The organism is Agreia sp. Leaf244 (assembly GCF_001422695.1).
Lineage (GTDB): Bacteria > Actinomycetota > Actinomycetes > Actinomycetales > Microbacteriaceae > Agreia.
Genome location: NZ_LMLX01000002.1, coordinates 910,887 through 1,025,100 on the forward strand (window position 1 = coordinate 910,887; position 114,214 = coordinate 1,025,100).

Consider the following 114,214-nt stretch of genomic DNA (forward strand, 5'->3'; position numbering starts at 1 on the left):
GCGCGTTCACGACCGTCTCCTCCATGCCCACGCCGAGGAACCCGCGCATGAGTGACGTCGCGTGGTACAGATGCGTCGACCCGACCTGCACGGCATTGACGCGGCCGATGGCTCCGCCGCGCGCGACGGCCTGCCGCGAGGCGTGGCCGGGCATCAGCATGTACTGCTCGGCCACCTGCACGAGGCCCGATGCACCGACGGCCGCCCAGAGCGAGCGCAGCCCGTCGGCATCCGGTGCCGGAGGCGTCTCGGCGAGGACGTGCGCGCCGAGCTCGACGAGCCGGGTGGTGACCGTCGGCATCGACGACCACGACACCGCCGCGATCACGAAGTCGGGGTGGAAGGTCAGCGCCTCCTCGAGGGTGCGCACGACAGGGATGCCCCACTTCTCCGAGGTGCGCTCCGCGGCCTCGGCCGAGTTGGCCACGACCGCCACTGCCTGCAGGCGGTCGGGCGCTGCCCTGGCCATGCGGATGTGGAAGTCGGCCCTCCAGCCTGTTCCGACGACGGCGAATCTCACGGGGTTGGACATAACAGACCTTCTTTCTTCGTGGTGAACGGACCGATCGCGAGGGTCTCTCGCGCGTGCGTGCCGGTCACACCTGACTCATTCCGCCGTCGACGACCAGTTCGGCGCCGGCGATGAAGCTCGATTCGTGGCTTGCGAGAAACAGCACTGCGGCGGCGACCTCATCGGGCCTGCCGATGCGGCCGACGGGGATCATCGCGGCGACGGCCTGCTCGACCGTCTCCGATCCGCCGGTGAACTGGTCGAAGCCTGCCGTCGCGATGGGCCCAGGGCTCACCGCGTTGGCGCGGATGCCTCGGCCCGCGAGCTCGGAGGTGAGCGTTCGGGCCAGCGAGCGCACGGCCGACTTCGTGGCGTTGTAGACGGCGTGCCCCGGGCCGCCGTTGTGCGCGGCGATCGACGACACGAGAACGATGCTGCCGCCATCCGTCATCAGCGGCACGAGCCGCTGAGCGGCGAAGAACGTGCCTCTGAAGTTGAGCCCGGCCACCCTGTCGAACAGCTCGGGCGTCATGTCGACGAGGGGCGTGGAGTCGACGTCGCGGCCCGCATTGGCGACGAGCACGTCGATGGTGCGGCCGGATGCCCGGATCACCTCGGCGAGCCGGTCGAGGCCGTCGAGATCGGCCGCGTCGGCCAGCACGACCTGGATGCCGATGGGCGCGTCGGTCTTCTGGCCCTCGATGCGCAGGGCCTCGGCCCGCTCGGGGTTCGTGCCCGTGACGATCACGTCGGCGCCCTCGGAGACGAAGCGCCGCGCGATGGCCAGTCCGATGCCGGCGGTGCCGCCGGTGACGACGGCGAGCCGGCCGGAGAGGCTGCCCGCGCCTGCCGTGCCGCCCGCTGGGCCGCCCGTCACTTGAGGGCTCCCGCTGCGAGGCCGCGCTCGAATGAGCGCTGCAGCAGCAGGTAGGCGACGATCACGGGCACGGCAGTGATGACCGCGGCCGCCAGAACGCCGGTCTGGTCGTTGGTGTACTGGCTCGTGAAGAACGAGGGAAGCAGCGTGACGACCTGCTTGTCGGGGTCGTTGAGCATCAGCATGGGCAGCAGGAAGGCGTTCCAGCTGTTGATCAGGGTGAGCACGACGATCGCCCCCGCGATGGGGCGGGTCAGAGGCAGCACGATGTACCAGAACACCTTCACGATGCTCGCGCCGTCGACGCGCCCGGCATCCATCAGCTCTGTCGGGATGCCGGCGAAGAAGCTGCGCGCCAGCAGCACCGTGAAGGGCACCTGCAGTGCGGCGAGCGGCAGGATCACGGCGATCAGCTCGTTGTAGATGTCGAGTGTCGACGCGGTGACGAAGAGCGGCGTGAGCAGCACGGCCTCGGGCATGGTGAGGGCCACGAGCAGCAGCCAGAACCACACCTCCTTGCCGCGGATGCGCAGCTTGGCGAAGCCGAAGGCGGCGAGCATCGTGCAGACGTAGACGATGGCGATCGTCGACCCGGCCACGATGATCGTGTTCATGAAGTAGGTGGGAACGACGCCGGTGTCGAAGACCTTGGCGTAGTTGCCCCAGCCCGCTCCGGCGAGAGATCCCTGCACCATCGCGACGAGCGCGAAGAGGTAGGGGATGACGATGATGGTCGCCAGCAGTTGCACGCCGATGCGTGACCTGAGGGTGCGCAGTTCGAACATGCCGGGCCTCAGCTCTCGTCGCTTCGACGGCGCAGGTTCATGAGCACGCCTCCACCGATGGCCAGCACGAGCAGAGCGATCGAGATCGCCGCCGCGTAGCCGAAGTGCTTCTCGGCGACCATGGTCTGGTAGATGTAGGTGCCGAGGAATTCGGTCGCATGGTTCGGGCCCGCTTTCGTGACGAGATAGGGAACGTCGAAGGTCTTGAGCGCGCCGATGATGCCGAGGGTCGCCAGCGCGATGGTGGTTCCCTTGCACATCGGCCAGATGATCGACACCAGGGTGCGCAGGTTGCTCGCGCCGTCGATGCGCGCGGCCTCGAGCACCTCGGGCTCGATCTGCGCCATGGCGGCGTAGAAGAGGATGAAGGTCAGACCGGTCCACTGCCAGATCGTGATCGCCATGACCACAGGCATCGCGGTGGCCGAGTCGGCCAGCCACGGGTGGGCGAGATCGCCCAGGCCGACGTGGCGCAGCACCCAGTTGAACTGGCCATCCACGTCGAAGATCGAGCGGAACACCGGGGCCATCGTGGCCGGGGCGAGCACGGTCGGAACGAAGATGATGACCTTATAGACCGGCGCCAGCTTGAGCTTCGAGTGCATAAGAGCCGCGAAGGTGAACCCGATCGTGGTCTGCACCGCGAAGGTCACGACGAAGAAGACGACGGTGTGCCAGATGGCCAGCCAGAACACGTCGTCCTGGAACATCTGGGTGAAGTTGTCGGCGCCGACCGACTCCGACGGGCTCAGGATGAAGCCGTTCCAGTCGAGGGTCGAGACGTAGCCCGTGTACCCGATGGCGAAGTAGATCATGCCGATGACGAGCACCAGCGCCGGCAGGATCCAGATCATGCCCGCGCCGAGGAAGATCTTCTTTCGAGGCCGACGGGGTGAGGGGGCCCGGTTCGGCACCCCCGGGGCGGGTGTTCCGGCACGTGGTTCCACGGTCGCCGTGCTCATGTCAGCTCCATTGCTTGAAGGGCGTGCTTGAAGGGGGTGTTCAGGCGTGATGCGGTGAGTCCTGCGGGCGGCCGGGTGGCCGCCCGCAAGGACCCGAGGTGGTGCGCTACTTCTGCTTGTCGACCACGGCCTGCAGGGCCTCGAGGGCCTGCTTCGCGGTCTGGTCGCCAGTGGCGACGCCGATGAGGGCGTCTCGGAAGGCGGTGTTCAGGTCGGCGCTCACCGAGGCGAAGCGCGGTTCCGTCGCACTGCCGGCGATGTCGGTGTACTCCTTGAGCGCCTCGAGCTGCGCATCCGGGTTGACCAGGTCGATGCCGTCCCACTCGGGCTGCACGCCGTTCAGCGACGGGATGTCGTTGAGCGTGTTGGCGACGGCGCCCTGGCCGGCCTCGGATGTCGTCAGCCAGGTCGCGAAGGTCGTGGCCGCCGCCTGCTGGTCGCTCTTGGCGCTCACCGCGAGTCCGTAGTCGGCGTCGCCGAACATCTCGCCCGTGTTACCGGTGCCCGCGACATCCGGGAACTGGATCGGGATCATCGTGAACGGCTCGGGGTTCGCGACCCCGGCGGCCTCCATCGCTGCGACCATCGAGTCGCGCACGGTGTACTGCGTGTACCAGCTGCCCATCATGATCATGGCGTACTTCTGCGACATGAATGCGTTGTTGGCGTCGGGGTACTGCTGCAGCCCGATCGCGCCCTCCTGCATGATGCCGTCGTCGAACATCGCCTTCCAGATGTCCATGCCCTGCTCGAAGGCGGGGTCGGTGTAGTCCATTTCCCCGCGCGACGCCTTGGCGTACGCACCGGGCTCGATGTTCTGCATGATCGCCTCGAAGGTGTCCATGTCGAACGCCCATTGGCCCGCGCCCTGCACGAAGCATCCCTGGCCGGCGGCCTCGAGCGTCTGGCAGACCTGCACCCACTCGTCGTAGGTGGTCGGGGGCGTGAGGCCGTTCTTGTCGAAGATGTCCTTGTTGATCCAGACGCTGCCCGAGTAGACGGCGCCGGCCGACAGGCCCACGACCTTGCCGTCGACGCTCAATCCGTCGACCCCGGATGCGGCCAGCTTGTCCTTCCAGTCCGACCCGAGGGCCTCCTCCACCGCGGGGGCCAGGTCGATGGCTCCGGCCTGGAACGTGTTGACGCCTCCGTTGGCCGATCCCGGGGCGACGTTGAAGACATCCGGCCCGTCAGACGAGGTGATCGCCGGGCCGAGAACCGAGTCGTAGGTGTCGATCGGCTTCGAGACGAACTCGACCTCGATGTCGGGGTACTCCTCGTTGAACGAGGCGATGAGCTTGTCGGCCAAGGGCTTGTCGGGGGTCCAGCCCCACCAGGTGATCGAGCCTTCGCTCGCCGAGCCCGCGTCGGCCGAGTTGCTGCCACCGCCGCCCGAGCAGGCGACGAGCGATAGGGCCGCCAGACCGGCCACGACGATGGCGCTGCTGCGGCGCCATCCGAATGTCTGCTTTGACACTGTTTCTCCTCTTAGTCTCCGCGTCTCTGCGGATCGCCAGTAGAACCTGTACGCAACTCTGACGCGGGGATGCGTGAGCTTTGCGAATGAACTTACCTGAAACTTGCTGCGTAACTTTTGCGTAAGTTGCGTAATCAGCAGTGTAGGCTGGGGGCAGTTCACGAGTCAACGGTGTTGGCCAAATGTGATCGAAATTCATATCGAGAGAATTCATGTCGAGAGGAGGGCCCATGTCTGAAGCCGGAGCGACCCTCGCCCAGATCGCCGAGGCGGCGGGGGTGTCGATCCCCACCGTGTCGCGGGTGCTCAACGGCAAGCCCGGCATCTCGGCGCCCAAGCGCGAAGAGATAGAACGCCTGCTCGAAGACCGGGGCTACGCACGCCGCAAACCGCGGCGGGGCACACCGCTCATCGACTTCGTCATCTCGAGCCTCGAGACGCAGTGGGCCACCGAGCTGCTGCGCGGCGCCCAGGCCGAGGCGGCGCGCGCCGGTGCCGACCTGGTTCTCAACGCCACCGACGGCAGACCGGCCGGATCACCCGACTGGATCGAGCGCATCTCGGCCCGGGGCACCGACGGCGTGGTGCTGGTCGTGTCGGAGCTCGAACCGCAGGCCAGAAGGGAATTGTCGCGCCTGCAGGTTCCTGTGGTCGCCATCGACCCGATCGGCTCCGACACCGAGTCGTTCGTGACGGTGTCGGCCACCGACTGGGTGGGCGGGCGCGAGGCCACGGAGCATCTGCTGGCGCTGGGGCATCGCCGCATCGGCTTCATCACCGGCCCCATCACCCTCGAGTGCCACCAGGACAGGCTCGACGGCTACACCTCGGCGCTCGGGCGAGCCGGCATCGCAGCCGACGCTGCTCTTGTGCGCCAGGGCGACTCGCTCATTGCGGGCGGCCAGCGGTTCGGCGGCGAACTTCTCGACCTGTCCGACAGGCCGACCGCCGTCATCAGCGGCTCGGACGAGCAGGCCTACGGCGTGTACCTCGCCGCCAGGGAGCGCGGGCTGCGCATCCCTGAAGACCTGTCTGTGGTCGGCTTCGACGACGTCGACCTGTGCCGGTGGGTCAGCCCGCAGCTCACAACGGTGCGCCAGCCCCTGTCGAGCATGGCGGCCGAGGCCACGCGCCTGCTGCTCAAGCTCGCCGCGGGCGAGGAGGTCGCGAGCCCCACGGTGCGACTGGCCTCGAAGCTGATCGTGCGCGACTCCACGGCTGCGCCTCATTCGTAAAGATCCTCCACAGTGCAGACTTGAGACATCACCCGACCAACCCCGTGGAGTCCCATGTCTGAAGCAGTCGTCGTCACCGTCACGTTCCGCCCTGTCGAGGGCGCCAGAGACGAACTCGTGAAGGCCCTCTCGGCGGGCATCGCCGAGGTGCACACCGAGACCGGATGCGAGCTCTACGCGATTCATGACGCTCCCGACGGAACGATCATCATGCTCGAGAAGTGGAGCTCGGCCGCCGACCTCGAGGCCCACGGCTCCGGCGAGATCGTCGCCCGCATGAACGCGACCCTCGTCGGCCTGCTCGAGTCCGCACCCGAGATCACCCTGCTGTCGCCGATTCCCGCGGGAAGCAGCTACCAGGGCCAGCTCTGATGGCGGGCCCTAACCCCGGCCCGAACGCAGGACACGAGCTCGTGATCGTCGGGGGCGTCTCGGGGTCTGGCAAGTCGACGGTCGGAGCCCTGCTCGCCCAGCGCCTCGAGGTTCCGTTCATCGATGCCGACTCCCTGCACCCCGAGGCGAATGTCACCAAGATGGCGGCCGGCCTGCCGCTCACCGACATCGATCGCGAGCCCTGGCTGGTGCGCATCGGCGAGGTTCTGGCGGAGCACGACGCCTCGGGTCTCGTTCTCGCGTGCTCGGCGCTGAAGCGCAGGTATCGCGACACGATCCGCGCCGTGGAGCCGTCGACCGTCTTCATCACCCTCTCGGGCCCTCGCGAGCTGATCGCGTCGCGTATGGGAGCCCGCACCGACCACTTCATGCCGGCCTCCCTGCTCGACTCGCAGCTGGCCGCGTTCGAGCCGTTGGAGCCCGACGAGATCGGAGCCGATGTCTCGGTCGACGCGCACATAGACGACATCGTGGATGCCGCCGCCCGCGTCGTTCGCCCCACCTGACGAACGTCACCACGGCCGACCCACCCTCTGCTGCCCCGCGGCGCGTGCCGGATTCTGCCGCCCGCGCCATCCGGGCTCGCGCACGTGCGGCTTGCCGCTAATCATCTCGAGTTGCCACGCCGAGGTGTGGATCGTGGCGTGGTGGAACGGGCACAGCAGCGCCAGGTTGTCGAGATCGGTTCTGCCCGCGAGGAAGCTGCTGCTGACCCAGGGCACGACGTGGTGCGCCTGACATCGCGATGGTGGCACCCTGCATCCGGGAATCACGCAGCCCCCGTCGCGCGCGGCGAGGGCTCTTCGTTGTCGGCGGCTGGCCAATCGTTTGGTCTTGCCCTGGTTCAGCACACCACCGTCGGAGCCGAACAGCGTGACGATCATGTCGGAGTCGCACGCGAGCATCTCGACCGTGCTCATGGGCACCGGCTCGGTGCTGCCGTCGATCCAGCCGACCCCGCGCCCCGCCTCGAGGTCACTCACGGAGACGTGCACGTTGATCGTGGGCGCGAAGCCGTTCAGTCTCGACGCCGCGGGCGACGCGGCCGCCAGCTCGATGAGCGCCATCACGGCGTCGAGGAGCTTCTGCTCCGAGGTACGCGTGTCGACGACGACATAGTCGCCCGCGCCGGCGCCGCGGCCGGACCCTTCATCCCCAGCAGCGTCGGCACCCGCGCCCGCGTCGCCGTCTCCCTCCGCCCGCGGCGCCTCCGGATCGGCCGTGCGTGGACTCAGAATCGAGTCGACCGCCGCGAGAAACACTCCCAGTTGCAGAGGGGGCAGCGCATACCGCCCGCGCGCCATGCCGTCGACGCCCACCTTCGGGTAGCTGAACCCGCGCAGCTGCTGCTTGACGGCATCCCGAGGTTCGGCCCCGTCAGGGTCGAGGTGCTCCCGGATGCGTGTCGCAAGTCGAGCGAGCTCGTCGACGGTGAAGCGCGGGGTCGCGTCTGCGCCCACAGTCTCAGTCGCCGCATCGACCAACCGCAGCTCGGCCTCGTCGACCGCCTTCGACCATGTGACGCGAGACACCACCTCGGTGAGAGTGCGGCAGATGACCGACGCCGCATCGACACCGATGCGGCCCGAGAACATGGCCCGCTCGACAGCCGGAAAACGACTGGCCAGCGGCAGCCCCGTGGGAGATGTGACCGACCGCACCTGCCGCCCCAGCATCATGCGCGCGCCGGCCGTGCGCTCGGACACGTTCGCCGTGGCCGCGAGCAGTTTCTTGCCCGTCGCGAACCCGTGCCTGTAGGCGAGCCCGTCAGACTCGAGTTCGCGCCGCGACTCGTGCTCGACCTCGGCGGCGGCCCAGACGCGAGCCGCATCGGAGGCCCGGCCGACGGCCTCCCAGTCATGCACAACACCCAGGAGCTCATCGCCGCCGACGCCACCTGCAGCACCGACGCCACCCGCAGCACCCGCGCCGCGCTGCTCATCGAGCAGCTCGAGCAGGCGCGCGGCGATGTCGCCGAGGGATGCGTCGCGGAGGTCCATACGAGAAGTCAAACACCACCCACCGACACTGGCTCCGATCCACCAAAGACTCTTTGACCAGTGGATTCGCCTGTGGATAACGTCCACAATTGCGGACCTGTGGAGGAGAAGACGCACCACGGCATCGTGTTCACCCCGCGCGAGGCGTCGACCCCCTCTGATACTTCGGGATCCAGCCGGTCCCCCGCCTGGGGTTCTTCACTAGGATTGGCGAAACACTCGGTCGCTTCGGGGGAAGAATGCGAAATCGCTCGCGTCGCTGGTTGCTGACCCTTGCAATCACCTCCTTTGCGATCTGCGTAGCCGGGATCGTCGTGCTCGCCCTCCGAGCGATCCTTCCCGGGCTGATACGCGACAGCGGAGATTTTCTGACCTCCTTCTCCGACCCTTCCTCGTGGTGGGGCATAGCGGTAATTCTCGGTGCCGCAGCCGCTCTCTGGTTCGCTGTCGTGCGCATCCGGGTCACACGCAAGAAGCGGTCGTCGGTCTTGCCGCTCCTCGCACTCGGCGGTACGACCATCGTCCTGGGACTGTCCGCCTACATCCCCTGCACGGGCGGCCAGGCCCCTTTCTGGGCTCCTCTCACGTGGACCATTGCCCTGTTCGTCGGCAGCGCAGAGAATCCGTTCGGTGACATGAGCGGATGCGCGGCCGAGATGCCCCTCGCGCTGCAGCTCGCCCGACTCACGGCCCTTCTCGTGCTCTCCCTCGGTGTCGCGGGCGTGATCGGCGTTCTCTTCCGGGATCGGCTCGACCGCAGGCGCACACATCGCGCCCGCTCGGTGGTCGTCGTCGTCGGGGTCGACGAGAGCTCGCTCGCCATCCTCCGCCGCGTGCGTGCCGAGACGCCGAGGCGCACCGTGGTCGCCGCGCTCATCGACGAGAATGCGCCCGAAGCCGTGCGCGACTCGGCCCGAGCCGTCGGCTGCACGGTACTCAGCATGGAGACCGAGAACGCCCAGTTGCTCGTGCCACTGGTGCGCGCCGGGCGCAGCGGCGCATCCGGCCTGGTCGCGCTGTACTGTCTGCGACCGGATGCCGCCTCCAACCTGCAGACCTGGCGGGCATTCCGTGACGCGCACGAAAAGTTGAAGAGTCCGGGCGGCCCGCCTCGGGCCGTCATCCGCCTCGACGACCCGTGGCAGAGCGAGTACTGGAGGCGCAAGGCGATCAGCACACCGGATGGATGGATTCTCGACACCACCAGCGTGTTCGAGAACACGGCCCGCGTGGTCGTGCGCGGCATCCTCGATCGCGGAATCGACCGAGTGGCCGTCGTCGGCACCACGCCGCTCGCTCTTGCGATCCTCGCCGAGTTCGCGCAGCGCCGTCGAGAACTGGATGCGTCGCGGTTCGACACCTCGGATGTCATCCCCCACGTGATGGCCGTCGGTCCCGATGCAGACACGGTGGTGGAGGAGCATCGCCTGAGGCAGCGCAGGTTCGGCAACCGTCACACGTCGTTCTCGCCGGAGGCGGTTCTCGACCCGGCCGACTGGAGAAGCCTCGGCGCCCGACTGCAATCGGCGAGCCACCCTGCCGTGGTGATTGCCGACCCGGAGTTCGGTCGACGCTTCGCATCGTCACTCGCCGCACGGAGCCCCGACTGGGTGATCTTCGCTTTCGATCCGGCGGCGCACGGATTGCCCCTCGAAGCGGTCATGGAGCAGTTGTACGACTTCGGGCCGATCATCGACCCGGCCGACGGTGCCACGATCGACTCGTGGGAACGGGTCGCACGCATCGCTCACGCGAATTACCTCCACGATCTCGGTCACCCCTCCGGGGGTCCGACAAAACCCTCGGCTCAGCCATGGGAGGCGCTCAGCCCCTTCTACCGGGAATCCAACGTGCGCCTGATCATGACCACTCTGTCGTCGGCCGGCGCCGTGGGGCGCACCTGGGCCGCCGACGCGCTCAACACGTCCGCGACCCCCGCAGCCGACCTCTCCGCCGACCAGGTGAGCACCATGGCTCGCCTCGAGCACGAGTCCTGGCGCGCCCATCACCTCGACAACGGCTGGCGCTCCGGCACTGTGCGCGACGATGCCGATCGCATCCACCCCTGGCTCATACCGTGGGAGGAGCTGCCCGCCGAAGCGATCGAACGCAGCGAACGCACCGTGCTCGATGCGATGGCACTGCTCGCCACGCTCGGGTATCACTCGGTGCCCAGTACCGAGGCCGCGCCGACGGCGCCTCCGGTGAACAGCACGTGGACACCGGCTCGACGCATGGGAACGGTCACCGCCCGCAAGGTCGACGACACCTTCTCCTGGCGGAACCAGAACGGAGACACACTCACCTCCTCGGCCGGTGACTGGCGAGTAGAAGACGAGACGGGAGCCGTCTGGTCGGTCGACGCGTCCGAGTTCGCCGGGCTGTACGAGCAGGTCGACGAGAACACATGGCAGCGCACGGGCGTCGTCTCGGTGCGACCCGGCATCCCGGGCGAGATCGTGCACACCTGGGAGGGACCCGCGACCGTCACCGAGGGCGACTGGGTCGTGCGTGGCAGAGCGGGCGAAGTCTGGAACGTCTCGGCCTCGCACTTCGCCGAGCGCTACGAGCTGATCGACGAGCAGGGGTCCAGATAGAGCTCGCTCTCGCCGGTCACGTCGCGCCATTCGTCGACCGTGAGTCTCGAGTCGGCGACGGTGCAGGCCGCATACGTCCACTCCTCGGTTCTCATGGGCAGGAAGGTGATCGTCGAGGCCGGTTCATTTGCGGCGACGAGGTCCGAGCCGTCGGCAGAGAAACCGAGCGAGGTCCATTGCCTCACTCCCGGGGCAAGGGTCAGGGCTTCGAGCTCGACTCTCGGATCCAGTGCGGTGGTGCTGACCCACCCGTTATCGGCCGTCGCGGTCATGTTCGAGGTCGAGACAGCGGTGATCGCTGATGGCGCCACGGCCGAGCCGAGTTCCACCGTCTCTCCGGATGCCAGGTCCAGCGTCATGAATCGATCTCCGCTGTCGGTGGTTCGCCAGAGTGCCACCTTGTCGTCGGCCAGTGCAGCCGCATCGACGAAGGAGCCGTCGATCATGGTCGTCTGGAGCTCGTCGCCCGACTCGATCTCGTAGACGGTCGCGACGTTGGTGGCGACGACTCCATTCGCTGTGGTCTCGGCATCGCCGGTCTCGGCATCGCCGCTCGCGGTGAAAGCGACGAGGAACTCTCCGTTGCCGAGAATTCGGCCGCCGACCGGAAGCGAGGAGACGACCGTGCCCGACCCGGGGTCGAGGAGCGTGGTGAGTTCCCCTCCTGAGTACACGATGAGTCCGTCGTCGCGAAGAGCGATTCGCTCGGCGCGCGACGGAATCCCTCCCTCTGTGACCGGCGCATCGAATATGCCCTGCGATTCGACCGTTCCCAGCCCCTCGCCTCCGAGGACCGAGTACTCACCACTCGACGGGTCGAGCATCAGGACGCTGTCGTCGTCGAGCCAGACAGCGTCGGATGCGCCTCCGAAGTCGACCGTGGACCGCAGATCGTCGATGGTCGTGCCGGTGGTCGTATCGGCGGCGGCGATGTCAGCGTTGTCGTCGGAGACGACGACGGCTCGGGTGCCCGCCGGGTTGACTGCCACGTGCGTCGGGCCGCACGCCGAGCATCCGAACGGCACCCTGAGGGGCAGGGTGGTGGAGACGCGCGACGGCGAGCCGATCGACCAGAGGGCCACGCTGGTGCCCGACGCGCTGATCAGCGTGTCGTCGTTGAGGAAGTTCAAGGAGACCGGGGTTTCGCCGGCTCCCCGCAACTCGCGTGCCGCCGGCACGAGGCCGTCCTTCGAGACGACATCGCCGATGTAGATCACGCCGGAACGTGCGGTGGCCAGCAACCCGCTGTCGCTCAGGGCCATGCTCGTGGGTCGCGCATCCGGAGCATTCGCCCGGTACATCGCCTCGCCGTCGTTCTCGGGCGCCCCAGGCACGTCCCAGACGCTGAAGTCCGAGCCACCGTTCGTGAACGTGAAGAACGCGCCCGAATCCGAGAGCGCTCCCCCGAACAGCCACGTTCCCATCGGGCTTTCCCAATTCGTCGTACTGCCCCCGATGGTTTCGACGAGGCCGATACCGTACTCGTCCATCGAGACGACCGTCGTGTCGTCGGGAAGGGTGACCCACGACGGAGGCAGGGCGTTCGCTCGGCGCGCGACCTCGACGCCGTCGCGCACGGTCACGATGTCGTAATCGCGCCTCTCGACGATGGACGGGGTGGAACCGAGGATGGTCGATCCGCTCGGAGACAGCGCCAGCGGATAGATCCCCTCGAGCAACGGCTCGACCGCGCCCGCTCGCCACACGATCGAGTCGTGCACGGAGAAGGCCGACTCCTCGTCGGTCAGCACGCCGTCGGCCACCACGACGGATGCATCGTCGCTGACGTCGACGAAGCGCACCTCCCCGGAGACCGTCGCCAGTTCGGTGGGCTCGGGCGCCGCAGCCCTGTCGACGGCGGATCGATAGACCGAAGGGTCGAGAGTCCAGCTCAGCACCCGCCCGTCGGCGGTGCCGGCAACGATCGTCAAGCCGTCGGGGGTCCCTGCCGCCACGGTTATCGCGGAGCCCGGACCGCTCCCCGCGCTCAGAAACTGCGTGAGCTCCGGCGTCGCCGCGTTCACGTCGTAGAGGGCCGAGTAGGTCTGCGCGTCCGGCTCGAGCGCGTAGCCCGACGCCGCCAGCAGCAGCGCCTTCTCGAGGTCGGTCTCCGCTTCGTTGCGGGCAGTCGATGCGAGCTGGCGTGCGGTGGCGACACGCAGCTGATCGCGCGCGAGGTCTCTCTGGCTCGCAGCCTCCGTGCCTTGAACCACTGCGACGATGCCCGCGACGATACTGGCGACGAGGAGTACAGACAGCCCGACGGCGGCTCCCCGAGCCAGGCGCCGGGTGCGTCGGTGCTCTTTGACGTTGTCGCCGATGAGGGTGTCGCGTTCGACGCCGCGAATCGTGGCCGAGAGGTCGGCGACCCGCTCGATGAACTGGGGGTCGGACGCGCCGAGCGCATCCCCACCGTCGCCTGCGCCGTCGAACCAGGTGAGGCCGATCCAGCGGGGCTCCTCCGCATAGCTTCCGCGCAGCGACGGAGGCACGCAGTCTGTGTCCGCAGAGAAGTCGTTGGACGTGCGATCCCAGGCCAGCTCGCCGCGCTGGTGCACGAGGAGGATGCTCTCGGCGCCCTTGTTCTCGACCCACCAAGCGACTTCCTTGTCGACATACTCCGACTTGGCCGCGTCGGGCGTGGCGATGAGAATGAACCATCGAGCCTGAACGAGTGCGGTCTCGATCGTCGACCACAGGCCCGAGTTCGCCGACATCGTCGCGTCGTCGCGGAAGATCCGCACGGCGCGCAGGCGGTTCCAGGGCTTCGCGAAACGCTCGATCCCCTTCTGCAGTTCGGTCGCGAGCGAGGTCGACGGCCTGCGCGCGTAGGAGATGAATGCGTCGAACGAATCCGCAGCCACAGGCCACCCCTTTGATCCGCAGACCCCGAGATTCGGGAGTCAGTCACTACACACTGTAGGAGTATGGCGAGGCCGTGTGGGGATTCCCCTTGGGGTGCGCCCGCACGAACCGTCAGGACCTGCCGAGGAATAGCATCGACCCATGCCCATAAAACTGGAGAACGTCGGCATCGCCGTGACCGACATCGAGGCCACCATCGCCTTCTTCACCGACCTCGGCCTCACGGTCGTCGGTCGCGACGAGGTCAGCGGCGAGTGGGCCGACACCGCCGTGGGCCTCGACGGCAACCACGCGAAGATCGCGATGCTCCAGACGCCGGATGGCCACGGCATGCTCGAGCTCTTCGAGTACATCCACCCCGATGCCATTGAGACGTCGCCCACCCAGCCGAACGAGATCGGCATGCACCGGGTCGCCTTCTCGGTCGACAGCATCGACGACGCGCTGGCGATCGCGGCGAAACATGGATGTCACCCGCTTCGCGGGGTGGCGAACTACGAGGGCGTCTACAAGCTCAGCTACGTGCGTGGCCCGAGCGGCATCATCGTGATGTTCGCGGAGGAGCTGCGGTCCTGACCCAGTCAGCGCTGGCCGACGGATGCGCGGACCGTGCTGACCGCCGGGTAGCTGTGCGGCACTCGACTCCTACATCGCTCGCTGGATGCGCCTGTCCAACTCGTCGAGTTCGGCAAGAAGGTCGGCCGCCACCCACACGCGGTCCCTCTTGCGCCCGGTGATTTCTCGGATCACCCCTGCCTCGACGAGCCGATCGATCGCTGCATACGCCTGCACCGTCTTGGCACCCGAGTAGCGCTCGACCTCGTCGGCGTTCATAACGGGATGATCGAAGAAGACGGGCAGCAAGGCTGCCAGTGCCGAACCCTTGCGTGGCTTCACCTCGTCTATCCATTCGCCCGGCAGGGCCTTGATCCGGTCGATCGACGTTCGCGACTCCAGTGCCGCAACGCGTGCGGCGCGAGCGAAGAGCTCGACGACTGGGGCTGGGTCGCCCCGGCGATATATTCCCAACGCCTCGAAGTATTCATCCCTGCGCGCGAGTATTCCTGACGCCAACGGGATCACCGCGTTCCTGGTCACACCGCGCCGTCGCAGCGACGCCGAGACGAGTGCACGACCGACACGACCATTCCCGTCGATGAAGGGGTGGATCGACTCGAACTGCGCGTGGGCGATCGATGCCTGAATGAGCGCAGGGACATCGTCGCGATTGAGGTAGCCGAGAAGGTCACGCATCAGCGGTTCGACCCGCTCGGGGGCGGGAGGAACGTGAAGCGCGCCTCTCGGCGAATAGTCCGACCCGCCGACCCAGTTCTGCATATCTCGCAGGCGACCCGCGTAGTCCGCCTCGACCGGATCCTCATTCATCAGCGATCGATGAGCATCGAGCACGTCGTCCAGCGAGAAGACACCGCGCTCTCCGACGACCGTCACCAGCTCGTGGAGTGCGCTGCTCGCCGCGACCATGCTCACGGCCGACGAGTTGCTTCGGTTTCCCGCGATCGCCCGCGCGTAGTCTTCTGCGCTGGCCGTGATTCGCTCGATCTTCGACGATGCGACCGACTCTGTTCGGATCATGAACCGGCTGAGCGCGACAGATTTGCCGGCGGCATCCGTGTCGGCTTGGGCGATTGCAATGAGCGCACTCTCGGCCAAGGAGATGAGCCCGAGGGGTGGCATGTAGTCGAGGTGTTCGATGAACGGCGGAATAGTGGCGTCGATCGACCGAACCATGCGGTCCTCACGGGTCCCTCCGCGCGCTCTTTGCTGCCACGGAAGGGCTTCGATCTCATGCGCGGGCCACCCGGGATGGTCCAACGAGGCCGTCATACCGAAATTATGATCCGCTTAGTTCGATTTTGCAATAACAAACCGAACTAACGCAGGTCGCAGTTCGGCTTGAGGAACCAGCCGCGCCGACCCCGTCGCATCCGCTACCCCTTCAGCCCCGTCTGAGCGAGCCCTTCCACGAACTGGCGCTGCGCCAGCACGAACACCACCAGCACCGGCACCGCGGTCATCGTGGCCGCGGCCAGCTGAACGTTCCACATCTGCCCGCCATACGCATCCGTGTACCGGGTCAGCGCCTGGGGAAGAGTGAAGAGCTCGGGGCTCTGCAGGTAGACGGTGGGCTCGAGGTAGAGGTTCCAGGTATGCAGGAACGTGAAGATCGCGACCGCACCGAGGGATGCCTTGGCGAGCGGCATCGCGATGCGCCACCAGATCGCGGCCCGGCCGAGGCCGTCGAGCCGCGCCGCCTCTTCGAGCTCGACGGGCAGCGTCACGAAGTACTGACGCATGATGAACGTGGCCAGCACGCTCGGCGCCCCGAAGGTGGTCACGAGCAGCAGCGGCCAGTGCGTATTCACGAGCCCCAGCTGGTTGAAGATCTGGAACAGCGGCACGATGGTCACCTCCGACGGCACGAGCAGGCCGACCAGCACCACGAGGAACAGGGCGTTCACACCGGGGAACCGGATGCGCGCGAACGCGTAGCCGGCCATCGCCGAGAAGAGCATGGTCGCGGCCGTCACGACGACAGCGATGTACATGCTGTTCCAGTACTGCAGCAGGAAAGGCTGCTCGGTGAACGCGTCGACATACGGCTGAATGGTCGGATGCTGCGGCCACAGCGTCGGGGGAAAGGCGAAGATCTCGCCGATCGGCTTGAACGACGAGGTGATCATCCACCACGTCGGAAAGACGAACGGGATGGCGAGCAGGCTCAGCCCGACGTAGAAGAGGGCCCGCAGCGCGGGACGGCGCCTAGTTTTCATAGTGAACCCATCGCTTTCTGAGCTGCCATTGCACGACGGTGAGAATGAGCACGATCACGAACAGCACGAGAGCCAGCGTCGAGCCGTAGCCGAAGCGGTGGAACTCGAACGCCTGCTGGAAGAGGTAGTAGACGAGCACGGTCGTCGAGATGCCCGGCCCGCCCTGGGTGAGCACGGCGATCTGCGCGAACACCTGCAGGGAGCCGACGATGGTGATGATCGTGGTGAGCAGGATCATCGGCGAGATGAGCGGCAGCGTGATGCGGCCGAAGGTGCGGAACGGGCCCGCGCCGTCGATCGCGGCGGCCTCGGTGATCTCCTTCGGAACGCCCTGCAGCGCCGAGAGGAACAGGATCATGTTGAGGCCCACGTTCTTGAACACCTGCACCACGATCACGCTGAGCATCGCGGTCGGTCCCTCCCTCAGCCAGTTCGGGCCCTCGACGCCGACGAGCTGCAGCAGCCCGTTGATGCCTCCGTCGTCTTGAAGCAGGAACCCCCAGACGATCGTCCATGCCACGAGCGACACGACGACCGGCGAGAAGAAGAGAGTGCGGAAGAGCGTGATCGCCCGGGCCTTGCGGTTGAGCAGCACGGCCAGCAGCAGCGCGATCGAGAGGTTGCCGATCACCAGGCCCACCGAGAAGATGCCGGTCGCCCCGAGAACGGGCGCCACCTTCGGGTCGGAGAACAGCCTCTCCACGTTCTCGGTGCCGACGAAGCGGAAGGTGTTCGCCAGCACGTTCCACTCGTGGAAGCTGTAGTAGACGATGAGCACCAGCGGCAGCAGCACGAAGGCCACGATGCCGATCACCTGCGGGGCCACGAAGAGGTAGCCCACGAGGTTGTCGTTGCCCGAGAGCGAGCGACGCCGCCGCCGGGTGACCCGGGCCGCGCTGCGATCCGCAGCGCGACCCGAGCGACCCGAGCGCCCCGTGGTCATCGTCTCTCGCTCAAGAGTGTCGGTCACTGCTCGAGCAGGGGATCGATGGCGGCGCAGACGTCGCCGAGGGTGCCTTCGACATCGGCATCGGCGACCCACAGCGCGTCGAGTGCCGAGCGCACCTCCTGCTGGATCTCCGCCGAGCCGGTGTGCGAGGGGCGCACCTCACCGTTTTCGATGGCGGGTACCACGATGTCTCCGAGCTGCTCCTCGGTCAGCACGGGGTTGGCCGCGGAGAGCGTGGCCGCGTCGAGCTGCGAGGTGCGGGCCGGCGGAAAGTACTGCGCCAGCTTCGCCGAGTTCTCGGGGTTGGTGAAGTAGGCGATGAACTCGGCCGACTGCTCCGGGTGTTCCGCCTGGGCGAGTGCGCCCACACCGGCCTGGCCGACAATCGAGTAGTCGCCATCCGGCCCCTCGGGCAGCGGCGCGAGCTCCCAGTTCTGGATGCCGGACTCGCCGAGCAGCGATGCCCGCGAGATCTGCGTGACGGTGAACGCGGCCTCGCCTGCGAAGAAGTCGGCCGCGGTTCCGGGTCCGGGCATCGACTTCGCCGTGAAGGCGGCGTCGTGCAGGAAGGTGAAGGCGTCGACCATCTCGGGCGAGTCCATGGTGCAGGTGGCGCCGTCCTTCGACCACGGCTCTGCACCCCAGCCGCCCCACACGGTCGACAGGTAGTCCCACTGCGTGTAGTCGAAGTCGCGCACGACGAAGCCGGCCTTGCCGGTGGTCGCGTTCACGGCCGAGCCGACCTCGGAGATCGACTCCCAGTTCCAGCGGCCGTCGGCCTGCAGTTGGGCCGCGGTGGGCTGGCCGGCGGCGGCCAGCAGGTCGTCGTTCGCGAAGACGACGAAGGGAGAGGTCGAGAACGGATACGCGGCCAGCTGCCCGTCGGCGTCGGTCCACAGCTCGGTGGCGCTGGGCGACAGGTCGTCGAGGTCGTAACCCTTGGTCGCCTCGAGGGTGTCGTCGAGCGGAACCAGGGCGCCGGAGGAGACGAAGTCGGGCGCGGCGTTCTCGAGCACCCACGCCATGTCGGGTGGATTTCCTCCGGCCAGCTGGGTGGTGAGGGTCGTCGTGTAGCTCTCGAAGTCGAGCGGATCGAACGTGATGCTCTTCACCTCGGGGTGATCGGCGATGTACGCGTCGGCGATCTCGTCGAACATTGCGAGCTGGTCTTCGTTCGAGGTCCAGACGGTCATTCTCAGCGACACCGGAGTGTCGTCGTCGGAGGCGCCCGCGGCGCATCCGCTCAAAACCAGGGCCGAGACCGCGAGGGCTGCCGTCGCGCTCAGCTTCATTGCTGACATTCTCATGTGCTGTTTCTCCTTAGTAACCGGTGACGTCGGGCCAGTGGAGCTCGACGCCCTGACGGGCGAGCTGTGATTGGAATTCGTCGAGCAGGCAGGGGTCTGCCCGAACCTGGCGGGGAGCGAGGGAACGTTCGATGCAGAAGGCCGCGAGCGCGCCCGCCGATTCGCCGATGTTCCATTCGACGGGGTGGAGCCGGAAGGCCCCGTTGGTGATGTGGGTGGTTCCGATGTTCTTGCCGGCCGGAATGACGTTGTCGACGCGAACAGGGATGAGGGCGCCGAGCGGGATCTCGAACGGCGAGGAGGCGATGTCGAGGTAGTTGTCGCCGCCCGTCGAGGGGTGCAGGTCGATGCGGTACATGCCGACGCCCACGGTGTCGTCGTACTGCTTCGGCTTGCCGTGTCCACGCAGCTCGATCGAGAGGTCCTGCTCGACGACCGTGTACTCGGCCTTGATGCGGCGCGACTCGCGGATGTACGGGGCCTGGGCGAACCCGTCGTGCGTGCCCGTGACGTCGCCCCGCAGGCGCAGCCCCGGCCATCCGGTGCCCCCATCGGGGCGGGGAGCCTCGGTCTGCAGCCAGTAGAGCATCGCGCGCGACTGCTGCTTGGCAGCCTCGAGGTGTTTCGATGGCTCGGGGCCGGTGAGGGTGCCTCCGATGTAGTCGATCATCGGCCAGTTCACCAGCACGATGTCGCTGTCGATGGTGCCCGGCTCGAGCAGGCGACGGGCGAGGATGCGACGGAACGTCCACAGCTCGCGGTCGCCTCCGTCGGCGCGCTGGTCGGCGAGCTGCGCGAGCGGGTCGTCGTCGATCGTGGGGGTGAAGGTGCGCGTGAAGATCTCGAGGGTGCGGGGGTCGGGGCCGGTGAGCGAGATCATCGGCGCACCCCAGAACTCGGGCTGCAGCGTTCGCCAACGGTCGTAGTCGTCGGGGCGCTCGATCGTGTGGTCTTCGCCCTCGATGTGATCGATCACGAAGCACCAGCTGAAGGCCTGCTGGTTCTCGGGCTGCGCCTCGTCGGGAGCGCTCGGCTCCCCCGTGTCGTGCCGCGACTCGAATCCGGTGACGTGCTCGATGTTCGCGAGGGGCAGCAGCTCACCGGTCTCGGTGGCGTCGAGCACGATGGTTGCGCTGAGCGTGGTGCGGATGCCGCGGGTCGCGTCTTCGACGTCGACCGACGTCACGAGATCGCCGTCGCGCACGGCGGCCACCGCACGAACGCCGTGGAGAACGCGCAGCCTGCCCGACGAGATGTGCGGCGCGAGCAGTCCGTCGATGACGGCCACCGCGGCGCGCGGCTCGGCGCACATGCGACTCACGAGCCCGGCGCCGGGGTTGAGCGTCGGCTCGCGTCGCGCAGCCGCGGTCAGCGGGTAGAGGCGGCGATAGTGGTCGCGAATGCCGTCGCGCAGTTCGCGGTAGCTCCTGGTGGCGCCGAACTGCTCGATCCAGGTGTGCTCGTCGAGCGGAACCGCCTGGCTCGTGAGCTGGCCGCCGAGCCACGGGTACTCCTCGGTGATGATCACGGTTCGACCCCGGCGCAGCGCCGAGAGCGCGGCGGCCACTCCTCCGAGTCCTCCGCCGATGATCAGCACGTCGGCATGCTGCGCGGTCACTTCGTTCCCTCGCTGCTCGGTGCGGCGCTGCGGGGTGCGGCCAGAGTCGCGCCGTCGATGATCGGGCAGGCGAGCAGGCTTCGCATATCGAGATCGGAGGGCGACTGGTCGGGGTCGAGGATGCGCGAGAGCAGGTGCACGGCGCGTTCGCCGAGCTCGGCCCGAGGCGGGTTGAGCCGGCTGAAGTCCACGTCGTCCGGCGTGAGCCGCGGAGACGATCCGAGCACCACGATGCTGAGCTCGCCGGGAACGTCGACGCCGTCGCGCTCGGCCGCCTCGTAGAGGGCGGATGCGACATCCGGCGACTCGACGACCAGCAGGGTCGGGGCGAAGGCCCGGATGGCGGCCCAGTCGTCGGCGACCGTGGCGAGGGTGCCGATGCGGCTCTCGATGGCGACCGCGCGATCGGCCGTGCCCATCCGCACACCTTCGAGTCGATCGCGCACCGACTCGCCGTCACTGCCGACCCGGAGGTAGAAGACGCGTTCGTGGCCGAGGTCGAGGGCGCGGCTCACCAGGCTCCGCGTGGCCGAGGAGTAGTCGATTCCGACGTAAGGGATGCCGGGCGTCTCGCGCCGACCGACCGCGACCACGCGGTAGCCGCCGTCGACGAGGCGCTCGAGTTCGTGGGAGTCCATCTCGACACCGAGCAGGAGAACGCCGTCGGCGAGCAGCAGGCGGTTCTGCTCGTGGAAGAGCTGGCGGCGGCCGTCGACGACCGGGGTGCTCGTGAAGAGCAGCAGGTCGCTGCCGAGCTTCTCGGCGCCGGCCTCGATGCCCGCGAGCAGCGGCGTGTAGAAATCGAGGCTGCGGGTCGGGAACGCCGGCTCGTAGGTGAACACGCCGAGGATTCTGTTGTCGGCTCCCGCCAGGCGTCGGGCCGAGGGGTCGGCCACGTACTTCGTCTCCTCGATCACCCGCAGGACGCGTGCCCTGGTCTCCTCGGGGATGCGGATTCCCTCTTCGGTGCGCCCGTTCAGAACGAGCGAGACGGTGGCCTGGCTCACGCCGGCGAGTTCGGCGATCTGCTTCTGGGTGACTCGGCCATTGACGGCTCGTGACATGTGAGGTGCTCCCTTGGATCTCGTGTCGACCCGGGACGCTAATACGCATTACCGAGTCGAGAACCGACAGTAATACGCATTATCTCGATTGCGCAAGTGCGACTTTTCGACAGGGCCGAGATCAGCGACGACTCTTCCTTTTTGCGGGTTTCGTGGGGTAACGTGAAAATCGAGTCGTTGATAATACGTATTATCAGAATCGACCATCCATCCCGTCAGTGACGACGAAAGGACATCGCGTGATCCCCCTCACCTCTCAACCTCCGAAACGGTGGCCCGGCCGGCTATCCGTTCTGCTCGCGGCCGCTCTTGCGCTCGCCCTCGTTCCGGCGCTGGCACCGAGCTCGGCACCCTCTGCCGTGGCGGCCGATCCGCTGCCGACGTTCGCCTTCTCGGGCGAGATCACCGTGCCCGACGAGCTCAGTTACAACCCCACGGGCGAGTTCATCTTTCCGAGCGTCTTTCACGCGGGCGAGCATCTGACGAATCCGCTCGGCGAGTGGTATCTCTACTACGCTCCTCACGACAGCCCCGGCGGAATCTCGCTGATGTACTCCGACTCGCTCGCCGGCCCCTGGACCGAGTACGCCTCGAACCCCGTGATCTCGAACGTCTGGTCGCCGAACTACAGCGTCAATCACGTATCGAGCCCCGACGCCATCTGGAACACCGAGGAGCAGACGATGTTCCTGTACTTCCACGGGGGTAACGACCAGACCCGCTACGCGACGACCGACGACGGCGTGACCTTCACCTACGGCGGCAGCGCGGTCACGAACGCCATGGGCGGTGCGACGACCACCGAGACGTCGTACGCTCGGGTGTTCACGCATCCAGACCCGTCGAGCTTCAACTACGGCATGTTCTACATGGAGAACACCACCGCCAACTCCCGCCGCATCCGCGTCGCCGAGTCGGTCGATGGCCGCAGCTGGGTCGTGCGGCCCACCCCCATCGTGACCCCGGGCAGCCTCGACCAGGGCAACGTGTCGGGCGCCAACCTGTGGGAGTGGGGCGGACAGAAGTACATCATCTACCACGCTTCTTCGGGCAAGACCTTTGCTCGTACGATCGACGACACCCTGTCGACGGTGGGCGCACCCGTTGTTCTTCACGCCTCGAGCGGAGTCGGAGAGGACACGGGCCGGGTCGCGGCACCCGAGATCGTGACCGACGACACGGGCACCTACCTGTTCTACGAATCGGGCGCGCGGCTGAAGGCGACGATCAGCTACGCCACCGCGGTCACGACGCCTCCCCAGCCGGCGTTCGCTCTGAAGACCACGGCGACCGCCACCAGCAGCTGCGCGAGCGGAGTGGCACGGATCACGGTGGATGCGCTCAACGGGTCGACCGCCCCGAACGACGTGCGCATCACGACTCCTCTCGGCGAGAAGAAGTTCACGGGTGTGGGAGCCTCGGGCCACGCGGTGGGGACCTTCGCGGGCAGCGGCGCCTCGCTCGCCGCGGGCCAGGCGACCGTGAAGTCGTTCGCCCGCGTCGACGGGGTCGCCTACAACGGCACGATCACGGCGAACTACTCGGCGATCAGCTGCTGACCCGCGGGTGCTGTAACTGATTCAGGAGGAGAGCGTCGCCGCCGCCATAATCCACGCGGCCGCGCTCTCCTCCTGCATAAGCAACGCCTACCGGCGCGACAGCAGCGAGGTCACCTTCAGCTTCTCGCTCTGGATCCACACGTCGGAGTACTCGATCGGTCGGCCGTCTGACAAGTACGTGACCTGCTGCATGTACTGCACCGGCGCACCCACGGCGATGTCGAGCGCCGACGCGACCTCGGCATCGGCGGCCTCGGCGCTGAAGGTGCGCCGCGCCGTTCCGATCTTCAGGCCGTAGTGGCCCTCGAGCGTGCCGAACAGGCTGACGATAGAGAAGTCGAAGTCGTCGATGCCGGGCACGACATCGGCGCGCACGTAGTTCGTGAGGTAGGTGACGGGCGCGTCGGCCATCGACCTCAGCCGCACGAGGCTCAGCACACGACCGGATGCCGGCAGGTCGAGCAGGGCCGCGACGGGCTTCGGCGGCTCGATCACGGCGTGGGAGATCACCGAGGTGTCGAAGATGACGCCCTGGTCTGAGAAGTCCTCCGACAGGGTGCTCAGCCGCTGGGCGATCGACGGCTCGAAGGTCATCGAGGTCACGAACGTTCCGCGCCCTCGAACCTGCCGAAGAAGGCCCTCGTGGATGAGCGTCGCCAGCGCTCGACGCACCGTTCCGCGGCTCACTCCGAGGTCGGATGCCAGCTCGGGCTCGCTCTTGAGCCGGTAGTGCGCGGGCCACTCGCCGGTCGCGATCCGCGTGCGGATCCGCTCCGAGATCTGCGCGTGGATAGCCACCGGGGCCTGCCTGTTGATGGCGGTCTCCCCGGCCGTGCTGTTCGTGCTGGTCATTGCCACTCCTGCCGTGGTCTCCCAGTCTCCCGGCCCGGAGCGTTTCGCGCATCCGGACCGGGAGGGTGTCGTGGGCTAGTAGCTGACGGTGGCGTCGTCGCCCGTGTCCGAGATGATCGAGATTCCCGCGCTCGTGCCGAGCAGCACGGCGCCTGCCTGCAGCAGCGAGAGGGCCTGCGGGTAGCTCTTGATCGATCCCGACGCCTTGACCAGAACACCGGGGCGGGCGCGCTCGACGAGGAACCGCACGCTGTCGGGGTTCGCCACCTCGACGGCGCCGCTCGACGCGTTCTTCAGGTAGGCGGCACCGGCCTCCATGGCGAGCTCGACGGCGGCCTCCTTCTCGGAGTCCGTCAGCAGGGGCAGCTCGAGCATGACCTTCACGGGCAGGCCGGATGCGCGCACGACGCCCGCGATGTCTTCGCGGAACTCGTCGAACATCCCGCTCTTGAGCCAGCCGACCTGCACGCCGATGTCGAGCTGGGTGGCGCCGAGGCGGGCGATCTCCGCGGCCTCGGCCGCCTTGCCAGCGCTCGTCATCACGCCGACGGTCGGGAAGTCGAGGGCCGAGGCGATCTCGATGCCCGTGCCCTTCAGTTCCGCGGCGACGAGCGGCACCCAGGATGCCGGCACCATGGCCGCGTTGAACCCGTGCTCGGCGGTCTCGCGGGCGTGGGCGATCATCTCGTCGCGCGTGCTGCCCAACTCGATCTTCGTGTGCTGGATGAAGGGGGCGAGCTGCGCAGGAGAGAGCTCTTGCAGAGCGATGGTCGTGTCGGTCATGGTGAGTTTCGCTTTCTTTTGAGGTGGTGAATCAGAGTTTGGATGCGTAGTAGTCGGGCGCGATGACGCCCTCTCCGCCGAACCACTGCGGCACGTCGACGCCGCAGAACAGGCCGATGTTCCCCCACGGTTCGAAGGCGCCCGTTCGCACGATGACCTTCGCCTGGCGGGCGAGTTCGCCGAGCATGTCGGCGTGGGTTCGAGTGCTGAACTCGGCGTCGGCGAACCGGTCGAGCAGCCACTCGTCGAGGTTCGGATTGTTGCTGGTCACGTCGTCGGCACGCACGACGCCCTCGACGATGATCTCGTCGGCAATGAGCGAGATGACGGTGCGCAGGTCTGGCAGGTTCTGCGCGATGGCCAGGTCGACGCGCTGGGCGTCACGCGGAATGGGGAAGCCGGCGTCGACGACGAGAATGAGATCGGTGTGGCCGAGGGTCGCGAGTGCGCCGCTCAGCTGGGCGTTCAGAATACCTGTGCGCTTCATGGTTGTCCTTTCGAGATGGTCGAGCGGGTGAGGTCCGGATGCTCAGGCGAGCGTTCCCGTATGGGTCACGGCTCCGGTCGCCGAGGTCATGATCGACTCCTCGGTGGCCGTCTTGGTCGCCACGATGTCGACGACGCGCCCCTCCGACATGACGGCGATCCGGTCGGTGATGGTGAGCAGTTCGGGCAGGTCCGACGAGGAGCAGATGATGGCCACGCCGCGGTCCGCGAGAGCGAAGAGCTGTTCGTAGATCTCGGCCTTCGCACCCACGTCGACGCCTCGGGTGGGCTCGTCGAGGATGAGCACAGCGGGGTCGATGGCGATCCAGCGGGCGAGCATGGCCTTCTGCTGGTTGCCGCCCGAGAGGTTCGTGATCGGCTGGTCCATGGTGGCGGTCTTGACCCGGAAGCCTCGCGCGAGTTCGGTGGCGCGCTTATCGAACGCCCGACGCTTGAGCAGCCCGGCCGAGGTGAGGGCCTTCACCGTGAGCACGCCCACGTTCTCGGCCACACTCATTGAGGTCAGCAATCCCTGGGCCCGCCGCTCCCCCGGAACGAATCCGAGCCGCCGCTCCACGCTCTCGATGGGGCTCCGGTTCACGTAGGGCCGACCGAGCAGCTCGACGGTTCCGTCGCCTCCGGCGTCTCCACCGAAGATGTTGTGCAGCAGTTCGACGCGTCCGCTGTCGGGCAGCCCTGCGATGCCGACGATCTCTCCGGGGCGGATCTCGAGGTCGACGCCGTGGTGACGGCGGCCGGAGAGTCCGCGCAGGGCGAGAGCGGGCGCCGATTCGTCGCGATCGCTCGCACGGGCGACCGAGAGCTCGGCCCGCGAGGTGAACTGCCCGAGTTCTCGCCCGACCATGGCGGCGACCGCCTGGTCGGGGGTGACCTCGTCGCGTCTCCATCCGGCGACATGACGGCCGTCGCGCAGAACCTCGATGCGGTCCGCGAGCAGGAACACCTCCGGCATCCGGTGCGAGACGTAGACCATGGTCGTGCCGGCCCGTTTGAGCGTCGCCATCAAGGCGAACAGTCGGTCCGACTCGGCCGGGGTGAGCATCGCCGTGGGCTCGTCGAGGATCAGCACGCGGCATTCCCGGGCGATCGATCGCGCCACAACGATGAGCTGCTGGGTGGCCAGGTCGAGAGTCCTGACAGGCGCGTTGGGGTCGACCACGAGATCGAGGTCGGCCAACAGATCCAGGGCTCGCGCGATCATCCGGCGCCGTGACGGGAACCAGCGGTTGCCGGGCTCGATACCCGCCAGGATGTTCTCGGCGACGCTCCGATCGGGCAGCAGCGAGAGTTCCTGCGGCACGATCGCTATGCCGTACCTCGTGAGCATCGTGTTCGGGTCGTACGAGTCGACGTTCTCGCCGAAGGCGACGACGCCTCCCCCGCTCGGGGGCTGAAGGCCGGCCAGGATCTTGAGCAGTGTCGATTTGCCGGCACCGTTCTCTCCGAGCAGCGCGGTGGTCTCGCCAGCGGTCACGTCGAAGCTCACGTCTTCGAGCGCCCGCACCGGGCCGAAGCTGCGGCTCAGGTTCTGGATGCGGATGGCGACGTCGGCCTGGTCGCCGGCGGCATCGGCCTTGTCGAGCGGGGAAGGCATCGTCATCAGCCCTCTACCGTCGCGTCGGCGATGTTCGACTTGTCGATGAACTGGGCGCCGGTGTCGACGCCCTTGATCGCCGTCTTGTCCTTCAGGAAATCGACCAGCACCTTCACCGCCTGGTACCCCTGCTCCTCGGGGTTCTGGCTGATGGTGAACGAGACGACGCCGTTGTTCACGAAGTCGGCGGTCTGGGGCAGCAGGTCGAAGCCGACCATGGTGATCTTGCCCGTGTTGCCCGACTGCTCGACCCACTTGGCCGCGGCGGTCGTGCTGCAGCAGTCGAGGCCCGCGATGGCCACGACGTCTCCGGCACCGGCCATGGTCGACTCGACCGTGTTGTACGCGGCGTTCGGCTCGTTGCCGACGTTCACCGGGCCCATGACCTCGAGGCCGGACGCCTTGATTCCCTCTTCGAAGCCGCTGAATCGGTCGTTCGACCATCCGGCTCCCGTGTCGAGCGAGAAGACCACGACCTTGCCGGTCGCGCCGTCACCGAGCGTCTTCACCAGCTCCTCGGCCTCGGACTTGCCGGAGCCCTTCAGATCCTGGCCGACGAAACCCATCTGCTTGGAGTCGGGGTTGTCGGTGTTGAACGAGATGATCGGGATTCCGGCGTCGTAGGCCTGGGCGATCACGGGCTTGAGGGCGTCGCTCGAGGCCGACGACACGGCGAGGCCGTCGATCGACTTCTGCTGGATGAGCGTCTGCAGTTCGGAGACCTGCTTGGCTGCGTCGCCGCCGGTCGGGCCGATGAGCTGCACGTCGGCATCCATCTCGTCGCCGGCCTTCTCCATTCCCTTCGAGATGGGCGTCGCGAACGCGAGGGAGGGGTCGTGGTAGCTGAGCTTGATGCGCATGGGCTCGCCGCTGTCGACGCGGTCCTGGATGTAGGACGCGAGCTGGAATCCTCCGTCGGAGGACCCGGCCTCGTTGCCGGTGGTGATGGCGCCGCATCCGCTGACCGCGAGGGCGGTTGCGGCCACGAGCGCACCCGTGGCGAGAAGCCGCCGGGCTGTGGTGGTGAGGGACATGAGTACTCCTTTGTTGATGTCCGGTGCTGTCAGGGTTTTTCTGGGGGGGGTGGGGTGAAGGCTCGTCAGGCCTTCGTCTTTCGTCTGCGCTGCCAGGTGTCGGCGGCGACCGCTGCGACGATCACGAATCCGGTCACGACTGTCTGCCAGAAGCTCGAGATGCCGTTGATGTTGAGGATGTTCTGCAGCAGGCCGATGAACACGACGCCGATGATGGTTCCCCACATCGTTCCGGAGCCTCCGAAGAGGGCCGCGCCGCCGATGATCACGGCCGAGATCACGGTGAGTTCGAGGCCCGTGCCCGTGACGCCCTGCACATACGAGAGGAACGAGAGCCCGAGCACCCCGGCGATGCCCGCTGTGATGCCCGAGAGGATGAATGCGGTGAGCTTCACGCGCTTCACGTTGATGCCCACGAGGCGGGCGGCCTCCTGGTTTCCGCCGACCGCGTAGGTGTTGAATCCGAGGCGCGCTCGCGAGAGCAGCACGATTCCGATGGCGGCGATGGCGGCGAAGATCAGGAGCTGCATGGGGATGACGCCGAAGAGGCGACCCTGGCCGATGAGGGTGAACTCGGCGACGCCCGGCTGCTCGCTCGAGAGCGAGATCGGTGCGCCGTTCGAGATGAGCAGCGTCGCGCCGCGGAACACGCTGAGGCTCCCCAGGGTGACGATGAACGAGGGCACCCCGAGCAGCACGACCGCGAGCCCGTTCAGAAGTCCGGCCAGCGCGGCGACGACGACGCCGAGCAGGATGGCGAGGGGCCAGGGTGTTCCGGCCGTGATGGCCATGCCGGTGGTGATCGCGGAGAGCGCGTAGATCGAACCGACCGAGAGGTCGATCTCCCCGTTGATGATCACGAACGTCGCGCCCACGGCCATGATGCCGATCTGTGCGACCTGCTGCCCGACAGAGAGCAGGTTGCTGGGCTGCACGAAGCTGGGCGAGAGCACGACTCCGAGGATGAAGAGCAGGATCAGGGCGGCGAAAACCCCTGCCTCGCGCAGTTTGAGCAGCCTGCGGGGATCGAACGAAGAGGCCGGACGCGTCATCGCGGTGGCGGTGGTCATCAGAGATTTCCAATCAGGGGCGGGAGTTGGTTGCGGGTGGGGAGCGCCGGAATCACGCCGGCGATCGTGACGGCGTGCGCGCCGGCGGCCGCCGCGTAGTGCGCGGCGTCGACCAGCGGGATGCGCTGGGCCAGGGCCACCGCGAAGGCTGCGGTATACGAATCGCCGGCTCCGGTGGTGTCGACGACGTGGTCGACCGTCAGCGCGGGGATCGAATGCAGCTGCTGATCAGCGCCGCAGAGCAGCGACCCACCGCCTCCCCGGGTGAGCACGACGCAGCCGCCGGTGCGTTCCTGCAGCTCGCGGACGAGCTGCTCGTCGGAGCGGCCATGGTCGGCGGGAAGCCCGAGGAGCACGGGCGCCTCGGTCTGGTTCGGGGTGATCACGTCGATCATCGACCAGACGTCGTCGGGCAGGGGGCGGGCCGGAGCGGGGTTGAGCAACGTCGTCGTGCCACGCCGACGTCCGATGCGCAGGGCCTCGACGACGGCAGCCTCGGGGATCTCCATGGAGACGACGAGCACGTCGGCCGCCTCGATCTCGTCGGCGAACGTCTCGACGTGAGAGGCGTCGAGCTCGTCGAGAGCACCCGGCGCGAGGGCGATGCGGTTCTCGCCAGATGGTTCGACGATGATGAAGCCCACCATGGTGGGGCGACCGCCGGTGATCACGTGCGACGCGTCGACGCCCTCGTCGATCCAGAGGTCTCGACCTGTCTGCCCGAAGGCGTCGTCTCCGACCGCTGTGAGGAACGAGACCTGCGCTCCGAGGCGTGCGGCGCCGACGGCCTGGTTCGAGCCCTTGCCTCCGGGGCCTTCGTCGAATGTGCCTCCGGCCACCGTCTCGCCGGGCCCGGGGGCCTGCGGAACTCTCATCGTGAGGCCGACGCCATAGCTGCCGACTACTGCGATCTTCATTGATCAGTGCTGCCTTCTTGTGTATGAACAAACGTAGACAAGAAGAATCTATGTATAGAGATGTCCAGTGTCAAGCAGGCAGCGAAAAACGCTCAATATCTCATGAGTCGAGCGGCCGAATCACGCGGATCGAGATCACCCGCACCCGATGATTCAGATCCGCGGCGTCCCTCCGGGGCCCTCGCTCGGGGGTGCGGGCGGCTGCTCCGCCGCCTGAGCCTGGCGACGATTGGATGCCTTCACCAGAAAGTAGATCCCGAGCCCGACCCCTACCGCGAGCACAACGAACACGACGAAGAGAACCACCAAGCCGATCGAGAGCACGCTCATGACTACAGGCTAGCCAGCCCCGCGACGAAGGAGCCGGCGTCTCGAGATCACCCCGCCAGGACCCGCGCCCGCGCCATCCACCCGACGACGACCCCGAGCCCCACCGCTGCAAGGACGCCGCCGACAATTCCACCGGCGACGCTCACCACGGTCACTGCGACAACAACCCCCGAAAGAATCACCGCATCGGCCTGCCACGCAGCCACCACCAGCGCCGACGCATCCCCCGCCGGCGTCGGCACCGGAGCCATCAACGTCAGCGGCAACGGCCCCTTCGCCGAGTCGTACATGCGAACCAGAACGAGCAGCAGCACGCACAGCACGGCAGCCACGAGCGCCGACCAGCTAGGCCCGACACCGCCACCGCCCAACACCGCACCCCCGACGCCGACCCCCACCCCCGAGAACACCACACCCCCAACAACAGGCAGCGCCGCATGCAGCCCGAGCAGCCGCAGCGTCGACACCCCGTACAGCGGAGGCGCCGACGCCACCTCGGCCACGTGCCGGAACCCGTCGCTCCACACTCCCAGCGCCAGGAACCCCACGATCGCCGCGGCGCACGCCGCGATCCACACCCCGGGCCCGGATGCGCCCACCGCGACCGTGATCAGCAGACCGAACCCGACGCATCCGGCACACGCGAGAGCGAAGCGGGCCGGCGTGCGCAGCGAGCCCACCAGGTCGCGCCGCGCGAACATCAGCGCCAGCCCGCCACCGCCGATCGCGGCGAGGCGGCGTCCGCGCCGCGGCACCGCCCGGAACTCCCCCATTGCCATCGCGAGGTCGCCCGTGAAGGCGAGCGTTCCGGCGGTCTGCCAGCGCTGAGCCTGCGACAGCAGCTCGGGCCCGCGGAGCCCGTCGAGCAGCATCGGAACGACCGCGAGCGCCGCCGCAGCCAGAACCCCGAGCCCGCCCAACGCGGCCCAGCCGAGAGCCGCGTCAGCCGCGTCAGCCAGATCTGCTCCCGGCCCTCCCGACGGAAACAGCGACGCGAACCACCCCCACGGCAGCACACCCGCACTCCCGGGCACCACCACCCACACGGCCCATGTCGCCAGCACGCCGACGAAGATCCACGCGCGGACCGCAGCCGTCACGCGCTGGCCGAGCAGCCAGCATCCACCGCACACCACGCCCACCAGCGCGCCGGCCCCTGCGAACGCGATCGCCCCGCCCACCGTGGCATCCCCCACGCCCGCCACCACCAGCGCGGGCAGCAGCGCAATGGCCGCTGCCGCCACCGCGAGCAGCAGCACGCTTCGCACGACAGGCTGCAGCAGAGTGCGTCGACGCGGATGCCCGCCGCCGGCCACCGCAAACACGAGAAACGGTGACAGCAGGGCCTGTCCGCGAACTCCGCCGAGCGCCACGAAGGCGGCGCACGCGAGCGCGAAGACGGTGCCGCTCACGGTCGGCCCCACGTCGACGAGCACAGCGAATGCCGCTGGCTCGGCCAAGTAGAGAACGACGGCTCGCACAATGGGCACGCCCACGATCGCCGCCACCATCACGCCCGCGTAGACGGCGTAGACCACGTCGCCGCGCGAGCTGCCCTCGCCGCGCGCACGCCGGATGGCGCGCACGGCCCGCAGCGCGTGAGCGGTCTCGCGACTCACGCGTCGGAGCCCGAGGAGTTGGAGGAGTCGGAGGAGTCGGAGGAGTCTGCAGAGTCGGAGCCAGAGGAGTCGAAACCCGACGCGTCGGAGCCCGAGGAGTCGGAGCCCGCGTCGACCCCATCCCCGCCCAACCGCAGAATCCGGCTCGCGATGGCCTCCCTCAGCACAACGCTGTGCGTCGCGAACACCACGGTGCGCCCCGCCGCGATCTCCTCTCGCAGAACCTCGATCACGATGCCGAGCCGGTCGGGATCGAGGCGCTGCTCAGGCTCGTCGAGCACGAGCACCTCATACGGACGCACCACCGCGAGCGCCAGCGCGAACAGCTGCGACTGCCCCGACGACAGCTCGTGCGGAAACCTGCGCCGAAGCGCGGTCAACTGCCACCGCTCGAGCTCGGCGGCGGCACGCTCTCGGGCCTCGCCCACCGACGACCCCCACGACGCCGCGACCAGGGCGAGGTGCTCCTCGAGGGTGAGGTCGCGGGCCACGGGAGGCCGCCCGATCGACCCGCTGACCACGCGCCGAAACGCGGGGCTGCGCTCGTCGACGGGTGCCCCGTGGATGCGCGCCGCCCCCGAGGTCGGCCGAGCGAGCCCGGCGAGTATGCGCAGCAAGGTGGTCTTGCCGGAGCCGTTCGATCCGGTGACGGCGAGGGCTTCGCCCGCGGCAAGCCGAATCGACGTCGGCGCCAGAAGAGCAACGTCATCGATCGCCAACCTCAGATTGCTTGCCTCGATTGCGTTGCTCACGTATCGAGTCTTGCAGAGGTGGCCCTGTCATTCATTCACCCCCAAAGGTCACGTTTCGACATCCGTGGGAGCGGTTCCACGAAAACTCTTGACTCTGGAGAACCACCGACCTAGTGTTTCTCGAAACCCATGGGAGCGCTTCCACGGTTGGTTGAAGGCAACAAATGAGAGCGCTCTCGGGCACTATCCACGCACACAAAGGAGTGACCGTGAAAACTTCACGACGAAGAATCGCCGCGTCTGTCGCCGGCGTCGCAACACTGGCCTTACTCGCAACGGGATGCGCAGCATCCGGTTCGTCGGACGGCGGTGACGGCAAGGTCACCCTGTCGATCACCACCTTCGGCACCATGGGCGTCGACGCCAACTACGAGAAGTACATGGAGGAGAACCCCAACGTCACCATCGAGGCGACGAACCTCGAGGGCGGCGGCGCGGCTCGCGACGACGCCTACGCGAAGATCGCCGCCGGCACGGGCCTCAGTGACATCGTCGCCATCGAGGAGGGCTGGCTCGGCACCATCGCCGAGGTCTCCGACTCGTTCGTCGACCTGCGCGACTACGGCATCGAAGACGAGAAAGACACCTGGCTCGACTGGAAGTACAAGCAGGGCACGGATGCCGACGGCCGGGTCATCGGCGCCGGTCTCGACATCGGCCCCCAGGGCCTCTGCTACCGCGGCGACCTGTTCGAGGCCGCAGGCCTTCCGAGCGAGCGCACTGCGGTGGCCGACTACTTCGGCGGCGAAGACGCCACGTGGGATCGCTTCTTCGAGGTGGGCCAGGAGTACAAGGACAAGAGCGGCAAGGCGTTCTATCACAGCCCCCGATTCTTCTGGAACTCCTTCGTGAACCAGCAGGAGGAGGGCTACTACAAGAAAGACGGCGAGACCCTGAACATCGAGGGCAACGACGTTCTGAAAGACCAGTTCGTGAAGATCGTCGAGGCGGAGCAGGCCGGACTCGGCGCCGGACTCCCCGGGTGGGACGTCGGCCCCGAGGCCAAGGAGGGCAAGTACGCCGTCTACATGTGCCCGAGCTGGATGCTCGGCATCGTGCAGGGCTACTACGACGAGGGCACGACCGACAGCGGCTGGGACTTCGCCGACGTTCTTCCCGGCGGATCGGCCAACTGGGGCGGCGCCTTCCTCGGCGTCTCCGAGTCGAGCGAGCACAAGGAGGAGGCCGCGAAGCTGGCCCTCTGGCTCGCCGCACCCGAGCAGCAGGCTGCATCGTTCGAGCTGGCCGGCCCCTACCCCAGCACCGTCGAGGGCCAGGAGCTCGTCGCCGACACGACGAGCGCGTTCTTCAACGACGCCCCCATCGGCGAGATCTTCGCCGCCCGTTCAGAGGGTGTCATCGCTCAGGTCAAGGGACCGGAGGACTCGAACATCCAGGACAACGTGTTCGGTCCGGTCTTCGACCGAGTGAGCCAGGGCGAGATCACCGATGGTGAGACGGCCTGGAAGGAAGCCCTGAAGCTGCTCGACCAGATCGTCGGCTAGCTTTCCGGCTCACCCCTGGGGCGGCTCGACAAGACCGACAGGACCGACAGATGAACCGCACGTCTATCGCGGGACTGTCGAGCCGCCCCCTCCACCACCTGCACCCCGCGTCGCCTTTCGGATTGGCTCAAAGATGACCAGCTCCACCCTGACACGACCCGCTCGTGTCGACCTGACCTTCAAACAGAAGCTCGCCCGCTTCGACTACAAGGTCTCGCCCTACCTCTATATAGCGCCGTTCTTCATCCTCTTCGCGCTCATCGGCATCTTCCCGATCGCCTACACGCTCAACGTCTCGCTCTACGACTGGCACCTGCTCAAGGGCCAGGGAGACTTCGTCGGTCTCAGCAACTACGTCGAAGTGCTGACCGACCCGTTCTTCTGGAACGCGTTCCGCAACACCATCAGCATCTTCCTGCTGTCCGCCATCCCGCAGCTCGTCATCGCCACGGGTCTTGCGGCCCTTCTCGACCAGGCGCTGCGCGGCAAGACCTTCTGGCGCATGAGCATCCTGTTGCCCTACATCGTGGCCCCGGTCGCCGTCGCCGTGATCTTCGCGCAGATCTTCAACCAGTACCACGGCCCCGTCGCCGGGCTCCTCGAAGCGTTCGGGCTCGAGCCCATCCGCTGGGCCTTCGACGTTCTGCCGTCGCACTTCGCGATCGCGAGCATGGTCAACTGGCGCTGGACCGGCTACAACGCCCTCATTCTGCTCGCCGCCATGCAGGCGATTCCGCGCGACGTCTACGAATCGGCGGCCCTCGACGGCGCCAACAAGATCAGACGGTTCTGGTCGATCACGGTTCCCATGATCCGCCCGACGCTCATCTTCGTGGTCATCACCTCCACCATCGGCGGGCTGCAGATCTTCACCGAACCGAAGCTCTTCGACGGCCGCACGAACGGAGGCAGCGACCGCCAGTTCCAGACGATCGTGCTCTACCTCTACGAGCTGGCCTTCCCCCGCCGAGACTTCGGCCGGGCATCCGCCACCGCGTGGATCCTCTTCCTCATCATCATCCTGGCCGGGATCATCAACTTCGCCATCACCCGCGCCATCCGCACGGCCGACGCGAAACCCGTGCCCATCGCATCCGGGCCCGCGGCCGCGCAGCGAGCGAAAGGAGCGGCGTCATGACCGCGCTCATCAGCAGGCCGAATACAGAACCGGATGCGACACCGCGGCTTCTCGAGGCCGAGCGCCGGTCGCGCAGAAAGCAGGCCTATGAGCGCCCCGGCATGCTCACGTACGCGCTGCTCGCCGCCTTCTTCGCGGGCTCCGCGTTCCCGCTCTGGTGGTCGTTCGTCATCGGCAGCCGCCAGTCGTCCGATACCAATCTCGTGCCCCCGGCCATCGTGCCCGGCCCGAACTTTCTCGACAAGGCCGCCGAGGTCTTCGCGACGGTGCCGTTCTGGCAGGCGCTGGCGAACAGCATCATCATCTCGGGCGCCATCACCGTCTCGGTGGTGTTCTTCTCGACACTGGCGGGTTACTCGTTCGCCAAGCTGCGCTTCCGTGCCAGCAACGGTCTGCTGCTCGCCGTGATCGCGACCATGGCCATTCCCACACAGCTGGGCATCATTCCGCTCTTTATGCTGATGGCCGAGTGGCACTGGATCGGCACCCTGCAGGCCGTGATCGTTCCCGGGCTCGTGACCGCCTTCGGCGTGTTCTTCATGCGGCAGTACCTGGTCGACGTCATTCCCGACGAGCTCATCGAGGCCGCCCGAATGGATGGCGCGAGCATGTGGGGGACGTTCTGGCACGTCGCGGTTCCGGCCGCGAGACCCGCGATGGCCGTGCTCGCCCTGTTCACGTTCATGGCCGCCTGGACCGACTTCCTCTGGCCGCTGCTCGTGCTCGGCCCGCGCAATCCGAGCGTGCAGACCGCGCTCGCCGCGCTCAGCGCCAGCGGCGGGCAGACTCCGGACAACTCCATGGTGCTCGCAGGCGCCGTGCTCTCGGTGATTCCCCTTCTCATTCTGTTCATCGTCGCGGGCAGGCAACTCGTGGCGGGAATCATGCAAGGCGCAGTGAAAGGCTGACATGACCATCGACATCCGGCCCACGACGAGAGAGAGCCCGCAGGGGAACCCCGACTACCGGGACTCGGGCCTCGTCTTCGATTCGGCCTTCGTGATCGGCTCGGCCACGGCCTCGTATCAAATCGAGGGAGCGGTCACGGCCGACGGGCGCGGCCCCTCGATCTGGGACACGTTCAGCGCGACGCCCGGCGCCATCGTGAACGGCGACACCGGCGAAATCGCCGACGACCACTACAACCGGCTCGAGTCCGACCTCGATCTCATGGCCGATCTCGGGCTCGAGGCGTACCGATTCTCGATAGCGTGGCCGCGCATCCAGCCGCTCGGCTCGGGCGACGCCAACCAGGCGGGGCTCGAGTTCTACGGGCGTCTTGTCGACGGATTGCTCGACCGAGGCATCCGGCCCATCGCCACTCTCTATCACTGGGATCTGCCGCAGGCGCTCGAAGACGCGGGCGGGTGGACGAACCGCGAGACCGCGTATCGCTTCGCCGAGTACGCCCGTGTTGTTGCGAGCGAGTTGGGCGACCGGGTGCAGGTGTGGACCACGCTGAACGAGCCGTGGTGCAGCGCGTTTCTCGGCTACGGCTCGGGTGCGCATGCGCCAGGCCGCACGTCGGGGGCCGATGCCCTCGCCGCCATGCATCACCTCAACCTCGCCCACGGCCTGGCCGTGCAGGTGCTGCGCGAGGTCGTGCCGGGAGCAGAGATCTCCGTCACGCTGAACTTCCATGTTCTTCGCGGCGACGACGACACCTCGCCGCAGGCCATCCGGCGTATCGATGCGCTTGCCAACCGTTCGTTCACCGGGCCGATGCTCGCGGGCGGCTACCCTGCCGATCTCATCGCCGACACCGCCGACGTGACCGACTGGTCGTTCGTTCACGCCGGCGACGCCGCGATCATTCACCAGCCGCTCGACTTTCTGGGCGTCAACTACTACTCCACGGCGAGGGTGCGCATGTGGAACGGTGTCTCGCCGCGCGAGAACGCCGACGGGCATAAGGATGTCGGTGGGTCGCCCTGGCCGGGCAGCCGCGACGTCGAATTCCTCACGCAGGATGGGCCGTTCACGGCCATGGGCTGGAACATCGCCCCCGACGGTCTCGAGGAGCTGCTGGTATCGCTGGCCGGGCAGTTCCCCGCGCTGCCGCTGATGATTACCGAGAACGGCGCGGCTTTCGACGACGAGGTCGTGGGCGGTAACGACGGCGCTGTGCACGGCGTGCGGGTGCACGATGTGGAGCGGCTCGACTATCTGCGGCGGCACTTCACCGCGGCGCACCGGGCGATCGCGCGCGGCGTCGATCTGCGCGGCTACCTGGTGTGGTCGCTGCTCGACAACTTCGAGTGGGGCTATGGCTACAGCAAGCGGTTCGGCATCGTGCACGTGGATTACGAGACGCAGCAGCGCACGGTGAAAGACAGTGGGCGGTGGCTGTCGAGGCTCATCCGGTCGCACGTGATTCCTGAGTAGGGCGCGTGGGGCGCGTGGCGCGAAACCTGAGGGAACACCAAATAAAGTGATCCCAGCGCTCGTGTGCGCGCTGAACGACTAACTCGACCAACAGATCGCAGGGCACCCACGTGACGACCGACATCCCCCGCGTTGAGCCGGTCGCGCGTGCTGCGCCGGTGGGGAGCGCTGCGCCGATGGGGGCTGGTGCGCCGGTGGGGGCTGCGCCGGTGGCGACCCTCGAGGGCGTGGCTGCTCTGGCCGGGGTGTCGAAGTCGACGGCGTCGCGGGTGATCAATGGGTCGCCGCGAGTGACCGAGCAGGCGGTCATGCGGGTGAACGCTGCGATCGCGCAGCTGCACTACGTTCCCAACCGCGCCGCGCGCAACCTGGCGCGTCGGCGCACCCAGATGATCGCGATGGTGATCCCCGAGCGCACGGCGGCGTTCTTCGCCGACCCCTACTTCGCCGAGGTGATTCAGGGCGCGGCCATGTACGCGTCGTCGACCGACTACACGCTCACGCTGCTGATCGAGAGCGAGGCCGACGCCGAGAAGACGCACCGTTTTCTGCAGAGCGGAAGCGTCGACGGAGCCCTGCTGCTGTCTCACCACAGCTCGTCGGCCACGTATCTCGAGCTGTCGCGCTCGCTGCCGGTGGTGTTCGGAGTGCGGCCCGTCGACGACCTCGAGTTCGAGGCGCACACGGTCGATGTCGACAACGTCGCGGCGGCGGCGATCGCGACGCAGCGCCTGATTGATCAGGGGCGCACTCGCATAGCGACGATCACCGGGCCTCTCGGTGCGACGGCCGCGCGGGACCGTCTGGCGGGATGGCGCGCGACGCTGGAGGCGGCGGGGTTTGCGGGGGGTTCTGCTTCGGCGCCCGGTCTCGAGCTGGTCGACGAGGGCGACTACACCCCGGCCAGCGGAGCGGCGGCGGCCGAGCGGCTGCTCGCACGAGGAGTCCCGTTCGACGGCCTGTTCGTCGCCTCGGCTCAGATGGCGTCGGGCGCTCTGTCGGTTCTGCGGGAGCACGGACTCTCTGTTCCGGGTGACGTGGCCGTGAGCACGATCGACAACAACTCCTTCTCGACCGACACGAAGCCGCAGCTGACGACCGTTGACCTGCACACCTCGGAGAAGGGCGCCGAGATGGTGAAGGCGCTGCTGGCGTTGATCGAGGGGGAAGCGATCAAGCGGGAGACGTGGATTCCGATCGAGCTCGTGGAGCGCGGGTCGGCGTAGGGGGTCTGCAGTCAGCGCGGGGTAACTCGTCGAAATCTCAGGCAGGCACCAGCGTCCTGACGATGTCGTCGGTGTACCCGTCGGGCGCGAAATCCACGTAGAAGGTCGCGATCCAGAGGCCGCCTCCGATGAAGTGCGTTTCTCCCCACAATGCGTATTCGTCGGAGCGGTCGACGGCGCAGCGGGTTCCGCCGCTCTGCTCCGTGCAGCCGAATCCAGCGGCGGTGAGCTGCGACACCAGTGAGGCCAGCTCGTCGGACGCGGCAAGGCTGATCGAGGTCGACAGCCCCATGCCGCTTCCTCCGCCCGGTGCCACCCAGAAGCAGTCGAGATGCTCGCGACTCTCGAGCAGGGGAAGGAGCGTGGCCTCCTGCGTTCCCAAGGTCGCCTGCCCCGGGGTGGCGGTCCACTCCGGGTAGATACGAACAGGAACGCCGGCCGCGGTGCGATCCTCGAGCGTCACCGACTTGGGGGCTTTGCCCATCAAAATGGATGCCGCGAGCTCGGGCGTCTTCGCACCGCTGCGTTTCGCAAGCTGCTCGGGAGTCGTATTGGCGATCGAGGCGCCGGGCAGCCGCCGCAAGATCGCGCCGATGCGGCGCATGCCGGGGGCGAGGGGTTCCATCATGCGAGCGTACGCCCGGCGCAAGGATGCGGCGCCTGGGCCGAACGATCTCCGGAGTACGGAGCCTACCGGGGGAGGTGCCGGCTTTTGGCCGTCATCCGGGGCGGGCGACCCGGCCGGCAGCCCACGAAGCGCCTATTTTCGCGCGTGCCATTTGTTCCGGAGACAGCGTGACATCGAAGGATGACCGGGGCGTCGAGGCGTCGAGAACCTGCGGATCCGCAAACGCCTCGAGCGCTCGAGGCCACCGGCGCCTGAGCCTGCTGGTCGTCGACAGCAACCGACAGCGCGGGTCGCCCTCCTAAATCGTCTGCCCTGTTTGTGAACCGTTGGTGGACTACGCACCCGTGAAGAAGACGGATGAGACACCCGGCTCCTAGACCAGGCTGAGAAATTCAGGCGAGGGTGACGCGGCATGCGTCGTCACCTCGTTGTGTTGTAAGCCTCGTCGCTGGCCAAGTAGCCGTGATCGCTCCAGTCAGAAATCATCGAACAATCTCTCGATCGAATTGGTGCTCCAATCGGGATCCAACACAAACTTGTCTTCATGGTGAATGTCGTAGTTCAAAACCTCATCTTGCTCCTCCAGAGAAAGAACAAACTTTGATCGAAACGCTCCGTAGATGGCGACATCGGTCTGTGCGTCGCGAAGCGCGCCTGGCTCATCTGGATCATCCCCTGTGACATGAGCAATCACCCGTCCATCAAGCGACCCGCAAATTTCGAAATTTACAAGCTCACCATCCCAAGTCACTTCGGCATCGTCGACGGTCACCTCCATATGTTGGATGACCGGCGTATCTACTGCGAACTCGTGAGCAAAGGATTCATCGGGCCCAATCACCAGATGGCCCCGCGTCTTCTCGATCGTGTAGTCCACAAGATCGGACGAGACGTCCTCGATTAATTGGATGAACTCACGATCAAGCATCACTCGCACAAAACTCTGAACAAACCGAAGGCGGTTATTGATCAGAACCCTAACGTCGTAGCCTTCCCACCCTCTTGATACACGAAGGTTTGCGGGGCTCACGTAGTCCACCAGCCCCTCATCCAGCATTGCAAAACGCTGAACCAGCCCAGGAGCGAAAGTCGAGAAGGTATCTTGTGTGGCGGAGTCACCTAAGTCAGCCGCGGACGCGCTCGCTAACGACGCCGACAGCCCGTGACCGTTTCTCATCGATTCGACTATCAAGACCACATCGTCGGCCCTCGCAATTGATTTATCCACTTGCTCGGCAAAAGCCAACTTACGGTGCAAGTCTTTGTTCGATTTGGACCGATTGCATCTGCCGCATATCACGGCGAGATTTTCCGGCCCCTGCACGTCGAACTTCTCGGGTAGGTCGAGCGCTAGCTTCACTTTACTGAGTTCGTCGACTGAGACTGATTGTGCAATTAGGTGGTCGATCTGTAGATCCGAAAACCGCTTGGGTTCTCCACACGAGTAGCAACGGTAACTACCGACCTGCGCCAGCGCCGAGCGCAGCTGAGTGTTCGAATCGCTATCCCCGCCATATCGGACAGCTCCTTTTCCCCTTGGTGTTGTCATGGCGGCAGTCTCCCCTTTTGATCGGCATCGCCATTCTGCCCGCAGGGAGACATCAGGGATATCTCGATTGACAAGTCACGACGCAACCCTAAGTACGATCGACAACAAATCCTCTTCGATCAAGACGAAGCCGCGTAGCTGACGACTGTAGGTCTGCACACCTTGGAGAACGCCGCGGATAGGCTGAAAGGAAATGCTGGTCGGGATCGCGGCAGATATGGTCGAGCGGGAGACGTGAACTCGGCCGAATGAATGAAGGGGCGTCTTGTCGACACGCTCAAGAAAGATGACCCAGGTCAAACCCGGATAAGTGCCTCCATTAGCTCACGACCGATGGCTACCGCTGTGGGCGGAGGGAATGCCCCCGCTATTTGCCGATAAACCGATGTCTTTTTGCCTTCAAAAATCCAACTGTCTGGGAACCCCTGGAGAGCGGCAAGCATCGGGTTGGTCAGACGCGGCGACGCCCTTTTGGGCGTGTCAAGGGAAGGGGGTTTCTCGGCAATGCCACTACCGTCCACGCCAAGGGTGTACCAAATATCCTTTGTCCTTGACGGCCCAAGATCAGCCCCCCCGTGAAGCTTCGACCCACCGACTATCGTCGGCGCTACACCACGCGCTAGTCGCGCCCACTGCCTCGCACCGGGCCAGGAATTTGCGGACATGAATGGCAGCAATGCCTCCCCAACGCTGGGAGGCGGCCCAATCGGAGCGGGCCAGACAAATCGTGAAAACGCATCGGCCTGGATCGCAACGAGAACCGCGCGGCGGCGGGATTGAGCAAGCCCGTAATCCGCACTGTCCAGTACGCTCCACGCGGGCCGGTACCCGTCCTCGACGAGCTTTTCATCAATCTCTGCACGGAGTTTGGCAAACCGAGCCGACATCAAGCCCGCCACATTAATCAGGAGTACAGCGGTTGGCCGAATTCTTTGTACAAGTTCCAAGATCTGCATGTACACGACACGCCCATCTGACTCTTGGCTAACTCCGGCAACGCTGATTCCCGCACTACTTACATTGCCCGCCAACAAGGTCACTCGTTGGCTTGCGAGCCTCTCCGCGAGAACCTCGCTCATGACAGGCTCGATAGGCCAGTCTCGGTTCGCCCGGATCGTCCCACGCGCGTCAGGGTTGCCTTCGACTACGAGAAGGGGTTCGAATCCTGCGTCCTCGAGGCCCAACGCCAAGCCTCCAGCACCTCCGCTTAAATCGATGAAACTGTGCACTGCCGAAGGCGCTCCATCTCCTGTGGAGACGAAGTTCAACGAAGAATTTCGCTATCCGAAAGAAGGTCGAACAAAGGTAGATCAGTGTTAAGCGGCTTAGGCACGTGTGGTTTACGGCGACCAATCAGCCTGGTGGTTCGCACCTGGCTAGACGTGAGTGCAGGCTCGAGGCCAGCCCTTATCTTCTCGACCAAAAGATCTTCGTCCGAATGACTCAAGGACTTCTTCGGTCTCGGATCCTCCCACGGAGCCTTATTTGGTAGAGATTCTTCATTAGGAAAACGCGGTATCAAATGTGCGTGCACATGACTTTCGGCGTTACCGAGAATCGCCACATTCACTCTCGAGCAAGACGTCGCGTTTTTGATCGCATCAACACTGAACTGAATCTCTTCCATGAAGGTCATCAGCTCGATCGCCGGTACGTCACTCAAATGATCGAAATGATCACGCAAGGTGACGATGCAGCGACCTGGAAAACGAGAGTCGCTGTAAAGCCCAATCTCGGACTTCGTCATCCTTAGTATGGGAATCCACAGACCAAAGCCACATACCTCACAATCAGCCGAAGTCTCCGCACGAACGAAGGTGCGGGTTCCCGTTGGCTGATCTAGCTCTCTCATCAGAACACCAAATACTTCCTCGTTAGCGCCTCGAGTTTGGGTGAGAAAAATATCTCATCTAAAGCAGCTTGCAGTTCGCGGGCAAGTTCCCGAGCCTCCGCAAACTCTTTCAGTTTTTCAGCTTCTTCTCTGGACTGTTCTTTTCCTATCAACAGTCTCCACTCACCATCCGACAGTAAGCCGTTAAAGGCATCGACTGCTCGAACGGCTCTGAGAGCCTGTCCGGCCGTATCAACGCTGGCACCGGTAGATACAAGATACTCGACCTCCCTCAAGAAGCGAAGGGAGGGAGGCAACAGAAATGTGTCCACGATGGTGTCGACTAACTGGTCTTTGTCCAGGCCCCTCAGATCCAAGGTCAGAAGCGGTAGAACGGACGACGCGTAGGTGAACTTTCGCGGACCTATTAGTTTTAGGCGGCGCAACGAGCTCGGAGCGCCCGACTCAGATTTCGCTTGGTAATCCACTGCGAGCTGGCGCCAATAACGAGCCAAGTCATTGACAAGAAACCTTGGCACGCAGCTGCTCCCCAATGGGATCGCATCTACATAGCGCTTCACCATTTTGTGCAATAGCTCTTTGTGCAAATTAGGACGACAGAGGGATACAGATTCTTCCAGGACAAGTGAACGGCGCGAGTGCGTCCGATTTGTATCGGCCTCTAGACCAATAACCTCGTACAGGTCACCTGCATCAATAATTGCGCCGAAAAGACCCGTCGAACCGGGAGCTCGAATCTCTCGCCCGGGAACAACGACGCTCCGTAACCCGTCTACTAAGTCAACGGTCCACGTCTCTCCTTGATTGCTGGGCCCGTGACGCACAATCACATAATCCAGATCCGATTCGTTTGACATTTCGTATCGCCCCAGCGACCCGAATCCAATCACGTCGACTTGAGGATCAAGGTCCGAGGCTAAGAGATGAGAACGGGCATTGGAGATAACCGTTTGGCTTGCCTCATACGAACGAATGAGATTTGGAAAGTCCGCCTCTTGCGCCCCGAGCCGGACTAGTGCGTCGACGAACTGTTGGCGAATCGTCACGCCTTCAGTTACTTGTATGGTCATCGCTCCCCCTTGATGCTTAGCACGATCCTAGTGGCCGCACAATTTCCCCAAGAAGCAGTTAGATCCGCCACCTGCCCGTCGTGCTGTGTCGGCACACCTGAGCACACACCCTCACCTTCGTCTCGGACATCGCGCCAATAGGTGACGGTATGCCGTTCCCATCCCGTCGTTGAAAGAAATCGAATCCTACGCAGACGCGACCCGAAACGTGGTTCTACATGAAGGACGCTGATTTGCGCCTGGGCAATCAAGCCGCACCGACGCTAGGCAGTATTGCTCAGTGCGTCGACCAGCCCTTAGATGCTCAGCCCTCCGGTCTGGGAGGAGCGCATGCAGCACGGCGCTCTGGATCACGTCCGGTTCTCGCTTGGCGGCAACCAAAATCACCCTCGCTTCTTTTCGCCCCTAACGCGGCGGTGGTATCTCAAGATCGTGAAACGCGAATGATTCCGCAGGCACAGCGACCCACGCCTCACCTGATATATCGAAACCAAGCATGCGGGCAAGTTCGCGCTCATCGGTCCAGGTCCCAACGAGCACGATCAGCCCTCGCTTCCGGAGCTCGACTTTGGCCTCGCGGGCTCGTTTCATGGGGTCGGAAAGGCCAGCACCGACGATCGCTATCGAGCCCCGGGGGATGACGACTTCAGGCAAAGCCTCGAACAGCGAAACAAGCCGTCCTCGCAGACCCCCGGACCCAAGTATGACGCTAAGTTCGTCGCGCCTCAGCCGATGGAGCGGTTCCGGAGGTAGCGCCGACTCAGCGACAACCAGCAGGGCGTAGCGCCGTCGCGCCTCCGCGATTGGCGAACGCTTGAGGTCGCGATTTCCCTTCCCCCCGGTCAGCCAAGCGCGATGAGTGCGCATAAGCCACGCCTCAAACGTGTGCGCCCTAGCATCGATTCGGATCATTAGCGTGACAGCGCACTGACCCTCCCTTGGGATCATCCACGTCGTCCGCGTAGTCCCCTTGATCTCGACGGCGACCCCAAGGATGCTCGTATCAAGCGGCGGCTCCTTCTTGAGCCCGAGCTGACTAATCACGTGATATTGCAGCTTGGTTCCGACAGACGACCGCTCGTCAGAGTCAACCGAGGAGTCCGTGAGATCAAATCGCCACGTACGTGGACCGTCGAGCACGTATTTCACGGCATCGTCGGCCGCAGTCCGCAGCAGATCCTCGACTGGTTGCGCCTTCAGCCACTGATAAACCTTAACCAGCTCTACGTCGTCGACTGGATCCTGAATTACGTGTGGCTCCGGGGTGCCCGATCGTCGCTCATCAGCCTGACAAATATCACCGGGAGCGGGGATCTCAGCATTACGGCTACTGCCCATATATCGAAACTACCGCGTACCCGATCGAGAAAGACCCTAGAACGCGTCTATGCGACCACCGAGAGTCGTCCGCGCGAGTTCGAGACGCCCAAGGCCGCAGCGATCCTGCTGCCCACTGCGCCCGCAACCGGAGGCGGAAAAGCATTGCCAATCTGTCGGTAGACGGATGTCTTTCGTCCGGCGAATTTCCAACCCGCATCGAATCCCTGAACTCGAGCCACCATTTCGTTGGTCAACCGAGGAACGTGTAGAACCGGATGATTCATCGATGGAGCTTCATCAGCCACACCCTTGCCATCGACGCCAAGTGCTAGCCACGCTTGTTTGGCACGCGTTGGCCCCAGGTCCGCGCCTCCGTGCTTTTTCGAGCCGCCGACTATGGTCGGGCCGATCGAATTCGCCTTCTGCGCCCAAGGGATAGCCCCCGCCCAGCCATTGGCACTCATGAGTGGCAACAGCGCCTCCCCAACCATCGTCGGAGTCCCAACCGCACCTGGCCATTCAAACTTCTTGAACTTTTGGCGACGAATAGCGACGAGAATAAACCTCGGGCGAAGCTGAGGAACGCCATATTCCGAGCTAAGGATCAATTGCCAATCCGTCGCGTATCCCATCGACTCAAGTTCGGTCCGAATCGAGTCTCGATATGTCTGAAACCGCGCTGATGCCAAACCCTTGACGTTCTCGAGCATCACGGCAGCTGGCCTCGCCTCACGAACAAGCCGAATAGCCTCAGGGAAAAGGTCGCGCTCATCATCCGCTCCAAGCTGCTTTCCGGCCATGCTGAACGGCGGGCAAGGGACCCCGCCTGCGAGCAGATCGATGCCGCGGTAGTCCCGCCCATTAATCTCGCGAACATCTCCTTCGCGAACATTCCACCCGGGACGATTCAAGCGCAGGGTGGCCGCAGCGTCTCGGTCGATCTCGACTGCAAGCTCGTGGTCGAAACCGGCTTGCTCCAGACCATAAGACTGACCACCTGCACCGGCGCAAATCTCGAGTGCGCTGAGGCGCTGTGACATGGGACTCCTTCGGTATCTAGATAAGTCAACCACGAGCATCAGACACCGAATAAACTCGGTGCCGATGTCTGCTGCCAGATGGAGAAACGAGCCCGAACTTGGTTCGGAACCCCCTAGGATCCGCATGAAACGAAGACCCAACCCGTGGATCCGTTTTAGAGGTCACGACCAGCGAGGCCAGGTCTGGTCTTAATGGAAAATTCCCGTGCTGACCGACTCTCTGACCTATCGGGCGCTGTCCATTTTTGGGCAGCACCCGAATGGGTGCCGTGGGGCGATTTTATGAGGGAGGCAAAAATCTAGTCAGATTCTGCTCGATCCAACGTCAACACCTCGCCCAAAAATGTATAGGTGTTTATGAAGATGTAGCGAGCTTCTTGACCGGAAATTACTGCTGAGTTATGCACACCAGCGGAGACCCTATCGTAGAGATGATTGAGGGTGTTCCCCAGTCGTGCGGCCTGACCCCCAGCGATACCACGTTGATGAATGCTCGCGTTGATGCGATTTTTCACCTTGTCAGCTTTGACGTCCAACCGCATCTGATCATTGAGCTCGTAGGGCTCGTCCCGTGGCTTGAACAAGTGATCAGCCACCGCGTCAATAAGTTGACGGCACGTGGTCATCGCCTGGCTTACCGCGGAAGGATCATCGGACCCCAATCGTTCAGCCAGACTGTCGATCATTCTCAGCGCGTTCCCGGCCATTCCGGCCAACGAGCCATCAACAGACTGCTGTGCCTGCTCAAAGAGGGATGCCTGGACCTCACCAAATCGAAGTTCCGCGTAAGTATCGGCCGCATACTGGTAAATCTGGGCATCAACTGCCCCTAAGACTCGGGCTAGGGCCGCGATCTGCCCGGCTCCTCGATTGATTTGAGTCGCTCGGTTGTTCATCGCACTGCTCACATAGTCTCCCGAGAGACTTACTTGAGCTGAGTGCCCTGCGAGTGCAGATTGGGACGACTCCATCATTGCTTCAACGGCTGAAGCCGACCCCCAATAGCCCGTCTTCGCTTCTCGGTCTATCCACCGCTTTGTTCGAGCCATCCACGTCTGGCCTGCCTCGGTACCTGGAACACCGTTCAGCTCGTACCCGAGCCACTCCTGAGCCACCACATCGCGCAATAGCCGAGCGAGGCGAAGTGTCTTCAAAACCCGCCTAGAAGTTGATGTCTGCGCCAATTCGACATCTGTAAGAAGCGCTTCAGTGAGTTCTAGCGCTTCAGCCCTTCGATTCATTGCTCAACTGTATCGGGCACCAACCTCAGCGTTTTGCGGGACGAACATGAAACTATCGATAAGTGGCGATCGGCTTTCGGAGGCTAGGAGTCGGCAAACTGAACTCGGCGCTGGGCATGTAAGCGTGCGTCTCGCCGACGGTGGCAAAAGGGGCGTCAATCATTGGACGAAGGGCGGACCATGCTTGGTCTCCCGCTAGCACTCGATAGACCCGCTCGACACTCGAACTTCGGTCCGTCTTGCTCGACAGCTGCCGCCGACGGGTCTGCGACCCCGGTCGAGTAGAGAACAGAAGCGATGTCGAGCTCCGGCGTACCCGGTCTCACCGCCTTGATCGCGCAGGTGGTTATCGGCACACCTGCTGGGCACTATGTACCAGCCATCGCATGGCATCGGCAGCGACACGTCTGTCGGGCCGTCACCAAGTTGAGAGATCGCAGACACGTACTCGTCCCCCATCATTACGCTCAGAAAGTCGCGCACTCGCCCCGACCTACTTTCTGCCCCATGCAACGATGGTCCGATGCCCACCCCACCCGCACCCGCCCTCGTCCCCGAATTGCTCGTCACCGATCTCGACCGCAGCCTCGCCTTCTGGCGCGACCTGTGCGGGTTCGACGTCGCCTACGATCGGCCCGAGGAGCGGTTCGCCTACCTCACCCTCGGATCGGCGCACCTCATGCTCGAGGAGATCGGCGACGGGCGGCACTGGATGACCGGGCCGCTCAAGGCCCCGTTCGGTCGCGGCATCAACTTTCAGATCAGCGTTCCGGATGCCGAGTCGCTCAGCCACTCAATGCAGGCAGCCGGGGTCGAGTTCTATCTGCCGCTCGAGACGACCTGGTACCGCGTCGGCGACGAAGAGGCCGGAGTGCAGCAGTTCCTCGTCACCGATCCCGACGGCTACCTCGTGCGCTTCCAGACGTCGCTAGGTCGCCGACCCGCCGCTCAGCCCTAGCCGAAAACTCAGCCCACCGCTGCCTGCAGCGCCCACGCGGTGACGGCCACGGTCGAGCCCGCCACGACATCCAGATCCACCGGCCACGACCCGCGCACCGCACCCGCATATTGCGCGCCGAACATCTTCGTCGCCACGAGCTGGCCGCCCGTCGCGGCCGCGTCCCATCCGAGATACGTGATCGCCGATCCGCCAGCGGGAATCTCCACCCGCTGAGGGCCCGGGTCCGTCGCCACGAACGAGCTGCCGTGCTCGATGGTCACGTCTAGTAGGTGGTCGTTCTGGTCTGCGAAGGCGAAGTCGGGGTAGCCGTCGACCACGCACGGCGCGTCGGAGAAGTTCATCAGCTTCACCGAAAGCACGCGGTGCCCGGTCGCCGCATCCGGCTCACCGATCAGCATCGCGGCTTGGTCGGGCGTGCACCAATCGGCGGCCGGCGAAGCCGCATCCGGAGCCACCGTCGGAACCGGAACACCCTCTGCATACGGGTCGGGAAGCGCCCCGGAACTCTCGTCGAACCCGTTCGCGACGGCATCCTGCTGCACGGCGGCCCTGTTCGCGTCGCGCACCCCGGCCACGCCGATGCCGACCACGGTGGCGAGCGCGACGACGACCACCGCAGACAGAATCGCCAGCCCGCGGCGGCTCGGCTCGCGCCCGTCAGTGGATGTGCGGGGCACGCGGGCCCGACGTCGAGCCAGCACCGCCAGCATCAGCGCGGGAACCCACCCCTGCACCAGGCCCCAATAGGCGCCGATTGCTGCCTGGGTTCCGAGGCCGTTGAGGAGCATCTGCAATCGGCCGGGCGGGAAGGCGTCGATGATCGTCGTCGCATCGGCCGCGAAGCCGACGAGGGCGCCGGCCGCGATCGTGGCGAACCACACGATCACGAAGCGCGTGCGTGACGAACTCGTCTCGCCGACGACCCCCACAACGAGCCGGTGAGCCACGACAATCGCGCAGGCACCGATCAGCGCGGCGAGCGCCGCCCACAACGGAGTTCGGGCCCAGACGAAGAGGGGGATGGTGTCGGGGAGGACGGCGCCGATGCTGCCGCCGAGGAATCCATTCCAGACGAGCGCGCCGTTGATCGCGCCGCTCGCGACCCACAGCACCGCCGCCATCGCGGCGGCGAGCCATGCGACGTCGATGCGTCGGCCGGGTGAGCGGCGGCCGGATGGGAAAGAGGGCGAGGTCATGCCCTCACGCTAAGGCACTCGCATTGGGCGCTCGCGAAGAGGTTGGAACCCGATGTCTCATCGCCGTAAACCATGCGAATCCAACTTCACCCCGCGCCTCGTTATCCTGCCAAGATGACCGCACCTCGCACGAGCCACCGCTCAGGGTGGATCATGGTGAGCGTCGCGCTGCTCGCTTCGGCTGTCGTGCTGATCGTCCTCTGGCAACCGCCGACGGGCAATTGCCCCGCGGTGATTCCACAGCCCTGGTGGTGTGACGCCGACGACCTGCGCGACTATGCGTTGTTCGCCACCCTCACGTTGGGCGCTCTGAACGCTGCCCTTTTTGTGACGGCGTTCCACCCTCGCCCGGCGCTGAGATACACCGCCGTGATCCTCTGCATCGTCACGGTGGTTGCAGCACTCATCTTAATTGCTGGTCTGGTCAACTCGTAACGGGTGCGTCTCGCCGTCCAGCGAAGATGGCGAACTCGATCTCACAACGCCCGGGCCCGACGAGCTGAGCGACCTCTAACGTCTAGCTGACCCAGTGCCGCGGCCTCCTGAGCGCAGGTGGCAGTGCGGTTGTGCCGTCGCCGTGAGCCGCATCTACCTGTAACTGCGTGAGAAACAGCGCATTCGACAGGTCTGCTCCCTCGAGCCGCGCGTCGCGCAGATCTGCGCCGAGCAGGTCTACGCCCGCCAGGTCGACACCGCGAAGATCCGCCGCGATGAGGTAAGCACCTCGGAGGTCGGCGCCGCACAAACGAACTGATCGCAGGTCGCGACCGACGAGGTCCGCTGACGGATGCAGGTCGCCCAGGCCGCCTGAGGTAGCGGCATAGCCGCCCCGCGCCTCTTCGCTCACCTCGATCAATGTGTTCCGCACCTCTGCGCGAAGACTCTCGACATCAGACGCCACGATCGATGAAGCATCGCCGTCGAGGGCGCGCATAATGTCGTCTCGGAGATGGTTCACCGGCTTCGCGAGGTCAGACATCCTGGTGAGTTCGCCCGCTTCGACCAGATACCAGAGCATCTCGTGCAGCTGCCGCACGACGGCGAATGTGCTGAACATGGCCGCGCTCGTGTCGGGGAGTTCCCTCCAGCTCGTTCCCCCGAACAGGGTCTGAGACACGTATTGGCCTGCACCGAAGCAGTCGAAGACAGTGCAGCCGCGAAAGCCTCGTGGCCGCAAAGAGTCGTGGATGGAGCAGGAGAAGTCGTCGGTGAGATTCGAGCACGGAGTACCCGCCGGCTTGTCGATCGGAAAGTCGGCGGATCGTTGAAAGCCGAAGGCCGTGCAGCAGAGCGCGAAGCAGTCAGTGCAGTTGGCTCGCAGGGCCGAGCGGATGTCGGTGGGCACGTCGGAAGAGTCGGCGAACGTCATGAGTGAATGGTCTTTCTGAGGTGGTTTCGTCAGGGGGCCAGGGTGCAGGGGAACTCCGCAGGGAGCTCCCTCTGCGGGCGCACGAAATCACCGCCCCTCGATGGAGGAGCAACCGGGTGTCGCTGAATGGCCTCTGGGTCACAGAGAGAAAGAAGGTTTCACTGAGATCAGGGTAGTCCGATGCCGAGCGCGGCCGCACTTCGATCGACGCCGAGCGCAGCCCGGTCGCCGACGAGCCGACGGTCAGTTCTGGTCGGCGCGCGCGTTCTGCCGGGAAGGGTCCACGACGATGGGCGGCTTGTCTCCGAAATACAGGGGCACCGTCGTGTCATACGCGGGGCTGGTCAGAACGTACCGGTAGGCCGCTTCCTCGTACGTCCACTCGTAGTACGTCATCAGGAGCTGGCCTTTCATGTCGCCAAACCCGTTGTTCGCGTACCCCTCCACAGAGAGCGCTTTGTAGGGAAGGCTCGTCGTCGACGTGGCATCGTAGTTGCCATCGCTGTAGCGAGTGATCTGGGCCGGATCGATATAAACGAGGTGGTTACCCTCAATCGACGACTGATGAAGTCCGACTATTTCGCTGAGAAGACCTTTGTGTCCGTCGGATTCTTCCTGCGACACGTTGTCAATCTTGGTGAGGCAGTCGACGATGTTCTTGGCCGCTTCGAAATTGAGGTCATTGGACTTGTCCAGCACGAGCGCCTGAACTACGTCGAGCCGCTTCGCGAACCAGCTCTGCACCTCCGGTGCCAAACTGTTCTGGGTCATCGCCGCTTCACCGGGGATGAGCGCAGCGAAGAACTCGTTGCACGCCGCGTACCTGTCGAGCGCACTCAACGTCGTCCAGGCGTCGCCCGTCAGGCGGTCGTAGTCGATTGCGCCGGTGAACTTCGGTGTCGGCGTCGCAGTCGCGGCGGGTGGCGTCGTGGGTTCACTCGATCGACTCGGCGACGGCGTGTTCGACGCCTCTGGTTCACTCGAGCAGCCGCATAGTGCCAGCGCCACGATCACAGCGGCCAGTGCGATCGTTCCGGGCTTCTTCAGGCGCATGGCCGTCCCCCTCAGCCGAGCGTGTGTGATCGGCGCGTATCCCCACCATGTTTATAGCAGGCGATGTGACAAACCCTCAATACCGACCGACGGAGAACGCTGTCGGTCACAGTCGCCTCTTCCGATACGCTCCCTTCAAGCACATCGGGGATGAGGAACACGGGGGAACGGCGTGACACAGATAACTTCGGCGGCCGCAAGATGGAGGAATCGCAGACTCACCGGCCTCGCGATCTGGGCCCTGGTCGGTGCTCTTGCTCTCAGCCTCGGTGGATGCGCCACCTCGCGGGAGGGAGCGGAACCCACGACCACACAGACAACAGAATCGCTTCCGGAGCCCACCGCCACCGCCGCCACCGCCGATGTCGAAGAATCAAGCGACGGTGGAGGATCGTCTGCCCCCTACAGCGAGGGCATGGAGATCGGCGAACAGATCACTATCGACTGCGGTGGCATTCCCGTCTACGCACTGAGCCCGAGCGGTTCATCCGTTCCGGAATCCGAGTACACGCTCATTTCGCCCACGGAGTTCAGTTCATGCCGATTCGACCTGGACACGGACGGAGATGGTTACTCGACCCCACGCGACGCGCTGGGCGACGCCGTCTACGTTCAAGGCGGACTGCTGGAAACACTCGACGGAGGCTCGACTGACGTGTCGCTACTCGACGACCCGGCACTCTGGACGAACATCTGCGATGGCACGCGCCAAGACGTGACACCCCCTGGAGATTGGACCAGAGGAACGTCCTGCGTCGTGGATGGCTCCATCCATTCGATCTTCTATCTCATCATCGGCCACACTCCCGACAACAAGCCCGCGACCGTATCCTGCGGCGTAGAGGCAGGCGGCGTTCAGCTCGATGGCCGAGAAGACGCCGTCGAGACCACCTGCTTCTTCGTGCTCGCGAGCATGTTCGGAGGGGGCTGAAGCAGGCCTGCCACGGGCGAGGAGTATCGAGACCACCCAGGGATGATCTCGATACGCGGTGCTCGTTCCTCGCGACCGCTACTCGATCGACGAGGGGGTGGTCTATTCGATCGGCGCAGAGGTGACCATCAGCACTGGAAGTTCCCGTTGCCCTTGTCGATGCAGCCCTCGCGGTCGAACTGCCCGTTCTGCGTTCCGCCCTCGGGAGCCGAGTCGACCACCGACGTGCGCACCGCCGTAAAGCCCGTCGTCGTTCCGGCGGGGAAGCCCCAGCCCTCATCGCCCAGCTCCACCCGACGTTCTCCGATCAGCGCGCCGGTCTGCGGGTCGATGATCAGGTCCTGCCTCGAATTGTCGGCCGACTCCACCCGGCCGATCGAGATGCCCGTTCGTCCGTCGAGGTTGGCCACCTGCTCGGTGATCTCGACCCCGGGAATTCCGGCGGCCGCTTGGTAGAGCGCCGCACGGACATCCGCCGGCGCCACCCCTGTGCGGAGGGTGTCGGCGATCCAGCCGAGCGCCGCGCCATCCGCCGAATTGCCGCCGCCCGCCGTGACCTTATATATGTAGTTCAGCAACTGCTGCGGATCCCGCGGCAGGGCATCGAAGTCAGGCACCGTCGAGTTGCCGTAGAACTGCGCGTCGGGAGCCCGAAGCAGCTCGGGCACGCCGTCGGCCTCGGCCACCTCGTCGTCGTAGCTCTTCTGCGCCAGCGCTTTACCCTCGGCGTTGAACGACGCGTACGGCTCGCGGAACGACCGCACCCACACCCAGTCGTCCGCACGATCCGACGGAACATAGAGCTTGTCTCGGTTCATCGTGAGATAGCTCACGTAATCGCCCGCCTCGGTATGCGTGGTGTTGCCGTAGACCGCGTCGGTCTCGACCAGCAGGTACTGCCCGGGCGCCACCACCGGGTCGGAGTTCTCGACCGCCGCGAGCGCCGCCGCCTGCAGAGCGTCGGCCGCAGCCGGCTCCGCGCCACCGCGCCACCCGGCGAATCCGAGCACGTTCGTGGCGATCAGGGCCACCGCCAGCGCACCGGCACCGAGGGCGCCCATGCCGACCCAGCGCACCGGATGACGTCGCTTCGCGACGGCTGCCGCGGCATCCGGCGTCGTGCCCTGAACCCGCGCGCCCTGAAGAGCCAGACCGGCCCGCGCATCCAAACCCGCCTCGGAACCGGCGCGCTCGAGCAGCGCCGCGCGCCCCCTGTCGAGAGCGGCCTGCTCGGGCTCGCGTACCTCAGAGCGAATCCGGCGAAGCAGAGACAATTCGTCCATGATCGACCTCCTCATCACGGGCAGCGCCCGGATCGATTGCGATGCGCAGCTTGCGGCGTGCGCGATTGAGACGTGAGCGAACGGTTCCGACGGGCACACCCAGAGCGGATGCGACGCCCTCGTAATCGAGGTCGCCCCAGGCATACAGAAGCAGGGCATCGCGATCGCCGGCCGGAAGCCGTCGAAGCGCCCCACCGATGCGTCGCGCCGTGGCGCTCGCATCGAGGCGTGCCGCAGCCTGCTCGATCGCGTCGATGTCGACACGGCCGAGATCGGATGCGACGAGCCCCTTCCATGCGCGCGCTTCGAGCCGCGCGTGCTTCTTGATGAGGTTCGTGGCGATGCCCAGCAGCCAGGGCAGGGCATCGTGCGATCCGTCGAAGGCTTCTCGGCGTTCGAACGCGACGAGGAACGTCTCGCTCATCACGTCGTCGGCCGCCCCCGCATCCAGCCGCCGCGCGGCGTACCGGTGAACGGTGCGCGCGTGGCGATCGAATACCTCGGCGAACGCCCCTGCACTATGCAGGGAGCGCTCGATGATCTCGTTGTCGGTGCTCACAATGGGTATTGCACGATCCCGGCGATTAAGTTCACGAGAAGTAGTCTCCCCGGTCGAAGCGGCAGCGCGCCGCAGCGCCGGTCGAGTAGCCGGAGGCCGCCTGCGGCCGAAGCGTATCGAGACCACACCCGCCAGCCGAGTTGCCCGAATCTGCCGCCTCCCCACCCATTGAAGTGGCAGATTCGGGCAACTGGGCGAAGGGCGAGGAGCTCGGCCCGCCAAGCGTGGGGCTTTCTCTAGCGGCTTGTCCCTGAAAGACTGCATCAATGAGCACCGGCGGCGACAACGACGACTCGACTCCGAAGAGGTTTCGACGCCTGCGGTTCAATCCCCTGCGCGAGATCCTGCCCTACGTCTGCATCGTTGTCGGAATAGTGATGGCGGCACGGAACGGGTTCACGTTTGCCGGAAACGAAGGCGTCCTCGTGATCTGCAGCCTCGCCCTGATTGCGGTCGGCATCATCGCGATCCCCGTCAACCTGTGGATGAAGAAGCGCGACCTCTGACCACGCCCGCCCGCGCCGCCGATCCGCGCAGCGGCCGCAACTCCTTGTGCAACTGAAATCGGCGCCTCCAAGATGATGAGCGACAGAAGCAGTGCCATCGAACGGGGAAAACCATGAGCGGTCGGCACGGCAAGAAGGGCACGACCAATAAAGTCCTCATTGCGATCATCGGCGGTGTCGCGATAGCCGCCGTCGGGCTCGTCATCGCATTCGCAGCAGACGCCTTCTGGGGTGCCATGATCGGTCTCGCCGGAGTCGCGCTTGCAGGGGCGGCAGCGCGCATCCGAACCGACCGTCGCAACAGAGCAGCCGAAACCGCTCATGGTCCTGGCTCCCTCATCCAACAGCGGATGAGGATCAACCGATCGCGAAACTCAGGGCTGCTGTTTCTAGCGGCGGGTGTGCTCTTCCCGGCGCTCGAGGTGATCCTGTTCATCGTCAACCCGAGTCGCCCCCTCCGGTTGTACGCGATCTTTCCCGCCGTCCTGTTCGTGACCATCGGAATCACACAACTGGTTCTCGCTGCGAACGAGCGAAGAAGATTCGAGAACGAGTTCGGCAGGGAAGCCGGCAAACAACAGCCCGTGGAACACTGAAATGCAGGCACTAGCGTTGCCCCCATGGAATGGTGGCAGGTGCTCCTCAGCGTGCTCGGCGGCCTCGTGCTGCTCTGGCTCGCCCTGATCGCCGCGCTCGCCTGGATGTCGCGAGGCAAGTCCGAGAAGATCACGCTCGTCGCGGCCCTTCGCCTCGGCCCAGACATCGTCCGACTCACGCGCAGGCTCGTCTCCGATCCCACCGTTCCTCGCGGCGTTCGGGTGTGGCTCGTAGTTCTGCTCGGCTACCTACTGATGCCGATCGACCTGGTGCCCGACTTCATCCCCGTGATCGGCTACGCCGACGACATGATCGTCGTGGCCCTGGTGCTGAGGTTCGCCACGCGCCACGCGGGGCCGGATGCCCTCGAGCGCCATTGGCCCGGCACCCCTCAGGGGCTGAACGCCCTCCGCCTGCTGGCCGGGCTCGACTAGCAGGCATCCAGTTGCCCGAATCCGTCGCGTCCGCTCACACCGAAGCGGCAGATTCAGGCAACTGGGCGCGGGCGCGCGACTCCTCGTCAGACGCGCTCCGACACCCGGGCGATGAACGCGTCGATTCGAGCGTCGAGTTCGTGGTCGACCACCCGTCGGCTCGGGTCTTCGTCGTACCAGCCGACGATCTCTCTGGCGCCGAGGGAGAACGGCACGCTGGCGACGAAGTCCGGAACTAAGGACTTGATCTTGCTGTTGTCGAAGATCAGGGAGTGCGCCTTGTCGCCGATGATTCCGTCCGCCCACTCCGGAAAGGCCTGCGCCACCTCTGCCGACGCCGCGTGCACGATGTGCGCCGTGGTGCCGGCGGCGGCCGCGAGCTCGTTCGCGATCATGTCCCAGGTGAGGATCTCGTCGCCGGTGATGTGGATGGCGTCGCCGATGCTGCGCGTCAGACCGAGCAAGCCCACCAGGCCGCGAGCCACGTCTCGGTGATTGGTGAGGGTCCACAGCGAGGTGCCGTCGCCGTGCACCAGCGTCGGCTTGCCCTGCCGCATGCGTTCGATCACCGTCCAGCCGCCGTCGAGGGGCACCAGCGTGCGGTCGTAGGTGTGAGACGGGCGCACGATGGTGACCGGAAAGTCGTGCTCGTCGAACGCCTGCATCAACACCCGCTCGCACGCGATCTTGTCTCTCGAGTACTGCCAGAACGGGTTCTTGAGCGGGGTCGACTCGACGATCGGAAAGCGGGTCACCGGCTTCTGGTACGCCGACGCCGAACTGATGAAGATGTACTGGCCGGTGCGATCGCGGAAGAGGTCGACGTCGGCCTTCACCTGCTCGGGGCTGAAAGCACGGAAGTTGACGACCACGTCGAACGTTCTCGTGCCGATCGCATCCCGCATGCTCTGCGCATCCGTCGAGTCGCCGACGATGGTCTCGACACCGTCGATCGGCGGTCGTGTTCTATCGCGGCGCCGGTTCAGCAGAGTCAGGTCGAAGCCTCGCTCAACCGCCAGCCGACTGCACGCCGAACTGATGATGCCGTTTCCGCCGATGAACAGGACCTTGAGCATGGTGTTTCCTTTCAGTGGGCCGCGCGCTTCAGCTTTGCACCCCGCCTCGATCGACCGCAGCCGCTTGAACCCGATGCGCTTCCGTGTGAGAGTTCGGTCATGACTCGAGCTCATCGCCGCCGCGCGTCCACCTCGACACCTGCACGACTCGCGCTCCTCGCGCTGTCCGCCGTCGTTCTCACGGGCTGCACCGCGGGGCCGGGCGACGGGCCGGGGGCGTCGTCGACGACCGGGCCGACCGCATCCGGTGCCTGCTCGAACGGCGACTCGAAGACCACGACGAACCCGTTCGTGGTGACTCCCGCGCAGCTGTGCGAGATCGATGGCAGCACGTGGACGGTCTCGGCATTCACCCTTGTCGTGAATACGCCGGAGTGGAACTCGACGACGCCCGAGTGCGACGAGGCCCGCAAGACGGCCTTCTACGCCGGCTGGGAGCCGGCGGCCGCAGCCATCCAGACGCTCGACCTCGTTGAATCGGCGGAGAGTCAGGATTTGGTCGGCTCGGTCGGCATCTCGGTGATCGAGGGCCCGGATGCCGCGGCGGCCGTCTCAGCGCTGGATGCGGAGGTCGCAGCGTGCGGCCCGGGAACCTCGCAGCAGCTCGCTCTCGAGCAGGGCGAGTGGAGGGGCGTGCGCGGCCCGACGTCGCAGGGCGTGGATGACAACCGGTGGTCGTGGTGGGTCGCTGCGGATGGTCGGTGGGCGTTCGTGCAGGCCTACGCCGCCACCGACGCGACCGACGCCGACGTGAGCGCGCTGGAGTCGGCGGTCGCGAATCTGCTTGACGCCCAGGAGGATCTGCTCACGAGCTAGCCCGAGGCGCCCGGCCTCAGAACCTCTTTCACCACGATCATCCGATACGGCCCACCGTCGCTAGAGCAGATACGGTGCTGTGTTCCCCCCTTGAAATAGGCGGAGTCCGACGTGTCCAACGCGAAGAGCCCGTCGTCGCCCAGATCGAGCCTGATCGACCCCTCGATCACGTAGAGGAACTCGTCTTCGTCGTGCTGGAAGAAGTCGCCGAACTCCGCGTTCTCGCCACGCACATCCATCGGCAGAAGTGCCACATCGCCGCGCACGAGAATGCGACCCTGGCCCGACCCGAACCCACCTTCGGAGCCTTCTCGTCCGCGCACGATGTCGACGCGCGGCGCGGGCTGATCGAGGGGCATCGTGCTCGAGGCGCCGGCAGCGAGCAGTTCGACCTGGCTGCTGCCGAGGGCGCGCGCGATCCTGCCGAGCGATCCGATACTGGGCTGGGCCAGCCCCCGCTCGACCTGGCTCAGGAACGGATGCGACAGCTCGGCCATCTTCGCCAGCTCGACGAGCGTCAGCCCGCGTTGGCGCCGGATGCTGCGGATCCGGTTGCCGAGGTCGGGCGACTCCCGCGGGTCGATGGTTGCGCTCGGCGACATGGAGTTCCTCAGGGGATCGAAGGCGACGGCATCCGCCGGCGGAGTGCCGACAGGAGCGTCGCTGCCAAATTTACACGCCGCATTTCTGCCGTCACACGGCTGAAACATCGCGACACTACTTTAGCTGTTATCAACATTGTGTTGAAGCTATCAACATTTTTGTTGAGGACCACTCGCCCAGCACCTGCTCCACACCACCTCCCCTCTCACCCACACCAGGAGACGACATGCGCAGCACCCGAACCAGGCTCATCGCAGCCAGTGTGGTGGCCCTCTCGGCCGTCACCCTCAGCGCCTGCAGCACCGACGCATCCGGCAGCACCGACTCGAGCACGTCGAGCGATCTCGCGATCGGCTCGACCGACCTCGCGGCAGCCGGATGCCCCGCCAACGTGGTCATCCAGACCGATTGGAACCCCGAGGCCGAACACGGCCACCTCTACGAGCTGCTCGGCAAGGACTACACGGTCGACGCCAGCAACAAGCTCGTCTCAGGACCGCTCATGTCGAAGGGCGAATACACCGGAGTCAACGTCGAGATCCGCGCCGGCGGCCCGGCCATCGGCTTCCAGTCGGTGTCGAGCCAGATGTACACCGACACCGACATCACCCTGGGCTACGTCGTCAGCGACGAGGCGATGCAGGTGTCGGACTCGCTTCCGACGACCGCGGTGTTCGCCCCGCTCGACAAGAGCCCGCTCATGATCATGTGGGACCCGGCGACATACCCCGACGCGAAGTCCATCCCCGACGTCGTCGCCGAGGGCGCCATCGTTCGCTACTTCGACGGCTACACCTACATGGAGTACCTCAAGTCGAGCGGAGTCATTCCGGCCGAGCAGGTCGACGGCGGCTACGACGGAACGCCGGCCAGCTTCGTGGCCGCGGCCGGCAAGGACGCGCAGCAGGGCTTCGCCTCGGCCGAGCCGTACATCTACCAGAACGAGGTGTCGTCGTGGGGCAAGCCGGTCAAGTACCAGCTGATCCACGATCTGGGCTACCAGCCCTACATCTCGGCGATGGCCGTGCGCTCGGGTGAGCTCGAAGACCTCTCGCCCTGCCTCACCGCGCTCGTGCCCGTGCTCCAGCAGGCCGAAGTCGACTACTACGCCGACCCGGCCGCCGCCAACTCCCTGATCCTCGACCTCGTCGACCAGTACGACACCGGCTGGGTCTACACGCAGGGCGTCGCCGACTACTCGGTCAAGACGCAGCTCGAGCTGGGCCTGGCGAGCAACGGCGACAACGACACGATCGGCGACTTCGACACCGACCGCGTCGGCGATCTGCTCACGAAGGTCGCCCCGATCTTCGACAAGCTGGGAACGCCGGTCAAGTCGGGCCTCACGGTCGACGATCTCGTGACCAACAAGTTCATCGACACGTCCATCGGCCTCGACAAGTAGTCGACGAACAGTCGACGAATCGCACGAGTAACCGAACGAGCAATCGAATGAACCAGCTGCCCGGCGCACACGACATCACGGCGACGAACGCCCTGGCCGAGAGAGCGAGAGCCGAACGCGGCCAGCTCGCCTATCCCGACAGGGTCTGGACGAATCCGGGGCTCTCGGCCTCGGGCGAGGCCATCGACGACGTGGTGATCGTGGGTGCCGGGCAATCCGGGCTCGGCATCTACGAGGGGCTTCGCCGCGACGGCGTCGCGCGCATCCGTCTCGTCGATGCCGCCCCGCCCGGCCGGGAGGGCGTGTGGGAGACGTTCGCCCGCATGTCGACTCTCCGCACGCCGAAGATCCTCAACGGGCTCGACTTCGGACAGCCCTCGCTCTCCATCCGCTCCTGGTACGTGGCCCGCCACGGCCAGATCGCCTGGGACGAGCTGCACCAGATCGGCCGCAGCGACTGGGCCGACTACCTCGCCTGGTATCGCGAGACCCTCGAGATTTCGGTCGAGAACGGCGTGACCGTCACCGACGTGCGATCGAACGGCACGGATGGCGTGGTCGTCGACGCCCAGACCCCCGACGGCCCGCGGTCGTTCGCCGCGCGCACGGTCGTGCTCGCCACCGGGTACGACGGCGCGGGCAGCTGGTCGGCTCCGTCGATCGTGCAGGATGCCGTGGAACCGGCGCTCTGGAGCCACTCCAACGGCAACATCGACTTCGCCGCGCTCGCCGGCCTTCGCGTGGGCGTGATCGGGCATGGCGCATCCGCGTTCGACAATGCCGCGTCTGCGCTGGCGGCCGGCGCGACCAGTGCCGACCTGCTCTTCCGGCGCGCGACACTGCCTCGCGTCAACCCGCTCCGGCACGTCGAGACCGCGGCTCTGATGGGGCACTACCCGGCCCTGTCCGACGAGACCCGCTTCGCCATCGCGCGCTTCATCAAGCGCGTCGACCAGCCTCCGGCGGAGTCGGGCTACCGGGCCGCGAACGCGATGCCCGGCTTCGCGATGCATCCGTCGTCGCCGCTCGTCTCCGTCGAGCAGGTGGGGCAGACCGTGCACGTGACGACCCCGCACAGAACTTTCGTGTTCGACCACCTCATCTGCGCGACGGGGCTGCGAGTCGAGCTCGAGAACCGAGCAGAACTGCAGACGCTCGCCCCGCTCGTCTCGCGCTGGAGCCAGCAGCGGCCCGACCTCATGCAGACCGGCGAGGCGGACCGCACCCTGGGGCAGTACCCCTACCTCGGTCCGTCGTACGAGTTCACCCCGGTCGACGACGCACACCACTGGGTCTCGCGCGTGTTCGCGTTCAGCGGGCTGGGCTTCATCAGCCAGGGCCCGCACTCCACGTCGATCAGCGGGCACAAGCACGCGATCCCCCGCGTCGTTCGAGGAATCACGCAGCGCCTCCTGCTCGACGAGCAGCCCCGCATCCTCGACGACCTCGCGGCCTTCGACACCGCCGAGGTCTACCTCTGAACGCGACCAACCCAAGGAACCCGACGACCCTCTCCACCCCGACCGACCCCACCGCCCCACGAAAGGACCCACCCATGACCACGGAACTCACCGAGCGCATCCTCGAGGTGCACGACATCACGGCCGAGAACTTCGCCCCGTTCGGCACCCTGATCGAGCCGATGGAGGACGGCACTCCCTTCGGCGAGCTCGACGCCAAGCTCGACTTCAGCGCCGGAACACCCCGCTTCTACGCCATGAAGCTCGTAGGCCGCGGCACCTCGTTCACCCGCATCACGCGGCACCGCCAGGTGTCGCAGCTGCTCGCATCCGTCGGCGGACACGAGTGGGCGATCGCCGTCGCTCCCCCGCTCGACCCCGAGAACCCGGATGCCGCCCCGAACCTCGACGACATCACGGCGTTCCGCATTCCCGGCGACGTCGCGATCGCCCTGCACCGCGCCTCCTGGCACGCAGGCCCCCTGCTGCCGAAGGGCGCAGAGCAGTCGTTCTTCAACCTCGAGCTGGCCGACACGAACGTGGTCGATCACCAGAACTTCGAGATCGGCGCCACGCACGGCATCACCATGACCCTGGCGCTATGACGGAGGCCTCAGCCCCGGCCGAGCTGCAGCTCGATCCCCGCCTCACCGATCCGGATGCCGCCCGGCACGTCGCGCGGATGCTGCAGCAGAGCGCGGGTCAGCTTCCCGGCCCTATCGCGGGCGTGGATGCTCTCCGGAAACGCACGCGCAAGACTCGCGCCCCCGACGCGGCCGGCATCAGAACGGTCGACGTCTCGGTTCCGACGAGGGAGGGCGGAAGGCCGGGCCGACTCTATGTCCCCACCGAGGGATCGTCGGGCTCCGTGCTCTTCCTGCACGGCGGCGGCTGGATGAACGGCGACCTCGAGATGAACGATGCGCTCTGTCGAGACCTGGCCGTCGCATCCGGAGCCACCCTGCTCAGCCTCGACTATCGACTGGCTCCCGAGCATCCTTTTCCCGCCGCGATCGACGACTCGGCCGATGCCCTCCGCTGGATGGCGGCCGGCGCCGACGGCCGGCTCGACGAGGGCCCCCTGGCCGTGGCGGGCCACAGCGCCGGCGGAAACCTGGCCGCCGTGATCGCGCAGCAGAGTCGTGACGGGGTGCTGCCGGCGATCACGCATCAGCTGCTGCTCTGCCCCGTTCTCGACCACGACGTCGACCGCCCGTCGTACCTCGAGAACGCCGCCGGTCTGCCGCTGACCCGCGACGACATGATCTGGTACTGGCAGCTGTACCTGCCCTCCGTCGAGAAACGGTCGCATCCCGACGCGAGCCCGCTGCGCAACAAGAACCTGCGAGGGCTCGCGCCGGCCACGATCGTGGTCGCCGAGGCGGATCCCCTGTGCGACGAGGGCGTGGAGTACGCGCGCCTCCTCGACGAGCAGGGCGTCGACGTTCGCCTGCTGCAGCAGCCGGGCGTGCCGCACCTGTTCCTCAATTTTCCCGACATGCCCTCGAAGTCGGCGGCGATCGCCTTCGCCGGCGCTGCCCTGCGCCCCGCTCCCTGAGCTCGCCGAAGGGCGTGTCGGCGGCGGGCAGGTACCATACTGTCAACTGTCAACGAAAGGCGCTCATGGTCTTCACCGCACATTCTCCGCGCCCCCTCGCCATGGGAGAGCAGATCTCGCACAAGCTGCGGGTCGACATCATCTCGGGCTCGATCGCCGACGGCACCCACCTGTCGGAGGACAGCCTGGCCACCCGCTTCGACGTGAGCCGCGGCCCCGTGCGCGATGCGCTGCGCCAGCTCGAGAGCGAAGGCCTGGTCGACAACCGGCGCAAGCGGCTCTACGTGAGCTTCCGGGGCCAGCGCGACATCGAAGAGCTCTACTCCCTTCGCGAGAGCCTCGAGTCGATGGCCCTGCGACTGGCCATCGAGCGAACGAGCACGGAGGGCTGGGACGAGGTGCAGCAGCTCGTCGACGCGATGGCGGCGGCCGCGAAGAGCGGCGACCCCGAGGCGTTCGACCTCGCCGACATGGAGTTCCACACCAGCTTCTACCGCCTCTCCGAGCACCGCCGACTGGCGGAAGCCTGGCGCCCCTACCAGCGCACCTTCGAGGTTCTGCTCGACATGAGCAACACCGCAGACATGGATGCCGCGGTCATCGACCACCAGGGATTCCTCGACGTCGTGCGGGCCGGCGATCCGGATGCCGCGGTCGAGCGCTTGCACGACCACCTGATGCGGGCCAAGGGCCGCGTGAGAGACGCCATCCAGTGGTCGGCCGACTCGTCGACCGACGCGGTGTGACGCCGAAATCTAAGCCCGTCCACACCAACTTAGACAAAAACTGTTAACAGTTGCCAGAAAAGCTTGACGCGCCGATGGTGCATCTCATACGTTGACTGTTAACAAGTTACAGTTCCTCGATCAATGGCGACGAGCAACGCGGTTCTCCGGAACGCTGCCTGGGCCATAGAAAGCGACCCTCCTCATGGCGTCTCCCTCCTCGATCGGATCCGGTCGAACCGTGATCGTCGGCCCCGTGCGCTACGCAGAGCTCTGCGCCGCCGGCCGCGAGCTGCTGATCGAGAACGGCTTCACCCTCGTCGAGAACGAACGGTCCGTGCCCTGGACGGCCGACGACCTGGCCGCGCTGCTCCCGACGGCCGCGGCATCCGTCTGTGGCGTCGAGGTCTTCGACCGTGACGCCCTGGCCCTGGCGCCCGAACTCCGCATCATCTCCCGCCTCGGCGTCGGCCTCGACAACATCGACCTCGCCGAGGCCCGCTCCCGCGGCGTCGACGTGGTGAACGCCCCGGGCGGCAACGCCGCGGCCGTGGCCGAACTGGCACTGGGCCTGCTGCTCTCCGTCTACCGCCAGATCCCCGCCATGAACTCGGGAATCCGCACGGGAACGTGGGACCGCTTCGTGGGTGCCGAGATCTCGGGCAAGTCGATCGGCCTGATCGGCTTCGGCGCCGTCTCGCGGCTGCTCGCCCGTCGACTGGCAGGATTCGACGTCGACATCGTGGCCTACGACCCGTTCGGCGACACCGACGAGGCGGATCGCCTCGGCGTGCGCCTGGTCTCGCTCGAAGACGCGGTCTCGAACGTCGACGTCGTGAGCGTGCACGCTCCCCACGTCGAGTCCACCCACCACCTTGTCGACGCCGGACTGCTGGCATCGATGCGACCGGGCACGGTGCTCCTGAACACCAGCCGCGGCGGCCTCGTCGACGAGTCGGCCCTCACCGACGCACTCGAATCGGGCCACATCGCGGGCGCCGGGCTCGACGTGTTCGAGGTCGAGCCCGTCGCATCCGACAACCCGCTGCTCGCGTTCCCGAACGTGATCGCGACCACGCACGCCGCCGCAGACAGCCTCGAGGCCTACCACCGCATCGGACTCTCGACGGCTCAGGCCATCGTCGACGTCTTCTCCGGTCGACGCCCGCAGGCACTGGCCAACTGACTTCCACCCCGCATTCCCGCACCAGAACACTCCACGCACACTCACCCAGAGAACAACGGAAAGGATCAATGATGATCATTCGATCACGACGAAACCGACGGGCAGCCCTCGCGGCACCCCTCGCGCTCGCCCTCGCGGCAGGCCTGATGGCCTGCGCGGGCGGCGGCGGCTCCTCCTCGGAGAAGGTCACCGACCTCACCCTCATCGCGGCGAACAGCCCCTGGACCGAGGGACTGAAAGACCTCGCGACCGAATACGAAGACGAGACCGGGGTGAAGGTCAACCTCGAGTTCTACGGCAACGAGCAGCTGAACGACACCCTCAAGGTGAAGCTCAACGCCCAGTCGAGCGACTTCGACATCTACGGCTACCAGGTGCAGGACATCATGCGCGAGTTCAGCCGCAACGGCTGGCTCGCCGACATGACCGACTACGTCGAGAGCGACGCAGACTGGAACTGGGACGACTTCCAGGAGTCGTCGCGAGACGCCGTGACCCTCGACGGCGTCGTCTACGGCGTTCCCGTCATGACCGAGCGCCACATCATGTACTACCGCGCCGATCTGCTCGAGGCGGCGGGCATCCCCGTTCCCACGACGCTCGACGAGCTCGACGCCGCGGCCGCGAAACTGAACGACCCCACCAACGGCTTCTACGGCATCGCGATGCGCGGCGCCAAGGTGCCCCTCGTCACCCAGTTCTCCTCCTTCCTCTACAGCTATGGCGGCGACTTCCAAGACGAAGACGGCAACGCCACGGTCGACACCCCCGAGGCCAAAGACGCCTACGCCTTCTACGGCAAGCTGCTGAAGGACTACGGCCCTCCCGGAGCGACGAACATGGGCTGGCCCGAGGCATCCGCGATCTTCGCGCAGGGCAACGCCGCGTTCTACCTCGACGCCGACAGCCAGGCCTACACCTTCCTCGATCCGGCCAGCAGCGCCGTCGTCGACACCGTCGCATACGGCGCCTTCCCTGAGGGGCCTGCCGGATCGCATCCGTACAGCATCGTGCCGCAGACCGTGGGCATCAACGAGTACTCGAAGAAGAAGGACGCCGCCTGGGAGTTCATCAAGTGGGTCACCAACGAGGAGAACAGCAAGACGCTGCTCGCAGATGACACCGTGCCGAGCGCCCGCGACTCCTCGTGGGCCGACGACGCGGCGACCGCATCGTTCCCCGCCGGTCTCGTCGAGATCGTGCGCAACAGCGAGGGCACGGTCGGCCACGACCGCCCCCAGCTCGAGAAGGTGGCCCAGGCCCGAGAGATCGTGGGCGCACCGGCCATCAGCGCCATCGAGGGAGGGGACGTCGATTCGGCCGCCGACAAGGCCAACACCGACTTCCAAGACCTCCTCGACGGCGAGAAGTAACGCCTCGTGCCGGGAGGGCGCTGAAACATGCACCCTCCCGGCACACACCCTCGAACAACACCCTCCGACATCGAAGGCAGATCATGACAACGACCAGTCACCCGAGCTACCTCGCCCCGAAGAGGCGGCGCGGCAGCGGGCTCACCACGTGGGCCGACCGGCACATCAAGTGGCTGTTCACCGCCCCCGCCATCGTGTTCGTCGCCCTACTCATCATCTTCCCCATCGCCTACACGGTGTTCCTGTCGTTCACCGACTCGGCCAGCTCGGTGACTCGCCCCTTCTCGTTCGTGGGCTTCGAGAACTACGGCAAGTGGCTCGGCGACTTCGAGCGCTTCTGGCCCGCCGTCGGCCGCACCGCCTACTTCACGATCACCGCCCTCGTGATCGAACTCGTTCTCGGCCTCGCGATCGCACTCCTGCTGCGCAAGACCTTCCGCGGCCAGAGCATCGTGCGGGTCTTCATCCTGCTGCCCCTCGTCGCCACCCCCGTGGCCGTGGGCATGATGTGGCTGCTCATCTTCGAGCCCTCCATCGGCTTCGCCAACGTGCTGATGAAATCGCTCGGCCTGCCCGCGCAGCTCTGGCTGTCGGGAACCGATACGGCGCTCAACACCATCGTGTTCATCGACGTGTGGCAGTGGACCCCGATGGTCATCCTCATCCTCCTCGCCGGCCTGTCGACCCTGCCCGAGGAACCCGACGAGGCCGCCCGCGTCGACGGCGCCAACGCCTGGCAGAGGTTCCGGCACATCACCCTGCCCCTGCTGATGCCCACCCTGGCGGCCGCCGCCATCCTGCGCTCGATCGACGCGATGAAGACCTTCGACATCATCTACGCGACGAAGGGCCGCACCGGCGGCTCGAACAACGAGGCCGAGACGCTCAACATGCTCGCCTACAACGAGAGCTTCGGGAACTCGCAGTACGGCAGCGCCGCCGCCCTGCTGATGCTGTTTCTGATGTTCATCATCATCATCCTCACCGCACTCACCATCCTGCGCTCGAAAGGACACCGAGCATGACCGCCACCGCCCAGCGGCCCACGCGCTCCCCCGCCGCCGCCGCTCGCGTCTCGTCGCCGGCTCCCCGCCGCCGCAAGAAGCGCCTGCTCGGTCCGACCCTGCGCACCATCGCCATCGTGGTCGTCGTGCTCCTCTTCGTGCTCCCCCTCGGCTGGATGCTCATGGCCGCGTTCAAGACGAACCTCGACATCGTGACGCCGTCACGCACCTTCGACTTCACGCCGACCCTCGACAACTTCGGCACGGTGTTCGGTGCGCAGAACTTCGCCCCGTTCATCGTGAACAGCGTCGTCGTGGGTGTCGGCGCCACGATCGTCGCCCTCGTGCTCGGGGTCCCCGCGGCCTACGGCATCGCCCGGTACCGCATCCGCAACGCGACCGCGTTCGTGCTGCTCGCCCGCGTCATCCCGGGCGTGAGCCTGCTCATCCCCTGGTACTTCCTGTTCAGCCAGGTGCAGCTCGTCGGGACCTACACGGCGCTCATCCTCACCCACATCTTCGTGACGATGCCCCTCGTGGTGGCCATCATGGCCGGCTTCTTCGAGGGCCTGCCCGAAGAGCTCGAGGAGGCCGCCCAGATCGACGGCTCCAGCCGTGTCGGCGCCTTCGTGCGCGTCGTGCTGCCGCTCGCGCTTCCGGGTGTGGCGACCAGCGCGATCCTCGCATTCATCTTCAGCTGGAACAACTTCCTCTTCGCGCTCGTGCTCTCGAACCAGGAGACGCGCACCCTGCCCGTGGCCATCTCGAACTTCACCAGCTACGCCTCGGTCGACTGGGGCGGACTGATGGCCGCGTCGGTCATCATCACGGTTCCCGTGATGCTCGTCGCGCTGTTCGCGCAGCGCTACGTGGTCGCCGGTCTCACGGCCGGGGCGACGAAGGGATGACCGCGGGCACGCATCCGGTCGCCTGGATCCTGGGTGGCGGAAGCGGCATCGGGGCGGGTTCCGCCAGAGCCCTCGCCGAGGCCGGCTACACCGTGGTGGTCTCCGGCCGACGCGAGGTCGAGCTGCAAGAGGTCGTCGACGCGCACGACGGGCGGCCGGGCCGCATCGTCGCGCTGCCCGTCGACGTCTCCGCATCCGCTGGCCCGGCCAGCCCGGCGGCGGCCCTCGCGCACATCGAAGCCGAGCACGGCGAGGTGCAGGTGCTCGTCTACTCGGCCGGCACCAACGTGACTTCGCGCTACTGGAGCGATACCGACCCCGAGGACTTCGCGCGGGTGCTCGACGTGAATCTCACGGGCGCGGTCCGGGCCGTCCACGCCGTTCTGCCGGGCATGCGCCGGGCGCAGAACGGACTGCTGATCCTCGTCTCGTCGTGGGCTGCCTGGCGCTTCGCGCCCGCCGCGGGCGCCGCGTACTCCGCCAGCAAGACCGCGCTCGGAGTACTCGCCGAGACCCTGAATGTGCAGGAGCGCCAGCACGGCATCCGGGCCACGCACCTGTGCCCCGGCGAGGTGCGCACCGACATCCTCAAGACCCGACCGATCGTACCCACCGAGGCCGAGCAGCAACTCATGCTCACCGCCGACGACCTAGGCGAGACCGTGCGTTATCTCGCGGCGCTGCCCGCGCGTATCTGCGTCAACGAGCTCGTGATCACCCCGACCAGCAACACCTCCTACTCCGCGGCCAACGCGGCGGCTCGCGCACCCGCGGCCGACACACCACCCAGCAGAAAGCGAATCCCATGACACGCCGCGACATCCTGACCGCCGTTCCCGTCGCCTTCCACGACGACGGAACCCTCGACCTCGACGGCTCGCGCGAGATCCTGCGCTACGTCGCAGCATCGGGCAACGAGGGCGCGTTCGTGCTGGGCACCACCGGCGAATTCCCCTCGCTGAGCTTCGAGGAGCGCGGGCAGCTCACGGCCCTGAGCCTCGAGGAGCTCGCCGGCACCATGCGCGTCGTGGTGCACGTGGGCGCGCCCAGCCTCTACGAGGTGCTGCGGCTCATCGACCAGGCGCGAGACCTGGGCGCCACAGAGATCGCGGTGCTGACGCCCTACTACCTGCCCTCCGACGACGATGCCCTGCGCGCGTTCTTCACGGCGGTCGATGCGGCGGCCGAGGGCCTGTCGGTCTACGTCTACGTCTACCGCAAGCGCAGCGGCAACTTCGTGAGCGCCGAGCTCATGGCCGAGCTGGCCCGGCTGCCGCACATCGTGGGCGCCAAGGTCAGCGAGGAGCCCCTCGACGTCATCGCCCAGTACCGCGCGGTGGTGCCCGACGACTTCGTGCTCTACACCGGTGCCGACGCCGAGCTCACGGCCGCCGCCGACTTCGGCGCACAGGGTGTCATCTCGGGCGTCTCGTCGGTGCTCCCCAAGCCGTTCCGCGCCCTCGCCGCCGCCGCCGAATCCGGCGACCCCGAGCAGCTCGCGGCGGCACAGGCCGACGTCGACACCGTGGTCACGGCCATCGCCGGCAACATGGGTCGCATGAAAGCCGCCTACCGCGTGCTCGGGGTCAACGGGGGCACCACTCGCATGGCGATCACGCCTCCCGACGCCGATGCGCTGGCCGAGATCGAGCGCGTGACGGAGCTGCACCGCTGATGAGCACGTCCTACTCCCTCCCCGAGGTGCGCGACCGCGGCACGGTCGCACCGAAGACCGCCCATCTCATCGCCAGCGGAGACCTGCGCGAATCGGCCAACACCGCCGGCTGGCCCACCCAGCAGCAACTCGAGGCGGCCCTCACCGAGGCCTTCGCGAAGCAGGGCTGGAGCGTCGTGCGCGCCCACGGCGTCGACCCCGACACCGGCCACGGGTTCATCTCGAGCCAGCGCATGGGCCTCGACGTGTTCACCACGATTCCGCCCGACGCGCCGCTGATCGTGGCCGAGGCCGTGTGGCAGTACAGCCACCACGTTCTCGCCGGACTCCGCACGCACCGCGGTCCCATCCTCACCGCCGCCAACTTCGCAGGCGAGTGGCCCGGACTCGTGGGCCTGCTCGGCCTCAACGCCGGCCTCACCAAGATGGGCACCCCGTACTCCACGGTGTGGAGCGTCGACTTCACCGACGACTGGGCGCGCGACCGTATCGCCGAGTGGATCGCGACCGGCGGCATCCGGCACGACGATTCTCACGTGCGCGCGTTTGGGCCCGTCGACTCGCTCGCGGCGACGCCCGAGGTCGAGCTCGGGCGGGCGCTCGCCCACCAGCTGCAGACCGACAAGGCCATCATCGGCGTCTTCGACGAGGGCTGCATGGGCATGTACAACGCCATCATCGACGACGAGCTGCTCAACTCGATGGGCATCTACAAGGAGCGGCTCTCGCAGAGCGCCCTCTACGCCGAGATGCAGAAGGTCGACGACGAGACGGCGGATTCCGTCGGACGCTGGCTGCTCGACGCCGGAATGACGTTCCGGCTGGGCACCGACGATGCCACCGAGCTCACCGAGCGCCAGCTGCGCGAGCAGTACAAGATGTATGTCGCCGCGCTGCGCATCAGCGACGATTTCGGACTCGATGCCGTGGGCATCCAATACCAGCAGGGTCTCAAAGACCTGACCCCGGCATCCGATCTGCCCGAGGGGCTGCTCAACAACGTGGAGCGCCCGCCGGTCACGTCGCGCGACGGGTCACGCGTGCTCTGGGAGGGCAAGGCGCTTCCCCACTTCAACGAGGCCGACGAGGGCGTCGCCGCAGACGCGCTCATCACGAACCGGGTGTGGACGGCAATGGGGCTCGATCCCGCAACGACGCTGCACGACGTGCGCTGGGGCGAGGAGTTCGACGGGCAGTTCGTGTGGGTCTACGAGATCTCGGGCTCGGTTCCGCCGTCGCACTTCGAGAACGGGTACGCGGATGCGGTGGGCTGGCGGCAGGGCCCGGTGTTCTTCCCGGCCGGCGGTTCCACGATCACGGGCGTCTCGAAGCCCGGCGAGATCGTGTGGTCGCGGCTCTACATCGCGGGGGGCGAACTGCACCTCGATATCGGCCGCGCCTCGGCGGTGTCGCTGCCGGCCGAAGAGACGTCGCGCCGGTGGCAGGCGACCAACATCGAGTGGCCCATCATGCACGTGGTGCTGCACGGCGTCAGCCGCGACCAGTTCATGGCCCGGCACAAGGCGAATCACGTTCAGGTCGCGTATGCACCGGATGCGGCGACCGCCGATGCAGCCCTGCTTGCCAAGGCGGTCACCTTCACCGAACTCGGGGTGCACGTGCACCTCGCGGGCGACGTGCCCCTCGCTCCCTGAGCCGGTCGAGTTGCCCGAATCCGCCGCCTCATTCGCGATCGACGGGGCCGAATCGGGCAACTCGGCGGTCAGCCCAGCGGGGCCGGCTCTGCGGCGACTCCGAAGTTGTCTTTGAACACGAAGTCCGGGTCGACCTCGGCCTTGATCGCGCGGAGCCGCTGCAGCGTCGCCGGCGGAAAGGCCTGCGCCACGATCTGCTCGCCCGTGCGGCTCTCGAAGCTCAGATACAGACCGTCGAAGTGCTCCGCCAGGTCGTCCCACAGCTGTTCGAACCGCGCACTCCGCCCGACCGACGTGATCGAGAAGTTGGCCGACCTGTGGGCGTACGCCGTCGCATCCGGGGCCACGTCGTTGATCGCGCCGCCCACCGGGCGGATCTGGAACCACGGCGCCGAACCCGACGTCGCCAGCGCTGCGGCGGCCCGCGCGGTGTCGGCATCCAGATGCTCGACCAGCCCCGAGCGGAACGACGGCTCGCCCTGTCCGTTGTGTGCGACATCCGAGGCGTTGGCCATGACCGCCGCGTACGGCAGCAGTTGCACCTGCTGGCCGACCAGCGGCGCGAGCGCAGCGAACGGCTCGAGCCTCGCGATGATCGTGTCGGGATCGGAGGAGTTCACCACTCCATACATCTGGGCGGTCGCGGGCTCGGCCGGGCGACCGCCGCTCAGGATCACGAACAGCGTCGTGTCGCGGGGCGACTGCTCCTGCAGGGCTCCGAAGCGCTCGAGAAAGTCGGCCGCATCGTCGACCTGGAAGGCCAGCTGCGCCCATCCGACATCGCCCACCTCATCGGCCACGAAGTCGAACGACACCACGATGCCCACGTTCGCACCCGCGCCGCGCACGGCCCAGAAGAGCTCGGGGTTCTCGGTTGCCGAGGCGTGCGCCACCGTTCCATCGGCGAGCACCACGTCGGCGGCCACGATGTGGTCGATCGTGAGCCCGTGCTCGCGTCCGAGAAAGCCCACGCCGCCGGCCGTCGCGAGTCCGCCTACGCCGACCCCGCCGTAGTCGCCGCTCGAGAGCGCGAGTCCGTGGGGCTGCAGGGCGGCGGCCACGTCCATCCACCGGGCACCCGGGCCGATGCGCACGAGCCGAGTCTGCTCGTCGACCAACTCGATCTCGTTGAGGTTCTTGAGGTCGATCACAATGCCGCCGTCGTTGGTGCTGCGACCGCTGATGCCGTGGCCTCCACTGCGGATGCCGAGCGGCAGCGACGGGTGCCGGCGCGCGAACGCGAGCGCGTCGCGCACCTCGTCGATCGAGCGCGGACGCAGCACGAGCCCGGGCGCACCCCCTCGCATATAGGTGGAGCGCACCGACGCGTACGCCGTATCTCCCGGCTCGATCGCGGTCTCGCGCAGCGACTCGGGCAGCTCGTCGTAGGCGATGCCCTCGCGCCTCAGCGCGATCGCCCTGGCGGGCCGGATGCTGTCGGTCGCCACGGTTCCGCGGCTCGCGCGCTCCGTCGCCACCGCTTCACGCACCGGCTCCATGACCTGCTCGGCAAAGCGCTGCAGCACCGACGGGTCGTCGCCCATCACGATGAACGTGCCCACGCCGTCGTCGAGTGCCATGGTCGTGAGCTGGTCGACGCTCTCAGTGCCGGTGATGTTGAGCATCCTCCTGACTTCCGCAGGATTGCGCCCCGCCTCGGCCGCCGCGTCGTCGATGCGCGCGTTGCCCGATTGCAGGTCGCCGGGCTTGAGGTAGGGCAGGCTCGGCAGCCATCCATCGCCCTTCTCGCCTGTGAGCCGCAGCATGCGCGGCTTGTACGCGCCCACCCAGATCGGAATGTCGTGCGCCGGCGCCGGCCCCCGCTTCGCCCCGTTGACCGAGTAGTACTCGCCGCCTCTCAGCACGGAGCGCTCGCCCGCCGCCCAGATGCCGCGCATGATGTCGATGGCCTCGCTGAGGGCATCCACCGCCTGCCCCGGGGTCAGGCGGCGCCCGCCCATCGCCTCGATCGCATCCCAGAAGCCGCCCGCGCCCAGGCCGAGGTCGAAGCGGCCTCCGCTCAGCAGATCGAGCGACGCGGCCGCGCGGGCCGTGACCGGCGCCGGTCGCAAGGGCAGGTTCAGCACGTTCGGGGCGATATGGATGCGCGTGGTCGCCGATGCGACGAACGACATCAGCGTCCAGGTGTCGAGAAACGACGACTGGTAGGGGTGGTCTTGAAAGGTCACGAGGTCGTAGCCGAGGGTCTCCGACAGCTGCGCGAGCTGAACCGGAGCCTGCGGCTGGGCGGCCGACGGGGTGATGAAGGTGCCGAAACGGAGGGTGTGTCCGTAGTCCATGGTGCTACTTCTTCTCTGCGGGAGTGGTGTCTTTGTAGGCTGCTTCGGGGCGTTCGAGGTTGGCCGCGGCCCACTGTCCGAGCTGCTCGAGCAGGGGCAGCAGCTGCTCGCCCTGCGTGGTGAGGGCGTAGGTGACGGCGACCGGAGGCCCGGCGTCGACGCTGCGGGTGAGCAGCTTCACGTCTGCCAGGCCGGTGAGGCGGTCGGAGAGCATGGCGTCGCTGATGCCCGGAACGCCGCGCTTGAGCGCCGCGAACGAGAGCGCGCCGGAGCCGAGCGTCGAGAGGATCATGCCGTTCCACCGCTTGCCCAGGATGCTGAAGGCCAGGCTCACGGCGGCGTCGCAGGTGTGCAGGTCGATGGACGTGGCTTCAGGCTTCGGGGTCATGCCCCTACGCTACGCTGCTAGTTTTCTTAAAGCAACTCTGAAAAGCATAGTTCTCTCGCCGCGGTCGCCATCCGTCCGTCAGTCGATGCTCCTCTGCGCGTGATTGAGAGCGTTTTCTGACGGATGGATTCCCTTCGACAAGCTCAGGGAACGGGCGGGACGGGTAGTCTCGGTACGCTCGTAGCTCGCGGAGGAGGGGACTACATGAACGAGGTTGCTCAGGCCTATGGAGCGAGGGCCGCCGAGTACGTCGAGTTGCTCGGCTCCGTCGACGCCATGCACCCCTCCGATCGCGAGCTCATCGGCACGTGGGGCGACCAGCTCGTCGGCGCCGCGATCGATGCCGGATGCGGCCCTGGCCACTGGACGGACTTCCTCGCCCGACGCGGCGTCGACATCCGCGGCATCGACCTCACGCCCGCGTTCGTCGAGCACGCACGCCGCCGCTACCCCGAGCTGCGGTTCGCGACGGGCAGCGTCGACGCGCTGGACGCATCCGACGCCTCTCTCGGCGGCGTGCTCGCCTGGTACTCGCTGATCCACCACGCACCGGATGCGATCGGCTCGGCCCTCGACGAGATCGCGCGCGTGCTGCGACCCGGCGGGCTGCTGCTGATCGGGTTCTTCGTCGGCCCCGCCGTCGAACCCTTCGAACACGCGGTCACGACGGCCTACCGCTGGCCCGTGGCCGATCTGAGTGAGCGGCTGCGCGCATCCGGATTCGAGATCGTCGAGAGCCACACGCGCACGGGCATCGGATACCGCCCGCACGGCGCCATCGTAGCCAGGCGTTAGCTGCACCGGCCGGTCATGACGTTGTGTTTCACCGGGTGGCGAAGGGTTACGCGGGGTGTCTTGCGGAGCCCTCGGCTCCACGAGCATGGACCGCACCGCGCACGAGCCACTTTTCGAGGAGACCCCCATGACCATTCAGACCGAGGCGCCCACGTCGGCCGACGCGTCGACAGTACGGCGAACGGCGCTGATCTCCGCGTTCGCCGCCCCGAAGGGCTTCGGCGACGCCACGCTTCGCGACCCGCGTGCCGATGCGATCGAACTGCTCGGAGGCGTGCCCGACCCCAGCGTGCTGCCCTCGGCCGAGCTCGCCGAGGCCACGGCGCGCGTGCTCTCGCGGCCGGGCGTTCCGGCGCTGCAGTACTCGCGCACCGAGGGGATCTCGCCGCTGCGCGAATGGATAGCGGAGCGCGAGGGCGTCGCCGTGGAGCGCATCATCGTGACCAACGGAGGGTTCCACGGCCTCTCGCTCGCCATCCAGACGGTGGTCGAGCGTGGTGACCTGGTCGCCGTCGACAACCCGATCTTCCCGCTCTTCTTGCGGGGCCTCGAGTTGTCGGCCGCCGACATCCTGCCCATCCGGGTCGGGGCGAACGGACTCGACCTCGAGCAGCTGGCCGACCTCCTGCACGACGGCGCACGACCGAGCGCGCTGTACACCGTTCCCGACTTTCACAACCCGTCACAGGGGTCGCTGACGGCGGAGGGTCGCGCCGAACTCGTGCGGCTCGCCGAGCGCTACGGCTTCGTGGTGTTCGCCGACAACCCCTATCGCGAGCTCTGGTACTCGGGCGGGCCGGAGAGCTCGCGGGAGTTCAACGACTCACCGCAGGTCATCCACATCAACACCTTCACGAAGACTCTCGGGCCCGGCCTCCGTCTCGGATGGGTTGTCGCGCCGGAAGGCCGTTCGGCAGACATCCTCGCCCTGCGCAGCCGCCAGGATTCGCACAGCTCGACACTCGTGCAGGCGATCGTCGGCGAGCTGCTGACGAGCGACCCGACCCTGTTCGACAACAGCCTCGACCGCGCCCGCGCCCTGTATTCGGAGCGGGCCCGGGCTCTCGTCGCAGCGCTCGAGCGCGAGGCTCCGGGAGCGTTCGAGGCGACAGTTCCGGGCGGTGGACTGTTCTTGTGGCCGCGACTCGTCGACGAGGCGATCGACGCAGACAGGCTCGCAGCCGACGCCAGCGCCGAGGGCGTCGAGTATCAGCGCGGCGCGTTCTTCGCCTCCGGCCTCGGCACCGACGCCGCGCGCCACCTGCGGCTCGCCTACGGAAACGTCGACGTCGCCCTGCTCGAGGAGGCGGCCGCGCGCCTAGGCCGCGCGCTCCGCAGGCTGTAGCTTTCGGGTCGCTGCTCGCCCGCGACTTGCCACAAAATGCTCTCTCCAGCCAGAAACTGCGCGTTTTGCGGCAAGTCGCGGCCAGCCCGAGGCCAGAAGTGCGTCCGCGCCGCCGAAACCCAGAGTTAACACGGGTGAAACGGGCTCGCAATTGCGATCGCCCAGCATGAGAACATCACCTGTCAATCGACAGGTATTCGAGTGTTCTTCTGCGGAAGGTCGTGCCCATGAGCACCCTGGAACCAACCCCGATCCACCCCGCTCCATCCCAGAACCACAAGGTCTATCGTCAGGAACTGCACCGCGGTGTGGGCTCCTTCGCGTCGTTCGCGGCCGGATTCTCGTTCGTGTCCATCCTCACCACCGTGTTCCAGCTCTTCGGGCTCGGCTTCGGCATCGGCGGGGCCGCGTTCTTCTGGACCTGGCCGCTCGTGTTCGCGGGCCAGTTGCTCGTGGCCCTCAACTTCGCGCAGCTCGCCGCGCGCTGGCCCATCGCCGGCTCCATCTTCCAGTGGGCATCGAGACTCGCGGGCACCACCTTCGGCTGGTTCACCGGCTGGGTCATGATCGTCGCGCAGACCCTCACCGTGGCCGTCGCCGCGATCGCCGTGCAGGCCGTGCTTCCCGCCATCTGGGACGGCTTCCAGATCGTCGGCGGACCGAAAGCCGACCCCTCGCTGGCCTCGGCCACCGGCGCGCAGAACGCCGTGCTGCTCGGCGTGATCCTGCTCGTGATCACCACCGTCGTCAACATTCTCAGCGTGCGCATCATGGCCCTCGCCACGAGCGTGGGCGTGCTCATCGAGATCGTCGGAGTGGTCGTGCTGGTCGTCGCTCTGCTGCTCCTGCCCGCGCGCAGCCCCTCCGCCGTCTTCACCACCGACGGGGCGGGTGCCACCGACTCCCCTTACATCTGGGCCTTCCTCGCCTCGTCGCTCATGGCGGCGTACGTGCTCGTGGGCTTCGACTCCGCCGGCGAGCTGGCGGAGGAGACGCACGCTCCGCGCCGAACGATTCCCAAGACGATCATCCGAGCGGTCGTCGTGTCGGGACTCGGCGGAGCGCTGCTGATCATCGCCGCCCTCGTCGCCGCCCCCAGCCTGACCGACGGAAACCTCGCCGGCGGCGGAATCGCCTACGTCGTCACCGAGCGCCTCGGCCCGGTGTTCGGTCGACTGCTGCTCGTGGCCGTCGCGGTGGCCGTGTTCGCCTGCACCCTCGCGGTGCAGACATCCGGCTCGCGCATGATGTTCTCGATGGCCCGCGAGCGCGCCCTGCCGTTCTGGCGCACCCTCGCCGCGGTATCGCCGCGCACCGGTACCCCGATCGCCACCAGCGTGGTCGTCGGCGTGGGCGCGGCCCTCGCCCTCGCGGTGAACTTCGGACAGTCGGCCATCTTCACCGCCCTCTCGAGCCTCTGCATCGCCATGCTCTACCTGGCCTACCTCGGAGTCACCGTGCCGCTGCTCGTGCGCCGGTTCAGAACGCCCGGCCAGGGGTTTCCGCCCGGCGTCGACGAAGACGGCAAGCCGCTCTTCACCCTGGGCCGCTGGGGAATCCCGGTGAACGTAATCGCCGTGGCCTACCAGATCGGCATGGTCGTGAACCTGGTCTGGCCCCGCGCCGAGATCTACGACCTCACCGGCGAGACCTGGTGGCTGCAGTGGAGCGCCCTGCTCTTCATCGGCGCCACGCTCGTTGCGGGCTTCCTCGTGCACCGCCACGGCCGCAGCCGACACGGCGCGATCCTGCTCGGACACCTGCCGACCTCGGCCGTGCCCGGGGCGCAGGCGGGCGCCGTTGCCACGATCGCCTAGGCAGACCCGAACCCGATCACGAAGCCCCACCCGCACCACCCGAAAGAGAGCACCGGCACCATGACCTCGATAGCCGACGACCACCAGACCGACAGCGTGCTGGCGGCGAGAGCCGACGCACGCGCGCAGGCCGAACGCACCTCGGAGTACATGCCCTACCGGCCCGCCTCGTCGTCACCCGTGGTCCCCGCGGGGGTCGATCGCGACGCCCTCGTCTGGGCCGAGACGGTCGCCCCCGGCGGGTACACCCACAAGGTCATCGCCCGCGGCACCCGGCTGCGGCTCGACGACCCCACGGGCACGGCGTGCGCCCACGTCGTCGTGTTCAACGCCCTCGAGACAAACGAACGGCTCAACGTGGCCGACACCATCAAGATCCCGTGGCAGGCATACCTCGGCACAGGCCACCCGCTACTCTCCGGCGACGGCCGCGCGCTGGCCACGATCACGGCCGACACCTCGGGCCACCACGACACGTTCTGCGGCACGAGCACCGACGAGTTGACCACGGCGAAATACGGATCGGCGGCTCCCGAGGGGCCGTCGCCATCCGGCCGCTCGCGCTTTCTGCTGGCCGCGGCCAAGCACGGGCTCACCGGGCGCGACCTGCCGCCGAGCGTCTCGTTCTTCCAGGGCGTTCGGGTCGAACCGGATGGCGCGCTGACCTTTATCGGCAGCGCCGGTTCGGGCGCGCACGTCGAGCTGGTGGCCGAGCTTCCGCTGGTCGTGCTGATCGTCAATGTGCCGCACCCGCTCGATCCGGCCGACGACTACCTGGTCGGACCGCTCGTCGTTCACGCCTGGCCGGGCGAGCCCACCCTGCCCGGCGACCCGCAGTTCACCGCCACGCCCGAGGTGAACCGCGCCTATCTGAACTCGATCGACTACGCGAAGGCCCGAGCACTGTGAGCACCAGCACCACCACCCACACCGTTGCAGGCCGCGCCCTCGTCACGACGGTTCCCGTCGGCGCCCACTACGTCGACGGCACCACGCTCGACCCGAACGGGCCCCTCGCATCCGGCCCCGTGGTGCTCGACCAGACCGTCGCCCCACTCGCGCCCTGGTCTGCGCGGCTCCTCGCCGGGCAGACGCTCACCATCGTCGACGTCGGCGGCAACCAGTCGGCCGACTTCCTGGTCTACAACGCGCACGACACCGACGAGCGCTACTCGGCGCCCGACACCCTCGCGTGGCAGGGCAACGCCTACCTCAGGGAGGGATCGGTCCTCCGCTCCAACCTCGGCCGCCCGCTGATGACCGTGACCGGTAACGAGATCGACAGGCAGGACACGATCGGGGGCGCCTGCTCGAAGGAGTCGAACACGCTGCGCTACGGGTTCCACACCGAGCACCAGCACGGCTGCCGCGAAAACTTCCTGGCCGAGGCCGCCCGCCACGGATTGGGCGCCCGCGACCTCGTCTCGAACATCAACTGGTTCATGAACGTGCCCGTCGAGCCCGACGGCGCGCTCGGCATCGTCGACGGCATGTCCGCTCCGGGCAAGCGCGTCGCCATCCGGGCCGAGATGGACGTGCTCGTGATCGTCTCGAACTGCCCCCAGATGAACAATCCCTGCAACGACTTCAACTGCACCCCCCTGCGCATGCTGGTCACCGACCCGCTGCGCGAGACAGGACCGGACAACGCATGACCCCCGCCTTCGACACCTTGCTCATCGCGAACAGGGGCGAGATCGCGCGCCGCATCATCCGCTCGGCGCGCACGCTCGGCCTTCGAACGGTCGCGGTCTACTCCGACGCCGACCGCGCCGCCCCGCACGTGCGCGAGGCCGACGAGGCCGTGCGCCTCGGGCCTGCACCGGCCCGGGAGTCGTACCTCGACATCGACGCGATCCTCGCCGCCTCCGCGCGGCTGGGCGTCGGCGCCATCCACCCCGGCTACGGCTTTCTGTCGGAGAACCTCGAGTTCGCCCGACGCGTCGAGGCCGCGGGCATGAGCTTCATCGGCCCCACGGCCGCGCAGATCGCGTCGTTCGGCGAGAAGCACACGGCACGCGAGCTCGCCGCCCTCGCCGGCGTGCCGATGCTCGCCGGAACCGGCCTGCTCTCCTCTACCGACGAGGCAGTCGGGGCCGCCGAGAGCATCGGACTTCCGGTCATGCTGAAAGCCACCGGTGGCGGCGGCGGAATCGGCATGCAGGCCTGCACCACCCTCGACGAGGTGCGCGAGGCCTACGACCGGGTCGCCCGTCTCGGCGAGAAGAACTTCGGCTCGGCCGGCGTCTTCCTCGAGCGCCTCGTGCGGCCGGCCCGCCATGTGGAGGTGCAGCTGTTCGGCGCGGGTGACGGCCGCGTCGCCGTGATCGGCGACCGCGACTGCTCGCTGCAGCGACGCAATCAGAAGGTCATCGAAGAGGCGCCCGCTCCCGCGCTTCCGGATGCCGTGCGCCGGCAACTGCACGATTCCGCCCGGTCGCTCGCGGCGTCGGTCGGGTATCGCTCCGCCGGCACCGTCGAGTTCGTCTACGACCCGATCCGCGAGGAGGCCTCGTTCCTCGAGGTGAACACCCGGCTGCAGGTCGAGCATCCGGTCACCGAGGAGGTCTACGGCGTCGACCTGGTGGCTCTGATGCTGCGCCTCGCCCGCGACGGCGCCGACGGCATCGACCCCGCGATCTTCACCACTCCGTTCGAACCGAGCGGCCACGCCTTCGAGGCCCGCGTCTACGCCGAGGATCCCGACAAGAACGGCCTCCCCAGCTCGGGACTCGTTACCCAGGCCGCCTTCCCCGGCTTCGGCAGCCCGGCCCTCACCGGCGTGCGCATCGACGGCTGGATCGAGACCGGCCTCGAGGTGTCGCCCTACTACGACCCGATGCTCGCCAAGGTCATCGCCGCCGCTCCCACCCGCGACGCCGCACTCGATCTGCTGCGAGAGGGACTCGACGCCAGCCGCGTCGACGGCGTCGTCACCAACCTGGGCCTGCTGCGCTCGCTCACCGACGAGACCGGCCTGCGCGCCGCCGCGCACTCCACCTCCACCCTCGACAGCACGGCAGATCCCGATCCTCGCATCGACGTGCTGGATGCCGGCGCGATGACGACGGTGCAGGACATGCCGGGCCGCACCGGCTACTGGCAGGTCGGCGTGCCGCCGAGCGGCCCGATGGACGCCGTCTCGTTCTCGGAGGCCAACCTCGCCGTGGGCAACCCCGCCGGCGCACCCGGCCTCGAGATCACGGCCACCGGGCCCACCCTGCGATTCAGCGCGCCGGGCCTGATCGCCCTGACCGGCGCACCGGCATCCGCGACCCTCGACGGCGCCGAGCTGCCGATGTGGCAGCCGGTCGAGGTGGCCGCCGGCAGCGTGCTGAGCATCGGCACCCTGCACGGCCCGGGCCAGCGCTCCTACCTCGCCATCCGGGGCGGCATCGACGTGCCGCTGTACCTCGGAAGCGCGTCGACCTTCACGCTCGGCGGATTCGGCGGGCACGCCGGCCGCGCCCTGCTGCCGGGCGACGTGCTGCGACCGGGCTCGCCCGACTCCGACGCAGCACATCCGGCCTTCCCCGCGGGCACCCGTCTCACGCGGGTCGGCGGCGCCACCCCCGCCGATCGACGGCCGGCGCTGTCGACGAACTGGCAGATCGGAGTCACGGAGGGGCCGCACGGGGCGCCCGACTTCTTCACCCGCGGCGACCTCGACGTCTTCTACTCCACCGACTACACGGTGCACTACAACTCGGCGCGCACCGGCGTGCGCCTCGACGGCCCGCGCCCGGAGTGGGCTCGCGAAGACGGCGGCGAGGCGGGCCTGCACCCCTCGAACATCCACGACAACCCCTACGCGGTCGGAGCAATCGACTTCACCGGAGACACCCCGATCATCCTCGGCCCCGACGGCCCGAGCCTCGGCGGCTTCGTCTGCCCTGCGGTGGTCGCGAGCGGCGAACTCTGGAAGCTCGGGCAGCTGCGCCCCGGCGACACCATCCGCTTCGTTCCCGTGCGCGAGGCCGACGCGGCCGCGCTCGACGCCGACCGCGCCTCGTTCACCGTCGCGACCTCCGGCGGCGACGGCGACGACGGCGTGATCGACCGGCTCGAGGCGACCGACGCGCGGCCCTCGGTCACGTATCGCCGCGACGGCGACGACAATCTGCTCGTCGAGTACGGCGACCTCACGCTCGACCTGGGGTTGCGGATGCGCGTGCACGCGCTGATGGAGAGATTGCAGAGCGAGTCGCCCCAGGGCGTGCTCGAGCTGACGCCCGGCATCCGGTCGCTGCAGATCCACACCGACTCCTCCGAGCTGAAGGCCACCGCGCTGGCGGGGCTGCTGCGCGAACTCGAGCAGGACATCCCCGCGACCCACGAGCTGGTCGTGCCCTCGCGAACCGTGCGACTGCCGCTGTCGTGGGACGACCCGGCGACCCACCTCGCCATCGAGCGGTACATGAACGGCGTGCGCTCCGACGCGCCCTGGACTCCGTCGAACATCGACTTCATCCGCCGCATCAACGGGCTCGACTCCGTCGACGACGTGCTGAAGACCGTGTTCGACGCGACCTACCTCGTGCTCGGACTCGGCGACGTGTACCTCGGGGCGCCCGTGGCCACGCCGCTCGACCCGCGGCACAGGCTCGTGACCACCAAGTACAACCCCGCCCGCACCTGGACCGCCGAGAACTCGGTCGGCATCGGCGGAGCCTACCTCTGCATCTACGGCATGGAGGGCCCCGGCGGTTACCAGTTCGTCGGACGCACCGTGCAGGTCTGGAACCGCTTCCGCCGCGGCGGCCTGTTCCAGGAGAATCCGTGGGCGCTGCGCTTCTTCGACCGCATCGAGTGGTACCCGGTGGGCGCCGACGAGCTGCTCGAGCTGCGCGCCGAGACCGACGCCGGCCGCGGCGAGTTCGAGACGCGGGAGGGCACATTCGCGATCGCCGACTACCAGCGCTTCCTCGCCGACAACGATGACTCCATCGCCGATTTCCGCGAGACGCAGGCGCGCGCGTTCGGCGAGGAGAAGGAGCGCTGGCGCGCATCCGGCGAATTCGATGTGCGCCCCGACGAGAAGGCGAGCGCGCCGGCCAACGCCGTCGTCGTCGCCGAGGGTTCGTTCGGCGTGGCCGCGCCGTTCACCTCGACGGTGTGGCAGATCGCCGTCGAACCCGGTCAGGCGGTGAGCGCCGGCGAGAAGCTGATGGCGCTCGAAGCCATGAAGATGGAGTCATCCGTCTCGGCCACACACGACGGCATCGTGGGCGAGATCCACGTGCGACCCGGGGACCAGGTGTCGCCCGGCCAGATTCTCATCTCGATCATTGGAGCAGCAGCATGACCCTCACCCCGACAGCAGTAGACCGGGTCGACGCCGCCTACCGGCGCATCGACGCCGTCGACCGCCCCGAGATCTGGATCAGCCTGCGCGACCGGCAGGACGCGCTCGACGAAGCGGCGGCGATCGACGCCCGCGTCGCCGCGGGTGAGAGCCTGCCCCTCGCCGGAACCGTGGCCGGCGTCAAGGACAACATCGACGCGGCCGGTTTCGACACCACGGCGGCCGCGCCCAGCTTCGCCTATCGGCCGGATGCGGATTCGACCGCGGTCGGCCGGCTTCGGGCGGCCGGCGCCGTGATCATCGGCAAGACGAACCTCGACCAGTTCGCGACCGGACTCGTGGGCACCCGCAGCCCCTTCGGCGCGGTGCGCAACGCCTGGCGACCCGACCGCATCTCCGGCGGATCCAGCTCGGGATCGGCCGTGGCCGTGGCGCTCGGCATCGTCGACGTCGCCCTTGGCACCGACACCGCCGGGTCGGGTCGCGTGCCCGCGGCCCTTAACGGCATCGTCGGCGTCAAGCTCACCCGCGGTCGCATCCCCACGACCGGAGTCGTGCCGGCCTGCCGCACCCTCGACTGCGTCACCGTCTTCGCGCGCGAGGTCGGCCTCGCGCGCCAGACGGCGGAGCTGCTCGCCGGCCCCGACGGACTCGACCCGCTGGCGCGCACGCTCGAGGAGCAGGCCCAGCACGCGACGGCCGCCGCGCTTCCCCCGCGACCCCGTGTCGGCATCCCCACCGCTTCGCAGCTGGAAGGCCTGGCACCCGGCTGGGCCGAGGCGTTCCACGCGGCGGCAGATCGCCTCGCCGCAACCGGCGTCGACATCGTCGAGGTCGACATCTCCGCCCTCCTCGAGGCCGCGCAGATGCTCTACAACAGCGCCTTCGTCGCCGAGCGCTACGCGGCCGTGGGCGCGCATATCGACGAACACCGCGACCTCATCGGCACCGAGCTCGACCCGTCTGTTGCCACCATCGTGCTGGGCGGCGCCGATCGCACCGCCGTCGAGCTGTTCCACGCGCGCGAGGAGCTCGACCGGCTCGGCGCCGTCGCGACAGCCGCCCTCGACGGATGCGACGCCCTGCTCACCCCGACCACCACGTGGCATCCGACCCTCGACGAGATCGCCGCAGACCCGATCGGCGGAAACAGCCGCATGGGGCGCTACACGAACTACGCCAACCTGCTCGACATGGCCTCGTCCTCCGTTCCCGCCGGCACCGTCGACGGACTTCCGTTCGGCGTCATGATCACCGCGCCCGCCTTCCACGACCTCGCCGTGCACCAGCTGGCAGAACGCCTGCTGTCGCCGACCATCGACATCCTCGTGGTCGGGGCCCACCTCGCCGACCAGCCGCTGAACCACCAGCTCGTCGCGGCCGGGGGCTCGTTCGTGCGCAGCACGACGACCAGCGCGGACTACGCCCTGTTCGCGCTCGACACCACGCCGCCCAAGCCGGGCCTGCTGCGCGTCGACCACGACGGCGCGTCGATCGCCGGTGAGATCTGGTCGCTGCCGGCGGCCGGATTCGGGGTGTTCGTCGCATCCCTGCCCTCGCCCATGACCATCGGCCGGGTGACTCTGTCCGACGGCGGAGTAGTGTCGGGGTTCCTCTGCGAGCCGATCGCCACGGTCGGTGCCGAGAACATCAGCGGGCACGGCGGATGGCTGGCCTGGCGACGGGCGCAGGCCTCGATCTAGTGAGAGCATGGCACCCATGAGTTCCGTCTCCACCTCCGGCTCAAGCGCGGGCTCCGGGTCCGGCTCCGGCTCCGGCAAGGCGGGTCGGCCCCGGGCCAGCGCCCAGACGCCGAATCCGACCCTGAGCTCGCGGGAGCAGATCCTCGACGCCGCGGCGGCGCTGTTCTCCGAGACGGGGTTCTCGGGAACGTCGACGCGCGCGATCGCCGATCGGGTGGGCATCCGGCAGCAGTCGCTCTATTACCATTTCGCCGGGAAAGACGAGATCCTCGCGGAGCTGCTGAGCGGGTCGGTGCGCCCCAGTATCGACTTCGTTCAGCAGGTCGAGGCGCGCATCCCGCACGACATCACGCCGGCCGGAGCGCTGTTCGCGCTCGCCAGCGTCGACGCCCGAACCCTGCGGCAGACACCGCACAACATCGGCACGCTGTACCTCCTGCCCGAGATCCAGGAGCCGCGCTACGACGCGTTCCGGGCCGAGCGGGAGCAGCTGCGCGCGAGCTACGGCCGCCTCGGCGCGGCTGCGGCGCATCCCGATGTGGCGGCCACGATGAGCGAGGAGAGGATCGGCGACGTGCTGATTCAGCTCGCCGAGCTCGTGATCCGGCTGCGCCGCGACGGGGGTGCGGTAGCGGGCTCGTCGGCAGACGCCTCCGACGACGACTCCACGATCGCCGCCTCGTGCCTGCGCGTGCTGGGCCTGTCGACGGCGCAGATCGCCGCCGCCCGCGAGGAGGCCGACGCGGTCACCGCGCTCGAACCGCTCAGCGCTGCCACGCGCTGAACGCGGGGTCGTGCCCGGGCCAGACCTCGACGCCCGGCTCGCCAGCCAGGTCGGCGAGCCGCTCGATCGACCGTTGCGCGGCATCCTCATCGCCGGCGACCGCCGTCCACCCGCACGGGATGCGCTCGGTCAGGTTGCGCTGCAGATCGGCGGCGTCGCACGCGAGCACGATAGAGCGCTCGGCCAGGTCGACGCGGAACGACTGGTGGCCGGGGGTGTGGCCGCGAGTGTCGAGCGCGGTGAAGCCCGGCGCGAGGATCGTGTCACCGTCGACCAGCAGCACCTGCGCGTCGGCGTCGAGGACGTCTGCGGCGACGACGATCTCGTGCCGACCGATTCCGGTCTCGAGCCACTGCCACTCCCGGCGCTGCACCACGACAGGCGTGCCATTGGGGGCGAGGCGCAGGCCTCCGGTGTGGTCGAGGTGCAGGTGCGAGATGACGCAGAAGGCCAGGTCGCTATAGTCGAGCCCCGCAGCCGAGACTCCCTCGGCGAGTGCGTCTCCGGGCGGCACGACGGCCGTGTAGCTCTCGTAGTCGTAGTGGGCGGCGCGGCGCTCGGGGTCGCGCACGCCGTCGAGGTTGAACCCGCCGTCGACGAGCGCCCAGCCGTCGTCGTAGACGACGATCGCGCCCGTGACCGGCTCGAGCAGGAACCGCTTCGGGTCGCCGCCGCGCACCGACAGCGACTCCTGGATGGGCTCGTAGCCCAGCACCAGCGGCACGACCCTGCGCGGGACACCGGCGAGATCGAAGGGGCTGCTCCAGTCGCGCACGCTGCACTTCATGGGGTCTCCTCCGGTGACGCTCCATCTGGAATAGAACTCTTGTGGCCCGTTCCAGATTGGATACAATATAGGTCAAAGCGAATCCATTCTATTGTTTTCCCGCCCAAGATTGTTCCCCAGCCCGAGATTGTTCCCAGCCCGAGGACGCCATGACCGACGCCATTGACATCAACATCCCCATCCACGGCGAGATGCTGCACTGGGGCCGACGCCCCACCTTCGAGATGGTCGAGCAGATGGCCGACGGCTACGCATCCGACGTCTCGCGCTGGCTCATTGGCGCCCACACCGGAACGCACGTCGACGCTCCCTCTCACTTCGTTCCCGGCAGCACCACCGTCGACCAGATCGCCCTCGACAACGTCGTGGGGCCGGTTCGTGTGCTCGACCTGCGCCACGTCGTCGAGGAGATCACGGCGGCCGACCTCGCCGCGGCCGGCGCCGAGGGCGCCGCGCGCGTGCTCTTCCGCACCCGCAACTCGACCGACGCGCTGACCCGGCCGGAGAAGTCGGAGACGTGGGTCGGGCTCGGTCCGGATGGCGCCGCGTGGCTCGTCGAGCAAGGCGTGCTCTTCGCGGGCATCGACTACATGACCATGGAGGCGCCCGCGAACACCGCGACGTGGCCGACTCACGTGGCCCTGTGCGGCGCGGGTGTGGTGATCCTCGAGAACGCCGATCTCTCGGCGGTCGAGCCCGGCGACTACCTGATGGTCTGTCAGCCCGTGCCGTTCGCCGGTCGCGAGGCCGCCCCGGCACCGACCGTGCTTCTGCCGCTTGCTGCGTAAGTCGTCTTCTATGAATACGGAGAGCCCCATGCATCTCGTCCTCGTTCACGGAATGGGCGGAACCCCCTTCACCTGGTCCTCCGTCGTTCCGCTGCTCACGGAGCGCGGCTACTCCTTCTCCCTGGCCGACAACCTCTCACAGTCGCTGTACGACGACGAGGCCAACGTGCGCGCCCTGATCGACGCCGTCGATGGCCCCGTGCTGCTCGTCGGGCACTCCTACGGCGGCGCCGTCATCACCGCCGCAGGCACGCACGATCGGGTGGTCGGCCTCGTCTATGTCGCCGCGTTCGCCCCCGACGGCGGCGAGTCGGTGCAGCAGATCGTCAGCTCCTACGAGCCGGCCGAGGTGTCGAAGTACTTCACGCGCGGCGCCGACGGCGAGTGGATCCCGGCGACCGATGAGGAGTCGTGGCGCGAGCTCGCCTGGGACGTTCCCGAGGAGGTGCGCCTCGCCGGTCGTGCCGAGAGCAGGGTCTCAGCGGATGCGATCTTCACGCAGTCCACGACCGTGCCCGCCTGGGCGTCGAAGCCCAGCTGGTACCTGATGGCCACGAGCGACAAGCACCTGCGCCCCGAGATCCAGCGCGACATGGCGAAGCGCATGGGCGCGACACTCGACGAGGTCGACACCAGCCACGCGATACCGCACGCGGCGCCCGAGCGCGTGGTCGCGACGATCATGCATGCGATCGAGAGTGGAGAGCCTCTTCCCTCGGGGCTCGGATGAGACGGAGCACGGCGAGGCCGGCGATCACGGCGGCAATGCCGGCGACGAGCAGCGTGCCATCGAGGCCGGAGGCGAAGGCCGTATGAGCGAGGTCGGTGAAGCCCTCGGAGTGGTTGGCTTGCGCTATCAGGGTTTGCGCTTGCCCTCCCGCTAGGAGCATCGCCTTGTCGTGAGGAAATGGCAGGCCGGCGACGTCAAGCGCTGTGGCGGCGTGCGCACTGAAGGTACTTCCGAGGATGGCGACGCCGAAGGCGAAGCCCAGCTGGCCGGCAGTATTGACGGCGCCGGCCGCCATGCCACTGCGAGCAGGGCCGACCGCAGCAGCTCCCGTGGCACTGAGGGTCGGGGTGGCCAGGCCGACGCCGATGCCCGCGATCAGCAGTCCGGGTAGCAGCGCCGGCCAGCTCGACCCACGGGTGACGAGGAGAGCGCTGAGGAGGGCTCCGGCACCGATGAGTACAAGTCCGATTCCGATCATGCTTCCGGCGCGGGCATGAGCGATGAACCGGCCAACGATGAGAGACGCCGCGAATGAGGCCACCGGCAGCGGCAGGGAGGCGAGGCCGGCTTGAACGGGCGTCAGGCCGAGAAGGGTCTGCATCCAGATCGAGGTGTAAGGAAGGTACCCGTAGGCGGAGAAGTAGAGCACGATGCCGGCCAGGAGGACACCGACGAACGTGGGCTGACGGAAGAGAGCGAGATCGATCAAGGGATGCAACGCGCGACGCTCAATGAGAATGAAGGCGATCAGCCCGATCGCGCCGATCCCGAGGAGGAGCAGAACGCTGCTGGAACCCCAGCCACTCTCGCCAGCACGGATCATGGCGAACGTGACCGATCCGATGGTGATGGTGAAGACGAGGAGCCCCGCGATGTCGATTCGCTCGCGCGTGGAGCGTGGGTCGCGTGGCAATACGCGTCGCGAGAGCAGGATGGCCACGATGCTGACAGGAACGTTGACGAAGAAGATCCACCGCCATGAGATCCCCTCGGTGAGAACACCGCCGAGGACAGGCCCGAGGGCGGCCGCGGCACCACTGATCGCTCCCCATACGCCGTACGCGGTTCCGCGATCACGTCCCCGGTAGGAGCCATTGATGAGTGCGAACGTGGTGGCGAACATCGCTGCAGCTCCGGCGCCCTGCAAACCGCGTGCGGCAACGAGGATGCCCGCGTGGGGTGCGAACCCGCAGACGATGGAGGCAACAGCGAAGAGCACGAGCCCGAGAAGGTAGAGCTTCTTGTGCCCGCTGAGATCGGCAATGGCGCCCACGCCCATCAAGAGGGCAGCCAGGGCGAGGGCATAGGCGTCGACCACCCACTGCAACGACGAGAACACGGTTCGAAGATCCATCGCCATAGAAGGCAGGGCGACATTCACAATGGTCACGTCGACCAGGAGCATGAACGTGCCGAGACAGATCGCCACCAGGGGCAGCCACTTCCGCATGAGAGGTTTCCTTTTCCTTGATGACTGACGACGGACTCGTGCCGGCGGTCAGCGAGAATTGTCGGGCCACCAATCGGGCCAGACCTGGGGCGTTGCGCCGGCGATGATCGCGGGCAGGCCGACCAGCGGCGTGATGCGAAAGTGAATGATGCCGGCTTGCACCATGGGGTATCGGTTCACATGGGTCGTAGCGGCAGCGAGATCCTCCGCGTCCAGGAGCAGGACGGCGTCTGCATAGCTGTCGTCCATATAGGCCTCTCGGATGACGCGCTCCCCGTAGAGGGTGCGCGCCGTATCCATCTCTGCAGCCATCAGCTCGTACGCCTGCGCGGTGGTGTAGTCAGAGGTGCGCTCTCCGATGGCGAGGAACCGCATGGTCAGTGCCTGTCGATCGAGAACAACGCGGCCGCGTTCGTGCCGCGGATGGCCTCGATGGCGTCGGCGGGCACGCCGGCCATCTCGAGGCGGCCGACGGGGTCTTCGAGGCCCATATCGAAGGGATAGTCGCTGCCGAGCATGATCTGGTCGGCGCCGAGAGACTCCACCAGGTGTCGCAGCTGCATGTCGGAGTACACCAGAGCATCGACGTGAACGCTCCGGAACTGAGTACTCGGCCGGGTTGTCGTGGTGTGGGCATCCGGGCGCTGCTCCCAGGCATGGTCGGAGCGGCCGAGATACGCGCCCAGATAGCCGCCACCATGGGCCGCCCACAGGAGCAGCTTCGGGTGACGCTCGAGAATGCCGCCGAAGATGATCCGGGACAGCGCCAGGGTGGTTTCCACCGGGTTCCCGACGGTGTTGAAGAGGTAGTAGTCACTGAGTCGTTCACCCAGCGAGCACCCCCAGGGGTGGATCATCACCACCATCCCCAGCTCGGCCGCTGTTGCCCAGAACGGTTCCAGGTCCGAGTGGTCCAGCTCCCGGCCGGGCCCCGCGGTGGTGCTGATCTGAATCCCTCGCAGCCCCGCGTCGTGAGCCACAACCAGCTGCTCGACGGCGAGAGACGGATGCTGCAGGGCTACCGTTCCGATGCCGTAGAGGCGCTCTGGGGCCAGGGCGCAGTGTTCGGCGACGGCGGCGTTGGTGGTGGAGACGATCGAGGCCGCGAGGTCTTCGTCGGCCCAGTCATGAGGAGACGGAAGGGGACTGACCAGCTGCACGTCGATGCGACTGCGATCCATCCACTCCAATCGCTCCTCGATAGAGGTGAGCTTCTGCCAGACACCGGGCATGTTGGCCCGATTGACATCTGCGGACGCCGCCCCCATCGCCACCGCATCACTCAGGCGCTGGTGGTCAGCCCCGGGGGCGCTGGCAATGAGTCCCTCAACAGCGGGAACGGCGAGGTGTGCGTGGGTATCGATAGTGAAGGAAGACATGACCTCAGACTGAGCCACGTCGACTGTTTTCGCCTGACCCTCGCCAGCATTGCTCTTTTCTCGACGTTGAGACATGATCTGACGATGGAAACTGACAATTACGACGAGCTGGACAGGGCTCTTGCGCACGCGCTTCAGGTGAACGGGCGTGCGCCCTTCCGATTGCTGGGAACGGTACTCGGGGTGTCGGATCAGACGGTCGCGCGGCGGTACGCCCGACTGCGGCGCCACGGGGTCTTGCACGTCGTCGGCGTCTCCGACCTCGATCTGCTGAGCCTGTCGCAATGGATCATCCGAGTGAAGAGCGTTCCGTCCGCCGCGAAGTCCGTGAGCGCGGCCCTGGCCAAACGAGACGACACGAGCTGGATCAACGTCTGCGGAGCCGGGACCGACATCGTCTTCGCCGCGGTCGGCGAGTCAGCCGAGGTTCTTCTGGGCGACACACTGGCGCACACCAAAGCGATCATCAGCATCCAGGCCGACCGAATCCTGCACACCTTCTACGGCGGCCACACCGGCTCGTACACCAAGCACGGCACCCTCTCTCCCGAACAGGTCACAGCTCTGACAGATCGGAGTTCACCCCTTGCAGCACGCTCGCATACCCCGGATGCCGTCGACCGGCAACTGATGAAAGCCCTGCGAGAAGATGGTCGGGCGAGCATCGATGCCCTCGCTGAGCTCGTCTCCCTCAGCGATACCAGTACGAGACGACGCGTCGACACCCTGCTTCGCACGGGGACCGTGCGTCTCGACGTCGACATCGACCTCCATCTGCTCAGGATGCCCGTCAGGGCGATGCTGTGGCTGCGCGCCGAATCCGGCGCACTCCGCACCGCCGGAGAAGCCCTGGCGAGACACCCGGAGGTCACCTATGCGGCCGCCGTCACTGGGCCTGCGAGCCTGTTCGTCAGCCTCGCCGTGCACGACACCGCATCCCTCTACGACTATCTCAGCACCCGCCTGCCCGAGCTCGACGGTGTGGCGGTGGCAGAGACCGCCATCGTGCTCCGCCACGTCAAAGCCGCATCTGTACAGCTCGAGGGCTGACCTGTCGCAAAAGGCTCCGACGCGGCCTTGCCTTGTCGAGATCCGACAAAAAGACGACCAGCGCCACGCAGCACCCCGTCACGGGAATGCAATGGTCTTCGTCAGATCAAGCGAGAGGTAAGAAATGAACGTGGTTCTGGTCCATGGAGCATGGGCAGACGGGTCCAGCTGGAGCGGTGTCATCGAGGCGCTTCATGCACGCGGGCACCAGGTAGTCGCCGTGCAACTGCCGATGACGTCGCTCGAGGCCGACATCGACACCACTCGGCGCGCCATCGACGAGATCGGTGCAACGGTCGTCGTCGGGCATTCCTACGGAGGGTTTGTCATAACGGCTGCCGCTGCCGGGATGCCGACTGTGCAGTCGCTCGTGTTCGTCGCCGCTTACGCCCCCGTCCATGGTGAGACCGTTGCTTCGATCTCGCACTCTGCCGCCCAGATGCCGGGCGGTCACGCGATCGTCTACGGCGACGACGGGTGGACCAGCGTCAGGCCCGAGCAGTTCGGGTCCGCCCTCGGGGCCGATCTTTCCCTCGATACCCAAAAAGTACTCGCCGCCGTTCAAGGGCCCACTCATGTCTCCTGCCTGATCACCGCAATCGACACGGATATCGCCTGGCGGGAACTGCCCTGCCACTACGTTGTGTCGACCGACGATCAGATCCTCGATCCGGCACTTCAGCACGCGTTCGCGGTACGCACCGACGCTCACGTCACGGAAATCCCCGGCAGCCACCTCGCGCTCCTGTCGCACCCGACCATCGTCGCCGACGCCATCGAGGCGACCATGAACGACCCCCGCGCCCACGACATCACCGCGCACGGCACCGCTGACACCCGCCAGACAGGGGCATTCTCATGACGGCCTATGACCTCGCCGACTGGCACGAGCAGTTCATCATGGTCGGCGGTGCAGCGGCCGCCATCGCAGGCCTCATCTTCGTCGCCGTCTCGTTGAACCACGAACACATCCTCGACGCACCAGTCCTCCCCTCCCTGGCCGCTCAAACGCTCGGGCTTCTCATCGGCCTGGTACTCCTGAGCGTCATCATGCTCACCCCCGACCAACCTCACGCCATGGCCGGAAGCTCGATCACCGGCCTCGGAGTCCTGTCCTTCGCCTTCGTGACCATCGCCAACATCAGAGTCGGAATCCACGACTCTCGGCGATGGTGGACCGTCAGCCGGCTACTGCTCGGAACTGTCGCCACCGTTCCCATGATCGTGGGCGGCGTCTCATTCCTCGCCGGCGCCGGCGGCGGCTTGTACTGGCTCACTCTCGACGTCGTCGCGGCCATCCTCGTCGCCGTGTACTACGCCTGGATCCTCCTCATCGAGATCCGCCGCTGAGGTCTTTGACGACGCGTCCGGCCTGAAGCACCATCCGCACCGCGGAGGCGTCGGCGAGCTCACCGATGCGCTGCAGCGGATCCACCGAGGTCACCACCAGGTCGCCCTGCTTGCCGGCCTCCACCGTTCCGAGGTCGGCGTCGAGTCCGAGCAGTCGGGCGCCGCCGAGGGTTCCCGCCCGGATGGCCGCGAGCGGGTCGAGGCCGACCTCGACGAGGCGCGCGAGTTCCGCGAGGTTGCGGCCGTGCGGGTGCACTCCCGCGTCGGTGCCGAGGGCGACGGGCACGCCGGCTGCCACGGCACGGCGCACGGAGTCGAGGCCGCGTCGCTGCCGCGCCGCGCGGTCGGCCAGCACAACGGGCGAGGTCCTCGCCGGATCGAGCGTGCGCATCAGCGTGCTGAGCGTGGGCACGAGCACGGTGCCGTGCTGCAGCATCAGCTCGATCGTGTCGTCGCTCAGGTCGTAACCGTGCTCGATGCTGGCGGCTCCGCCCAGAACGGCGACCCGAACGGCCGCGTCGGTCAGAGCGTGCGCGGTGATGGGCCGCCCGCCGCGCTCGGCCGTGAGCCGGGCCACGAGACGCACGTGTTCCACGGGCAGGCCCGCATCCGCCGGATCGTCTGTGGGCGAGCCGACGCCGCCCGAGGTCGAGACCTTGATGGCGTCGGCGCCCATACGCATGAGCTCGCGCACGGTGCGGATGACGTCGTCGTCGGTGTCGACGACTCCCGGCGCGGGCATCGACGGGCGCACGGCCCACGCGGGCAGCGAGCCGTTGGGGCGCACCGGGTCGGCGTGCCCTCCGGTGGGCGACAGCATCGAGATCGCTAGGTGCAACCGAGGCCCGACGGCGGAGCCGCGCGCGATGGCGTCGCGGTAGCCCGGGGTGAGGCCGTCGAGGTCGCGTGCCGTGGTCACGCCGGCGAGCAGGGTGGTTCTCAGCACCTCTGCGGTCTCGAGCACATGCTCTTCAGGAAAGCGCGAGCGCTGCGTCTCGGGGTCGCCCGGAACCATGCTCAGGTGCACGTGGGCATCGACGAAGCCCGGCATGAGGAAGGTGCCCGCGAGGTCGACAGTCGGCACAGACGGCCCAGACGACACGGCGGTTCGGCGCGGTCCGGCGTAGGCGATCACCCCGTCGTCGAGCTCGACCTCGGAATCCGCCAGCGGCGGACATCCGGTGCCGTCGATGAGCGTCGCGCCCACGAGGCGCACGACGCCAACCGACAAAGGCGCCTGGGGAAGACGGGCCGCCATCAGCCGGCGAGACTGAAACCGGGCGCGCCCGGATCGGCGTCGAGCAGCCGGCGGGTGTACCAGTGCTGCGGATCGGAGTAGACCTGCTCGACCGGGCCGGACTCGACCACCTCGCCCTGGTAGAGCACCACCACGTCGTCGCTCACGCGCTGCACTACGGCCAGGTTGTGCGAGATGAACATCATGGTCACGCCCATCGACTCCTTGATCGAGGCGAGCAGTTCGAGGATCTGCGCCTGCACCGACACGTCGAGCGCCGAGGTGATCTCGTCGGCGATCACGAGGTGCGGGTCGATGATGAGACCGCGCGCGATCGCGATGCGCTGGCGCTGACCGCCCGAGAACTCGTGCGGGTGGCGGTGCATCATCTCCGGTGCCAGGCCGACACGCACCAGCCACTCGGCGATCAGCTGCTCGTGCGTCGCCACGCGGCCCCGAGCGGGGTCGATGGCCTCGGCGAGCGTCTGTGCGATCGTGCGGCGCGGAGACAGCGACGAGTACGGGTCCTGCGGAATCATCTGGGTGCGGCGGCGGTACGCGCGCATGGCCCGGCGGTCTGCCGCGACGATGTCGACGCCGTCGACGGTCGCGGTTCCGGATGCCGCGCGCACCGTTCCGACGAGAACCTTCGCGAGCGTCGACTTGCCCGAGCCGGATTCGCCCACGACACCCACGGTCCGTCCCCGCTCGAGACGCAGATCGACCTCGCGCAGCACCTGCGCAGAACCGAACGCGACATCGAGGCCGCGGACGTCGACCATCGGCTCGCTCATGCGCGGGCCTCCCCCGGCGCCGTCGCCTGCGCTTTCGCCGGTGCCGACGCCGACGCCTTCACGGCAACGGTCGGCGTCGCGGCGAGGAGCTGCTTCGTATACGGATGTTCCACGGTGTCCTCCGAGAGTGTGGCGACGTCGTCGATGCGCTCGACGATGCGGCCGTCCTTCATCACGAGCACGCGATCGCAGAGCGCGCGAACGACGCCGAGGTCGTGTGAGATGAACAGCACCGCGGTGCCCGACTGCTCGTTCATGCGCTTGAGCAGCGACAACACCTCGCGCTGCACGGTCACGTCGAGGGCGGTGGTCGGCTCGTCGGCGATCAAGAGATCGGGCTTGGTGCTCATGGCCGATGCGATCATGGCGCGCTGCTTCATGCCGCCCGAGAGCTGGTGCGGATGCTGCCGCAGTCGACCCTCAGGATCGCTCAGCTTCACCGCCTCGAACGCTCGCGCCAGAAGCCCGAGGGCCCCGCGCCGCGAGAAGCCGAGCCGCATCGTGAGCACGTCCGACAGCTGGGTGCCGAGGATGAGGGCCGGGTTGAGGGCCGTTCCGGGGTCCTGGTAGACGAGGCCGATCTTCGACGCGAGGGTGCGACCGGATACGCGGCCGAGCAGATCTGTGCCGCCGAGCTCGAGGCGCCGGGCCGAGGCCTCGAGGCCCTCGCCGAGCAGCCGGGCCACCACCGACGCGGTGAGAGACTTGCCCGAGCCGGATTCGCCGACGATGCCGAGCACCTCGCCGCGGCGGATCGTGAACGACACGTCGGAGACGAGGGGCCGCCCGGTGGTGCCGTGCAGCACCGTGATGCCGTCGGCGACCAGAACGGTGTCGTCTGCCTCGTCGAGAACGACGGCCGGTTCGCCCTCTGCCCGCACGAGACGGGCGCGGGTGGAGTTCGATCGGGGGTTCGCGGCCGCGGCGAGGCCGTCGCCGACCATGAGCGCGGCGAGCGAGGTGAAGGTCAGCGCCACCGCCGGCCCCACGATCACGATCGGGTTCACGGCGATCCTGCTCAGGCCGTCGTTGAGGAGAGTTCCCCAGTCGAACGCCGGGCTCTGCGCGCCGAGCCCGATGAACGAGAGTCCCGAGATCTCGACGAGGGCGCCCGAGAATGCCCCGGCGATGAGAATCAGGATGGGCTCCGCCATGTTCGGCAGCACGTGGCGCAGGGCGAGTCGATGCACCGGCACGCCCATGAGCCGCGCGGTCGTCACGTATTCGCTCGACGAGATCTTCGCGGCGAGGTTGGCCGTGAGCCGGGCGAAGCCGGCGATGTTCGCCACGGCCACGGCCACGACCACCTGCACGACCCCCTGGCCGAGGATCGCCGCGACGATGATGGCGACCAGCATGGTCGGGTAGCTCACGGCGAACTCGATCAGTCGCAGGCCCAGTTCCCGGATGCGCCGGGGCGCCAACCACACGCCGATCCCGAAGGCGATTCCCACGATCGACGAGAGCGCTGTCGCGAAGAGCGCCATCAGCACGGTCGACTGGGTGGCCACGAGCGTTCGGGCGAGCATGTCGCGTCCGAGCGTGTCGGTTCCGAGCGGATGCGCGGCGCTCGTTCCCTGGCCAGGGTCGCTGCCCACGCCGGTGGCCTGCGTGCCGAACATCAGCGGCGCGACCACGGCGATGACCGCCACGACAGCGAGCATAACGAGACCGATCACGAGACCGGGATTCCAGGCGAAGCGGCGCGGCCGGTCGGCGGGGGCCTCCGCCATGCGGGCGAGGGCGGCGGGATTCGACTCAGTCACGCTTTTCTCCGAGAGTTCGGGGGTCGATGAGACCGAGGATGATGTCGATGACCAGGGTCATGACCAGCGAGATCAGCCCGATCACGAACACGGCCGCGCGGATCACCGGGTAGTCCTTGTCGATGGCGATGGCCTGCACGATCACGCCACCGAGGCCGGGCCACGCGAACACGGCCTCGGTGATGAGCGCCGATCCCAGCAGGGCGGTGAGGATGATGCCCGACAGGGTGAGTGCCGTGGTCAGCAGGTTGGGCAGCATGTGCTTCACGTACAGCGACAGCGTCGGCAGGCGCCAGCCACGCGCGGTGCGCATGTAGTCCTGCTCGAGGATCACGGCCGTCTCGCGACGCACGATGCGGGCGACCGAGCAGATGCCGCCGATCGAGAGCGAGGCGATGGGCAGGATGGCCGCCGTGCCGAGGTTGTAGGCCGGCGAATAGGCCGGCGGCAGCACGCGCCACAGCACGGCGAACACCACCACGAAGCCGGTGGCGAGCACATAGGTGGGAATCGACGAGATGATTCCCGTCACGACGCTGAACGAGAGATCGAGCCAGCGCCGACGGTCGCCGCGCGTGGCCACGCCCACGGCCATGCCGAGGGCGATGCCGAGCACCAGCAGGAGCAGCACGGCGGCGATGGTGATCGTGAGCGTGTACGGCACGGCCGTCATCACGATGTCCATCGCCGGCTGCCGGTATCGGTACGAGTCACCGAAGTCGCCCTGCACGACTCCCGAGAGATAGGTCCAGAGCTGCACCGGCAGCGACTGGTCGAGGCCGAGCTGGGTGCGCACTAGCTCCACCTGGTCGAGGCTGGCGTTCTCGCCGGCGATGGCCGTGGCCGGGTCGCCGGGAATCAGCTGCACGATCAGGAAGGTGACCAGCACGAGCAGCGCCAGGTTCACGACGAGGCCGACGACGCGGCGCACGAGGAACGTGCGCCACGCGCCGGCGAGGGTGGCCGCCTTGACGGGGCGGCCGTTTGTCGGGGTGCCCGGACCGGGCGCCGAGAGGCCTTCGGCGGTCGTGGTGCTCATCGCGTGTTCTCCTCAGTACTCCGGTCCGGGCGGTGCGTCATGTCGTTACGAGGTGATGCGCATGGCCGAGATGTCCCAGTAGCCCGAGAACACGTACGAGGCGAATCCCTCGCGTGCCACGTAGCGGTGGGTGTCGGTGATCAGCGGTGCCATGTCGACGCGCTCCAGAATCGTCTTCTGCGCGGCCTCGAAGTCGGCGCACTGCTCGTCGGGGTCGGTCGCGCTCATTCCGGCCTGGTAGTCGGCCACGCCCTCGGGGTTGTCGCTCGAGGCCACGTTCGTGCCGCCCTGGGCGTAGGTCGGTCCGAGGTAGCGCGCGATCGACGTGTCGATGAGCCCTGCCTCGGCGTTCTCTGCCGCGATGGCCACATCCCAGGTCTCGGGCTGGGTGCGCATCTGCTTGGTCCAGTCGGCGGGGTCGGGTGCCGAGACCGTGACCGTTGCGCCGGCCGCACGAAGCGACTCGGCCAGGAAGTCTGCTGCCGGGTCCCAGTTCGACATCATCAGCAGTCGAATGGTCTTGCCGTTCAGAACCTTCGCGGCCGCAGCGGGGTCGTAGGACTGAACCAGCGACGGGTCGTCGAGTGCGCAGCGGTAGCTCGCAGCGTTGACGGTGTTCTGCTCGACGCCGAGGCTGTCGAGACCGGCGGCATTGAAGCCCTCGCGGTCGATGGCCTGCGCGACGGCGGCGCGCAGCTCCTGGTTGCCCTCGAAGACCGAACCGGCGCCGGGCGCCTGGTTGAACACCAGGTTGTAGGCCGAGCTGGCGAAGGTGACCGTGGAGTATCCATTGCCTTCAAAACGCTGGGCGTTGGCGTCGTAGAAACGGGCGAGGTCGACGCCGCCAGACTCGAGCAGGTTGGCGCTCGTGTTGGAGTCGGCCTGCACCGTGAGGTTGATCGTCTTGGCCGGCTTGCCTTCCACGTTCTCCCAGGCGGGCCACGCGTCGTAGTCATCTCGCAGCTCGTACTGCACGCTCTTTCCGGCCGCGGACTCGCTCAACGTGTACGGGCCCGACCAGGCGCCGGCAACAGTGCCCGCCGCGAGACCTTCGGGGTCGGCGATGCCTGCGGGGCAGATGATGCCGGAGCCGGGGCGGGTGAGCCCGCCCAGCATCTGCGAATACGGCGCACTGAGTGAGATGGCCAGGGTTCCGGCAGCGTCGTCCGGAGTGAAGGTGGGGGTACCGGAGCCGAAGGCCTGGTTCTTCCAGGTCTGGGCGCCCGAGTCGTCGAGGCCGACCAGGTAGCCGAACGAGTCGGCGACGACGGTCGGGGTGATCGGGGTGCCGTCGGAGCAGGTGGCGTCGTCTCGAATGGTGAACGTGTAGTCGGAGGCCGAGGTCGACGACCAGTCGGTGGCGAGGCCTCCGATGTATCCCTCGGTCTCGCCCTGACGCAGCAGGGTGTCGAAGCCGAGGCGGGCGACGGTCACGTCGCTCGATGCCGAGGCCTTCGCGGGATCGAAGGTGGCCGGGGCGTACCAGAGTTCGGCATTGATCGTGTCGGTGGAGCCAGAGGTGGCCTGGGGCGCGCCGGTGGAGCAGGCGCTGAGCGCGAGGCCCGCCGCCGCCACCAGCGCGACGCCGGCGATCATTCTCTTCCTAACCATGGTGCTGTCCTCCAAAGGATGTCTGTGGTGCGTCGGGTGCAGAGCGTGTGGTCGAGGCCGCAGGCGAACCGTCTTCGCGCAGGCGAATCGGAAGCCGGTCTCTCAACTTGGATCCAATCTAGTGCGATACGCATCCAATAATGTTTCGAGGGGATTACAAATGCCGGAGATTTTCCCGCGTACCGCGGACCCCGGGCGGAGATTCCTGCCTGCCGGGACGCATAGGCGGCCGGTGGCTCGATATCTCCGCCCAACCTGGCGAACGGGAGGAGATACGCCACACCGACGCAGTATTTGCGTCGGATGTGCTCATCTCCGCCCGTTTCGCCGGTCGAGTAGCGAGGAACGAGCGTATCGAGACCACCACCGGACGGATTTCGATACGCCGGCTCGTTCCTCGCGCGGCTACTCAATCAGCGCACGCCTCGCGTGGGAGCTCGGTCAGCGTGCGGGCGGTAGCTGGTGCACGGGAGTTCCGCCCACCTCCGTGCGCAGCACGCGCGATGCGGCGAACTCCGACGCAGTGCACACGGTGGGGTCGACGTCGAGCAGCGCCCAGTCGGCGAGGAATCCCTCGCGCAGCATTCCGCAGCGGTCCTCCGCGAAGGCGGCGTACGCCGCGCCGCGCGTGTACGCCTGCACCGCCTCGAGAACCGTGATCGCCTGATCCGGGCCGAGCGGGACATCCAGCCCGCGCATCCGTCTCTCGACGGCGGTCGAGACGAGCTCGCGAGGGTCGAACGGAAAGTAGGGGGCGTCGCTTCCCATGGCGACCGTGGTTCCCGCGTCGAGCCACGCCCGCATCGGGTTGACCGAGGATGCGCGGTCGCCGAGGCGCTCGGCCAGACCTCGCGCGTTGTTCCAGGCGATGGATGGCTGCAAAGACGCGATGACTCCGAGCCGGGCTGCGCGGCGCATGCTCTCGACGCTCGGCTCGAGATACGCATGGATCAGCTGGCAGCGCAGCGGGCCGAGAACAGAGGCCGGCGCCGCGGCCTCGAGACCGTCGAGCACCTGCTCGACCGCACGGCTTCCGACCGCATGCACCCCGAGGCCCCAGCCGCGCTCGACGCAAGCAGAAGCGAGACGCGCGAACTCGTCGGCAGAGAGGCGCTGAACGCCATGATCATCGCCGACCCATGGCCGCTCGAGCAGCGCCTGGCCCTTCATGCCCTCCCCGTCGTAGTAGACCTTGATCGGGCCGAGCCGCAGGCGGTCGTCGCCGTCGCCGGTCGCGCCCTCGATGCCGTCGAGAACGCGCAGCGCGGCGTCGACGTCGGGCACCTTCTCCGATCCGAGCTGCGGCCACGGCATGGCCACCACGCGCAGGGTCAGCTGCGACCGGCGATGCGCCTCGCGGTAGCCGGCGAGCTCGTCGACGGTCACGGCCGGGTCGACGACTCCGGTGAAGCCCATCGCGTGCAGAAGGGGCTGCACACGAGCGAGGGCGGCGAGCCGATCCTCGAGACGCGGGGGCGTGTCGCCGAGCCAATCCGGGGCATCCGGATCTGCGTCGCCGTCGGCGAGCATCACCGCCGAGAAGGTCGCGGCATCAGCGCCCTCGCCGAGCAGCTGCAGAGCCTTCAGACCCGCCCGCTGCATGTGCGAGTGCGCGTCGATGAAGCCGGGCACGATGACACCCTCGAAGCGCTCCTCGATCGCGCCCGCGGGAGCCGCCGCGCGCACCTCGTCGAGCGAGCCGATCGCCGCGATGCGCTCGCCGTCGATCAGCATCGCCTCGGCCTCGGGGAGCTCGTCGTCCATCGTGCGGATGGTGCCGACGATCAGCCGGGCAGTGGTGGGCGCCGTCATGGCTGAACCTCGCGACCCACCCGGCGGCGGCGGAACGGCAGGAGCTCCTGCACGCCCACGGGGGCGAATCCGTCGCCGACCGCGACCCAGACGGATGCGTCGGGCGCGTGATCGGCGAGGAGTTCGGCGCACACGCCGCACGGCTCGATGATGTGCCGGCTGCCGCCCGGGCGGCGCAGCACTCCGACGACCGACACCACCGGCGAACCCGCGATGACCGCCGCGCTCAGTGCCGCCGACTCGGCGCACACCGACGCGCGGCCGGCCGTCGCCTCGACGTGCAGGCCCGTCACGATGCGACCGTCTGCGAGCCGCAGCGCCGCGGCGACCTCGTGCACGCCGACGAGGTAGCGGGCATCCAGAATCTCGAGCGCGACCGCGAGGAGTTCGCGGTCGTCGTCGCCCATGCCTGCCGGAGGGCCGTCGAGCACGGGCCGGTTCGAGCCGCTCACGACCAGCCCATGATGCGGGCCATGTTTCCCCCCTCGATGAGGGCGCGGTCGGCCTCGTCGGGAACGGCCTTCGCGATCTTCATGCGCTCCAGGTCGAAGTCACTGCCCGGCCACTCCGAGCCCAGCAGGATCTTCTCGGCGCCGAGCCGAGCGTATGCGCGCTTCACGTCGGACATGAGCGTCGCCGAGGTCTCGAGGTAGATGTGCGGATTGCGCTCGGCCACGATGATGGCCTCGGGCACGTTCCACACGGCGCCCATGTGGGCGATGATCGTCGGCACGGTCGGATGCCCCTTCGCGATCTCCTCGATGGCGAACGGTGCGCAGAACGCGTCGTCCAGGGCGTTGATCAGCACGGGCAGGCCCAGCTCGGCGCAGACCTCGAACAGCGGGTCGAGCAGGCCGTGATCGGCCACGTGGTAGCCGTGCATGCTCGGGTGCAGCTTGAGACCCACCAGGCCCGCGTCGGCGAAGCGGCGGATCTCGTCGGTGGCGTTGTCCCACTGCGGCATGACCTGGCCGAAGCCGAAGAGCCGGTCGGGATGCTGGGCGACGAGATCGATCAGGAAGTCGTTCTCGATGCCCTGCGCAAGCGAACAGACCATCGCCTTGTCGACGCCGGCGGCATCCATGCGGTCGAGGATGCGCCGCACGTCGAAGGGCGTGTACTCCGGCAGCTTCTCGCCGGGCCGGACTCCGCTGAGGTAGTCGCTGCGGCCTCGGCGATCCTGGGTGGTGTTGTAGGCATCGATGATCATGCGGCGTCTCCTGGCTTCTCGGCGCGGTACGAACAGCGCGCGGTAATTACATCCGATTGAACCACAATTGGATCCAATACTGAACTCTCCGTCCCGCACATCGTCAGTTCAGCGCGGGCAGCACGACCATCGCGGCCATGGCGAGCAGCCCGGCGAGCGATGCCAGACAGCGCGCCGCTTCGACGCGGCCCGGTCGGCGCAGCACGACCCACACCACCGCGGCCGAGTACGCGGCCACGGCCCCGGCCACCGCCACGACGAGAGCCGACGACGGCACGGCGCCGTGCGCGTGTACGATTCCGGATGCGCCGGGGCCCGCGAGCACGGCCGCGTCGGGCGCGGCGGCCCCGACCAGCAGAACGAGCACGGCGCCCAGCAGCATGCCCGCCGAGTGCAGGTGCGCAGCGGCCGCACCCGCGTGACGCGAGCCGCGCATCCGGCTTGTGAATGCGCTCGCCATCGCGCATCCGACAAGCAGAAGCGACCACAGAGGAGCCGGAACTGCCCCCAAGGCAGACACGTGAACATCGACCATGGCGGCGAGCATCACGCAGTCGAGCACAGGTGCAACGCGTCCGCTGTGCCGCCTGCCGATGATCGCCAAGGTCAGGGACGCGAGGCCAGCGGCGACAACGACGACGAAGAGGCCCGTCATCGCGAATCCGATACACGACGCGAATCCGAGACCTGACGAGATTCCGGGACACGACGGGGCCGACCTATCACTGCGAGTACATCAGGGCCCATAATTGGATCCAATCACAAGGTCGACGGATCCTGAACATCCGTCCCTCCGAATGCCTAACCCGGCTCGGGACCTACGGTATCCACTGTCTGACAGCATGGGGTACCGACCGGTTCCGACCGACAGACCAGAGAGGGTCACCACGTGCCCGAAACCGATGGCAGCGCACTTGTCGACGATCTCGCCGCGCGCATTCGCGCAAAGATCATGTCCGGCGAGATCCCGATCGGTGCGCCACTGCGCCAGGCCGATCTCGCCGCGCAGTTCGGCATCAGCCGCACCCCCGTGCGCGAGGCGTTGCGTCAGCTGCAGACCGGCGGACTGATCGAGGTCGTGCCCAACCGGGGCGCCGTCGTGCGCGTGCCCGTTCCCTGGGAGGTGCGCGAGGCCTACGAGGTGCGAGCCGAGCTCGAGTCGCTCGCGGCGAAGCGGGCCGTCGACAGACTCGACGACGCGACCATCGCCGAGCTGCGCGCCGTGAACACGGCCATGTACGAGCGCTCCGTCGCCCTCGCCGCGGGAGCCGCCCCCGAGCACGACGGCACCGCCAACGACCAGTTCCACGGACTGATCTACGAGGCCTCGGCCAATACGCGCCTCACCCGCATGCTGGGCGAGATCAACGACGCGTTCCCCCGCAACGTCTCCGCCCTCGTGCTGCGCGACAGCGCCCGCCATCGCGAGGAGAACTTCCGCGAGCACGAGGCGCTGCTCGAGGCCTTCGCCGCGGGCGACGGCGTGCTCGCCGCCGACCTCATGCGCCAGCACGTGCTGCGCGCCGGAGAGCACCTCGCTCACTGGTACGAGCGCCGCTCGTCGACGGTCTTCACGGGCTGACCGTCATCAGAACGACGGCGCGCGGGCGATCCAGCCCGTCGCCTCCTCGATCGCCCGTGTGACCGCGAGCAACTGAAGCTCTCGGCCGTGGCGACCGACGACCTGCACACCCACGGGGAGCCCGTCGGCGGTGAAGCCGGCCGAGGTGACGACCACCGGATGCGCGGTGAGGGTCAGGCGGTTCGCGAGCATCTGCCAGGTGAAGTAGCGCTCGAAGCGGTTGCCGTCGACCGTCTCCACCCACTCGAGCCCGGCATCCGGAGCCGCGACCGGCGTGGCGGGCAGCACGATCACGTCGTAGCGCTCGAGCAGCGCGGCCGTGTCACGGAACGCCCGCGTACGCCGCTCGTAGGCGTCTGCCAGCTGCGTCGCCGTTGTCTGGCGCCCCTGCTCGACGTTGCGCAGGTAGTCGGGCCGGAATCCGGTGGCGCCGGCATCGACCGCGTGGTGGCCGCCGAGGAAGAACTCGAACGTCTCGATCGTCTCCCAGGCCTCGTCGGCGCCCGCGAAGTCGGGTTCGCCCGGCTCGACGATCGCGCCGAGTCCTGCCAGCTGCTCGGCGAACGCGGCGTGCACGGCAGCGATCTCCGGATCGATCGGCAGCCCTCCCGCGTCGGCGCTCCAGGCGATGCGCAGCCCGTCGAGCTCGACGGGACGTGCCGCATGCACGGGAAGCGACGACAGGGGCCAGACGCCCTTCTCGACCGAGAGCGCCTCTAGGAACAGCGCGGCGTCGGCCGAGTCACGGGCCATCGGTCCGGTGACGCCGTGCGGCGTCCATGCGTTGCCGGTGCGCCCGCTGGCCACTCGGCCCGGGGTCGGGCGCACGCCGACGACGTTGCAGAACGCGGCCGGATAGCGCAGGCTGCCGCCGCTGTCGGAGCCGTCGGCAATCGGGAGCATGCGGGCTGCCAGCGCCGCGGCTGCTCCCCCGCTCGAGCCGCCCGCGTGCCGGGTCGTGTCCCACGGGTTGACCGTGGTGCCGAACACGGGGTTGAACGTGAGAACGCCCTGGCCCATCTCCGGGGTGTTCGTCTTGCCGATGATGAGCGCTCCGGCCTCTCGCAGAAGCGTCGCGAGCACGCTGTCGTGCTGGGCGGGCGGGGCGTCGGCGAACGCGGCCGAGCCGTTCGTCGTGGGCAGGCCCGCGACATCCATCAGGTCTTTCACTGCGGTCGGCAGGCCGTGCAGGGCCGGCAGCGGCTCGCCGGCCGCCTTTGCGCTCGCCGTGCGACGGTCCGCCTCCTCCGCGGCGGCGAGAGACACCGAGTCGGGCTGCTGCGAGACGACGGCCCGGATGTCGGGGTTGCGTTCCTCGATTCGCTCGAGGTGGGCCCGCATCACCTCGACGGCCGAGACGTCGCCCGACGCGATCGAGCTCGCGAGCCGGGTCGCGCTCCAGTCGGCGAGGTGCGACATCAGCGGCCTCCCTCGTGGCCGTGCTGCTGGTGGTCGTGCGCGGCGTGATCGTGCGCGGCGTGATCGTGCGCGTGCTCCGCGTTCGGCGCGGCGCAGTGGTCGGACATCTCCGACGGCGGCACGTCGAGCGAGGGGTTGCGGTCGAAGAATCCGTCGGGCTCGAGTCGCAGCGTGATGCGGTCGACCGGCATGATCGGCCACTGCTCCGGGCGGGGGAAGTGATGCACGCCGAGCACGGGCCACAGCACGAGCCTCTCGTTCTCGAGCGAGCGGTCGGCCTGCTGCCACACGTGCACGCCGTCGTCGCCGAGCTCGCCCTGGTTGGGGTACTCGCCGGCGATGAAGCGCTGCTCGGGGTCGAACGCGCTGGCCCAGAGGTGCTGCGCCACGAACGGCGCCTTGCGCTCGACGACGCTGCCGGGCCGGGCGTAGAGCTGGGCCGTGTTTTGGATGGCGAGCCGGTAGGCGGTGCTGTCGCCGTAGCGGTTCACCGCCGATTCGCTCTCGACCCTCCAGTGCAGGGCCTTCGACGGGTCGGCCCGCCGCGCTCCGAGCGCCTCCGACGAGATCGGCGTCTCGACCGCGATGCAGGCGTTGCCCCAGGGGTTCAGTGCCTCGTCGGGCTCCGGCTCGGCGTGCACCTCGACGAGGCGGTTCAGGGCGCCGTCGATCGCCATGTCGAGGCGTACCGCGAAGTAGTGCTGGTGGGTGGGGGCCTGCACATTCGGGGCGACCAGGCGCCCGTAGCGGGGGCGCTCGCCGTCGGCGATGCCCGACACCGACATGAGGCCGGTGAGCTTCACCTCGAGCTCGATAGAGCCGTCTTGATAGAGCGACCAGTAGAAGCCGTAGTCGTAGTTCGCGACCGTGGCGAAGCTCGAGATGACGAGTCGGCGGCTGCGGCGCACCTCGGCGCTTCCCGTGCGGGTGTTGACGTGCTTCCAGAGAATCGAGTCGTCCTCCTCGTGAATGCAGATGCCGTTCGCGATCGTCTGCGGTTCGCCGAGGCCGTCGAGGTACTCCACGTCGAAGTAGCGGATCTCGCCGAGGCAGTCGCAGCCGAGCTCGAGGCTCGCAGTCAGCGGCCCCGCGCCGTACTCGCCCCAGTCGAAGAAGTTCTTGCGGTAGGCGGTGGGGTCGCTGTCGAGGTACGGCACGTACATCTCGTTGACGGCCGCCCGGTCGATGACCGGTCGCACCGTGTCGCCGTCGCGGTAGCTCACCTCGTGCAGCACGAGCCCCTCGCGGTGGCTGAAGCCCACGCGGAACGACCAGTTCTGCCACGTCACCTGCCGGCCCTCGATTGTGAAGCCGGGGCCCTCGGGCTGCACGACATCCAGGGGCGCCACCGTGCGGTTCGGCCCCCAGGTTCCGGGCGTGTACACGCCCGTCTCGCTCGCCATGGGGATCACGCCGTGGTCCTCGATGCGGATCACCTCGAGGGTGTCGAGGTCGAGAATGGGCACGAGCCCCGCGACGGGCCGGGCGTAGCCGTTGTCCTCCGGGAACTCCCGGTACCAGACGGTTCCCCAGCTCAGCCGGCGATCGGCGAGGTCGTCGGGCACGAAGCCCGTGATCGACTCGGGGTCGACCCAGACCAGCGACGTGTCGGTGATGCCGCGCTTCGCGAGCGCCTCGACCAGCAGGGGCGAGTCGCGCGCCGCCCGGGCGATCAGGCGGGCCTCATCGCTCGACACACCGGGGCGCCGGTGGTCGACATCCGACCACACCTCGACGATCGCGTCGTTCGCAGGTCCGGCCGTCCAGCCCCGCACCTCCCAGGATGCGTGCGCGTCGGGGTTCATCACGACGAGGCGCACGGGTCGCGCATCGCCGGGCTTCAGCGCTTTCGCCTTCTCCTCGTCGAGGGAGATGCCCCAGAAGCGGGGACGCACGCCGATGCGGTCGCTGGCGCGCACCGCTGCGACGAACGAGGCGATCTCGGCTGAGGTGAGCGGATCGAGAACGTGGGCGGTCATAGGGCTTCCTTCGGGTGGTGGGATGGGCTGGTTCAGGGGGCGTCGAAGACGACGGCTCGCCCGTCGGCGCGGGGATCGCTCGCGGTGTCGAGGCGTCCGTCGGTGTGCAGGCGCACCACCTGCACGTGGCCGGCGTCGTCGATGAGACCGTCGGTGGTGACCACGGGCAGACCGAGATCGTGCGCGGCCTCCGCGGCCACGCGCATCCCGGGCTCGGCGACCAGCGTCATGACCTCGTGGCCGATGTCGCGGGCGCCGATGATGAACCGCGGCCGGCCGAGCGTGCCGACCGGTTCTGCGGAGGGGTCGATGAGGTCGCGCACGAGCTGCGAGAGGATCCAGGGCTGGGCGCTGCCGCCCTGGCAGCCGAGTCCGACCACGAGCTCGTCGGTCTGCGCGATCACGGGCAGCAGGGTGTGCGGCGGCCGCAGGCCGGGCCAGACATGCCCCGGATGCGCGGGGTCGGTGCTGAACGCCGAGCCCCGGTTGTGCAGCAGCACGCCCGTCTCGGGGTCGAGGATGCCGGAGCCGAAGAGCTGGTAGACGCTCTGGATGAGGGTCACGACGGTTCCGTCGGTGTCTGCGGCGGTCACGGCGACGGTGTCGCCGAGCGCTCGGCCGGCTCGGGGAAGCGCGCCCTCGTGCGCGCCGGATCCCGGGTGCAGCATCGCGTCGACGTCGATCGGGCCACCGCGCGGGTCGCCGAGCTGCGCCTGACGAATGAGGGCCGCCCGGTGCACGGCACCCACGAGCTCGGCCGTGTCGCCGTCGAGCGCCTCGGGCAGGATGCCGAGCAGCACGACGCCCTGGCTGGGCGGCGGGGCCACCCACCAGCGCGCGCCGCCCAGCGACGACGTGACCGGTTCGGCGATCTCGGCCTCGTGCGCGGCGAAGTCGGCCTCTGTGTGCGCTCCGCCCAGCGTGCGCAACCGCGCGGCCAGGGAGGAGGCGATGCGTCCCTCGTAGAAGGCGCCGGGATCGAGAGCGAGCTCGTCGAGCGTGGCCGCGAGCGCGGGCTGCACGATGAGGTCGCCCTCGACCGCGAGTCCGCCCCGCCCGTCGCCGAAGATATCGCGCGTGCCCTCGTCTGCCAGCAGCTCCTCGCGGCGGATCGCGATGGCGCGGGCCAGGCCCTTCGACACGGCGAAGCCGTCGGCGGCCAGACGGGCCGCGCGCTGCAGCGGGGCCGCGAGGCCGAGGCGTCCGCCGAGCGCGTCGAGGGCCCGCCATCCGGCGACCACGCCCGGAACGGTCACGGTCTGCGCGCCCTGTTTGGGCATCCGCTCGTGGCGAGCGAGTGAGGCGACGTCGATCGCGGCCGGGGCGGCGCCGGCGGAGAGCACGGCGGTAACGCTGCCGTCGGGTCGACGCACGAGCGCCACGAGGTCGCCGCCGATCGCGCACTGGTGCGGGTAGACCACGGTCAGCGCCGCCGCAGCCGCGAGCGCCGCGTCGATGGCGTCGCCTCCCGCGGCGACGGCCTCGGATGCCGCTTCGAGCCCGGCGGGGTGCGGTGCGGCCACGGCGATGCGGGCCGCCGAACGGGGTGTGTCGGTGGTCATACGTGGGCCTCCATGCGGGCGGGGCTGACGAAGTCGAGGTCGGGCCGAGGCACGCCGGTCACGAGGTCGGCGACCGCCTCGCCGATGGCCGGGCCGAACTTGAAGCCGTGGCCGGAGCAGGCCGAGGCCAGTACGACCTCGGGCGTTCCGGGCAGGGCGCCCACGACGAAGCGCTTGTCAGGCGTCATCGTGTAGAGGCACGCGACGGCCTCGCCCTGTGTCGTATCGATTCCGGGCACGAAGCGGCCCAGCAGCTCGGCCAGCTGCGCCACCTCGGCCTCGGTCGGCGGGGCGACGGGCACATCCGGGTTCCAGACCGGGCCGGCGTCGATGCCGATCTTGGCTCCCGAGCCCGATGCCTCGGGGAGGCCGAACACGAGCCCCTCGGGCAGGTCGACCGAGAAGCAGCCGAGCGACGGGGGCTGGGCGACGGCCTGGCCCGAGGCAACGGTGAGGGTGACGATGCGCCACACCTCGAAGAAGCTCGCCGCCTGGGGAACAAGTGCGGGCGCCCAGGCTCCCCCGGCGAGAACGAGTCGTCTGGCGCGGATCGTCTCGGCCGACGTGCGCACGGTCACCACGCCCGCGTCGGCGCTGTACTCGAGCACCGTCTCGCCGAATCTCAGCTCGGCGCCCGCGGCTTGGGCGCCCGTGCGGGCGAAGGCGAGGGCGCCGGCCGCGTCGATGACGCCGGCGTCGGGATCGTGCACGACTCCGAAGTCGGCCGGGGGCGCGAACGAGGGAGCGATCGTCTTGCGCTCCTCCTCGGCCACGGGTCGGCTGTGTCCGCCCTGCAGGGTCGGCGCTCCGTCGTGCGCGTAGAGCCCACCCGTGGTGGTCACGAACGGGCGGCCGGCCGCGAGGTTCCAGCGGTCCCAGCCGAGGTAGGCGCGGTCGACCAGGTCGTTCCAGACCGGATGCGGGTAGGCGCGTCGGATCATGCGGGTCGCGCCGTGCGACGACCCGCGCACATGACCCGACTCGAACTGCTCGACACCGACGACGTCGAGTCCGCGCTGGGCGAGCTCGAACGCGGCGGCCGATCCGTGGATTCCGAGGCCGAGAACGACGACGTCGCGATGAGTCATCGGCTCGCCTCCCGTGCGATGCCGGCCACGTGCCGGAGCAGCGCCGCCGTGTCGTCGTCGTCGTTGTAGACGTGGGGTGACACCCTCACGACGCTCGCGAGGCCGCGTGCGCCGAGATCCCACTGGGCATGCCCGGCGGGTACGGAGATGGAGTCGATACGGGCCTCGCGCAACTGGGCGCTGACCCCTTTGCCCGCGACCCCGTCGACGGTGAACGTCACCAGTCCGGAGGGCGACGCTCGCGGGTCGGTGACGGAGACGCCGGCGATATCGGCGAGACCGTCGCGCAGGCGCGTGCCGGAGGAGACCAGGTGAGCCTCGGTCTGCGCGGCCCCGCGTTCGATCGCCTCGCCCAACGCGACGCCCAGTCCCAGGCGCGCGGCGACCGAGAACTCCCACGTCTCGAGCCGGCGAGCGGTGTCGTCCATCGTCCACTCCTCCGCCCCGGTCCATACCGAGCCTCGCACGTCGGGGGCCCAGCCTCCTATGCCGTCGAGCATCCCGGCGCGCAGGTACACGAATCCGGTACCCCGGGGGCCGCGCACGTACTTGCGGCCGGTGGTGACGAGCGCGTCGCAGTCGAGCAGCGTCACGTCGATCTCGAGGTGGCCCACCGACTGGGTCGCGTCGAGCACGGTGAGTGCGCCGTAGCGGCGGCCGAGTGCACCGATCTCGGCGACGGGCTCCACCAGCCCCGATGAGGTGGGGATGTGCACGGCGCTGATGACGGTGCGCCCAGGGGCCGACGCGAGCTCGCTCTCGAGGGCGTCGAGGTCCATCGCGCCCGTGCCATCCGTCTCGATGATCCGGAGCCGCACGCCGTCGTACCGGCTGAGAGCGAGCATCCGGAGCGCCTGGCTGACGTAGCTCGAGCGAGGGGCAAGAACGGTGTCGCCGTCGCCGAGACGCAGCGCGTCGAAGACGGCGCGCAGGCCGGAGGTGGCGCTGTCGAAGAAGGCGATCTCGTCGGGCCGGGCGCCGAGCAGAGCCGCGGCGGCCTCGTAGCCCGCCGCAAGCTCGGGTGCTCTGAGCGTCGCGGCCTCGTATCCGCCCATGCGCTGCTCGAGGCGGAGGTGCAGCACCATGGCCTCGATGACGGCATCGGTCATGAGTCCGGATCCGGCCGCGTTGAAGTAGTGGCGACCGGCCGCGCCGATCGTGCGAGAACGCTCGGCCGACACGTCGATCGGACGTGCACGCAGCGAGGCGCTGGTATCGCCCTCGAGACCGATGGTCATGTCGCGGCTCCTTCCTCATGGCATCAGATTGGATGCATAATGGATCCCATACTAATCAGGTTGTATCCACTTACGCCACCGGCGGTTACGCTGGACGCCCGGCACGAGGAAGACACATGACGCACTCCGCAGAGGCACGAGCACTCGAGCTCGGCCTCGAGATCCCCGACTACTCCGACCCTCCCTACGGCGGCCGCTACGGCAGCTCGCTGCGCGCATTCCATCGCACCGGCAACCTGCTCGAACTCAGCGGAATCACCCCGGAGTCCCGGAGCGGCGAGATGCTGCACGGCGGAAGCGTCGGCGTCGACATCACCCTGGAACAGGCTCGCGAGGCCGCCCGCTACACGGCAGTGAACGCGCTGGGCATGATCCGCTACGCGCTCGGCAGCCTCGACGAGGTCGCGGCGCTCTCGCGCGGCCTCTGCTTCGTGCTCTGCCCTCCCGGTTTCACGCTGCTCAACGAGGTGTCCAACGCGGCGAGCGATCTGCTGCTCGACGTGTTTGGGCCCGACGCCGGCCGCATGGGCCGCGCGTCGATCGGCGCCACCGCCCTCTCTCGCAGCGCGTGCTTCGAGCTGTGGCTCAGCCTCGAGTGCCGGCCGCTCGACACCACCGGGTGAGGCCCCTTCGCGAGACCCGCACGAAGGGGATCGCGTTCTGGACGCTGGTTCTGGCGTCCACGGCCGGACACATCGTCAACGGCGCCACCACCCCCGTCATCCCCCGCCTCGCGCAGCAGCAGCTGGGGGCGGACGCCGCCGTCGGAGGGCTGCTCGTGTCGCTGGCCGCCTTCGCCTCGATCATCGCGATGCCCATCGCCGGGGCACTCACCGACCGCTGGGGACCCCGACGCGTGATCGCGGGCGCGGCCGTGCTCAGCGCCGTCGGACTGCTTCTCGTGCTGGTGCTGCTGACCGTGCCGAGCCTGGCCGCGAGCCGAATCGTCTTCGGCGCCGGCAACGCGGCGGTCGCCACGGCCCTGACGGCCTGGGTGGTGGCCGAGACCCCGGTAGGAGAACGGGGCCGAGCACTCGGCTTCTTCGGGCTGAGCGTGTGGGTGGGCCTGGCGCTCGGTCCGGTGATCGGCGAGAACCTGCTGCAGACCTTCGGTTACCGGGCGGTCTGGGCGACCGCTGTTCTCGTGCAGCTCGCGGGCCTGTTCCTGGCCATGCTGGCGCGCGACGGCAGCGCCCCGCCTCGCGTTGTCGTCGACCGCGCCGAGCCGGCACCCGCCGGCAGGCCCCTGATCGCCACCCTCCTGCGCCCTGGAAGCGTGGGCTTCCTCGCCTGGGCCGCCGAGGGATTCCTCATCGCCTTCCTCATCGCGCACCTGATCGGCCACGGGGTCGAGGCGCAAGGCCTCTTCGGAGCCGCGAACGTCTTCACCGTCTTCGCCCTCAGCGTCGTGGCGTCGCGCCTGCTTCTGGGAGGACTGCCCGATCGCATCGGCGCGACCATCACCGCCCGCATCAGCTTGGCGGTGCTCGCGGCGGGCCTCGCGGTTCTCGCGTTCGCCACCGACTTCCCGTCTGCGGCGGTGGGCGCCGTGCTCATCGGCGTCGGATACTCGCCGCTGTTCCCCGCGCTCACGCTGCTGTCGACCCAGCGGCTCGATCCCGCGCGACGGGCCACAGGCGTGGGCGTCTTCTCCGCCTTCACGAGCGCCGGCTACGCGACGGGCTCGCTCGTTGGAGGCCTGCTCGTCTCCACCCTCGGATCACGCGAGGCGCTGATCATCCTCGCCGTGCTGCAGCTCGCCGCCATCCCGGTTCTGAGCAGACGACTCGAGGGCGGCCGCGGCGTGGCCCCCGCCGTGGAGCCCCCGCTCGTCTGAGCGACGCCCCCCGCCCCGCCCCCCGCGCCGGTCGCGTGACGCACTGAAGTGCGGAGAGTGGCCGCTTCGTCGACGGATGAGGCGGCCACTTCCCGCACCTCAGTGAGGTCGTGGCCTCCAGCGAGGCGAGGCGTGCGAGGGTCAGAGGGCGATGACCACGCTCTTCGACTCGCAGAACGAGAGCAGCGCTTCTTCGCCGAGATCGCGGCCCAGCCCCGACTCGCCCACGCCGCCGAACGACAGCGCCGGGTCGAACACGTTGTAGGTGTTCACCCACACGGTTCCGGCCCGCAGGCGCTGGCCCATGCGGTGCGCCCGGGAGAGATCGCG

At 67.4% G+C, this 114,214-nt stretch carries 105 protein-coding genes (2 of these 105 only partly in view); 46 read left to right on the forward strand and 59 right to left on the reverse strand.

Translation table 11 applies throughout. The features are described from left to right. The 5 genes from ASF06_RS09015 to ASF06_RS09035 form a co-directional block, all read right to left on the reverse strand. Positions 1-532 carry the 5' portion of a Gfo/Idh/MocA family protein gene (locus ASF06_RS09015; protein ID WP_055945710.1) on the reverse strand. The gene continues 542 nt to the left of window position 1, outside the view, so 532 of the gene's 1,074 nt are visible here — the first part of the coding sequence; the start codon lies at positions 530-532; its stop codon lies off the left edge, out of view. A 64-nt stretch (positions 533-596) separates the two neighbouring features. Beyond that, on the reverse strand, positions 597-1,388 hold the full coding sequence (locus ASF06_RS09020) for an SDR family NAD(P)-dependent oxidoreductase (protein WP_055945712.1): 792 nt from the start codon (positions 1,386-1,388) through the stop codon (positions 597-599). Then, positions 1,385-2,173 (reverse strand): carbohydrate ABC transporter permease, encoded by a 789-nt coding sequence (locus ASF06_RS09025; protein WP_055945714.1) that lies wholly within the window; start codon positions 2,171-2,173, stop codon positions 1,385-1,387. Before ASF06_RS09025 ends, ASF06_RS09020 begins: the two co-directional genes overlap by 4 nt. A gap of 8 nt (positions 2,174-2,181) precedes the next feature. Further along, the gene (locus ASF06_RS09030; protein WP_200920343.1) at positions 2,182-3,135 is read right to left on the reverse strand and encodes a carbohydrate ABC transporter permease; all 954 of its coding nucleotides are present in this window, start codon (positions 3,133-3,135) and stop codon (positions 2,182-2,184) included. 106 nt (positions 3,136-3,241) lie between these two features. Continuing rightward, entirely contained in the window at positions 3,242-4,612 is a 1,371-nt protein-coding gene (locus tag ASF06_RS09035; protein WP_055945716.1) for an ABC transporter substrate-binding protein, read from the reverse strand. Positions 4,613-4,842: 230 nt separating this feature from the next. Between ASF06_RS09035 and ASF06_RS09040 the strand changes: the two genes are divergently transcribed. From ASF06_RS09040 to ASF06_RS09050, 3 genes are read left to right on the forward strand one after another with little or no spacing between them, the layout of a single operon-like run. Continuing rightward, positions 4,843-5,847, forward strand: coding sequence for a LacI family DNA-binding transcriptional regulator (locus ASF06_RS09040; RefSeq protein WP_055945719.1), 1,005 nt, complete (start codon positions 4,843-4,845; stop codon positions 5,845-5,847). Between the two features lie 54 nt (positions 5,848-5,901). Further along, complete coding sequence (locus tag ASF06_RS09045; protein WP_055925978.1) at positions 5,902-6,219, forward strand: putative quinol monooxygenase; 318 nt, start codon at positions 5,902-5,904, stop codon at positions 6,217-6,219. Next, positions 6,219-6,746 carry a gluconokinase gene (locus ASF06_RS09050; protein ID WP_055945720.1) on the forward strand — a complete coding sequence of 176 codons (528 nt, stop codon included), beginning with the start codon at positions 6,219-6,221 and terminating at the stop codon, positions 6,744-6,746. The genes ASF06_RS09045 and ASF06_RS09050 overlap by 1 nt, the downstream gene beginning before the upstream one ends. A gap of 6 nt (positions 6,747-6,752) precedes the next feature. Here ASF06_RS09050 and ASF06_RS09055 read toward each other — a convergent pair whose 3' ends face one another. After that, a complete protein-coding gene (locus ASF06_RS09055; protein ID WP_055945722.1) occupies positions 6,753-8,240 on the reverse strand; it encodes an HNH endonuclease signature motif containing protein in 1,488 nt (495 codons plus the stop codon). A gap of 263 nt (positions 8,241-8,503) precedes the next feature. Here ASF06_RS09055 and ASF06_RS09060 point away from each other — a divergent pair, with 263 nt between their 5' ends. Continuing rightward, complete coding sequence (locus ASF06_RS09060) at positions 8,504-10,837, forward strand: RyR domain-containing protein (protein WP_162237693.1); 2,334 nt, start codon at positions 8,504-8,506, stop codon at positions 10,835-10,837. Here the strand turns inward: ASF06_RS09060 and ASF06_RS09065 are convergent. Beyond that, on the reverse strand, positions 10,804-13,701 hold the full coding sequence (locus ASF06_RS09065; RefSeq protein ID WP_055945727.1) for a hypothetical protein: 2,898 nt from the start codon (positions 13,699-13,701) through the stop codon (positions 10,804-10,806). The genes ASF06_RS09060 and ASF06_RS09065 overlap by 34 nt on opposite strands. 142 nt (positions 13,702-13,843) lie before the next feature. On the opposite strand from ASF06_RS09065, the gene ASF06_RS09070 reads away from it, so the two are divergent. Next, positions 13,844-14,278 carry a VOC family protein gene (locus ASF06_RS09070; protein WP_055945729.1) on the forward strand — a complete coding sequence of 145 codons (435 nt, stop codon included), beginning with the start codon at positions 13,844-13,846 and terminating at the stop codon, positions 14,276-14,278. A gap of 69 nt (positions 14,279-14,347) precedes the next feature. Here the strand turns inward: ASF06_RS09070 and ASF06_RS09075 are convergent, their stop codons facing one another. The 6 genes from ASF06_RS09075 to ASF06_RS09100 all read right to left on the reverse strand — a co-directional run bounded on the left by ASF06_RS09075 (position 14,348) and on the right by ASF06_RS09100 (position 21,435). After that, positions 14,348-15,454, reverse strand: a complete 1,107-nt coding sequence (locus ASF06_RS09075) for a Fic family protein (RefSeq protein ID WP_082500803.1) — start codon at positions 15,452-15,454, stop codon at positions 14,348-14,350. A 200-nt stretch (positions 15,455-15,654) separates the two neighbouring features. Then, positions 15,655-16,497, reverse strand: coding sequence for a carbohydrate ABC transporter permease (locus ASF06_RS09080; protein ID WP_055925940.1), 843 nt, complete (start codon positions 16,495-16,497; stop codon positions 15,655-15,657). After that, positions 16,487-17,467 (reverse strand): carbohydrate ABC transporter permease, encoded by a 981-nt coding sequence (locus tag ASF06_RS09085; RefSeq protein WP_235500955.1) that lies wholly within the window; start codon positions 17,465-17,467, stop codon positions 16,487-16,489. The genes ASF06_RS09080 and ASF06_RS09085 overlap by 11 nt, the downstream gene beginning before the upstream one ends. Next, positions 17,464-18,753, reverse strand: a complete 1,290-nt coding sequence (locus ASF06_RS09090) for an ABC transporter substrate-binding protein (protein ID WP_082500804.1) — start codon at positions 18,751-18,753, stop codon at positions 17,464-17,466. Before ASF06_RS09090 ends, ASF06_RS09085 begins: the two co-directional genes overlap by 4 nt. 13 nt (positions 18,754-18,766) lie before the next feature. Further along, positions 18,767-20,371 (reverse strand): FAD-dependent oxidoreductase, encoded by a 1,605-nt coding sequence (locus tag ASF06_RS09095; protein WP_055945735.1) that lies wholly within the window; start codon positions 20,369-20,371, stop codon positions 18,767-18,769. After that, positions 20,368-21,435 (reverse strand): LacI family DNA-binding transcriptional regulator, encoded by a 1,068-nt coding sequence (locus ASF06_RS09100; RefSeq protein ID WP_055945737.1) that lies wholly within the window; start codon positions 21,433-21,435, stop codon positions 20,368-20,370. Before ASF06_RS09100 ends, ASF06_RS09095 begins: the two co-directional genes overlap by 4 nt. Before the next feature lie 239 nt (positions 21,436-21,674). Between ASF06_RS09100 and ASF06_RS09105 the strand changes: the two genes are divergently transcribed. Beyond that, on the forward strand, positions 21,675-22,994 hold the full coding sequence (locus ASF06_RS09105) for a hypothetical protein (protein ID WP_055945739.1): 1,320 nt from the start codon (positions 21,675-21,677) through the stop codon (positions 22,992-22,994). 87 nt (positions 22,995-23,081) lie between these two features. Here the strand turns inward: ASF06_RS09105 and ASF06_RS09110 are convergent, their stop codons facing one another. The 10 genes from ASF06_RS09110 to ASF06_RS09150 all read right to left on the reverse strand — a co-directional run bounded on the left by ASF06_RS09110 (position 23,082) and on the right by ASF06_RS09150 (position 32,452). Continuing rightward, complete coding sequence (locus ASF06_RS09110; protein WP_055779366.1) at positions 23,082-23,846, reverse strand: GntR family transcriptional regulator; 765 nt, start codon at positions 23,844-23,846, stop codon at positions 23,082-23,084. A gap of 75 nt (positions 23,847-23,921) precedes the next feature. After that, a complete protein-coding gene (gene deoC, locus ASF06_RS09115) occupies positions 23,922-24,629 on the reverse strand; it encodes a deoxyribose-phosphate aldolase (protein ID WP_055945742.1) in 708 nt (235 codons plus the stop codon). Between the two features lie 31 nt (positions 24,630-24,660). Further along, positions 24,661-25,116 carry a D-ribose pyranase gene (gene rbsD, locus ASF06_RS09120; protein WP_055945744.1) on the reverse strand — a complete coding sequence of 152 codons (456 nt, stop codon included), beginning with the start codon at positions 25,114-25,116 and terminating at the stop codon, positions 24,661-24,663. 42 nt (positions 25,117-25,158) lie between these two features. Continuing rightward, complete coding sequence (locus ASF06_RS09125; RefSeq protein WP_055945745.1) at positions 25,159-26,736, reverse strand: sugar ABC transporter ATP-binding protein; 1,578 nt, start codon at positions 26,734-26,736, stop codon at positions 25,159-25,161. After that, positions 26,736-27,764, reverse strand: a complete 1,029-nt coding sequence (locus tag ASF06_RS09130) for a sugar ABC transporter substrate-binding protein (RefSeq protein WP_055945747.1) — start codon at positions 27,762-27,764, stop codon at positions 26,736-26,738. The genes ASF06_RS09125 and ASF06_RS09130 overlap by 1 nt, the downstream gene beginning before the upstream one ends. A 65-nt stretch (positions 27,765-27,829) precedes the next feature. Beyond that, positions 27,830-28,834, reverse strand: coding sequence for an ABC transporter permease (locus ASF06_RS09135; protein ID WP_055925916.1), 1,005 nt, complete (start codon positions 28,832-28,834; stop codon positions 27,830-27,832). Continuing rightward, the gene (locus ASF06_RS09140) at positions 28,834-29,751 is read right to left on the reverse strand and encodes a ribokinase (protein WP_055945750.1); all 918 of its coding nucleotides are present in this window, start codon (positions 29,749-29,751) and stop codon (positions 28,834-28,836) included. The genes ASF06_RS09135 and ASF06_RS09140 overlap by 1 nt, the downstream gene beginning before the upstream one ends. Positions 29,752-29,904: 153 nt before the next feature. Continuing rightward, the gene (locus tag ASF06_RS19475) at positions 29,905-30,081 is read right to left on the reverse strand and encodes a hypothetical protein (RefSeq protein ID WP_157439125.1); all 177 of its coding nucleotides are present in this window, start codon (positions 30,079-30,081) and stop codon (positions 29,905-29,907) included. Between the two features lie 47 nt (positions 30,082-30,128). Continuing rightward, positions 30,129-31,700: a hypothetical protein gene (locus ASF06_RS09145; protein WP_055945752.1), complete on the reverse strand. Its 1,572-nt coding sequence runs from the start codon at positions 31,698-31,700 to the stop codon at positions 30,129-30,131. Next, positions 31,697-32,452: an ABC transporter ATP-binding protein gene (locus tag ASF06_RS09150; RefSeq protein ID WP_082500805.1), complete on the reverse strand. Its 756-nt coding sequence runs from the start codon at positions 32,450-32,452 to the stop codon at positions 31,697-31,699. The genes ASF06_RS09145 and ASF06_RS09150 overlap by 4 nt, the downstream gene beginning before the upstream one ends. A gap of 209 nt (positions 32,453-32,661) precedes the next feature. Here ASF06_RS09150 and ASF06_RS09155 point away from each other — a divergent pair, with 209 nt between their 5' ends. From ASF06_RS09155 to ASF06_RS09175, 5 genes are all read left to right on the forward strand, one after another. Then, positions 32,662-33,957 (forward strand): ABC transporter substrate-binding protein, encoded by a 1,296-nt coding sequence (locus tag ASF06_RS09155; protein WP_055946420.1) that lies wholly within the window; start codon positions 32,662-32,664, stop codon positions 33,955-33,957. Positions 33,958-34,090: 133 nt separating this feature from the next. After that, positions 34,091-35,095, forward strand: a complete 1,005-nt coding sequence (locus tag ASF06_RS09160; RefSeq protein ID WP_082500806.1) for a carbohydrate ABC transporter permease — start codon at positions 34,091-34,093, stop codon at positions 35,093-35,095. Beyond that, positions 35,092-36,003 (forward strand): carbohydrate ABC transporter permease, encoded by a 912-nt coding sequence (locus ASF06_RS09165; RefSeq protein ID WP_055946423.1) that lies wholly within the window; start codon positions 35,092-35,094, stop codon positions 36,001-36,003. Before ASF06_RS09160 ends, ASF06_RS09165 begins: the two co-directional genes overlap by 4 nt. A gap of 1 nt (position 36,004) precedes the next feature. Then, entirely contained in the window at positions 36,005-37,480 is a 1,476-nt protein-coding gene (locus ASF06_RS09170) for a GH1 family beta-glucosidase (RefSeq protein WP_055945753.1), read from the forward strand. Between the two features lie 110 nt (positions 37,481-37,590). Further along, a complete protein-coding gene (locus tag ASF06_RS09175) occupies positions 37,591-38,706 on the forward strand; it encodes a LacI family DNA-binding transcriptional regulator (protein WP_235500956.1) in 1,116 nt (371 codons plus the stop codon). 37 nt (positions 38,707-38,743) lie between these two features. Here ASF06_RS09175 and ASF06_RS09180 read toward each other — a convergent pair whose 3' ends face one another. The 8 genes from ASF06_RS09180 to ASF06_RS09210 all read right to left on the reverse strand — a co-directional run bounded on the left by ASF06_RS09180 (position 38,744) and on the right by ASF06_RS09210 (position 47,406). Then, a complete protein-coding gene (locus ASF06_RS09180) occupies positions 38,744-39,331 on the reverse strand; it encodes a hypothetical protein (protein ID WP_157439126.1) in 588 nt (195 codons plus the stop codon). Positions 39,332-39,809: 478 nt separating this feature from the next. Continuing rightward, entirely contained in the window at positions 39,810-40,883 is a 1,074-nt protein-coding gene (locus ASF06_RS09185) for an HNH endonuclease (RefSeq protein ID WP_157439127.1), read from the reverse strand. A 296-nt stretch (positions 40,884-41,179) separates the two neighbouring features. Then, positions 41,180-42,112 (reverse strand): DNA cytosine methyltransferase, encoded by a 933-nt coding sequence (locus ASF06_RS20200; RefSeq protein ID WP_162237694.1) that lies wholly within the window; start codon positions 42,110-42,112, stop codon positions 41,180-41,182. Between the two features lie 35 nt (positions 42,113-42,147). Continuing rightward, a complete protein-coding gene (locus ASF06_RS19170; RefSeq protein ID WP_162237695.1) occupies positions 42,148-42,630 on the reverse strand; it encodes an HIT family protein in 483 nt (160 codons plus the stop codon). Positions 42,631-42,734: 104 nt separating this feature from the next. Continuing rightward, the gene (locus tag ASF06_RS19480) at positions 42,735-43,805 is read right to left on the reverse strand and encodes a hypothetical protein (RefSeq protein ID WP_157439128.1); all 1,071 of its coding nucleotides are present in this window, start codon (positions 43,803-43,805) and stop codon (positions 42,735-42,737) included. 405 nt (positions 43,806-44,210) lie between these two features. Further along, positions 44,211-45,143: a NaeI family type II restriction endonuclease gene (locus ASF06_RS09200; RefSeq protein ID WP_055945764.1), complete on the reverse strand. Its 933-nt coding sequence runs from the start codon at positions 45,141-45,143 to the stop codon at positions 44,211-44,213. A gap of 47 nt (positions 45,144-45,190) precedes the next feature. Then, entirely contained in the window at positions 45,191-46,165 is a 975-nt protein-coding gene (locus ASF06_RS19175; protein WP_082500809.1) for a DNA cytosine methyltransferase, read from the reverse strand. Between the two features lie 299 nt (positions 46,166-46,464). Next, positions 46,465-47,406 carry an AbiTii domain-containing protein gene (locus tag ASF06_RS09210; RefSeq protein WP_157439129.1) on the reverse strand — a complete coding sequence of 314 codons (942 nt, stop codon included), beginning with the start codon at positions 47,404-47,406 and terminating at the stop codon, positions 46,465-46,467. Positions 47,407-47,929: 523 nt separating this feature from the next. Here ASF06_RS09210 and ASF06_RS09215 point away from each other — a divergent pair. After that, positions 47,930-48,364, forward strand: coding sequence for a bleomycin resistance protein (locus tag ASF06_RS09215; RefSeq protein ID WP_055945770.1), 435 nt, complete (start codon positions 47,930-47,932; stop codon positions 48,362-48,364). Positions 48,365-48,372: 8 nt separating this feature from the next. Here ASF06_RS09215 and ASF06_RS09220 read toward each other — a convergent pair whose 3' ends face one another. Then, positions 48,373-49,563 carry a DUF4232 domain-containing protein gene (locus ASF06_RS09220; RefSeq protein ID WP_055945771.1) on the reverse strand — a complete coding sequence of 397 codons (1,191 nt, stop codon included), beginning with the start codon at positions 49,561-49,563 and terminating at the stop codon, positions 48,373-48,375. A gap of 114 nt (positions 49,564-49,677) precedes the next feature. Between ASF06_RS09220 and ASF06_RS09225 the strand changes: the two genes are divergently transcribed. Beyond that, positions 49,678-49,998 (forward strand): hypothetical protein, encoded by a 321-nt coding sequence (locus tag ASF06_RS09225; RefSeq protein WP_157439130.1) that lies wholly within the window; start codon positions 49,678-49,680, stop codon positions 49,996-49,998. 82 nt (positions 49,999-50,080) lie between these two features. Here ASF06_RS09225 and ASF06_RS09230 read toward each other — a convergent pair whose 3' ends face one another. Then, positions 50,081-50,932: a pentapeptide repeat-containing protein gene (locus tag ASF06_RS09230; protein WP_055945776.1), complete on the reverse strand. Its 852-nt coding sequence runs from the start codon at positions 50,930-50,932 to the stop codon at positions 50,081-50,083. 243 nt (positions 50,933-51,175) lie between these two features. After that, the gene (locus tag ASF06_RS09235) at positions 51,176-51,985 is read right to left on the reverse strand and encodes a hypothetical protein (RefSeq protein ID WP_055945778.1); all 810 of its coding nucleotides are present in this window, start codon (positions 51,983-51,985) and stop codon (positions 51,176-51,178) included. 415 nt (positions 51,986-52,400) lie between these two features. On the opposite strand from ASF06_RS09235, the gene ASF06_RS09240 reads away from it, so the two are divergent. Next, entirely contained in the window at positions 52,401-52,916 is a 516-nt protein-coding gene (locus ASF06_RS09240) for a hypothetical protein (protein ID WP_055945781.1), read from the forward strand. A 128-nt stretch (positions 52,917-53,044) separates the two neighbouring features. On the opposite strand, the gene ASF06_RS19485 is transcribed toward ASF06_RS09240, so the two are convergent. Together ASF06_RS19485 and ASF06_RS09250 are read right to left on the reverse strand one after the other, a co-directional pair. Beyond that, positions 53,045-54,199, reverse strand: coding sequence for a CU044_5270 family protein (locus ASF06_RS19485; RefSeq protein ID WP_055945783.1), 1,155 nt, complete (start codon positions 54,197-54,199; stop codon positions 53,045-53,047). After that, the gene (locus tag ASF06_RS09250; protein ID WP_055945787.1) at positions 54,162-54,758 is read right to left on the reverse strand and encodes an RNA polymerase sigma factor; all 597 of its coding nucleotides are present in this window, start codon (positions 54,756-54,758) and stop codon (positions 54,162-54,164) included. The genes ASF06_RS19485 and ASF06_RS09250 overlap by 38 nt, the downstream gene beginning before the upstream one ends. A gap of 266 nt (positions 54,759-55,024) precedes the next feature. On the opposite strand from ASF06_RS09250, the gene ASF06_RS09255 reads away from it, so the two are divergent. From ASF06_RS09255 to ASF06_RS20205, 3 genes are all read left to right on the forward strand, one after another. Next, entirely contained in the window at positions 55,025-55,264 is a 240-nt protein-coding gene (locus ASF06_RS09255; protein ID WP_055945789.1) for a hypothetical protein, read from the forward strand. Between the two features lie 113 nt (positions 55,265-55,377). After that, the gene (locus ASF06_RS09260) at positions 55,378-55,860 is read left to right on the forward strand and encodes a hypothetical protein (protein WP_055945792.1); all 483 of its coding nucleotides are present in this window, start codon (positions 55,378-55,380) and stop codon (positions 55,858-55,860) included. Between the two features lie 24 nt (positions 55,861-55,884). After that, complete coding sequence (locus tag ASF06_RS20205) at positions 55,885-56,295, forward strand: YkvA family protein (RefSeq protein WP_055945795.1); 411 nt, start codon at positions 55,885-55,887, stop codon at positions 56,293-56,295. Between the two features lie 86 nt (positions 56,296-56,381). On the opposite strand, the gene ASF06_RS09270 is transcribed toward ASF06_RS20205, so the two are convergent. After that, positions 56,382-57,371, reverse strand: coding sequence for an NAD-dependent epimerase/dehydratase family protein (locus ASF06_RS09270; RefSeq protein ID WP_055945799.1), 990 nt, complete (start codon positions 57,369-57,371; stop codon positions 56,382-56,384). Positions 57,372-57,470: 99 nt separating this feature from the next. Between ASF06_RS09270 and ASF06_RS09275 the strand changes: the two genes are divergently transcribed. Continuing rightward, complete coding sequence (locus tag ASF06_RS09275; RefSeq protein WP_055945802.1) at positions 57,471-58,187, forward strand: hypothetical protein; 717 nt, start codon at positions 57,471-57,473, stop codon at positions 58,185-58,187. On the opposite strand, the gene ASF06_RS09280 is transcribed toward ASF06_RS09275, so the two are convergent. After that, a complete protein-coding gene (locus tag ASF06_RS09280) occupies positions 58,184-58,789 on the reverse strand; it encodes a helix-turn-helix domain-containing protein (RefSeq protein WP_055945806.1) in 606 nt (201 codons plus the stop codon). The two genes, ASF06_RS09275 and ASF06_RS09280, sit on opposite strands and share 4 nt — an antisense overlap. A gap of 227 nt (positions 58,790-59,016) precedes the next feature. On the opposite strand from ASF06_RS09280, the gene ASF06_RS09285 reads away from it, so the two are divergent. The 12 genes from ASF06_RS09285 (at position 59,017) to ASF06_RS09340 (ending at position 71,739) form a co-directional block, all read left to right on the forward strand. Then, positions 59,017-60,195, forward strand: coding sequence for a hypothetical protein (locus ASF06_RS09285; protein WP_055945809.1), 1,179 nt, complete (start codon positions 59,017-59,019; stop codon positions 60,193-60,195). Between the two features lie 47 nt (positions 60,196-60,242). Next, a complete protein-coding gene (locus ASF06_RS09290; RefSeq protein WP_055945813.1) occupies positions 60,243-61,676 on the forward strand; it encodes an FAD/NAD(P)-binding protein in 1,434 nt (477 codons plus the stop codon). A gap of 74 nt (positions 61,677-61,750) precedes the next feature. After that, positions 61,751-62,260, forward strand: a complete 510-nt coding sequence (locus tag ASF06_RS09295) for an ureidoglycolate lyase (protein ID WP_055945816.1) — start codon at positions 61,751-61,753, stop codon at positions 62,258-62,260. Continuing rightward, positions 62,257-63,213 (forward strand): alpha/beta hydrolase, encoded by a 957-nt coding sequence (locus tag ASF06_RS09300; RefSeq protein WP_055945819.1) that lies wholly within the window; start codon positions 62,257-62,259, stop codon positions 63,211-63,213. Before ASF06_RS09295 ends, ASF06_RS09300 begins: the two co-directional genes overlap by 4 nt. 65 nt (positions 63,214-63,278) lie before the next feature. After that, positions 63,279-63,959, forward strand: coding sequence for a GntR family transcriptional regulator (locus tag ASF06_RS09305; RefSeq protein ID WP_055925780.1), 681 nt, complete (start codon positions 63,279-63,281; stop codon positions 63,957-63,959). A gap of 184 nt (positions 63,960-64,143) precedes the next feature. Beyond that, the gene (locus ASF06_RS09310) at positions 64,144-65,124 is read left to right on the forward strand and encodes a phosphoglycerate dehydrogenase (protein WP_055945822.1); all 981 of its coding nucleotides are present in this window, start codon (positions 64,144-64,146) and stop codon (positions 65,122-65,124) included. A 71-nt stretch (positions 65,125-65,195) separates the two neighbouring features. Beyond that, positions 65,196-66,497, forward strand: a complete 1,302-nt coding sequence (locus ASF06_RS09315) for an ABC transporter substrate-binding protein (RefSeq protein ID WP_055946430.1) — start codon at positions 65,196-65,198, stop codon at positions 66,495-66,497. Between the two features lie 83 nt (positions 66,498-66,580). Beyond that, positions 66,581-67,522 carry a carbohydrate ABC transporter permease gene (locus ASF06_RS09320; RefSeq protein WP_082479530.1) on the forward strand — a complete coding sequence of 314 codons (942 nt, stop codon included), beginning with the start codon at positions 66,581-66,583 and terminating at the stop codon, positions 67,520-67,522. After that, entirely contained in the window at positions 67,519-68,409 is an 891-nt protein-coding gene (locus ASF06_RS09325) for a carbohydrate ABC transporter permease (protein ID WP_055945824.1), read from the forward strand. The genes ASF06_RS09320 and ASF06_RS09325 overlap by 4 nt, the downstream gene beginning before the upstream one ends. Then, entirely contained in the window at positions 68,406-69,218 is an 813-nt protein-coding gene (locus ASF06_RS09330; RefSeq protein ID WP_055945826.1) for an SDR family oxidoreductase, read from the forward strand. Before ASF06_RS09325 ends, ASF06_RS09330 begins: the two co-directional genes overlap by 4 nt. Beyond that, on the forward strand, positions 69,215-70,084 hold the full coding sequence (locus tag ASF06_RS09335; protein ID WP_055945828.1) for a dihydrodipicolinate synthase family protein: 870 nt from the start codon (positions 69,215-69,217) through the stop codon (positions 70,082-70,084). The genes ASF06_RS09330 and ASF06_RS09335 overlap by 4 nt, the downstream gene beginning before the upstream one ends. Beyond that, complete coding sequence (locus tag ASF06_RS09340) at positions 70,084-71,739, forward strand: hypothetical protein (RefSeq protein ID WP_055945830.1); 1,656 nt, start codon at positions 70,084-70,086, stop codon at positions 71,737-71,739. The genes ASF06_RS09335 and ASF06_RS09340 overlap by 1 nt, the downstream gene beginning before the upstream one ends. 68 nt (positions 71,740-71,807) lie before the next feature. On the opposite strand, the gene ASF06_RS09345 is transcribed toward ASF06_RS09340, so the two are convergent. Both ASF06_RS09345 and ASF06_RS09350 read right to left on the reverse strand, forming a co-directional pair. After that, positions 71,808-74,039 carry an LLM class flavin-dependent oxidoreductase gene (locus ASF06_RS09345; RefSeq protein WP_055945835.1) on the reverse strand — a complete coding sequence of 744 codons (2,232 nt, stop codon included), beginning with the start codon at positions 74,037-74,039 and terminating at the stop codon, positions 71,808-71,810. 4 nt (positions 74,040-74,043) lie between these two features. Beyond that, positions 74,044-74,427, reverse strand: a complete 384-nt coding sequence (locus tag ASF06_RS09350) for a winged helix-turn-helix transcriptional regulator (protein WP_055945839.1) — start codon at positions 74,425-74,427, stop codon at positions 74,044-74,046. Between the two features lie 204 nt (positions 74,428-74,631). Here ASF06_RS09350 and ASF06_RS09355 point away from each other — a divergent pair, with 204 nt between their 5' ends. The 8 genes from ASF06_RS09355 to ASF06_RS09390 all read left to right on the forward strand — a co-directional run bounded on the left by ASF06_RS09355 (position 74,632) and on the right by ASF06_RS09390 (position 86,176). After that, the gene (locus ASF06_RS09355; protein ID WP_055945842.1) at positions 74,632-75,222 is read left to right on the forward strand and encodes a class I SAM-dependent methyltransferase; all 591 of its coding nucleotides are present in this window, start codon (positions 74,632-74,634) and stop codon (positions 75,220-75,222) included. A 127-nt stretch (positions 75,223-75,349) separates the two neighbouring features. Next, entirely contained in the window at positions 75,350-76,567 is a 1,218-nt protein-coding gene (locus ASF06_RS09360) for an aminotransferase-like domain-containing protein (protein WP_055946436.1), read from the forward strand. A 227-nt stretch (positions 76,568-76,794) separates the two neighbouring features. Next, the gene (locus tag ASF06_RS09365) at positions 76,795-78,384 is read left to right on the forward strand and encodes an APC family permease (protein WP_055945845.1); all 1,590 of its coding nucleotides are present in this window, start codon (positions 76,795-76,797) and stop codon (positions 78,382-78,384) included. A 60-nt stretch (positions 78,385-78,444) separates the two neighbouring features. Beyond that, positions 78,445-79,293: an urea amidolyase associated protein UAAP1 gene (locus ASF06_RS09370; protein ID WP_082500815.1), complete on the forward strand. Its 849-nt coding sequence runs from the start codon at positions 78,445-78,447 to the stop codon at positions 79,291-79,293. 119 nt (positions 79,294-79,412) lie between these two features. Beyond that, positions 79,413-80,039: an urea amidolyase associated protein UAAP2 gene (locus ASF06_RS09375; protein ID WP_235497191.1), complete on the forward strand. Its 627-nt coding sequence runs from the start codon at positions 79,413-79,415 to the stop codon at positions 80,037-80,039. Beyond that, positions 80,036-83,689, forward strand: coding sequence for an urea carboxylase (uca, locus tag ASF06_RS09380; RefSeq protein WP_055945854.1), 3,654 nt, complete (start codon positions 80,036-80,038; stop codon positions 83,687-83,689). Before ASF06_RS09375 ends, uca begins: the two co-directional genes overlap by 4 nt. Then, entirely contained in the window at positions 83,686-85,392 is a 1,707-nt protein-coding gene (locus ASF06_RS09385; RefSeq protein WP_055945857.1) for an allophanate hydrolase, read from the forward strand. Before uca ends, ASF06_RS09385 begins: the two co-directional genes overlap by 4 nt. Before the next feature lie 16 nt (positions 85,393-85,408). Further along, positions 85,409-86,176, forward strand: coding sequence for a TetR/AcrR family transcriptional regulator (locus ASF06_RS09390; RefSeq protein WP_055945860.1), 768 nt, complete (start codon positions 85,409-85,411; stop codon positions 86,174-86,176). On the opposite strand, the gene ASF06_RS09395 is transcribed toward ASF06_RS09390, so the two are convergent. Further along, positions 86,157-86,963, reverse strand: a complete 807-nt coding sequence (locus ASF06_RS09395) for an N-acyl homoserine lactonase family protein (RefSeq protein WP_055945863.1) — start codon at positions 86,961-86,963, stop codon at positions 86,157-86,159. The two genes, ASF06_RS09390 and ASF06_RS09395, sit on opposite strands and share 20 nt — an antisense overlap. A gap of 149 nt (positions 86,964-87,112) precedes the next feature. Here ASF06_RS09395 and ASF06_RS09400 point away from each other — a divergent pair, with 149 nt between their 5' ends. Together ASF06_RS09400 and ASF06_RS09405 are read left to right on the forward strand one after the other, a co-directional pair. Continuing rightward, positions 87,113-87,751 (forward strand): cyclase family protein, encoded by a 639-nt coding sequence (locus ASF06_RS09400; RefSeq protein ID WP_055945866.1) that lies wholly within the window; start codon positions 87,113-87,115, stop codon positions 87,749-87,751. A 28-nt stretch (positions 87,752-87,779) separates the two neighbouring features. After that, complete coding sequence (locus tag ASF06_RS09405) at positions 87,780-88,481, forward strand: alpha/beta hydrolase (protein ID WP_055945869.1); 702 nt, start codon at positions 87,780-87,782, stop codon at positions 88,479-88,481. On the opposite strand, the gene ASF06_RS09410 is transcribed toward ASF06_RS09405, so the two are convergent. Genes ASF06_RS09410 through ASF06_RS09420 form a run of 3 tightly spaced genes read right to left on the reverse strand, consistent with a single transcriptional unit; the run spans position 88,432 to position 91,385 of the window. Then, entirely contained in the window at positions 88,432-89,931 is a 1,500-nt protein-coding gene (locus ASF06_RS09410; RefSeq protein ID WP_055945872.1) for a DHA2 family efflux MFS transporter permease subunit, read from the reverse strand. The genes ASF06_RS09405 and ASF06_RS09410 overlap by 50 nt on opposite strands. A 48-nt stretch (positions 89,932-89,979) precedes the next feature. Next, positions 89,980-90,306, reverse strand: coding sequence for a hypothetical protein (locus ASF06_RS09415; RefSeq protein WP_055945876.1), 327 nt, complete (start codon positions 90,304-90,306; stop codon positions 89,980-89,982). A gap of 2 nt (positions 90,307-90,308) precedes the next feature. Then, positions 90,309-91,385: an amidohydrolase family protein gene (locus ASF06_RS09420; protein WP_235500957.1), complete on the reverse strand. Its 1,077-nt coding sequence runs from the start codon at positions 91,383-91,385 to the stop codon at positions 90,309-90,311. 9 nt (positions 91,386-91,394) lie between these two features. Between ASF06_RS09420 and ASF06_RS09425 the strand changes: the two genes are divergently transcribed. From ASF06_RS09425 to ASF06_RS09435, 3 genes are all read left to right on the forward strand, one after another. Then, positions 91,395-92,360: an Lrp/AsnC family transcriptional regulator gene (locus tag ASF06_RS09425; protein WP_055945879.1), complete on the forward strand. Its 966-nt coding sequence runs from the start codon at positions 91,395-91,397 to the stop codon at positions 92,358-92,360. Positions 92,361-92,484: 124 nt separating this feature from the next. Then, on the forward strand, positions 92,485-93,222 hold the full coding sequence (locus ASF06_RS09430; protein WP_055945882.1) for an alpha/beta fold hydrolase: 738 nt from the start codon (positions 92,485-92,487) through the stop codon (positions 93,220-93,222). Next, positions 93,219-93,710 (forward strand): hypothetical protein, encoded by a 492-nt coding sequence (locus ASF06_RS09435; RefSeq protein WP_055945884.1) that lies wholly within the window; start codon positions 93,219-93,221, stop codon positions 93,708-93,710. The genes ASF06_RS09430 and ASF06_RS09435 overlap by 4 nt, the downstream gene beginning before the upstream one ends. Here the strand turns inward: ASF06_RS09435 and ASF06_RS09440 are convergent. The 9 genes from ASF06_RS09440 to ASF06_RS09480 form a co-directional block, all read right to left on the reverse strand. Next, a complete protein-coding gene (locus ASF06_RS09440) occupies positions 93,691-94,941 on the reverse strand; it encodes a metal-dependent hydrolase family protein (protein WP_235500958.1) in 1,251 nt (416 codons plus the stop codon). The genes ASF06_RS09435 and ASF06_RS09440 overlap by 20 nt on opposite strands. 26 nt (positions 94,942-94,967) lie before the next feature. Then, positions 94,968-95,741, reverse strand: a complete 774-nt coding sequence (locus tag ASF06_RS09445; RefSeq protein ID WP_055945887.1) for an ABC transporter ATP-binding protein — start codon at positions 95,739-95,741, stop codon at positions 94,968-94,970. Continuing rightward, on the reverse strand, positions 95,738-97,507 hold the full coding sequence (locus tag ASF06_RS09450; RefSeq protein WP_235500959.1) for a dipeptide/oligopeptide/nickel ABC transporter permease/ATP-binding protein: 1,770 nt from the start codon (positions 97,505-97,507) through the stop codon (positions 95,738-95,740). The genes ASF06_RS09445 and ASF06_RS09450 overlap by 4 nt, the downstream gene beginning before the upstream one ends. Further along, a complete protein-coding gene (locus ASF06_RS09455) occupies positions 97,500-98,546 on the reverse strand; it encodes an ABC transporter permease (protein ID WP_082500817.1) in 1,047 nt (348 codons plus the stop codon). The genes ASF06_RS09450 and ASF06_RS09455 overlap by 8 nt, the downstream gene beginning before the upstream one ends. Positions 98,547-98,591: 45 nt before the next feature. Further along, the gene (locus tag ASF06_RS09460; RefSeq protein ID WP_082500818.1) at positions 98,592-100,157 is read right to left on the reverse strand and encodes an ABC transporter substrate-binding protein; all 1,566 of its coding nucleotides are present in this window, start codon (positions 100,155-100,157) and stop codon (positions 98,592-98,594) included. 441 nt (positions 100,158-100,598) lie between these two features. After that, a complete protein-coding gene (locus ASF06_RS09465) occupies positions 100,599-101,969 on the reverse strand; it encodes an amidohydrolase (protein WP_055945893.1) in 1,371 nt (456 codons plus the stop codon). Next, a complete protein-coding gene (locus ASF06_RS09470; RefSeq protein WP_055945896.1) occupies positions 101,966-102,421 on the reverse strand; it encodes a cytidine deaminase in 456 nt (151 codons plus the stop codon). The genes ASF06_RS09465 and ASF06_RS09470 overlap by 4 nt, the downstream gene beginning before the upstream one ends. Next, positions 102,418-103,179, reverse strand: a complete 762-nt coding sequence (locus ASF06_RS09475) for an amidohydrolase family protein (protein WP_055945899.1) — start codon at positions 103,177-103,179, stop codon at positions 102,418-102,420. Before ASF06_RS09475 ends, ASF06_RS09470 begins: the two co-directional genes overlap by 4 nt. 103 nt (positions 103,180-103,282) lie before the next feature. Then, a complete protein-coding gene (locus ASF06_RS09480) occupies positions 103,283-103,834 on the reverse strand; it encodes a hypothetical protein (RefSeq protein ID WP_055945902.1) in 552 nt (183 codons plus the stop codon). A 234-nt stretch (positions 103,835-104,068) separates the two neighbouring features. Between ASF06_RS09480 and ASF06_RS09485 the strand changes: the two genes are divergently transcribed. Continuing rightward, positions 104,069-104,761: a GntR family transcriptional regulator gene (locus tag ASF06_RS09485; protein ID WP_055925708.1), complete on the forward strand. Its 693-nt coding sequence runs from the start codon at positions 104,069-104,071 to the stop codon at positions 104,759-104,761. 6 nt (positions 104,762-104,767) lie between these two features. Here ASF06_RS09485 and ASF06_RS09490 read toward each other — a convergent pair whose 3' ends face one another. The 5 genes from ASF06_RS09490 to ASF06_RS09510 are packed head-to-tail and all read right to left on the reverse strand — an operon-like array spanning position 104,768 to position 112,047. Then, positions 104,768-106,180 (reverse strand): amidase, encoded by a 1,413-nt coding sequence (locus tag ASF06_RS09490; protein WP_055945905.1) that lies wholly within the window; start codon positions 106,178-106,180, stop codon positions 104,768-104,770. Continuing rightward, positions 106,180-108,159, reverse strand: a complete 1,980-nt coding sequence (locus ASF06_RS09495; RefSeq protein ID WP_082500819.1) for a primary-amine oxidase — start codon at positions 108,157-108,159, stop codon at positions 106,180-106,182. Before ASF06_RS09495 ends, ASF06_RS09490 begins: the two co-directional genes overlap by 1 nt. A gap of 32 nt (positions 108,160-108,191) precedes the next feature. Beyond that, positions 108,192-109,721, reverse strand: a complete 1,530-nt coding sequence (locus ASF06_RS09500; protein ID WP_055945908.1) for a gamma-glutamyltransferase — start codon at positions 109,719-109,721, stop codon at positions 108,192-108,194. Further along, positions 109,718-110,809, reverse strand: coding sequence for an FAD-dependent oxidoreductase (locus tag ASF06_RS09505; protein ID WP_055945912.1), 1,092 nt, complete (start codon positions 110,807-110,809; stop codon positions 109,718-109,720). Before ASF06_RS09505 ends, ASF06_RS09500 begins: the two co-directional genes overlap by 4 nt. Further along, entirely contained in the window at positions 110,806-112,047 is a 1,242-nt protein-coding gene (locus ASF06_RS09510; RefSeq protein ID WP_055945915.1) for an aminotransferase class V-fold PLP-dependent enzyme, read from the reverse strand. The genes ASF06_RS09505 and ASF06_RS09510 overlap by 4 nt, the downstream gene beginning before the upstream one ends. Positions 112,048-112,163: 116 nt before the next feature. Here ASF06_RS09510 and ASF06_RS09515 point away from each other — a divergent pair, with 116 nt between their 5' ends. Both ASF06_RS09515 and ASF06_RS09520 read left to right on the forward strand, forming a co-directional pair. After that, positions 112,164-112,670, forward strand: coding sequence for a RidA family protein (locus ASF06_RS09515; RefSeq protein ID WP_055945917.1), 507 nt, complete (start codon positions 112,164-112,166; stop codon positions 112,668-112,670). Further along, entirely contained in the window at positions 112,667-113,884 is a 1,218-nt protein-coding gene (locus tag ASF06_RS09520) for an MFS transporter (RefSeq protein WP_055945920.1), read from the forward strand. The genes ASF06_RS09515 and ASF06_RS09520 overlap by 4 nt, the downstream gene beginning before the upstream one ends. Positions 113,885-114,025: 141 nt before the next feature. On the opposite strand, the gene ASF06_RS09525 is transcribed toward ASF06_RS09520, so the two are convergent. Then, positions 114,026-114,214, reverse strand: the final stretch of a protein-coding gene (locus ASF06_RS09525; RefSeq protein WP_055945924.1) for an aldehyde dehydrogenase family protein. It continues 1,266 nt past the right edge of the window; only the last 189 of its 1,455 coding nucleotides appear in the window; its start codon lies off the right edge, out of view; it ends in the stop codon at positions 114,026-114,028.

What these genes read in the sequence shown, in the direction of transcription:
- ASF06_RS09025 (WP_055945714.1), bottom strand. Translation starts at nt 2,173, where the DNA reads ATGTTCGAACTGCGCACCCTCAGGTCACGCATCGGCGTGCAACTGCTG.
- ASF06_RS09030 (WP_200920343.1), bottom strand. Translation starts at nt 3,135, where the DNA reads ATGAGCACGGCGACCGTGGAACCACGTGCCGGAACACCCGCCCCGGGG.
- ASF06_RS09040 (WP_055945719.1), top strand. Translation starts at nt 4,843, where the DNA reads ATGTCTGAAGCCGGAGCGACCCTCGCCCAGATCGCCGAGGCGGCGGGG.
- ASF06_RS09045 (WP_055925978.1), top strand. Translation starts at nt 5,902, where the DNA reads ATGTCTGAAGCAGTCGTCGTCACCGTCACGTTCCGCCCTGTCGAGGGC.
- ASF06_RS09050 (WP_055945720.1), top strand. Translation starts at nt 6,219, where the DNA reads ATGGCGGGCCCTAACCCCGGCCCGAACGCAGGACACGAGCTCGTGATC.
- ASF06_RS09055 (WP_055945722.1), bottom strand. Translation starts at nt 8,240, where the DNA reads ATGGACCTCCGCGACGCATCCCTCGGCGACATCGCCGCGCGCCTGCTC.
- ASF06_RS09070 (WP_055945729.1), top strand. Translation starts at nt 13,844, where the DNA reads ATGCCCATAAAACTGGAGAACGTCGGCATCGCCGTGACCGACATCGAG.
- ASF06_RS09075 (WP_082500803.1), bottom strand. Translation starts at nt 15,454, where the DNA reads ATGGTTCGGTCGATCGACGCCACTATTCCGCCGTTCATCGAACACCTC.
- ASF06_RS09080 (WP_055925940.1), bottom strand. Translation starts at nt 16,497, where the DNA reads ATGAAAACTAGGCGCCGTCCCGCGCTGCGGGCCCTCTTCTACGTCGGG.
- ASF06_RS09090 (WP_082500804.1), bottom strand. Translation starts at nt 18,753, where the DNA reads ATGAGAATGTCAGCAATGAAGCTGAGCGCGACGGCAGCCCTCGCGGTC.
- ASF06_RS09100 (WP_055945737.1), bottom strand. Translation starts at nt 21,435, where the DNA reads ATGTCACGAGCCGTCAATGGCCGAGTCACCCAGAAGCAGATCGCCGAA.
- ASF06_RS09110 (WP_055779366.1), bottom strand. Translation starts at nt 23,846, where the DNA reads ATGACCAGCACGAACAGCACGGCCGGGGAGACCGCCATCAACAGGCAG.
- deoC (WP_055945742.1), bottom strand. Translation starts at nt 24,629, where the DNA reads ATGACCGACACGACCATCGCTCTGCAAGAGCTCTCTCCTGCGCAGCTC.
- rbsD (WP_055945744.1), bottom strand. Translation starts at nt 25,116, where the DNA reads ATGAAGCGCACAGGTATTCTGAACGCCCAGCTGAGCGGCGCACTCGCG.
- ASF06_RS09125 (WP_055945745.1), bottom strand. Translation starts at nt 26,736, where the DNA reads ATGACGATGCCTTCCCCGCTCGACAAGGCCGATGCCGCCGGCGACCAG.
- ASF06_RS09130 (WP_055945747.1), bottom strand. Translation starts at nt 27,764, where the DNA reads ATGTCCCTCACCACCACAGCCCGGCGGCTTCTCGCCACGGGTGCGCTC.
- ASF06_RS09135 (WP_055925916.1), bottom strand. Translation starts at nt 28,834, where the DNA reads ATGACCACCGCCACCGCGATGACGCGTCCGGCCTCTTCGTTCGATCCC.
- ASF06_RS09140 (WP_055945750.1), bottom strand. Translation starts at nt 29,751, where the DNA reads ATGAAGATCGCAGTAGTCGGCAGCTATGGCGTCGGCCTCACGATGAGA.
- ASF06_RS19475 (WP_157439125.1), bottom strand. Translation starts at nt 30,081, where the DNA reads ATGAGCGTGCTCTCGATCGGCTTGGTGGTTCTCTTCGTCGTGTTCGTT.
- ASF06_RS09160 (WP_082500806.1), top strand. Translation starts at nt 34,091, where the DNA reads ATGACCAGCTCCACCCTGACACGACCCGCTCGTGTCGACCTGACCTTC.
- ASF06_RS09165 (WP_055946423.1), top strand. Translation starts at nt 35,092, where the DNA reads ATGACCGCGCTCATCAGCAGGCCGAATACAGAACCGGATGCGACACCG.
- ASF06_RS09170 (WP_055945753.1), top strand. Translation starts at nt 36,005, where the DNA reads ATGACCATCGACATCCGGCCCACGACGAGAGAGAGCCCGCAGGGGAAC.
- ASF06_RS09180 (WP_157439126.1), bottom strand. Translation starts at nt 39,331, where the DNA reads ATGGAACCCCTCGCCCCCGGCATGCGCCGCATCGGCGCGATCTTGCGG.
- ASF06_RS09185 (WP_157439127.1), bottom strand. Translation starts at nt 40,883, where the DNA reads ATGACAACACCAAGGGGAAAAGGAGCTGTCCGATATGGCGGGGATAGC.
- ASF06_RS19170 (WP_162237695.1), bottom strand. Translation starts at nt 42,630, where the DNA reads ATGACGAAGTCCGAGATTGGGCTTTACAGCGACTCTCGTTTTCCAGGT.
- ASF06_RS19480 (WP_157439128.1), bottom strand. Translation starts at nt 43,805, where the DNA reads ATGACCATACAAGTAACTGAAGGCGTGACGATTCGCCAACAGTTCGTC.
- ASF06_RS09200 (WP_055945764.1), bottom strand. Translation starts at nt 45,143, where the DNA reads ATGGGCAGTAGCCGTAATGCTGAGATCCCCGCTCCCGGTGATATTTGT.
- ASF06_RS19175 (WP_082500809.1), bottom strand. Translation starts at nt 46,165, where the DNA reads ATGTCACAGCGCCTCAGCGCACTCGAGATTTGCGCCGGTGCAGGTGGT.
- ASF06_RS09210 (WP_157439129.1), bottom strand. Translation starts at nt 47,406, where the DNA reads ATGAATCGAAGGGCTGAAGCGCTAGAACTCACTGAAGCGCTTCTTACA.
- ASF06_RS09215 (WP_055945770.1), top strand. Translation starts at nt 47,930, where the DNA reads ATGCCCACCCCACCCGCACCCGCCCTCGTCCCCGAATTGCTCGTCACC.
- ASF06_RS09220 (WP_055945771.1), bottom strand. Translation starts at nt 49,563, where the DNA reads ATGACCTCGCCCTCTTTCCCATCCGGCCGCCGCTCACCCGGCCGACGC.
- ASF06_RS09225 (WP_157439130.1), top strand. Translation starts at nt 49,678, where the DNA reads ATGACCGCACCTCGCACGAGCCACCGCTCAGGGTGGATCATGGTGAGC.
- ASF06_RS09230 (WP_055945776.1), bottom strand. Translation starts at nt 50,932, where the DNA reads ATGACGTTCGCCGACTCTTCCGACGTGCCCACCGACATCCGCTCGGCC.
- ASF06_RS09235 (WP_055945778.1), bottom strand. Translation starts at nt 51,985, where the DNA reads ATGCGCCTGAAGAAGCCCGGAACGATCGCACTGGCCGCTGTGATCGTG.
- ASF06_RS09240 (WP_055945781.1), top strand. Translation starts at nt 52,401, where the DNA reads ATGGAGATCGGCGAACAGATCACTATCGACTGCGGTGGCATTCCCGTC.
- ASF06_RS19485 (WP_055945783.1), bottom strand. Translation starts at nt 54,199, where the DNA reads ATGGACGAATTGTCTCTGCTTCGCCGGATTCGCTCTGAGGTACGCGAG.
- ASF06_RS09255 (WP_055945789.1), top strand. Translation starts at nt 55,025, where the DNA reads ATGAGCACCGGCGGCGACAACGACGACTCGACTCCGAAGAGGTTTCGA.
- ASF06_RS09260 (WP_055945792.1), top strand. Translation starts at nt 55,378, where the DNA reads ATGAGCGGTCGGCACGGCAAGAAGGGCACGACCAATAAAGTCCTCATT.
- ASF06_RS20205 (WP_055945795.1), top strand. Translation starts at nt 55,885, where the DNA reads ATGGAATGGTGGCAGGTGCTCCTCAGCGTGCTCGGCGGCCTCGTGCTG.
- ASF06_RS09270 (WP_055945799.1), bottom strand. Translation starts at nt 57,371, where the DNA reads ATGCTCAAGGTCCTGTTCATCGGCGGAAACGGCATCATCAGTTCGGCG.
- ASF06_RS09275 (WP_055945802.1), top strand. Translation starts at nt 57,471, where the DNA reads ATGACTCGAGCTCATCGCCGCCGCGCGTCCACCTCGACACCTGCACGA.
- ASF06_RS09280 (WP_055945806.1), bottom strand. Translation starts at nt 58,789, where the DNA reads ATGTCGCCGAGCGCAACCATCGACCCGCGGGAGTCGCCCGACCTCGGC.
- ASF06_RS09285 (WP_055945809.1), top strand. Translation starts at nt 59,017, where the DNA reads ATGCGCAGCACCCGAACCAGGCTCATCGCAGCCAGTGTGGTGGCCCTC.
- ASF06_RS09290 (WP_055945813.1), top strand. Translation starts at nt 60,243, where the DNA reads ATGAACCAGCTGCCCGGCGCACACGACATCACGGCGACGAACGCCCTG.
- ASF06_RS09295 (WP_055945816.1), top strand. Translation starts at nt 61,751, where the DNA reads ATGACCACGGAACTCACCGAGCGCATCCTCGAGGTGCACGACATCACG.
- ASF06_RS09300 (WP_055945819.1), top strand. Translation starts at nt 62,257, where the DNA reads ATGACGGAGGCCTCAGCCCCGGCCGAGCTGCAGCTCGATCCCCGCCTC.
- ASF06_RS09305 (WP_055925780.1), top strand. Translation starts at nt 63,279, where the DNA reads ATGGTCTTCACCGCACATTCTCCGCGCCCCCTCGCCATGGGAGAGCAG.
- ASF06_RS09310 (WP_055945822.1), top strand. Translation starts at nt 64,144, where the DNA reads ATGGCGTCTCCCTCCTCGATCGGATCCGGTCGAACCGTGATCGTCGGC.
- ASF06_RS09315 (WP_055946430.1), top strand. Translation starts at nt 65,196, where the DNA reads ATGATCATTCGATCACGACGAAACCGACGGGCAGCCCTCGCGGCACCC.
- ASF06_RS09320 (WP_082479530.1), top strand. Translation starts at nt 66,581, where the DNA reads ATGACAACGACCAGTCACCCGAGCTACCTCGCCCCGAAGAGGCGGCGC.
- ASF06_RS09325 (WP_055945824.1), top strand. Translation starts at nt 67,519, where the DNA reads ATGACCGCCACCGCCCAGCGGCCCACGCGCTCCCCCGCCGCCGCCGCT.
- ASF06_RS09330 (WP_055945826.1), top strand. Translation starts at nt 68,406, where the DNA reads ATGACCGCGGGCACGCATCCGGTCGCCTGGATCCTGGGTGGCGGAAGC.
- ASF06_RS09335 (WP_055945828.1), top strand. Translation starts at nt 69,215, where the DNA reads ATGACACGCCGCGACATCCTGACCGCCGTTCCCGTCGCCTTCCACGAC.
- ASF06_RS09340 (WP_055945830.1), top strand. Translation starts at nt 70,084, where the DNA reads ATGAGCACGTCCTACTCCCTCCCCGAGGTGCGCGACCGCGGCACGGTC.
- ASF06_RS09345 (WP_055945835.1), bottom strand. Translation starts at nt 74,039, where the DNA reads ATGGACTACGGACACACCCTCCGTTTCGGCACCTTCATCACCCCGTCG.
- ASF06_RS09350 (WP_055945839.1), bottom strand. Translation starts at nt 74,427, where the DNA reads ATGACCCCGAAGCCTGAAGCCACGTCCATCGACCTGCACACCTGCGAC.
- ASF06_RS09355 (WP_055945842.1), top strand. Translation starts at nt 74,632, where the DNA reads ATGAACGAGGTTGCTCAGGCCTATGGAGCGAGGGCCGCCGAGTACGTC.
- ASF06_RS09360 (WP_055946436.1), top strand. Translation starts at nt 75,350, where the DNA reads ATGACCATTCAGACCGAGGCGCCCACGTCGGCCGACGCGTCGACAGTA.
- ASF06_RS09365 (WP_055945845.1), top strand. Translation starts at nt 76,795, where the DNA reads ATGAGCACCCTGGAACCAACCCCGATCCACCCCGCTCCATCCCAGAAC.
- ASF06_RS09370 (WP_082500815.1), top strand. Translation starts at nt 78,445, where the DNA reads ATGACCTCGATAGCCGACGACCACCAGACCGACAGCGTGCTGGCGGCG.
- uca (WP_055945854.1), top strand. Translation starts at nt 80,036, where the DNA reads ATGACCCCCGCCTTCGACACCTTGCTCATCGCGAACAGGGGCGAGATC.
- ASF06_RS09385 (WP_055945857.1), top strand. Translation starts at nt 83,686, where the DNA reads ATGACCCTCACCCCGACAGCAGTAGACCGGGTCGACGCCGCCTACCGG.
- ASF06_RS09390 (WP_055945860.1), top strand. Translation starts at nt 85,409, where the DNA reads ATGAGTTCCGTCTCCACCTCCGGCTCAAGCGCGGGCTCCGGGTCCGGC.
- ASF06_RS09395 (WP_055945863.1), bottom strand. Translation starts at nt 86,963, where the DNA reads ATGAAGTGCAGCGTGCGCGACTGGAGCAGCCCCTTCGATCTCGCCGGT.
- ASF06_RS09400 (WP_055945866.1), top strand. Translation starts at nt 87,113, where the DNA reads ATGACCGACGCCATTGACATCAACATCCCCATCCACGGCGAGATGCTG.
- ASF06_RS09405 (WP_055945869.1), top strand. Translation starts at nt 87,780, where the DNA reads ATGCATCTCGTCCTCGTTCACGGAATGGGCGGAACCCCCTTCACCTGG.
- ASF06_RS09410 (WP_055945872.1), bottom strand. Translation starts at nt 89,931, where the DNA reads ATGCGGAAGTGGCTGCCCCTGGTGGCGATCTGTCTCGGCACGTTCATG.
- ASF06_RS09415 (WP_055945876.1), bottom strand. Translation starts at nt 90,306, where the DNA reads ATGCGGTTCCTCGCCATCGGAGAGCGCACCTCTGACTACACCACCGCG.
- ASF06_RS09420 (WP_235500957.1), bottom strand. Translation starts at nt 91,385, where the DNA reads ATGTCTCAACGTCGAGAAAAGAGCAATGCTGGCGAGGGTCAGGCGAAA.
- ASF06_RS09425 (WP_055945879.1), top strand. Translation starts at nt 91,395, where the DNA reads ATGGAAACTGACAATTACGACGAGCTGGACAGGGCTCTTGCGCACGCG.
- ASF06_RS09430 (WP_055945882.1), top strand. Translation starts at nt 92,485, where the DNA reads ATGAACGTGGTTCTGGTCCATGGAGCATGGGCAGACGGGTCCAGCTGG.
- ASF06_RS09435 (WP_055945884.1), top strand. Translation starts at nt 93,219, where the DNA reads ATGACGGCCTATGACCTCGCCGACTGGCACGAGCAGTTCATCATGGTC.
- ASF06_RS09445 (WP_055945887.1), bottom strand. Translation starts at nt 95,741, where the DNA reads ATGAGCGAGCCGATGGTCGACGTCCGCGGCCTCGATGTCGCGTTCGGT.
- ASF06_RS09455 (WP_082500817.1), bottom strand. Translation starts at nt 98,546, where the DNA reads ATGAGCACCACGACCGCCGAAGGCCTCTCGGCGCCCGGTCCGGGCACC.
- ASF06_RS09460 (WP_082500818.1), bottom strand. Translation starts at nt 100,157, where the DNA reads ATGGTTAGGAAGAGAATGATCGCCGGCGTCGCGCTGGTGGCGGCGGCG.
- ASF06_RS09465 (WP_055945893.1), bottom strand. Translation starts at nt 101,969, where the DNA reads ATGACGGCGCCCACCACTGCCCGGCTGATCGTCGGCACCATCCGCACG.
- ASF06_RS09475 (WP_055945899.1), bottom strand. Translation starts at nt 103,179, where the DNA reads ATGATCATCGATGCCTACAACACCACCCAGGATCGCCGAGGCCGCAGC.
- ASF06_RS09480 (WP_055945902.1), bottom strand. Translation starts at nt 103,834, where the DNA reads ATGACGGGCCTCTTCGTCGTCGTTGTCGCCGCTGGCCTCGCGTCCCTG.
- ASF06_RS09490 (WP_055945905.1), bottom strand. Translation starts at nt 106,180, where the DNA reads ATGTCGCACCTCGCCGACTGGAGCGCGACCCGGCTCGCGAGCTCGATC.
- ASF06_RS09495 (WP_082500819.1), bottom strand. Translation starts at nt 108,159, where the DNA reads ATGACCGCCCACGTTCTCGATCCGCTCACCTCAGCCGAGATCGCCTCG.
- ASF06_RS09500 (WP_055945908.1), bottom strand. Translation starts at nt 109,721, where the DNA reads ATGACCACCGACACACCCCGTTCGGCGGCCCGCATCGCCGTGGCCGCA.
- ASF06_RS09505 (WP_055945912.1), bottom strand. Translation starts at nt 110,809, where the DNA reads ATGACTCATCGCGACGTCGTCGTTCTCGGCCTCGGAATCCACGGATCG.
- ASF06_RS09510 (WP_055945915.1), bottom strand. Translation starts at nt 112,047, where the DNA reads ATGACCATCGGTCTCGAGGGCGATACCAGCGCCTCGCTGCGTGCACGT.
- ASF06_RS09515 (WP_055945917.1), top strand. Translation starts at nt 112,164, where the DNA reads ATGACGCACTCCGCAGAGGCACGAGCACTCGAGCTCGGCCTCGAGATC.